Origin of the sequence: Clostridium sardiniense (assembly GCF_019753795.1) — a bacterium.
Taxonomy (GTDB): Bacteria; Bacillota; Clostridia; order Clostridiales; family Clostridiaceae; genus Clostridium; species Clostridium sardiniense.
Genome location: NZ_JAIKTU010000003.1, coordinates 1 through 115343, shown reverse-complemented (window position 1 = coordinate 115343; position 115343 = coordinate 1). Strand labels below are relative to the sequence as shown.

Genomic DNA, 115343 nt, shown 5'->3' with positions numbered 1-115343 from the left:
TTACATAATAGGAGAAGTAGAGTTATTAGAGTTTATACAAGATAAGAAAAAATTACCTCCTAATATATTATCTAAGAAGACTATGCAGCCAAGAAAGTTTATAGAGGAATGGAATGATTATATAATTACATACACTATTATATTTTCAAATCCTAATTATAAACTTATACAAGATTATATTAGAATTGAAGAGTCAAAAGATGAGGTAGAAATACCAAAGGAAAAGCAATCTAATAAGACTGTGATTAAGAAAGTAATAATAGAGAAAACTAATGAAGAAATTAGTGTAGATGAAAATGACAAAGAAGAAGAATCAAATGTGGTTTCAATAAATAAGAATTCAAAACCGGAGTTAAGAGGAGTAATAGTAAAATCCTTTAAACGTAGTGCATGTATACTAACTAGCAGAGGGGAATTTAAGAAGGTAAAGCTAGAAGGTGATATGAGTGTAGGTGAAGAGGTAACAGCTACAGCAAAAAAAGGGATAAAAGATTATAAACTTCAAATAGGAATTTTTGTGATTGCAATTGTTGTGGCTTGTGGTGCATTTTTATATAAATATTCAGAAATAGATAGAACTATATTAATTAACACAACATCGCAAGTAAAGGTAGATGTTAATTCATTTAATAAGATAATAAGTGCGTATTCTCCAACAAGTAAGGGAGAAGAGATGGTTAAGAGTTTAAAGTTAAACAATGTGAAATTAGATAAAGGTATAGAATCGATATTAAACTATGCAAATAATAATTCAATGATACCATCTGGTAATATATTAATTACTGTAACTGGAGATCCTCTAGAGTTTGGAACTTTAGAAAAAACAGGTGAATTTGCATCAAGCCATAAGATAAAGTTAATAATAAATAATGCTGGAAATGAGCAAAAATTATCTAATTAAAAGATAGAATTAAAAGGAAGATAAGAATGAAAAAAAACTCAAATAGAGAAAATGATAGATTTAAAAATATCAAAAAAAAGAAAAGTAATAAAAATTATAAAAAGCCTAATTTAGATAAGGGAAAAAAGAAGAAAGAAGCATTAAATAATAGGAACATAATTAATCATGAAGATAGAGGTGATGAAACACGCCTAAATAAATATATTAGTGAAACAGGAATATGTTCTAGAAGAGAGGCTGATAAGCTTATAGAGTCTGGAAGGGTTACTATTAATGGAGTAAAGGCTACAATGGGAACTAAGGTATCTAAAGGACAGGTAGTAAAAGTGGATGGAAAAAAGATATCTAAGGAAGAAGAGTTAGTTTATATAGTTTTAAATAAGCCTGTTGGTATTACATGTACTACCGAAAGTAAGATAAGAGGTAACATAGTTGATTTTGTAGGACATAGTAAGAGGATTTTTCCAATAGGGAGATTAGATAAAGATTCTCAAGGATTAATATTACTAACTAATGATGGCGATATAGTAAATAAGATTTTAAGAGCTGGAAATAACCATGAAAAAGAATATATAGTAACTGTAGATAAAAAGATAACTAATGAATTTATAAAAGGTATGAGTAGTGGTGTTAGAATACTTGGAACAATTACTAAAGAATGCTTTGTTAAAAAGGAAGATGATTATACATTTAGAATCATTTTAACCCAAGGGATGAATAGACAGATAAGAAGAATGAGTGAAGCCTTAGGATATGAGGTCAAGAAACTTAAGAGAATTAGAATAATGAATATTAATTTAGGAGATTTAAAGATAGGTAAGTGGAGAGATTTAACTAGAAAAGAACTTGTAGGTTTAAATGATTTAATTCAAAGTTCTAAGAAGACAAAAGAAATTGATGAATAGAAAATGAGTATTCGCAAACAAATTATTATTTGCGAATACTCATTTTTTTATTTATATTTACTAGAAATAAAATTAAAAATTTTCTAATATGTGAAATATTACTAACATAATCCACATGTCCCTGTGGATAACTTGTTATAAACTTGTTGATATAGCTGTAGATAATTTCTTGTATTTTGAAGAATACTATTAAAAAATGATATATTTTTTGAAAAAATGTTGGAAAAGGTAGGAAATGAAATGGCAAGAAGTAGTATTTTAAAGGGTTTAGGCCTGTTGGGGATAACTTTCATAATTATAAGTTTTGCACATGGGGTGTGGATAAGTACAAAAGAGTATCAGGAGAAAAGTGGACTTACTGAAGGAGTAGAGATAAAACATAAGGATAAGTGCCTTGAGATTAATGTTAATTATCCTAAAATAATTGATAAAGAAAGTAAAAATATAAATAATGAAATAGTCACATGGACAAATTCCTGGATTAAAGAGGTGGAAGATGTACTTGAAGATTATAAAAAGAGTGGATACATATGCAACTTACCATATCAATTATTCTCAAATTACTATATAACGAAGGAAAGCAATGATATATTGAGCTTTTACATAGATTATTATCAATTTACTGGTGGTGCACATGGAAGTACTACAAGGAAAGGTTATGTTATAGATAGAAAGATAGGAAAAAAATTAGTTATCAAGGAATTATTTAAGAAAGGATATGATTATAAAACTGTTATAGATAAAGAGATAAAAGTACAAATAAGCGCTGATAAGGAAAGGTATTTTGATGAGGGAACTACATATAAAGGAATAACAGATGATGTTAAATTCTATATAAAGGGAGAAAATTTAGTTGTATATTACGGTCAGTACGAAATAGCTCCATATGCCTCAGGGATACCTGAGTTTAATATACCTTTAAGTAAGTTTAATGGAAATCTAGTATATGATAAAATCTAAGTAGAGAATTAAAGTACTTAGAGGTGATAGAGGATGGGGAAGTTAGAAGAGGTATTAAAGAAACAAAAAGAGTTCTTTGCTACTAGAAAAACTAAAGATATTGATTTTAGAATAAGCAATTTAAAAAAATTAAAAGATATATTAAAAAAGAATGAGGATAGAATACTTGAGGCACTTAAAGATGATTTAAATAAATCATATTTTGAAGGATATTCAACAGAAGTTGGAATTGTATATGAAGAAATAAATATGCAAATAAAACATTTAAGAAAATGGGCTAGGAAAGAGAGTGTATCTAGTTCTATAGTATTTTTCCCAAGTAGAAGTTATATTTATAAAGAACCATATGGAGTATCATTAATTATTGGACCATTTAATTATCCATTTCAATTAGTAGTAGCACCATTAATAGGTGCAATAGCAGCTGGAAATTGTGCTGTAATGAAACCGTCAGAGTATTCAATAAATACTTCAAAGACATTAGAAGATATTATAAATAGCAATTTTGATGAGGGATATATTAAAGTTGTCGAACCAGAGGGTGGCAGAGAGTCTGTAACAGAGTTGTTGACATTAGATTTTGATTATATTTTCTTTACTGGAAGTGTAATGGTTGGGAAAATAGTTATGGAAGCTGCATCTAAAAAACTTATTCCTGTGACCTTAGAGCTCGGTGGAAAGAGCCCCTGTATTATTGATGAAGATGCTAATTTAAAATTAAGTGGAAAAAGAATAGTATGGGGTAAACTTTTAAATGCAGGTCAAACTTGCGTGGCACCAGATTATTTAATGGTACACAAGAAAGTTAAAGAAGAGTTTTTAAAATTATTAGTTCAAGAGATTGAAGACCAATATGGAAAAGATATAGGAAAGAATGATGAATATCCAAGAATAATTAGAGAACGTGATGTAGAAAGATTAAGTACTTATTTAGAGGATGGTAATGTATATTTTGGTGGTGATTATGATATTAAAGATAGATACATGATGCCAACTATACTTACAGAGGTTGATATAAATAGTGAAGTTATGACCAATGAAATATTTGGACCAATATTACCTGTATTGGAATTTGATGATACAGATAAAGTGATAAATTTTGTTAATAGTAGACCAAAACCATTAGCACTATATTATTTTTCAGAAAGTAAGAAGAATATAGAATATATATTAGAAAATACTAGCTCAGGTGGAGTTACAATAAATGATACTGTACTGCAAGCTGGATATAAAAATCTTCCTTTTGGTGGAGTTGGAAATAGTGGTATTGGAGAGTATCATGGTAAAGCAAGCTTTGATACATTTACTCATAGAAAGCCTGTTGTTAAAAGAGGCACATATATAGAGTTCCCATTCAGGTTTGCACCTTTTGGAGACAAGATCAAGTTAATAAAAAAATTTATGAAATAATATTATAAAGACCTCTCTGTTTAGGGAGGTCTTTTAATAAAATTTATTATATTGCAGCCTTTTTATCTTCTTCTTGTGAATCTTTTACGAAGGCTTCTTTAAATACTTTAATACCTTGTATTATAACTGTTGGTAAGAAAGCTAATAAATAAATTAAGCCAACTTGAGTCCATGAAAGAGTAGCAACCTCAAATAATTTTTGTAATGGTGGTACAAATAAAACTAAGTTTAGGAGTATAGCACCAGTTAAAAATGCATATATTGAATACTTGTTAGAGCCCAAACCAAGTTTGAATATTGAAGCTTTACCACGACAGTTAAATCCATGGAACAGTCTTCCAAGACAAAGTGTTGAGAATGCCATTGTACTAGCAACAGCAGGACCAGCTTCAAGTCCAATATGGAAAGCAACTATAGTAAATACTGCAATAATTAAACCTTCGATAGCAATATCTAAAATAAAATCTTTAGTTAAAATAGATTCTTTGCTATCTCTAGGTTTTTCTTTTAGAAGATCCTTAGTTGGGTTTTCAACACCAATTGCTATAGCAGGTAAACTATCAGTTAAAAGGTTAATAAACAATAAGTGTACTGGCATAAATGGTACGGGTAGTGCCATTATTGAAGCATAAAGTACAGCAAGTATACCAGAAGTATTACCTGAAAGTAAGAATTTAATTGAGTTCTTTATGTTTGCATAAACATTTCTTCCATTAGTAATAGCCTTAACAATTGTTGCAAAGTTATCATCTGTAAGTATCATTGATGCAGCATCCTTTGAAACCTCTGTTCCAGTGATTCCCATAGCTATACCTATATCAGCTTGTTTAAGTGCAGGAGCATCATTAACACCATCACCAGTCATAGCAACAATTTTACCTTTGTTTTGCCATGCACTTACTATTCTAATTTTATGTTCAGGTGAAACTCTAGCGTAAACTGATATATGATCAAGCTTTCTCATAAGTTCTTCTTCACTCATCTTATCAAGTTCTAAACCAGTAACAGCCATATCTCCATCTTGAAGAATACCTATTTGTTTAGCAATAGCAGAAGCAGTGATTTTATGGTCACCAGTAATCATTATTGGTTTGATTCCAGCAGTTATACAATCCCTAACAGCTTCAGCTGATTCAACTCTTGGAGGATCAATCATTGAAACTAATCCAAGGAAAGTATATTCACTTTCATCTTCTAAAGTTAAATCACGAATTTCTGGAAGTTCTTTATAAGCAAAAGCTAAAACTCTTAAGCCATTTTGAGAAAGTTCCATATTAGTATCTATAATTTTTTGTTTATCATCTTCAGTTATTGGTCTTAAGCCATTTGAAGTTTTAATAGAAGTAACTCTGTTTAAAAGTACATCAAAAGCACCTTTTGTGAACATTATGTTTTTGCCATCAAGCTGATGAACTGTACTCATAAGCTTTCTATCTGAATCAAAAGGAATTTCTTTTAATCTTTCAAATTCGTTTCTTACGGCATCTTCTTTTAAATTATAAATATGAGCAAGATTTACTAGAGCAACTTCAGTTGGATCACCGATTTCTTGTCCATCGATTGAAGTTGAATCATTACATAAAACTGCACTATTTAATAAGTACTGCTCAGCTTCATTAGTTAAATCTAACTTTTCAGAAGCTATAAGTTTTCCATCAACGTATATTTGCTTAGTTGTCATTTTATTTTGAGTAAGTGTACCAGTTTTATCTGAACAGATTATTGATACAGAACCTAAACCTTCAACAGCTTTAAGGGATTTAATTATTGCATGTTCTTTTGCCATTTTTTGAGTTCCAATAGCAAGGACAATTGTAACAATAGAGCTTAAAGCTTCAGGAATAGCAGCAACAGCAAGGGCAACAGCAAACATTAATGAATCAAGTATTGGGGTATTTCTATAAACACTTAAACCAAATACAATAGCACAAATTACTAGAATTACTATAGCAAGCTTTTTAGAAAAATCATCTAAACTTATTTGTAGTGGAGTTTTCTTTTCTTGTGTTTGTTCCATAAGTGTAGCGATTTTACCAAGTTCAGTATCCATACCAGTAGCAGTAACAATAACTAAAGCACGTCCATAAGTAACAAGGGAACTAGAAAATACCATATTTTTTTGATCGCCTAATGCTATTTCATCTTTAGCTATAACATCAGAAGTTTTAGTAACACTTTCAGATTCACCAGTTAAAGAGCTTTCATTAACTTGAAGAGAGTAATTTTCGATAATTCTACCATCAGCTACAACTAAATCTCCAGCTTCAAGGACTAATATATCTCCAGGAACAATATCCTTTGAAGGAACTTCAGTTTTGACACCGTTTCTAAGAACCTTAGCATTAGGTGCGGATAGTGCTTTTAAACTGTTTAGTGATTGTTCAGCTTTAACATGTTGAACAGTACCTAGTATTGCATTTAAGATTATAACTGCAAATATTACAATTGTACTTTCAACATTTCCAGTAGCGATAGATACGATACCAGCAATAATAAGGATAATAACTAATAAATCCTTAAATTGCTCAAAGAATACTTGTATAGTGCTCTTTTTTTTCTTTTCGCTTAGTACATTTTCACCATACTTTTCTCTGTATAGATCTACTTCAGTGTCTTTAAGACCTTCCTTGGTGGTTCCAAAGCTATGAAGTACATCTTCAGTAGTTTTGTTAAAAAAGTTTTTCATTTAAATAGGACCCCTTTCATACTTTAATATCTTAATTTTTTAATAAAAAAAGACTCTTAATATAAACTACGAATTTAAAAAAATCATAATCTATATTAAAAGTCTCGTAACCACTAGGGTATATAACACCAGACATGAAATCATGCCGAGAATGTTGACGTTATATTTAAAACTACTCCCTCTTAAGCTATTTAGTTGTTAATACAAGGATATATCGACGAAGTTAGAAAGTCAATAGATAATAATATAATATATTAAGATTTAACATAGAGTGAACATAAATCTTACATAGAATTTATAAACATAATGGTATATTTATAAAATTTTGTATTAATATATGTGATTTTAAATTTAGATGATTTGTTTGATTATAGATATGAAGAAATTAATTAAATATTTTAATATAAGATTAATTCAGAAGATAAACGTATAAAAATAGCCTACACAAACTTCATTAAATGATAAATTATCACAATTAAGATAGCACAGACTATATTTTAAATTAAAATATTTTTATTATTTTAAAGCTGTTTTAGCTATAAGTATATCTTCATCTGTGTTACCTCCACTAACACCAATAGCGCCAATAAGTTTATCATTATTCATTATTGGTATTCCACCACCAAAAGTACAAAGTTTGCCAGGATGTACACTATCTAAACCATAAAATGGCCCCCCAGGAAGTACTAGCTCATGAACTTTTTCTGTATCCATTTTTAGGGCAATAGCAGTATAGGCTTTATTTAGGGCGGCGGGGATACTTATCAGTAAAGAGTTGTCCATTCTGTGTTGAGCAATAAGATTTCCACCTTCATCAACTATTGCAATAGTAACAGAGATACTCATTTCTTTAGCTTTATCTTCAGCTTTCTTAAGAATTTCCTTAGCTTTATTTAAAGTAATAGTGTCATGTTTCAAAGATGCTATTATATTTTCTGTAATTTTATGAGCCATATCATCATCTATCATTTTTAATCACCTCATTAAACTTATGATAATAAAAATTAATTTATAATATAGAAATAGTGTATTAGTTTATATTATTTAATACTTGTAAATTATAATTAGCTATTATGTAAATTTAAGACTATAGTGAGATGGATATTAATTTCTTTAAAGTTGATATTAATTAAATATTAAACATTGCAATATGTGAGTGATGAGGATGGATTCTAAGTATATATAGTATTGGGAGAGTAGAAGTGTGAGTAAAATTAATTTATATAATGTATTTTATATAAAGTTTGGATTTTACAAGAAAATATTAAAATGGCAACTTAAAGGTCTTAATTTTACCTTTTGTAAAAGATACAGCTTAATATAAAAAATATTTTTGTAGAAATAGAATTTTTCAAAGGAGTATTAAGGTTGTAGTTTTTCAGATATAAAAGTAATTGCAGTTTTAATATTACTTTTATATCTTTTTTTATTTAAATCCATTTACTGTGGAACACAATATGGTTTTAATATTACTTTAATTAAGTTTGAAAAGTATTATAAGAAATTTATATAGCTAATTTATAATAAAGCTACAGCAAATAAATTTAAACGATTTCTTAAGGGGGAATAAAAATGATAGCCAAAGGTTTTTCAAAACCAACTGAAAGAGTTAAAAGATTAAAAAGAATGATTGTTGATGCAACTCCATATGTTGAATCAGAAAGAGCGGTTCTTGTAACAGAATCATATAAAGAGACAGAAGGTTTATCTCCAATACTAAGACGTGCTAAAGCTGTAGAAAAAATATTTAATAATTTACCTATAACTATTCGTGAAGATGAGTTGATAGTAGGAGCTATAACTAAAAATCCTCGTTCTACTGAAATTTGTCCTGAATTCTCTTATGATTGGGTTGCTAAAGAATTTGAGACTATGGGAACAAGAATAGCAGATCCATTTCAAATTCCAAAGGAAACAGCAAAAGAATTAGAAGAAGCTTTTAAATATTGGGAAGGCAAAACTACAAGTTCACTTGCTGATTCTTATATGTCCAAAGAAGCGAAGGATTGCATAGCAAATGGAGTCTTTACAGTAGGAAATTATTTCTACGGTGGAGTGGGACATGTTTGCGTAGATTATGGAAAGATATTAAAAAAAGGATTTAAGGGAGTTATTGCAGAAGTTGTTGAAGCTATGAGCAAAATGGACAAGAAAGATCCAGACTATATAAAGAAACAACAATTTTATAATTCTGTAATTATTTCATATACAGCTGCAATTAACTTTGCACATAGATATGCAAATAAGGCAAGAGCTATGGCGGAGGTTGAAACTAATAATATAAGAAAAGAAGAGTTATTACAAATTGCGGCTAATTGTGATAGAGTTCCAGAAAGTGGAGCTACTAATTTTTATGAAGCTTGTCAAGCTTTCTGGTTTGTTCAAATAATGGTCCAAATTGAATCAAGTGGACACTCAATATCTCCAGGACGTTTTGACCAATACATGTATCCTTACTTAAAAGATGATAAGAAAATTTCAAAAGAATTTGCTCAGGAGTTAGTAGATTGTATTTGGATTAAACTTAATGATATAAATAAAACACGTGATGAGGTATCAGCTCAAGCCTTTGCAGGATATGCTGTTTTCCAAAATCTTTGTGTTGGAGGACAAAATGAAGAGGGAATTGATGCTACGAATGATGTTTCATATATGTGTATGGAGGCAACAGCACATGTTAAGCTACCAGCACCTTCTTTCTCAATTCGTGTATGGCAAGGAACTCCAGATGAGTTTTTATTAAGGGCATGTGAGCTTGCAAGATTAGGGCTAGGTGTTCCAGCTATGTATAATGATGAAGTTATAATTCCAGCATTAATTAATAGAGGTCTTACACTTAGAGATGCTCGTAATTATTGCATTATTGGTTGTGTTGAACCTCAATGTCCTCATAAAACAGAAGGGTGGCATGATGCAGCATTCTTTAATGTAGCAAAGGTGTTAGAAATTACATTAAATAATGGTAAAGTGAATGGAATTCAATTAGGACCTGTTACAGGAGATGTAACAACTTTTAAATCTATAGATGAATTATATGATGCATTCAAGAAGCAGATGGAGTATTTTGTACAATATCTTGTTGAGGCAGATAACTGTGTTGATTATGCTCATGCAGAGAGAGCACCACTTCCATTCTTATCAGCTTTAGTTGATGATTGTATTGGAAGAGGCAAATCAGTTCAAGAGGGTGGAGCAATTTATAACTTTACAGGACCTCAAGCCTTTGGTGTTGCTGATACAGGAGATTCAGTATATGCAATACAAAAACATGTATTCGAAGATAATACAATTTCTATGAAACAATTAAAAGAAGCATTAGATGCGAATTTTGGACATTCTATAGAAGGTAATAATATATCTTGTGATAACACAAGTAGTTCAGAAATTAGTGAAATGCAAATTTATGAAGCTGTGAAGAAAATATTAATTAATTCAGGATCTATTGATCTTGCAGATATTCAAAATAAGATTGTATCTGAATTAAAACCAGCTAATAGCACAGTAGTTTCAGGTGATTTTGAAAACATAAGAAGGATTTTAGATAACACACCAGCCTTTGGTAATGATATTGATGAAGTAGATATGGTTGCTCGTAAATGTGCACAAATTTATTGTTTTGAAGTAGAGAAGTATACTAATCCACGTGGAGGGCAATTCCAAGCCGGTGTTTACCCAGTTTCTGCAAACGTTTTATTTGGTAAGGATGTTTCAGCACTACCAGATGGTAGACTAGCTAAGACACCGCTTGCAGATGGTGTTTCACCAAGAGCTGGTAAAGATGTTAATGGACCGACTGCTGCAGCAAATTCTGTGGCTAAATTAGATCATTTTATAGCATCAAATGGAACTCTTTATAATCAAAAATTCTTACCATCTGCTGTAGCAGGAGATAATGGACTTCAAAATTTTGCTTCTGTAGTAAGAAGTTACTTTGATCATAAAGGTATGCATGTCCAATTCAATGTAATAGATAAGCAAACCTTAATAGATGCACAAAAAAACCCACAAGAGTATAAAGATCTTGTTGTTCGTGTTGCTGGTTATAGTGCTCAATTCGTTGTTCTTGCAAAAGAAGTACAAGATAATATTATAGATCGTACTGAACATTCAATGTAGTTTTTAATATTCTTATGAGAATCATACTACATTAATAATTATAAATGAAGGTAGGGAGTTATGGATGATGGATACTATTAATTATGGTATGGAGGGACTTGTATTTGATATACAAAGATATTCTATACATGATGGACCAGGAATTCGTACAATAGTTTTTTTAAAAGGATGTCCTCTATCATGCAGATGGTGTAGTAATCCTGAATCTCAAGAACTAAAGCCATCTATAATGTATCAAGAAAGTAATTGTATTCATTGCGGAAAATGTATTTCTGCATGTAAAAGGGGAGCTATCAATCCTAATAATAAGGGATTTATTAATAGAGAACTTTGTACAGCTTGTGGGGAATGTGTAAATGTATGTCTAGCTAGTGCATTAACTTTAAAAGGCAAGAAAATGACTGTTGAACAAGTTATAAAAGAGCTTAAAAAAGATGCAATTAATTACAGAAGATCTGGAGGCGGGATAACTTTATCAGGAGGAGAGCCCTTAGTGCAGTCTGTATTTGCACAGGAAATTTTTAAGGCTTGCAAAGCACAAGGCTGGCATACAGCAATTGAAACTACAGGTTATGCAAGACCAGAAGTTATTGAGAAGGTATTTCCTTATGTTGATTTAGTGCTTATGGATATAAAGAATATAAATTCAGATAGTCATAAGGAAGGGACAGGAGTATCAAATGGAATTATTCTTAAAAATGCAAAAAGAATTTCTGAAATAACCAAAATGGTTGTTAGGGTACCAGTAATCCCTAGATTTAATTCTGGCCTAGAAAGTATTTTAGAGATAAGTAAGTTTGCCAAAACTTTAAATGGAATAGATACAATTCATTTATTACCATACCATACTTACGGTGAAAATAAATATGAACTCCTTGGAAAGAGTTATCTTATGAAAGAATTTCAATCATTAAGTGAAGATGAAATTGATACTTTAAAGGATATAGTTCAAGGTCAAGGGCTCAAATGTGTTATTGGTGGATAAAAAATTAGATATTAGAATGGAGGTTTTAGAATGGATCAAGAATTAATTGAAAAAGTAATGAGACAAGTTTCTAATGAATTAGGAATTTCAAGCCAAAATAAAAAAAGTGAATGTAAAGATAGTTGTACACAAAGTATAGGAGTTACTGAATTTGTAGGTACTGCAATAGGAGATACAATAGGACTAGTTATTGCAAGTGTAGATCCAATGCTTACAGAAATTATGAAACTAGGCAAATATCGTTCAATTGGTATTATTGGTGCTAGAACTGGTGCAGGTCCACAAATAATGGCTGTTGATGATGCTGTTAAAGCTACAAATACAGAAATTATCTCAGTTGAATTACCTAGAGATACTAAAGGTGGAGCTGGTCATGGAAGTTTAATTTATATAGGTGCTGATGATGTATCTGATGCTAGGCGTGCAGTTGAAATTGCACTTTCAAGTGTTGAAAAATATTTTGGAGATGTTTATGGGAATGATGCAGGTCATTTAGAATTCCAATATACAGCTAGAGCAAGTTATTGCTTAGAAAAAGCTTTTGGAACACCACTTGGTAAAGCTTTTGGAATGGTTTGTGCAGGTCCTGCTGCAATTGGAACAGTATTAGCAGATAGTGCTGTAAAAGCAGCAAATGTTAATGTGGTTAGTTATGCTTCTCCAGGAAGTGGGACTAGTTACTCAAATGAAGTGATTTTAACATTTAGCGGAGATTCAGGTGCTGTTAGACAAGCGGTAAAATCAGCTATTGAAGTTGGTACAAAATTATTAGGGGCATTAGGTGATGAGCCTAAGTCAACGACTACACCTTATATTTAGAATTTTAAGTATAAATGAAAATATTATAAGAAATTAGGAGGTTTTTAATATGAATTCAGAAGCGTTAGGAATGATTGAAACTAAAGGGTTAGTTGCTGCAATAGAGGCAGCAGATGCTATGGTTAAGGCAGCAAATGTTAACTTGATAGGATATGAGAAGATTGGTTCAGGGCTTGTTACAGTTATGGTAAGAGGTGATGTTGGTGCGGTTAAGGCAGCAACTGATGCAGGGGCCGCTTCAGCAAAACAAGTTGGAGATGTTGTTTCTATACATGTTATTCCACGTCCACATACAGACACAGAGAAGATTCTTCCTAAATTTGTATAAAAGATATTAAAAGCAGTCAATGGGTGATGTACAACGTTAATTTAAATCACAATTAATAAGATATATTTGTTAGTTTGAAGTTTGCTAATTAATGGAGTGCTAGCCCATTGAAAATTTAATAGGAGGGATAATGTGGAGATAGATGAGAAGGTAATTAGAGAATTAGTAATTAAAGCTATAAATTTGATACAGTCAGAAAACTCTACGAAAAGTTTATCTATTCCTAAGAAGAAGCTTTATGTAATTTTTACTGAAGAATGGAACAGTAAGTATTGGGACTTTTTTGAAAACTTAAATAAAATAAATAAATATGATGTTTATGCTGTTATACCATCTCGTATAATCAATAATCTTCATATTAACAATCTAAAAAAATTTAAGGTATGCAAAGGCATAATTGAGGAGAAAGATGTAGATTTTAATGATTTAGAAAATTATATAACTGTATTGCCTACAATATCAAGAAGTCTTGTAGCTAAAGTAGCATTATGTATAGATGATACTTTTGAGACAAACTGGATATTTAAAAATATGGAAAAAGGAGAAAGAACTATTTTATTAAAATCAGGTCTTGTCAAAATGACTGGGAAAGAGCCATCAAGTTATGTAAATAAGATATTAGGTTACTACAGAACATTGTTAGAATTTAATATAGAAATATCTGATGAAATTGTTGATATAAATAAAGAGAGTTTATCTATAGGTGTTGATGAACCATTAGATAAAGTAAATGAAAAAAAAGAACATACTTCTAAAAAAGTCATAACGGAGATTGATATAGAAAAATATGTACAGGATAGAAAAATAATTTTAAATAAGGGAGATATTATAACAGAATTAGCTAAAGATAGGGCACGTAGTTTAAATATCTCTATATTAAAAATGTAGTTTATATACTACTTTTAATATTAATTAAGTATTATGATTTTTTGAAATTTTACTTTATAAAGTCAAAGTGAGGTGACGGGATGGGAGAATCATTAGGATTAATAGAAGTGCAGGGATTGACGACTGCTATTTTGGTGGCAGATACAATGGCTAAAACAGCCAATATTAAAATATTAGATATTGAAAATACAAAAGGACTTGGATATATGACAATAAAAGTATGCGGAGATGTTGGTGCAGTAAATTCGGCAGTTGAATCAGGAAAGCAAATTGCTATAGAAAATAATGCACTTGTTTCTGTTAAGGTTATTCCAAGATGTTCCAAGGATGTAGAGTCAACGTTTTATCCTCGTGAAGAGAAAAAAGATGATTTAACTAAGGAAAGTGAAAAGGAAAAAAATATTGAAAATATTCCTTTAGAAAACTTAAAGGAAACTAATCATAAACAAGAAAAAAATATAAAAAAAGTTACTAAAAATGATATAGATAATAAGGTTATTGATAAAAATTTGGAGATAGATAATTCTAAGCCGAAGGAGAAGAAAGCAAGAAAAAATAGCAAAAAAGCTGAAATTAAAAAGGAATAAATACATCTAAAGAAGCTATTAAAGCAAGAAAGGACTGTGATTAAGATGTATATGGCTAAGGTTATTGGTAATGTTGTAGCAACAAGAAAAGATGAATCATTAGTGGGATATAAATTAATGGTTGTAAGGCGAATAGATGCTAACTATGAATTTATTGGACATGAAGAGGTTGCAGCAGACTATACTGGAGCAGGTATAGGTGACTACGTTTTATTATGTAAAGGATCAGCTGTTAGGGTTGAAGAGAGAAAAAAGAATGTTGCTATAGATATGGCTATTATCGGAATTATAGATACTATTGATGTTTAATGATATCTTAGTATTTTTCTAGATAAAGAAAGGAGGAGAGAATGAACAAAGGTTATAGGTTAAAAAGCGGTATTTTTCCTTCAGTAAATGATGCAGTTCTATCTGCATTAGGTGCATATAATCAATATGCCAAACTTAATTTAAATGAGCGTAGAGAAGTTATTGAAGTTATAAAGAGACGACTTTTAGCAAATGTTGAGGAAATTGCAAATATGGTTGTTGAAGAAACTGGGATGGGAAATGTACATGATAAAATAACAAAACTTGTTTTATCTATAAATAAAACTCCAGGAATTGAGGATTTAATTACTGAAGTAAAAACAGGTGATAATGGAATGACATTATATGAATTATCTTCTTATGGTGTTATTTGTGCTATTCATCCATGTACTAATCCATGTGCAACATTAATTAGCAATACAATTGGTATGTTAGCAGCAGGAAATGCAATTGTTCATTGTCCACATCCAAGAGCAATAGAGGTATCAAAATATGTCACTGAAATAATTAGTAGGTCAATAGTAGAAATATGTGGTATTGATAATTTAGTTGTAACACTAAATGAAAGCTCAATGGCTTCTACTAGTGAAATTATGAGCCATCCTGATATTTCTATGATTGTAACAACAGGAGGAATCAACGTTTTAAGACGTGCAATGATTTCAGGAAAAAAAGTTATTGGCGCAGGACCTGCAAATCCTACTGTAATTGTTGATGAGACAGCTAATCTTGAAAAAGCTGCAAGAGATATAGTTAATGGTGCTTCCTTTGATAATAATGTTATGTGTATATCAGAGAAAAGCATAGTTGCAGTATCATCAATAGCAGATAGGCTAATAGAAGAGCTTATTAAAAATGATGTTTATTATGTAAGTAGTGATGAAGAAATGTTAAGACTTACAGTTGCAACGGTAACAAATGATATGACAATAAATAAAGCACTTGAAGGAAAAAGTACAAATGAGATTTTATCAGCAGCTGGAATCCAATGTGATAGGAAGATTAAGCTTATTGTAGTTGATACAATAAAGCAACATCCTTTTGCAACACTGGAGATGCTTATGCCTTTAATACCTTTAATAAGAGTAGAGAATTTTGAAAAATCCTTAGAGACAGCTTTGGAAATAGAGCAAGGATTTAAGCATACGGCAATAATTCACTCTCAATCAATTGAAAGACTAAATATTGCAGCAAAAGAGATGCAGACATCAGTATTTGTTAAAAATGGTGCTTCATTAGTTGGAATTGGTGTAAATGGGGAAGGAGATACTAGCTTTACCATTGCTACTGCAACTGGAGAAGGAACAACTACTGCAAGACACTTTACTAGAAGAAGACGTTGTTCACTTACAAGTGGTTTTTCAATTCGCTAGTGCGACAAGGAGGTTAAAGTTGTTACATGAAGTTTATATAAAAACAAAGATTTATTCTGGAGAAAACTCATTAAGTAGGTTAGAGAAATTTAAAAATGAAAATATATGGATAATATGTGATGGGTTTCTTGTTAGAAGTGGAATAGTTAAAGGTATATTAAAGTTTATAGATAGTAGCAATAATGTTTCTATTTTTGATAAAGTTATTCCTGATCCACCGTTAACAGTCATAGGAAGTGGTGTTGCTATTATTAAAAAAATTAACCCAAGTGTTGTTATAGCATATGGTGGGGGATCGGCAATTGATACTGCAAAAGGTATTCTTTACTTTGCAAGAGAGCAGAATATGATTGATAAAGTTAATTTTATTGCAATTCCAACAACAAGTGGAACAGGTTCAGAGGTTACAAATGCAACTATCATAACCGATACAGAAACTAAAATTAAACATGCTATATTTGATGATAGTCTTTTACCAGATGAAGCAATTTTAGATTCTAATTTAACTCTATCTGTGCCAGCAGATATAACTGCTAATACAGGAATAGATGTTTTAACTCATGCATTGGAAGCTTATGTTTCTAATAAAGCTAATTCTTATTCAGATGCTTTAGCAGAAAAAGCAGTTGAACTTGTTATAGAATCATTAGTTAAGTGCTATAACAACGGGAAAGATATTGAAGCAAGAAGTAAGATGCATGAAGCCTCTAACTTAGCTGGTATAGCATTTAATATTTCTGGATTAGGCATAAATCATAGCCTTGCGCATCAGTTAGGTGGCAGATTTAAGATTCCACATGGTTTAGCCAATGGATTACTTTTAACTAATGTAATTGATTATAATAGCCAGGATGTTAGTACTCTTAAAAAATATGCAAAGCTTTTATATAAAACTGGAATGGTTGATAAAATAAAAGGCGATGAATTTGCAGTAAAAGTATTAAAAGAATACATTAATTCAATAATGAAAATTATGAAAATGCCAATGAGCTTAAAAGAATTAAATATAGGTAAGGATGAGTTTCATAAAGTAAAATCATTAATGGCACAAAATGCATTAAAGGATGGGTGCACTAAATCAAATCCAAGAAAGGTTAATACACTTGAACTAGAGGATTTAATAGGGAAAATATACCAATAAAGTGCTTTATATGGTAAAATACATTAAGAAATGTATTCTATAGTATATAAAGGAGTGGAATAAATGAATAAGTTCCATGGAAATAATGGTATTAAAATAATTGATGATAACTTAATAAATAAATTTAATATCACTAGTTTATTTGGTAAGAAGACATTAGAAGGCATTCAAGAAAAAATAGCAAAGGCTACAGGACTTGCGTTTGTTACAGTTGATTTTAAAGGTGAGCCAATAACTGAAATGACATCGTTTACTAAATTTTGTCTAGAAAGAAGAAATAGAATGGATACTGCATGTCATTGTAAAGCCTCAGATGCTTTTGGTGGCATTCAAGCAGCAGTAACACAAAAAAATTGTGTATATCTTTGTCCTTGTGGATTATTAGAGATAGCTATACCAATTATAGTGAGGGGGCATTATTTAGGCGCATTTATTGGTGGACAAGTAAGGTGTATAGATACACCAAAGGATATAAGTAGACTAGAGAATCTAATTACTGATTCAAATGACTATAAAAAAGAAAATTATATGAAAGAATTATTTGATAATATACCTATATATAAATATGAAAAGTTTGTAAGTGTAGCTGAATTAATTTCACTTATTATAAATCAAATGGGTGAAAAAGGGGCTTATGAAATAATAAAAAATGATACATTAAAAAAAGAATTAGAAGAAATTAATAATGATAACAAGAAACTAAAATTAGAGAATGATTTAAAAAATATTGAAATTTCTAATTTAAAGGCAAAGGTCAACCCATATTCTTTGCTTAATATACTAAATTCAATTTCAAGTTTAGCTATAATTGAAGATTCACCAAGGACTAATGATATGATTATACTTTTCTCTGAATATCTAAAACAGAATTTCAGCAGTGAAAAAAGTTGTAAAAGCTTAAATGAGGAATTTGATAGAATAAATACTTATTTAAAGATGCAAAAAATTAAATATGGTGAATTGTTAAATTATACAATTGATATTTCAGAAATAATTAGTATACAAAAGGTTCCTTGTGATATTATTATACCATTTGTTGAGAATGCTATTTTTTATGGTATAACAACAAATACTATAGATTGGAAAATAGAAATAGATGCACATTATGAAAAGGATGATGTTGTTATTTCTATCCGTGATAATGGGCTAGGGCTTACTGATAAAGAGATATCAAAGAAATTTAAAATATTTAAAGATAATTATGAGGGGTATTCTATAAAGGTTGGTATTAGGAATGCAAGAGAAAAGCTTATAAAGCTATTTGGGAAAGAATACGATGTTTTTATTGAAAACATTCATGAAAAAGGCACAACAAGCATAATTAGATATCCAAGAAATTTTGACGAAAGGAATGTTTAGATAGATGTATCGTATATTAGTTGTGGATGATGATCCGCTTATGAGACAAGCTCTTAACTTAATAATATCAAAAGTAGATGGATTTGAAGTTGCTTTTTCAGTTGGATCAGGAGAAGAAGCAGTAGAATTATGTAAAAATAACAAAATTGATATAGTGTTTATAGATATTATGCTATCTGGTGAGTCAGGAATTGAATCCAGTAAAAAAATCTATTTATACAATCCTAAAACTACAATCTATATAATGTCATCATATAGTAGTTTTGATTTTGCAATAGAAGCTTTGAAAATTAAAGTTAAAGCGTATATTTCAAAACCTATTTCTTTCTCAAAAATAAGAGATTTATTAGATGATTATTTAATTGAAAATAAGGAATTAGGTAAAAGTAGTTTTATTAATGAAGAGGCTGAACTAGAAGAGTTTTTTAAAATAATAAATGAAAAAGACTTCAAAAGAGCATATTACAGCATACCTAAATTTATAAATAAAATTTATGAGAAAGAAGATGTAGATGAAGTATACTTTCAAGAGTATTTTAATGATTTAGGTAATAAATTAGTTGCTCCAATAGAAATATTAAAAAACGAAACTATTGATATTAATAAGTTATTTCCAAATAATAATTTCTTTACTTCAAATAAAAAGGCTTTTGAATTGTGGTTATTTAACGTTGTCAACTATATTTTTAAAGAGCAAAGTATAAAAAAATACAATTTACTAGAAAAAGTTTTTGATTATATTGAAGAAAATATAGAGGAAGAAATCGGATTAAATGATGTAATAAAAAATTGCACAATAAGTCAAGGATATTTAAGCCGTATATTTAAGAGACAATTTAATGTAAGTATTATGGAATATATACATATGAGAAAAATATATATGGCAAAATATTATTTTTCCTTTACGGATTTAAATGTTACAGATATTGCGTTTAAGCTTGGATATAACGAAAGTGGATATTTTAGTAAAGTATTTAAAAGATATGAAAATATAACAATTCATCAATATAAAAAAATGTTATAAGGTTTTTAATTAGAAGTAGGTGATTAAAAATATGAATGAATATTTTATTACATCAGAATCTGTTACGGAAGGACATCCAGATAAGATTTGTGATCAAATATCAGATGGAATTTTAGATGCATATTTAGCATATGACAAATATTCAAGGGTAGCAATTGAAACAATGGTATCCAAAAATACAATTATGGTTGCTGGAGAAGTTAGATCAAAAGCAAAGATTAATATTGTAGATATAGCAAGAGAGATTGTAAAGAATATTGGATATACAAAGGAATCCATTGGGTTTGATTATAAGACGTGTTTAATACTTACTAATATAAATGAACAATCTGCAGATATTGCATTAGGGGTTGATAAATTAGAAGAAAATGAGAAAAGAGCTAAAGAGATAATTGGTGCTGGAGACCAAGGTATAATGTATGGATATGCCTGTGATGAGAGTGAGAATTATATGCCATTAACATGTGATTTAGCAAATAAATTAACGATGAAGTTATCAGAAATTAGAAAAAAAAGAGGTGCTTTTTGGTTACTTCCTGATGGAAAAGCACAGGTTACTATGAAATATGATAGGAATGGGAACCCCATTAGTATTAGTAGCATAGTTATTTCAGCACAACATGAGACAAATATTGAGTGTGACTATATCAAAAGTGTTATTGACTATGATGTTATCAGAACTGTTATTGATGATAAGTGGATAAATTATGATACAAAAATTCATATAAATCCAACTGGAAGATTTGTAATAGGGGGACCAGCTGGAGATACAGGTCTAACAGGAAGAAAAATAATGGTTGATACCTATGGGGGAGTAGCTAAGCATGGGGGAGGAGCATTTTCAGGTAAGGACCCAACTAAGGTAGATCGTTCTGGAGCTTATATGGCAAGATATGTTGCCAAAAATATTGTAGCTGCTAAATTGGCTAAGAGAGCTGAGGTTGCTTTATGTTATGTTATTGGATCTGAAGAACCAGAAGCTATAAATATTAATACATTTGGAACGGCAAATATTAAAGAGGAATATATATCTGAAATAGTAAAGAAGATATTTTCATTTTCTGTTGCTGATATTTTAGAAGAACTTGATTTAAGAAAGCCTCAATTTTTAAAGAGTGCATCCTATGGACACTTTGGAAGAGAAGATGAGAACTTTAGGTGGGAAGAATTAGATAAGGTTAAGGTTTTGAAAGATGAGGCTATGCAATATATTTGTGAAAGTTTTAAATAATATTTTTCTTTAATATAGCTAGAAGGTGAGTGAGAGTAATGCAGACGGAAGAAACAATAAAATTAGTTACTAAATTAGTTATGGATAAATTAAGTGATTTAGAAAAATATAAGATACCAATAGGTGTATCTAATAGGCACGTTCATGTTAGTCAAGCTGATTTAGAAGTGTTATTTGGAAAAGGATATGTCTTAACTAAAAAAAGTGATTTAAAGCAACCAGGACAATTCGCTGCTAATGAAACTGTAACTATAAGGTGTCAAAAAGGTGAATTTAAAAAGGTGCGTATACTTGGGCCTATTAGAGAAAGAAGTCAGGTTGAAATTTCTTTAACAGACAGCTTTCGTTTAGGTATTAAGGCTCCAATAAAAGAGTCTGGACATTTAGAAAATACACCAGGAGTTGAATTAATAGGACCTAATGGAAGTGTAAAAATTGAACAGGGAACAATTGTGGCTTTAAGACATATCCATATGCCACCAGAATATGCTGAAAAAATAGGCGTTAAAGATAAGGAAATAGTTGAAGTTGAAACTTTAGGCGAAAGAGAAGGTATTTTAGGGAATGTCTTAGTTCGTATATCTGATAAGTTTTCTCTTGAAATGCATATTGATATTGACGAAGCTAATGCATGTGCTTTAAAAAATAATGATTTTGTAATCTTACGTAAAATTTAAGGAGATACAAAAATGGTAATATACAATGAAAGTTTAGGAAAGTTTTCTGAATTAATTGCTAATAATCAGTATAATAAATGCGATGGAGAATTAAGAATAGGAGTAGATTTAGGTACAGCGAATATAGTTATCTCTGTTACTGACGAAGATAATGTTCCTATTGCAGGTGCTACATTCCCATCAACAGTTGTTAAAGATGGAGTTGTTTTAGATTTTGTTGGTGCAATAAACATCTTAAAAAAAATGAAATCTAGCATTGAAGAAGCTATTGGAAGAGAACTACGGTATGCGGCTACAGCTGTTCCACCTGGAATAATTCAAGGAAATATTAAATGTATATCAAATGTCGTAGAAGCAGCAGGATTTGATGTGATAAATGTTGTGGATGAGCCTACAGCAGCAGCTACTTTACTTGGAATTAAAGATGGAGCGGTTGTTGATGTTGGTGGAGGAACAACAGGAATTAGTATCTTAAAGGATGGAAAGGTTATATTAACTGCTGATGAAGCGACTGGTGGAAGTCATATGACATTAGTAATTGCAGGTTATTATAGAATTTCTATTGAAGAGGCAGAAAAATTAAAGAAAGATCCTAAAAAAGATAAAGAAATTTTTCCAATTATTAAGCCTGTAGTGGAAAAAATGGCTTCAATAGTAAAAAAACACTTGGAAGGCTACGATATACCACAAATTTATGTTGTTGGTGGGGCATGCTGCTTTGAGGAGTTTAATGATATCTTTGAAAAAGAAATTGGTATAAAAACAATAAAAACTAATGAATCTTTACTTGTAACACCATTAGGTATTGCAATGAATTGTAATAGAGAGCAAAAAATGAGATGAGGTGAAAGTTAAAATGAGTATAGATGCTATGCTAGTAGAAAAAATAGTTAGACAAGCAATTGAAGAAGTGAAAAAGGAGCGGATTGTAGAGTTTAATAATTTGAGTAATGAAAAAAGTTATGGCATTTTTGATACAATGGATGCAGCAGTTGAAGCATCTGATATTGCACAAAAGCAGTTACTAAGATCTTCAATGGCTCAAAGACAAAAATATGTTGATACAATAAAGGCTGTTATTTTGAAAAGAGAAAACCTAGAATTAATTTCTAGAATGTCAGTTGAAGAAACTGAGATTGGTAAGTATGAGCATAAGCTAATTAAAAATAGAGTTGCAGCAGAAAAAACTTTAGGAATAGAGGATTTAACAACAGAAGCAATAACAGGAGATAATGGAATTACCTTAGTTGAGTATTGTCCATTTGGAGTGATTGGAGCTATTACACCTACTACAAATCCAACAGAAACAGTTATTTGTAATTCAATGTCAATGATCGCTGGAGGTAACACAGTAGTATTTAGTCCTCATCCGAGAGCAAAAAATGTTACTATAAAATTAATTACAATGATAAATAAAGCTTTAGAGGAAGCAGGAGCACCAGAAAATCTTATTACTACCGTTAAGGAGCCATCAATTGAGAATACAAATATTATGATGGAGCACCCTAAGGTTCGTGTATTAGTTGCTACCGGAGGGCCTACTATAGTAAAAAAAGTTATGTCCACTGGAAAGAAAGCAATTGGAGCAGGGGCTGGCAATCCACCAGTAGTTGTTGATGAAACTGCAGATATTAAAAAGGCGGCAAAGGACATAGTAGATGGCTGTAGCTTTGATAATAATGTTCCATGTATTGCAGAAAAAGAAGTTTTTGCAGTTGATGAAATATTTGATCATTTAGTTCATAACATGAAGTTAAATGGCGCTTATGAAATAAGAGATAGAAAATTAATAGAAGAACTTTTGCAATTGGTTACTAATGGAAAAGGGGGCCCAAAAGTTGAATTTGTAGGTAAAAGTGCACAATATATCTTAAATAAGCTTGGGATCAATGTTAATGAGGATATAAAGGCAATAATTATGGAAGTTGATAGAAATCATCATTTTGTTTTAGAGGAAATGATGATGCCAATATTACCAATTGTAAGAGTTAGTAACGTTGATGAAGCTATTGAATGTGCTTATGTTGCTGAACAAGGCAATAGACATACAGCTATAATGCATTCAAAGAATGTTGAAAAGCTTACAAAAATGGCTAGACTTCTTGAAACAACAATCTTTGTTAAAAATGCACCATCTTATGCAGGAATAGGTGTAGGAGGAGAAGGATATACAACATTTACTATAGCAGGTCCTACCGGTGAAGGTTTAACTTCTGCTAAATCGTTCTGCAGGAAGCGTAGATGTAGTATGGTAGATGCATTTCATATAAGATAAAATAAATGTATTTTATTAGGCTAAAAGCTATTAATTGAAATAGAGAAATAATTTGATATCATAGATGATATTTATAGAAATAAAAGTAATATTTAGGGTTTAAAGTCGCGCCGTATAAATAGGTACGGCTTTTTTTATTGCACAAAGTTCTAAAAATTAACATAGAATACACTAAAGTATTACATGGAGTTGAAAAGATGTGATATACGGGCTTATTTTAGCTGGTGGTAAAGGAAGTAGATTGTATCCTTTGTCTAGAGCAGAAAAACCTAAGCAATTTCTAAAAATCATTAATGATAAAAGTTTTTTAGTAAATACTGTAGACAGAATAGCTCCTTTAATAGACAAGAAAAACATCTACGTAGTTACAAACCAAAATTATAGAGAAAAGATAGAAGAAGAACTTAGTGATATCGAAAAGGATAATATTATTACAGAACCTATGAATAAAGAAACTGCAACATGCATAGGCCTTTCGGCAGTTAGACTTTTAAAGAAAGATAGAGATGCGGTAATGATAGTGCTACCATCAGATCACTATATAGAAAATGAAAAGGAATATATAGAAACTCTGGCCCAAGCCGTAGAATTGGCAAATAGGAGAAGATGTATAGTAACCTTAGGGATAGATCCTACAAGACCAGAAACTGGTTATGGATATATTGAGATGGGCGACAGGATTAGCGGAAATAGACCAGCTTATAGGGTAGCAAGATTTACTGAAAAACCTAATCTTGAAGTAGCAAAAGATTTCATTTATAAAGGGACTTATTTATGGAATTCGGGCATGTTTGTATTTAGAGCAGATGTAATACTAAGAGAAATTGAAAAATATCTTCCATTAATGCACAAGCCACTTATGGAGATATATAAGCATATAGGCGGAGATGATGAAGAGAAAGTAATAGAGGAACAATATAAATTAATAGATGGAATATCTATAGATTTTGGAGTAATGCAAAAAACCAGAAAAGCGTATGTTATTAAATGCGATTTCTCCTGGGATGATATTGGAAGCTTTAATGCACTTAGTAGATTCTTAGATGCCAGTAGAAGTAATGCAGTATCTAAAAATGTTTATTTAGAAGAGTGTGAAAACTGTTCAGTATTTGGAGGGAAAAATCTTATAATAGGCTTAGGCGTTAAGGATCTAGTAATAGTAGATGCAGGAGATGTACTTCTTGTAATGGATAGAGATAAAGATCAGGAAATAAAGCACCTATTAAATGATTTGGATAGAGCAAATGATTATAAAAAATATTTGTAGTTATAAAAAGCAAGCTTAATTTTAAATTAGGCTTGCTTTAATTTTTTTATAATTGGATATACTTTCAAATATACATATCAAATTATAGTTTTTATAAGACAAACAAAACTTTACTAAATAATATGCTATTTAAGTATTATATTAACTTACAACTTTGAAGCGATAAGTTTATAACTAATAGAACTTATTAAGTTACATTAAGGTTATAGAAGGGAGAACTTTATATGAAATTTTATAATAAACAAAGAAGAAAAATAAATAGGAAAAAGTGTAGAACTACAACAATTATTTTAATATCAATTATATTGCCATTAATCTTTTTTGTATGTATAAAAAAGATTAATACTAATATAAAATCTGATGAAAAATATATAGAGTCAGGTATAAAAGATGAAAAAACTGAGACTGTAGCAAATGTATATAAAAATCAAATTTTGCTTGTAAATAAAGAGAAAGGATTAGAATCAGAGTATAAACCAGGTAACTTAGTAAATGTAAATACTAAAACAAATCAAAAGATACTTATGGAAAAAGAGGCAGCGGAAAAATTACAAGAAATGTTTAAAGAAGCAGAAAATGATGGAATTGAATTAATACCAGTTTCGGCATATAGAACTTATGAATATCAGAAGAATGTATTTGATCAAAGTGTAAAAAGTCAAGGAATAGAGTATACAAAAAGGTATGTTGCAGTTCCAGGTTATAGTGAGCATCAAACAGGTTTAGCTATAGATGTTGGATCTCCTGAAGATACAACGTTAACAGATAATTTTGAGAATACTGATGCATTTACATGGTTGCAGAAAAATATGCATGGTTATGGTTTTATACTTAGATATCCAAAAGGAAAAGAAAATATAACAGGCTATAAGTATGAACCATGGCATATAAGATATGTAGGTAAAGATGTTGCAAAAAAAATACAGGAAACGGGATTAACTTTAGAGGAATTTATGAAAAAATAAGAATATATAATTATATAAAGATTAAGCCCAATAGACATAAGGGGCAAGGCGTTAGTCATAGTAAGTGAAGGTACATAAAAAATACCTTCATTTATTTTTGTATATAATTACTAGTGCTATTATTTATAAGAAGTATATATAAATATTGTTAATATATACAGATCAAATATATTAATTTTAGATTACTATTTCAATTTTTTGTAATAAAAGCATTTAAAAGTGGTACAATAAAACAGTGGACTAAGGTAATTTAAAAATAAAAGTAATTAAAGAAATAATTACCTTAGATTGAAATAGTAAAACCTTTTCTGAAATAATTAGCAACTTGTCCAGAAGTATAACATATATTTTATATGATGATTATAGTAAGATGAAATTAAGGTTTAAATTTGATAAGGAAGTGATGTTTAAATGATGATGAACACTCACATGATGATAGCCGATTATATATTAGACAATCTTAGAGAAGATAGATCACATTTAATAAATAGAAAAAGATTTATATGGGGAAACATAAAGCCAGATTGTGCTTCAAGATATAAATTTAAAAAGCATTATTATACAGAAAGTATAGATATGATAGTTGATATGATAGATAGATTATCCTCTCTTTCTATAACTGAGATAAATAACGAAAGCAGTATAGGAAAGTTTAGTGGAGAACTAGGGGTTATCTGTCACTTCTTGACTGACTATTATTGCTTGCCTCATTTTCAAAGATGGGAATTTAAAAATGCAATAAAACCTCATATTCTTTATGAGAGAGAACTTTCAAAAGTTGCAAAAAATTATAAGATAAATGTTATAAAGAATAATAGGGTGCAAATAGATAATGTAAGAGAATTTATAGATAAGACTTTAGAGTTATATCAATTAGAAGAAGGCTTTACAAATGATTTGAATTTTGCTTACTATGTATGTAGTAATGTTTTTAATATGATTATTGAATCAATAGTTGCAAATGAAAAAGAAAATAGAGTAGCTATATAAGGATTTTAATATATCTAGGGAATATTTAGTTATATTGAAAATTTACTTGTAATAAGGAATGAAATATAAAAAATAGGTCAAATTGAGGGTTAAATTGCAAAACGATTCACAATTTTAAATTATATAATTATGATATAATTTAAATATATTTGGAGGATGAGTGGAGTGATGTAATGAAGTTAGAAGCAAAGTATCTGAATGATATACTACTTCTAGTGTGGGCAGTTTTATTTATAACCATTCCTTTGCTTGTGAATAATGAAAAAAAGGTAATTTGGCAAATCATCATAACTGCAATTATGTTAGCACTAAGTCTTATTATTGAAAATTTTAAAAAACATGAAAGTGTATGAGCATAAAATAGTTTTTACTATTTTATGCTTTTTTTATTTTTTAATGTTGACCTTTTTAGTAAGAAAGCATATAATGAACATATGAACAATCATTCATATGAAAGGAAGATTTTTATGAGTAATAATTCAATAGATAAGTGTAATTGTAATATAATACATCAAGATAGAGTGGATTATACAAAAGAGAGATTACCAAAAGAAGAAACTTTATATGATTTAGCAGAATTATTTAAAGTATTCGGAGATACAACAAGAATAAAAATAATATGTGCGCTTTATGAAAGTGAAATGTGTGTATGTGATATAGCGGCTCTTCTAAACATGACTCAATCAGCAGTATCTCACCAATTAAGAACATTGAAAAATGCAAGATTAGTTAAGTTTAGAAGACAAGGGAAAGTTGTTTATTATTCATTAGATGATGAGCACATTATGAGAATATTTAATGAAGGATTAAATCACGTAAATGAATAAAAGGAGGAAATTTTTATGGAAAGCAAGAGGTTAAAGCTATCATTAAATGGATTAGATTGTGCTAACTGTGCTGGTAAGATTGAAAGCATTGTTAGTAAGTTTCCAGAGGCGGAAGAGGTAACTTTAAATTTTTCATTTAAACTTTTAATAATTAAATATGATGCAAACATTGATGAGAAAGATATGATCGATAAAGTTACTAAAGTAGTTAAGGATTTAGAACCTGATGTTGATGTAGAAAAATATTCATTAGCATCAAAACCTGTAAAGAATAGTGAATCACATTGTAGTGGTGGAGTTTGTACTGGGCATAATCATGATGGGCATGACCATCATGAACATGGACATGCTAATAAAGTTAAAGAAAATAACCAAATTAATGATAGTAAGTTTATTGGGTTTATAAAGGAAAACATTAGACTTATTGTTGGTATTATACTATTTATAGTAGGAATGATACTAAATGAGAATGCAATAATATTAATAATTTCATACTTCTTTGTTGGAGGAGAAGTGCTTCTAAGTGCTTTAAGAAATATCCTTAAGGGAAAAGTATTTGATGAGAACTTCCTTATGAGTATAGCAACTATTGGAGCTATAGCAATTGGTCAATATCCAGAAGGGGTAGCAGTTATGTTATTCTATGAAATAGGGGAATTATTCCAAGGCTATGCAGTTAATAGATCAAGAAATTCAATATCAGAACTTATGGATATAAAGGCTGAATATGCAAATCTAGAAAAAGATAATAAAATGATTAAGGTTTCACCAGAGGAAGTTAAAATAGATGATATAATCATAATAAAGCCAGGTGAAAGAGTACCACTAGACGGAATAATAATATCAGGTAATACTTCAATAGATTCATCAGCATTAACTGGAGAATCAATGCCAGTAAGTAAGACAAGTGGAGATGAAATACTTGCAGGATGCATAAATAGTACTAGTACTATAAAAGTTAAAGTGACAAGCGAGTTTGAAAATTCAACAGTTGCTAGAATTTTAGAGTTGGTACAAAATGCAAGTAGCAAAAAAGCTTCAACAGAAAAGTTTATAACTAAATTTGCAAGATACTATACACCAATTGTAGTAATATGTGCATTAGCATTAGCTATATTACCTCCTTTAGTAACAGGAGATGGTAATTTTAGCGAATGGATATATAGAGCATTAATTTTCTTAGTTGTTTCTTGTCCATGTGCATTAGTAGTATCAGTACCTTTAGGATTATTTGCTGGAATTGGAGGAGCATCTAAGAAAGGTATATTAGTTAAAGGTGGAAACTATTTAGAATCTTTAAAAGATATTGAGACAGTAGTATTTGATAAAACAGGAACACTAACTAAGGGTGTATTTAAGGTCAATAAGATAAATAATATAGATATTTCAAAAAGTGAACTTTTAAAATATGCAGCTATTTGTGAAAGTTATTCTAATCATCCAATCGCAAAATCAATAGTTGAAGAATATAAAGTGTCAACTAATAAAGATTTAAGTGATATAGTGATTGATAGTAATGAAGAAATATCAGGAAAAGGTGTTGTAGCTAAAGCGTTAGGACATGTAATACTTGCAGGAAATGAAAAATTAATGAAAGCTAACGATATAGAAGTTACCAAGGAAGAGAATATTGGAACTATAGTATATATAGCTGTTGATAATGAATATAAAGGAAATATAATAATATCTGATCAAATCAAAAATGATACAAAAGATGCAATTAGGGAATTAAAAGAGATTGGCGTTAAAAATATAGTAATGCTAACTGGAGATAGTAAAAAGGTTGCAGAATCAGTTGGTAAAGAAATTGGAATAGACAACATTTATTCAGAGCTTTTACCAAATAATAAGGTCGAAAAGGTAGAAGAACTTTTAAACCAAGAAAGAAATGGTAAGCTTGCTTTTGTTGGAGATGGTATAAATGATGCGCCAGTACTTGCAAGAGCAGATGTTGGTGTTGCAATGGGTGGAATAGGATCAGATGCAGCGATAGAAGCAGCAGATGTTGTATTAATGAAAGATGAGCCATCAGCATTAGTAGATGCTATTAAGATAGGCAGAAAAACTAATAAGATACTATGGCAAAATATAATATTCTCATTAGGAATAAAAGTATTAGTATTAATACTAGCGACTATAGGAGATGCAAATATGTGGGAAGCAGTATTTGCAGATGTAGGAGTTACTTTAATTGCTGTTTTAAATTCAATGAGAGCACTTAAAAACTAAAATATAATATCTTAATAGGATTAGTTGTTAAGATAAAAAAGATCCCAATTACTTGGGATCCTTTTTTATTCCTAATAGTATAAAAGATTATATTAAATAGACGTTGTATTACATAATTTAAACTTAACAAATATATATGGAGAGATGGAGACAACCCACATTGTTATTGAGAAGTATTTTAATATTGTAAAATAATTAGATGGTAGTAGCTTTGAGAATATAAGATAAATTATTAGTGCGCCACTTATTCCAATTAAACACTTTATCAAATGATTAATAAAGCTTCCTTTAGGATCAAAATTAATATATTTTCTTTCTATTATTAATGAAGCAATAAATCCTATAAATGCTCCAAGGGCTTTACTTAAATCGTTGCTTGGAACAAATATTCCTATAACTATAAAAAGTATTAAAGAATAAATCATTAATTTTGCTGATTTATCAAAGGATGAATTAAATATTTTATTTGATATAAAAACAGATAGTATTCCTATAAATGTCCCAGCTATTACATCTTTTGGCCAATGAACACCTAAATATAGTCTAGATAAAGGAACCATAATAAGCATAAAGATGCCAAGTATCCATACATATACATTTCTATATTGATTCATTATAAAAGCAAAGGTAGTTGCATTTGCCTGAGAGTGACCTGAAGGAAATGAACTTCCAGTTGCAGTAGAAATTTCGTTACTTAGTATACCATCTTGTCCTATTGGACGAGGGGAGTTAAAGAACCCTTTAAGAATATTATTAAGGGAAAATGAAAATATTATAGCATATAAAAACTTATAGCCTAAACGCTTATTAACACACCAAAACAATAAAACAGAAAAAGTTATTCCGATTACTGGACCACCAACATGAGTTATAGTACTAAAGAAGAAATCAAGAAAAGGATTTGCAAATCCTTGTATATATTGTATTATTTCCATAAGTTAAATCCTCGCTATTATAAATATTAAAATAAATATCATTATATCCTATGAAAGCCTTATAATACAAGTAATTCCATTGACAAAGTATATAAAGCTAAGTATAATTTACTACGGTAAATCTTTCAGGCAGAACAGATGGGTAGCATACAGGATAATGAATCCTGTTATAAAGTCATATATAGACTTTATATCTGAAGCAAAGTTTATATATAAGTCTATACTTATATATAAACTTTATTTTTTATAACGAAAAATAGATTATTTTTATTGTTTTTATGATAATATAATAATGTTAGTTAAAAAATTTTACTCTAAATTTAGAGTTTTTAAACAAAAGTTGTTAATAATATATATGAACATTGTTAAAAAAAAGATTAATTAAGGAGAATACAGTATGGAAAAAAAGAAAAATATTTCTATGGCTGTTATCAAGAGATTGCCTAAATATCATAGATATTTAAATGAGTTATTAAATAATGACGTTGATAGAATATCTTCAAAGGAACTTGGAGAAAAGATAGGCTTCACTGCTTCACAAATACGTCAGGACTTAAATTGTTTTGGTGATTTTGGGCAGCAAGGATACGGCTATAATGTAAGAGAACTTACAAATCAAATAAGCACTATACTTGGATTAGATAAAGAGTATAATGCAATAATTATAGGTGCTGGTAATATAGGTCAGGCGATTGCTAATTACACTAGATTTGGGAAGATGAGCTTCAATTTAAAGGCTATATTTGATGCAAATCCTAAGCTTCTAGGAATGAGAATAAGAGATGTTGAAATACAGGATATAGATAATTTAGAAAGTTTCTTAAGCAATAATAGTGTAGATGTAGGTGTTATATGTGTACCTAGAATAAATGCACAAAAAGTTTGTGATACTTTAGTCCGTGGTGGTGTGAAAGGAATATGGAATTTTGCGCCAGTTGATCTTGCGGTACCAGATGAGGTAACTGTAGAAAATGTACATCTTAGTGAGAGTTTATTAACATTAATATACCTACTGCATGATAAAAATGACAAAATAAAATAGTAAATAAAAGGATTTTGTTAAAAATTTTTCATCAATTCACAGAATTATATTGCAAAAAATTTAACAAAGTATTATAATTGTAATTGAAGTTGAAAGGCTTCAATTATTTTTTAACATCATTTGTTATAATATTAACAAACATCAAATTTTTTGATGATTTTGTTAAGTTTTTACAGATGAAATCGATGGTATAGGGTATCGTTTGTATCATGAAGTTTAATTTAATTATGAAAATATAAATAACGTAATTATAAAGGGAGGGCTTTATTAATGGAATTAAAAAATGTGCTTCTTGAAAAAGAAGGAAATTTAGCTATCGTAACAATTAATAGACCAAAGGCATTAAATGCTCTAAACTCAGAAACTTTAAAGGATCTTGACACTGTAGTTACTGATCTAGAAAAAGACAATAACATAACATGCGTTATCCTAACTGGAGCAGGAGAAAAATCTTTTGTTGCAGGAGCAGATATTTCAGAAATGAAAGATTTAAACGAAGAGCAAGGAAGAGAATTTGGAGTTTTAGGAAATAAAGTATTTAGAAGATTAGAAAAATTAGACAAGCCAGTTATAGCTGCAATCTCAGGATTTGCACTAGGTGGTGGATGTGAACTTTCAATGGCATGTGATATAAGAATAGCTTCAGAAAAAGCTAAGTTTGCTCAACCAGAAGCAGGTCTTGGAATAACTCCTGGATTTGGTGGAACTCAAAGACTAGCAAGAATAGTTGGAGAAGGAAAAGCAAAAGAACTTATTTATACATGTGACATGATCAAAGCTGATGAAGCTTTAAGAATAGGATTAGTAAATAAGGTAGTTCCTCTAGAAAACTTAATGGAAGAGGCAAGAGCTATGGCAACTAAGATTATGGCTAATGCACCAATTGCTGTTAAGTTATGTAAAGATGCAATAGGAAGAGGAATGCAAGTTGATATAGATGAAGCAATCATGATAGAAGCAGAAGATTTTGGTAAGTGCTTCAGCACAGAAGACCAAGTTGAAGGAATGACTGCTTTCATGGAAAGAAGAGAAAAGAACTTCCAAAATAAATAAATTTTAATAATAATTATAAATCACTAAAAAGAATCAAGGTGTATTGATTAGGAGGGTAATTTAAATGAATTTCCAATTAACTAGAGAACAAGAATTAGTAAGACAAATGGTTAGAGAATTCGCTATAAACGAAGTAAAACCGATTGCAGCTGAAATCGACGAAACAGAAAGATTCCCAATGGAAAACGTTGAAAAGATGGCTAAGATAGGTATGATGGGAATACCTTTTGCTAAAGAATTAGGCGGAGCTGGTGGAGATGTACTTTCATACATACTAGCAGTTGAAGAATTATCAAAAGTATGTGGAACAACTGGAGTTATACTTTCAGCTCATACTTCACTTTGTGCTTCATTAATAAATGAATTTGGTAAGCCAGCACAAAAAGAAAAATATTTAGTGCCACTTGCAAAGGGAGAAAAAATCGGAGCATTTGGTTTAACTGAACCAGGAGCAGGAACAGATGCAGCAGGACAACAAACTACTGCAGTTTTAGATGGAGATAACTACATCTTAAATGGTTCAAAGATATTCATAACAAATGGTGGAGTTGCTGAAACTTTCATAATATTTGCTATGACAGATAAGAGCAAGGGTACAAAGGGAATATCAGCATTTATAGTTGAAAAAGACTTCCCAGGATTCTCAATTGGTAAGCTTGAAGATAAGATGGGAATTAGAGCATCATCAACTACTGAGTTAATAATGGAAAACTGTATTGTTCCAAAGGAAAACTTAATTGGACAAGAAGGTAAAGGATTCGGAATAGCTATGAAAACTCTAGATGGTGGTAGAATTGGTATAGCTGCTCAAGCATTAGGTATTGCAGGTGGAGCTTTAGAAGAAGCTGTTAACTACATGAAAGAAAGAAAGCAATTCGGTAGACCACTTTCAGCATTCCAAGGATTACAATGGATGATAGCTGAAATGGATACAAAAGTTGAAGCTGCAAGACATTTAGTATATAAAGCAGCATGCTTAAAGCAAGCTGGACTTCCATATTCAGTTGATGCTGCAAGAGCAAAATTATTTGCTGCAGATGTTGCAATGGAAGTTACAACTAAGGCAGTACAAATCTTCGGTGGATATGGATACACTAAAGAATATCCAGTAGAAAGAATGATGAGAGATGCTAAGATAACAGAAATCTACGAAGGAACTTCAGAAGTTCAAAAGATGGTTATCGCAGGAAGCAAGTTAAGATAGGGGAGGCCTTTTAAGAATGAATATATTAGTTTGTTTAAAACAAGTTCCAGATACAACAGCGGTTAAAATAGATCCTAAGACAGGTACACTTATAAGAGATGGAGTACCATCAATCATAAACCCAGAAGATAAGCATGCTTTAGAAGCTGCACTTCAAATAAAAGATAAATCAGGAGCAAAGGTTACTGTAATTAGTATGGGACCTCCTCAAGCTCAAAGCGCTTTAAGAGAAGCACTATGTATGGGAGCTGATGAAGCAGTTCTTATAACAGATAGAGCATTTGCTGGAGCAGATACACTTGCTACTTCAAAAGCATTAGCTGGAGCAATTAAGAAATTAGAATATGATATTATATTCGCTGGAAGACAAGCTATCGATGGAGATACAGCTCAAGTTGGACCAGAAATAGCAGAGCATTTAAATATTCCTCAAGTAACTTATGTTCAAGGAGTTACAGTTGAAGGAGATAAAGAATTATTAGTAAACAGAGCATTAGAAGATGGATATGAATTAATAAAGGTTCAAACACCATGTCTTTTAACTGCAATTGAAGAATTAAATCATCCAAGATATATGAATGTTGGATTAATATTCGATACAGTTGATAAAGAAATAACTATATGGTCAGCAGATGATATAGATGTAGATAAGGCTGAACTAGGACTTAAGGGTTCACCTACAAAGGTTAAGAAGTCAATGACTAAAGAAGTTAAGGGTGCTGGAGAATTAGTAAAAGAAGGACCTAAAGACTCAGTTAAATATGTTATCGGAAAATTAAAAGAAAAACACTACATCTAAATTTTGGGAGGTAATTGAAAATGAATATAGCAGATTACAATGGCGTATGGGTATTTGCTGAACAAAGAGAAGGCGAATTACAAAAAGTATCATTAGAATTATTAGGCGAAGGTAGAAAAATTGCAGATAAACTAGGAGTTAAGCTTACAGCTTTATTACTAGGTAAAGATATAAAAGGATTAGCTAATACATTAGGAGAAAATGGTGCTGATGAAGTTATCGTTGCGGATCATGATGAATTAGAACATTATACAACTGATGGTTACACAAAGGTTATTTGTGATTTAGCTTCAGAAAGAAAGCCAGGAATATTATTCATAGGAGCTACTTTCATAGGAAGAGATTTAGGACCAAGAGTTGCAGCTAGATTATCAACAGGATTAACAGCTGACTGTACTCAATTAGATGTTGTAGTTGAAAACGGAGACCTTTTAGCTACAAGACCTGCATTTGGTGGTAACTTAATGGCAACAATTGCTTGTCCAGATCACAGACCTCAAATGGCTACAGTAAGACCTGGAGTTTTCTCAAAGGTTGAAGAAAAGAACACTAACTTTGAAATAGAAGAAGTAGAAGTTAACTTAACTAGTTCAGATATAAGAACTAAAGTTGTTGAAATAGTAAAAGAAGCTAAAGAAGTAGAAGATATAAGTGAAGCTAACTTCATAGTAGCTGGTGGTAGAGGACTTGGAAGTAAAGAAAACTTTGAAAAACTTTATGAATTAGCAGAAGTTGTAGAAGGATCAGTTGCAGCTTCAAGAGGTGCTATTGATAAAGGATGGATAGAAAGAGATTACCAAGTTGGTCAAACAGGAAAAACTGTAAGACCTAGCATATATATTGCATGTGGTATTTCAGGAGCAATTCAACATGCTGCTGGTATGCAAGATTCAGATATGATCATCGCTATCAATAAGGATGAAACAGCTCCAATCATGAAGATGGCTGACTATGCTATCGTTGGAGATATAAATAAGGTTTTACCAGAACTTATCGCTCAATTCAAAGAAGCAAAATAAGATTTTCAACTTGAATTTTAGGAGGGTATTAATATGAAAAAGATATTTGTTTTAGGTGCAGGAACTATGGGAGCTGGAATTGTTCAAGCTTTCGCACAAAAAGGTCACGAAGTAATAGTTAGAGATATTAAAGACGAATTTGTTGAAAGAGGAATCGCAGGAATTAACAAAGGTCTTACAAGATTAGTTACTAAAGGAAAAATGACAGAAGAAGTTAAAGAAGAAATCTTAGGAAGAATTTCAGGAACAACTGACATGGCTTTAGCTGCAGATTGCGACTTAGTTGTAGAAGCTGCAATAGAAAACATGAAGATCAAAAAAGAAATCTTTGCTGAGTTAGATGAAATCTGTAAACCAGAAACAATCTTAGCTTCAAACACTTCATCATTATCAATAACAGAAGTTGCATCAGCTACAAAGAGACCAGATAAAGTTATCGGAATGCACTTCTTTAACCCAGCTCCAGTAATGAAGCTAGTTGAAATTATTAGAGGAATAGCTACAAGCCAAGAAACATTTGATGCTGTTAAAGAGTTATCAATAGCAATCGGAAAAGAGCCTGTAGAAGTTGCAGAAGCTCCAGGATTTGTAGTAAATAGAATATTAATCCCAATGATAAATGAAGCATCATTTATTCTTCAAGAAGGAATAGCTTCACCAGAAGACATAGATACAGCTATGAAATATGGTGCAAATCACCCAATGGGACCTTTAGCTTTAGGAGACTTAATAGGATTAGATGTTTGCTTAGCAATCATGGACGTTTTATATACTGAAACAGGAGATACTAAGTATAGAGCATCAAATATCTTAAGAAAGTATGTAAGAGCTGGATGGCTTGGAAGAAAGACTGGAAAAGGATTCTTTGATTATAGCAAATAAGAGAAATTACCAAACTACACTACACTAATATAAGAAAAGTGACTTTTTTATGAATTGTAAAAAAGTCACTTTTTTTCTATATATTTATAGATTATAATTATGGTGGTAAATATTTTACACAAAAGATAAAAATAGGGGGACTACAAATGAATAAAAAGATTTTAAAGATTTTATCTTGTACTTTACTTACGGGACTTATATGTATTGGATATACGACTAAGGCCTATGCTTGGGATGGAAAAGAGGATGGAACAGGGACTCACTCTGTAATCGTTACTCAAGCTATTGAAATGCTTAAACACGATTTATCAAAGGATGAACCAGAAGCTATAAGGAATGATTTAAGTATTTTAGAGAAAAACTTACATAAGTTTCAATTAGGATCAACATTCCCAGATTACGACCCAAATGCTTATAGCTTATATCAAGATCATTTCTGGGATCCTGATACTGACCATAATTTTACTCAGGATAATAAATGGTATCTTTCATATGCTGTACCAGATAATGCAGAATCACAAACTAGAAAGTTTGCAACACTTGCAAAGAATGAATGGGATAAGGGTAATTATGAAAAAGCAGCTTGGTATCTTGGACAAGGTATGCACTATTTTGGTGACTTAAATACCCCATATCATGCAGCCAATGTAACAGCAGTTGATAGTCCAGGACATGTTAAATTTGAAACATATGCAGAAGAAAGAAAAGATACATACAGATTAGATACAACAGGATATAATACAGATGATGCATTCTATAAAGATACATTAAAAAATGATAATTTTAATGAATGGTCAAAAGGATATTGTAAGTACTGGGCAAAGAAAGCTAAAAATCTATACTACAGTCATGCGACTATGAGTAATAGCTGGGATGATTGGGAATATGCAGCTTCTCATGGTGTTGGAAACGCACAAAAGGGTGTTGCTGGATATTTATACAGATTTTTAAATGATGTATCAAATAAGGATGCAGTAGATAAAGATTATGATCTTAACGAGATAGTAGTTATGATAAAGACAGCTGATGTACAAGATGCCGGAACTGATAATTATATTTATTTTGGAATTGAAACTAAAGATGGAGTAAAAGAAGAATGGGCTTTAGATAACCCGGGGAATGATTTTACAAGAAATCAGGAGGGGACATACACATTAAAATTAAAGAATAAGAATACTAAGTATAGTGATATAAAGAATATGTGGATAAGAGATGAGAAACTTACTGTTGCTACAGATGGATGGAAACCAAGTTATGTGAAAGTTATAGCTGGTGATAAGGTTAGACTTGAAAAAAATATTAATGAATGGATTTCAGGTGGCACAACATATACTTTAAAATAAAAATATTTTAAATGATAGGAAGAGATAACAGGATGTGTTATCTCTTTTTATATATTCTAATAAAATGCTTAAAGCATTAAGATATTTATTTCAATCTAAGGTAAGTATGAGTATGTATGGATTAAAAAAAGAAAATGGAAAAATTCTATTTTTAATAGTTAGAAATTGAAAAATAGAAATAGAATATTAACAACTAGGAAAAGATAAAAGGGAGGATAAATCTTAAAAATGTGTTATAATTAACAAAAGTAATTAATTGATAATAATTAGTAGGTGAAAGAATGTTAATTGATAGTGCAATAAAGTTTTGGGATAAGAAATATGATTTAAATTGTGCAGAATGTATTTTGTATGCTGCAAATGATGAATATGATTTAAATCTTTCAAAGGATGCTTTAAAAATAATGGCATCATTTGGTGGTGGAATGAGTATAGAAGGAATATGTGGTGCAGCAACAGGTTCATTAGCTGTAATAGGAGTAATGTTCACAAATGAAAGAGGTCATGAAAGCCCAATAGTTAGAGCGTTGTCATCAGAATTTCTTAGAAGGTTTGATGAAGAATTAGAAACTTTAAACTGTAGTGAGCTTAAGGGAAAGTTTAATGATACTGATAGAAGGTGTACTACTATGATTAAAACTGCAGCTTCAGTATTAGGCGAAATAATAGACAGAGAAATAAATAATAAATAGTTAGAAAAGGTGAGGAGATATATGGATTATAAAAAGGCTATATATGAAGATAATAAAGTTATATTAGAAGGTGTCAGGAACTTCAATATAAAACAAATATTAGAGTGTGGGCAATGCTTTAGATGGGAAAAGAAAGCAGAGCTTGATTACATAGTAATTGCATATGGAAGAGTAATCGAAGTAGTGCAAGAAGATGATAAAGTTACAATTTTAAATTCAAACGAAGAAGATTTTAAAAATATATGGTTTGAATATTTTGATTTGGAAAGAGATTATTCAAAAATTAAAGAAGAACTTTCAAAAGATGAAATACTAAAAAAGTCTGTTGATTATGGATATGGAATAAGAATATTAAACCAAGAGCCATTTGAGCTTGTTATAAGCTTTATAGTATCAGCAAGAAATAGCATACCTTCAATTAAAAAGACAATCAAAAAGATTAGTGAAAGATGGGGAACTGAAATAGAGTACAAAGGTGAGAAGTTCTATACTTTCCCAACTCCAGAAATGATAAAGGATGTAACTGAAGATGAGATAAGAGAAACAGGAGCTTCATTTAGAAGTAAATATATTGTAGATACAGTAGCTAATATAAATAACGATTTAGACAATTTAGAAGGCATATATAACCTTGAAAGAATAACTTCTTTAACTGATGATGAGTGTCATACAGCACTTCAAGAATTTAAAGGGGTAGGAGCTAAAGTTGCAGATTGTATAATGTTATTCTCAATGAGTAAATATTCAGCATTCCCAGTTGATGTATGGGTAAAGAGAGCTATGATGCATTTCTATAATGCTGAGGAAGGTTCATTAAATAAGATAAGAATATTTGCTAGAAATGAGTTTAAAGATTTATCAGGATTTGCACAACAATATCTTTTCTATTATGCTAGAGAAAATAATATAAAGATAGATTAACATAATATAAAAATATATTAATAGAGTATAATAAAATGAGTTTAATTTAAGTATATAGACATACTTAGATTAATCTCTTTTTTTATTGTAGAAGTATAGATAGATAAATATAGTTATAATACTTCTAGGATTATTAAATTATGGCGCAGAAGCCACAATTCTTGGAACTGTATTTACAATAATTCAATCTTACATTTTAAAGTACTTATTAAATAGAACTAATTTTAATAGTGAAGTAGTAGAAATCTTAGAGTAGAATATAAAGTTATAGCTATATAGATGAGTTCATTTTATCTATATAGCTAATTAAAGTTTTATTATCTTCTCTTTTTTCTATTTTTAGCCTTTTTTATTGGGATTATAGTTTCTCCAGGCATTTTTACTATAAAATTTAGATACTTCTTTATATTATCATCATCTTTAAGTCTTGCAATTGAAAATAATCTTGCTGCAAGTTCCTTGTTAGTATAAAGAGCATGAATTTGAGTATGACACATTCTACAAAGCATAGCAGTTGAGTAATGTTTTCCACCCTTTTCTTTAGGTATAAGGTGGTGTTCTGTTATTTCAGGAACTTGTCTATCACACAATTGGCATATCTGTTTCTCTGTCAAATAAATTCCCCCTTTTAAGAAATTTACAATAGTATTATATCAATAAATATATTCATAATCAAAAGAATAAATTAGAAGAAAACACAATTTATACACATAATTAATAGAAATTAAATGTAAAATTTATAGAGGAACAATTAATGTTTAGGAGGGATTATGTTTCAATTTGAAACTCAGCTAAATAAATTAAAACATGAGATTTTAACAGAGGTTGCAAAGCTAGCTAAAGAAGATAAATTAACTAAAGAGGAAATCGAAAAGATACCTTATAGAATTATAAAAGGTGACAAAGCTCTTTATAGATGTTGTGTGTATAAAGAAAGGGCAATAGTTCATGAAAGGGCAAAGCTTGCATCAGGATTTCTTTCAAATGGAGATTTAGAAGAGGATAATCTTATAGATATAAGACCAGATGAGCAGATTATATATGTAATTGAGGCTGCTTGCGATAGATGTCCAATAAATAAATATACAGTAACAGATTCTTGTAGGAATTGTCTTGCACATAAATGTCAAGAAGCCTGTAAATTTGGAGCAATTACTAATATAGGTGGAAGAGCGTATATAAATCAAGAGATGTGTAAAGAGTGTGGAATGTGTAAAAAAGCTTGCCCATATGATGCTATATCTGAGGTTATGAGACCATGCAAGAGAGCATGCCCTACTGGTGCTATAGAATTTGGTATAGAAGATAGGAGGGCTGTTATAAAGGAGGAAACTTGTGTCAATTGTGGAGCTTGTATGCTTGCATGTCCTTTTGGTGCAATATCAGACAAAAGTTTAATAGTTCCAGTTGCAAAAAGGCTTGCAAGAAAGAGAAAGATGTATGCAGTAGTTGCCCCTGCAATAACAGGGCAGTTTGGGATGAAAATTACTTATGGAAAGATAAAGAATGCAATTAAAAAATTAGGATTTGTAGATATGGTTGAAGCTGCATGTGGTGCTGATGGAGTAACAATACATGAATGTAAGGAATTTAAAGAAAGAATGGATAATGGAGATAAATATATGACTAACTCCTGCTGTCCAGCATTTTTAACATATATAGAAAATTTATATGGAGATCAAGTGAAAAATATATCAAATACAGTATCTCCAATGATTGCAACAGGAAGATTAATTAAAAAGAGAGATCCTGATGCAAAAGTTGTATTTATAGGACCTTGTACAGCTAAAAAGAGTGAAGCTGTAAAGAAAGGTATAAGTGATGCAATTGATTATGTAGTTACATTTGAGGAATTAACAGCACTGCTTGAAGCTTTTAATATTAATCTATGGGAATGTGATGATGAAGTGGTTAATGATGCTTCCATCTTTGGAAGAGGGTTTGGTGCCCATGGTGGATTAACTGCGTCTATTGAGAGTTTTATTAGAGAAAATAATATTGATACAGAATTTAAGCCTGTTAAAGTATCAGGTGGAAATGAAATCAAAAAGTCTATGGCCATGGCTAGAATAGGAAGATTAAATGGTAATTTTATTGAAGGAATGATGTGTGAAGGTGGATGCATTAATGGTGCAGGAACTATAGTGCCAGCACTTAGAGCTAAAGCTACGTTTAATAAAATAAATAATCTAGGAGAGAAGAAATTAATATCTGAAAATGAAACTATTGAAGAATTTGAAGATATTAATCTAGAGAGAAAATAAAATACAAAGAAAATAGTTATAAATTAAAGAGAATTAGAGTAATATAGAAATATATTACTCTAATTTGTTATAAATAATATATTTTGGGCAAAAATATTTTAATAAGTATTTGAATTTATTGGATAGAAAAGATATTATTATATTAGAATTAGCACTCGGTTAATGAGAGTGCTAATAAAAAGAGTTTTAAATAGACATATTTTAAGGAGGGGTTTTAAAATGGCTATTAAACCATTAGGAGACAGAGTTGTCATTAAAAATTTAGAAGCAGAAGAAAAGACTAAAAGTGGAATACTTTTAGCAGGATCAGCTAAAGAAAAACCACAAGAAGCTGAAGTAATAGCAGTTGGACCTGGAGCTATTTCAGACGGAAAGAGAATAGATATGGAAGTTAAGGTGGGGGATAAAGTCCTTTACTCAAAATATGCAGGAACAGAAGTTAAAGTAGACGGAGAAGAATATATGATATTAAAGCAAGAAGATATACTTGCAATAGTAGAGTAGGAGGTTTTTGTTATGGCTAAAATGATTAAATTTGGTGAAGATTCAAGAAGATCAATGCAAATAGGTGTAGATAAGTTAGCGGATACAGTAAAGGTTACGCTTGGACCTAAAGGAAGAAACGTAGTTTTAGATAAAAAGTTTGGATCACCTCTTATAACTAATGATGGTGTTTCAATTGCAAGAGAAATAGAACTTGAAGATCCATATGAAAATATGGGAGCACAACTTGTAAAAGAGGTTGCTACAAAGACTAATGATGTTGCAGGAGATGGTACAACAACAGCAACTCTTTTAGCACAAGCAATTATAAGAGAAGGACTTAAAAATGTAACTGCTGGTGCAAATCCAATGTTAATTAGACAAGGAATAAATATGGCAGTTGAAAGAGCTGTAGGTGAAATACAAGATATATCAAAGCCTGTAAATGGAAAAGAAGATATAGCAAGAGTTGCTTCAATTTCAGCATCTGATGAAACAATAGGTAAACTTATTGCAGATGCTATGGAAAAGGTAGGCAATGAAGGTGTTATAACTGTTGAAGAATCAAAATCAATGGGTACAGAACTTAATGTAGTTGAAGGTATGCAATTTGATAGAGGATATGTATCAGCTTACATGGTAACAGATACAGAAAAGATGGAATCACTTCTTGAAAATCCATATGTATTAATTACAGATAAGAAGATTACTAATATACAAGAAATACTTCCTATATTAGAACAAATAGTTCAAACTGGAAGAAAGCTTTTAATAATAGCTGACGATATAGAAGGCGAAGCTGTGGCAACATTAGTTGTTAATAAACTAAGAGGAACATTTACTTGTGTAGGAGTTAAGGCTCCAGGATTTGGCGATAGAAGAAAAGAAATGCTTCAAGATATAGCAATTCTTACAGGTGGAGAGGTTATTTCAGAAGAACTTGGAAGAGATCTTAAAGAAGTAACAATAGACATGCTTGGAGAAGCTGAGAGCATAAAGGTAACAAAAGAAAGCACAACTATAGTAAATGGAAAAGGAAGTTCAGATGAAATTCAATCTAGAATAGGTCAAATAAAAATTCAACTTGAAGAGACATCTTCAGAATTTGATAAAGAAAAATTACAAGAAAGACTTGCTAAATTAGCAGGTGGAGTAGCGGTAATTAGAGTTGGTGCTGCAACTGAAACAGAACTTAGAGAAAGAAAGCTTAGAATTGAAGATGCACTAGCTGCTACAAAAGCTGCGGTAGAGGAAGGTATAGTACCAGGTGGTGGAACTGCTTATGTTAATGTTCTAAACAAGGTAGCAGATCTAACATCAGATGTATATGATACTAAAGTTGGTATTGATATAATAGTTAGAGCACTTGAAGAACCAATGAGACAAATAGCAACAAATGCTGGTGTTGAAGGTTCAGTAATTATAGAAAAAGTAAGACATAGCGAAGTTGGTGTAGGATATGATGCATTAAGAGGAGAATACAAGAATATGATAAAAGCTGGTATTGTAGATCCAACGAAGGTTACAAGATCAGCACTTCAAAATGCAGCATCAGTTGCATCAACATTCTTAACTACAGAAGCTGCAGTTGTTGATATTCCTAAGAAAGAAGAACCAATGGCAGCTCCAGGTGGAATGGGCATGGACGGAATGTACTAAACTTAGAAGTGATAAAAAGAGGTCTAAATAATTTAGACTTCTTTTTTTATTGTTCTTTATGATATAATTTTGTAAAAAAAAGGCAATGATTAAAATGGGAGTAGCTAATATGCTACTTTACAGTAATTCTAAGGAGTTTGATTTATGAAAGAAATATTAAAAAAGAAGAAAAAAGGCTTTACATTAATAGAGCTAATAGCTGTTGTAGCTATCATAGGAATATTAGCTAGTGTTTTAGTACCGAAGATTAATGGATATATGCAAGAGGCTAAAAAAACAAAGGTTATGGATCAATCAAGAAAGGTTTTATTAGCTGTAGAGAGTTATAACATGAAAAATGATAAGCCTGTTGATATTAACAATACAAATACTGTTGATACTGCACTTAGTAAAGCTTCAATTATAGAGTTCATTGACCCGGGTAAAGATAAAGCAACTGTTTTATCAAGTACACTAGATAAATTACCATCAGGTATGAAATTAGAAGATTGCAAATTAATTGTTGAAGATAGAAAAGATTTCACATTGAAGAATGAAGAAAATGGTAAAAAAGATATATTTGATTCAATGTTGAATGATTAAGCAGATTAATGATGATGAAAATTTAAATTAGTAAGATGAAGGAAATAAGAACCTGTTTAAGAAATTAACAGGTTTTTATTAAAGGATAGGGGAATATGATGGATTTAGTTATATGGTTAATAATATTCTTATTTGGATCAATAATAGGAAGCTTTTTAAATGTATGCATATTTAGGATACCAAAAGAAGAATCAATAGTATTTCCAGCATCACATTGTGGAAGTTGCAATACGAGACTTAAAGGAAAAGATTTAGTACCTATAATAAGCTTTTTAGCTTTAAAAGGAAAGTGTAGGTATTGTTATGATAAGGTATCTATTCAATATCCCTTAATAGAAGTAGCAACTGGAATTCTTTTTGTAATTGTGTATTTAAAGTTTGGATTAAGTATAGAATTTTTTAAATTTGTAACCTTAACATCAATCCTTTTAGTAATTGGAATTATAGATTATAAAACTCAATATGTATACTCTTCAGTAATAATAACAGGAATAATTTTGGGGATTATATTTTTAACAATAACTCTTATTACAGGTGAAAAGTCAAATTTAATAAATGTAGCTATAGGTGCACTTATACCAGCGATGATATTAGCAATAATTGTTTGGACAACTAATGGTATGGGGTGGGGAGACGTAGAGATTATATTTATGATCGGCATATTTTTAGGATTAAGACTAAATTTGTTAAATTTATTTATCTCCATAATTTTAGGCGGTGTATATGCAATTTACTTAATTATCTTTAAGAAAAGGAATGGAACAGAAGCCATAGCTTTTGGACCATATATTGTAGCTGCTACATTCATAACCTTTATATGTGGAAATCAAATTTTAGATTGGTATTTGGGAAACTTTTTTTATTAGTAAGTATTAGGTTAGAGGTTTTAGAAAACTTTAATAATTTGAGATGTGAATTAATAAACCATAATAAAAGAGTTAGGATAATATAAAAAAGAAATGACTAAATTATAAGAGTTTAGATCATTTCTTTTTAATTTAAAATTAAATCAAGAAAAAATTATAGTGTATGAGATATTTTAATCATGAAAGGTTTATTTCATATATAATAAAGTTAGTGTAAATATATGTTGATGTTTCATTTTATTAATAATTGCAATAATTCATTCAAAAAACATATTGACTTTAATTAAGATGTAATTTATAATTAGTTTAATTTTAAAAACGAAATGCACATTTAAAACTCGTATATCCCCTGAATATGGCAGGGAGTATCTACCGGGAACCTTAAATTTCCGACTATGAGTGGATTTAATATACCAAGGGGTTATACTAACCCTTATTGCATGAAAGCATATGGCATATTAACTTCACTTAGGAAGTTAATGTGCTTTTTTTATACATAAAATTAGGTAGAAAATGCAAGTTATCTTGCAGAAATTATTTTGTTATGAAAGTATTAGGTAAAATAGGGAGGATATAAAATGGCTAGAATTTTAAAACAAGCATACACTTTTGATGATGTATTATTAGTTCCAAATAAATCAGAGGTATTACCAAATCAGGTATCATTAAAGACAAATGTAACAAAGAAGATTGCATTAAATATACCTTTAATAAGTGCTAGTATGGATACAGTAACTGAATCAAAGATGGCAATAGCAATGGCTAGAGAAGGCGGTCTTGGAATAATCCATAAGAATATGAGTATAGAAGCACAAGCTAAAGAAGTTGATAAGGTAAAGAGACAAGAAAATGGAGTAATTACAGATCCAATATTCTTATCACCAGACAATACTCTACAAGATGCAGAAGAATTAATGGGACAATATAGAATATCAGGTGTTCCAATAACAGTTGACGGAAAGCTAGTTGGAATACTTACAAATAGAGATGTAACTTTTGAAGAAGATTACTCAAAAAAAATCTCAGAAGTAATGACAAGTGAGAATTTAATAACAGCGCCAGAAGGAACTACTATAGATGAAGCGAAAAAACTTTTAAAGAAGCATAAAATAGAAAAGCTTCCTTTAGTAGATGAAAATGGAATGTTAAAAGGACTTATAACAATAAAAGATATAGAAAAAACTAAGATATTCCCAAATGCAGCTAAAGATAGTAAAGGTAGATTATTATGTGGAGCCGCAGTTGGAGTAACAAAAGATATGATGGAGAGAGTTGATGCTTTAGTTAAAGCTAAAGTTGATATCATAACTATAGATACTGCACACGGACACTCAAAAGGAGTTTTAGAGGGGGTTAAGAAAGTTAAAGATAAGTATCCAAAACTTCAAATAATAGCAGGGAATATTGCAACAGCAGAAGCTACAGAAGATTTAATAAAAGCTGGAGCAGATTGTGTTAAAGTTGGTATAGGACCTGGATCAATCTGTACAACAAGAGTTGTTGCAGGGGTTGGAGTACCTCAACTTACAGCAGTTATGGATTGCGTTGAAATTGGTAAGAAATATGGAATTCCTGTAATTGCAGATGGAGGAATTAAGTATTCAGGAGATGTTGTTAAAGCATTAGCAGCTGGTGCATGTGCAGCAATGATGGGATCATTATTTGCAGGATGTGAAGAAGCTCCAGGAGAAGTTGAAATATTCCAAGGTAGAAGCTACAAAGTTTACAGAGGAATGGGATCTTTAGGAGCTATGGCTTGTGGATCAAAGGATAGATATTTCCAAGATGGAAATAAGAAGTTAGTTCCAGAAGGTATTGAAGGAAGAATTGCTTATAAAGGATCAGTTTCAGATACAATATTCCAAATGCTTGGAGGAATTAGAGCTGGAATGGGATACTTAGGGTCACAAGATTTAGATACTTTATATAACACAGCAACATTTGTTGTTCAAACATCAGCAGGACTTAGAGAAAGCCATCCTCATGATATTAATATGACAAAAGAAGCACCAAATTATAGCGTAATGAAATAGTGATATTATAATTTGAGTATTGAAATAACAAAATAAGTAAACTATAACTATGTATATAATAAATAACACGGAAATTTAAAGAAAAAGTATAGAGAAATTATAATTAAAACGAAAAATAAAGATAAATATGTAAAAAACATTCGTATTAGGAGGGATTTTTCTCTCCTAATATGTTATAATTAGTTATCAATAAAATGTAAAAATAGTAATATTTTAATTTAACATATCTAGGAGGAGCGCATGAAGAAAGATTTAGTTTTAGTTGTTGACTTCGGTGGACAATATAATCAACTTATAGCAAGAAGAGTAAGAGAATGTGGAGTTTATTGTGAAATAATTCCATATAGCTATACAATAGAAAAAATAAAAGAAAAGAATCCTAAGGGAATAATATTTACAGGTGGACCAAACAGCGTATATGGCGAAGGTGCACCAAGAGTGAACGAAGAGGTATTCAATTTAGGAATTCCTGTACTTGGAATTTGTTATGGAGACCAACTTATGGCTCACACTTTAGGTGGAAAAGTTGCTACAGCTCCAGTTAGAGAATATGGAAAGACTGAAATAAACTTAGACAATTCATCAAGATTATTTAAAGGAATAGACTCAAAAGATATCTGTTGGATGAGTCATACTGATTACATAAGTGAAGCACCAGAAGGCTTCAAAATAATTGCGCATACAGAAGTATGTCCAGTAGCTGCAATGGAAAATGAAGAAAGAAATCTTTATGGAGTTCAATTCCATCCAGAAGTAGAACATACTCCATTTGGACAAAAGATGATTCAAAATTTCTTACATGAAATTTGTGGATTAGAAAGTCTTTGGACAATGGCTTCATTTGCAGAAGATAAAATAAAAGAAATCAAAGAATTAGTTGGAGATAGAAAAGTTCTATGTGCATTATCAGGTGGTGTTGATTCATCAGTTGCTGCTATGATAGTTCATAAAGCTATAGGTCACAACTTAACTTGTATCTTCGTAGATCACGGTCTTTTAAGAAAAGATGAAGGAGATACTGTTGAGAGAGTATTTAAGAAAGAATTTGACATGAACATTATAAGAGTTAATGCACAAGACAGATTCTTAGGAAAGCTTAAAGGAGTTTCAGATCCAGAAACTAAGAGAAAGATTATTGGAGAAGAATTCATAAGAGTATTTGAAGAAGAAGCTAAGAAAGTTGGAGATATAGACTACTTAGTTCAAGGAACAATCTATCCAGATATCGTTGAAAGTGGAACTGATACATCAGCTGTTATTAAGTCTCACCATAACGTTGGAGGACTTCCAGAAGATATGGAATTTGATTTAATAGAACCTTTAAGAGAATTATTTAAAGATGAAGTTAGAGCTGTTGGAGAAGAACTTGGAATACCTCATAAATTAGTATGGAGACAGCCTTTCCCAGGTCCAGGACTTGCAATAAGAGTACTTGGAGATATAACAGAAGAAAAGCTTGAAATAGTTAGAGAAGCAGATGCAATTTTCAGAGAAGAAATAGCTAATGCAAATCTTGATGAAACTATATGGCAATACTTCGCTTGTCTTCCGAACATAAAATCAGTTGGAGTTATGGGAGATGAAAGAACTTACTGTCATACAATAGCACTTAGAGCTGTTACTTCAAGTGATGCTATGACTTCAGAGTGGGCAAGAATTCCATATGACTTATTAGATTTAGTATCAAGAAGAATAGTAAATGAAGTTCCAGGAGTAAACAGAATTGTTTATGATATAACTTCAAAACCACCAGCAACTATTGAGTGGGAATAAGATTTAAAATCTTTATAAACTAGATGAACACTAGCTTTAGAAAATTTAAAAATTTGAAACGTACTAAAAACGTACTAAATTAATTCATCTAGTTTATTTGATACCATAGTATCTTTATTAGGATATAGGTGTGAATAAGTATCTAATGTAGTTTGTACTTTTTCATGACCTAATCGTTCTGAAATTAAAAGAGGAGTAAATCCTAGTTCTATTAATAATGATGCATGTGAATGTCTAAGGTCATGTATTCTTATAATAGGTACACCACTTTTCTTACAGACTCTTTTCATTTCATGAGTTAGAAAGAATTTAGTAAAGTTAAAAATTCTATCAGATTTATTATAATCATATAAGCTATTAATATAAGTTTCTATATCATTGCATAAGGCATTAGGTATAGAAACTTTTCTTTTACTTTTAGGAGTTTTAGGTTCGCTTACAATATCTTTTTTATTTAATCTAGTATAAGTTTTATTTATATCTATGGTTTTATTATTTAAATCTATATCATTAAATGTGAGAGCCATTAACTCTCCACTCCGAATACCTGTCCAAAATAAAATTTTAAATGCTAGATTAGATATAGGTTTATCATTAAATTCTATAAATGTTTTAAATTGTTCTGTAGTCCAAAATTTCATATCATTTGCATTTTTTTTTCCCATGGTTCCCGCTTTATGGCAAGGGTTTGTACTCAATCCATAAAATTTTATTGCAAAATTAAGTATTGCTGATAATTGATTATTTATTGTTTTTAAATATGTATCAGAGTAATTCATATTTTTTAATTTATTTTGCCATTGTCTTATATCATTAGGTGTTATATTAGCGACTATTTTATCTTTAAAATAAGGTAATACTTTTAAATTAATAAGAGTCTTTTTATTTTCCAAAGTAGTTTTTCTCACTCTAGTTTTAGCATCTTCTAAATACAAATTTACAAGAGTAGAGAAGCCTATATCGGTATTTTCTTGTGTCTTAACTAGGAATTCTCTTTCAAATTTATCAGCTTCTCTTTTAGTTTTAAAACCTTCTTTCTTTTTCTTTTTTCTCTTTCCAGTCCAATCCACATAATAGAAAGAACAATAGTAGGTTCCTCTTTCAGGATTTTTGTAAGTTGGCATTAAATCATCTCCTTTGCTAAAATTGAAAATACTATAAAATTAAATGATTAAACCCATTTAATTTTATAGTATTAGGTATTAATTGGAATTGTTGATAATATTCCAGAAATCACTTTCTGAAATAATGTCAATATTTAATTTTTTTGCTTTAGAAAGTTTACTTTTGCCTGGGTTATCACCTGCAATTATTAAATCAGTTTTACCGCTAATTGAAGTAGTAGTAATAGCACCATGTTTAATTGCTAATTCCATCATGTCAATTCGGTCTTTCATCATATCTCCAGTAAATACCAGTTTTTTATTATTAAATACGTTTGAAACTATGTTTTCTTTAGCTAAATCAAGTCGTTTTTTATCATTTTCTTTTTGTTGCTTAGAAATATAATAATTAGGAGTTTTTTTCTTAATAGGTTTGTTATCGGGAGGGATTTCTTTTTGTGATGATGCATTACTTAGTAAAGTCCATTTATCTACTTTAGTTATTTTTAATACTTCTAGTAAATCTAATACATCTTTCATAGCTTCATGTGATTGAGTATTTTTAATATTAAAATATTCTAAAATTGTTACCAATTTATAGTTTTTAATTTTATACCTAGTTTTTATATTATTCATACTGCAATAAAATTTAGTTTTTTCATCAATCCATCCCCAATATTTTAAAAAACTTCTATCGAAACTGGCGTTATGAGCAATTAATGGGCATTTATATTTTTTTATAAATGTTTTAAATTTATTTTTAAATTCTTCATTTTCCTCAATGGGCAGTAACCCTTGTCCATATCCTTTGGTTGCTAAATTTTTATCTTTTATAATTTTTAAGTGTAGTGAGTCGATGATTTTATAATCTTCGACAAATATTGCTGCAACTTCTTGAATTCCTGAAGCAGGACTAAAACTCATAGGTGTTTCAATATCAACTATAATGAATCTATCATGTTTTTGCATCTCAACAAAATAATCTGGGTGAATGCTATGAAGTTGTCCATTAACATTGAGTATAATTTCATTATCATCTGCATATCCTATTACATCACATTCAACTGTTGAATAATTTGTATAATACCCTTTATAATGTAGTTTTTTAATTTCAGTAGATTTAGGAGAAATAATTTCTAATTTGCGTAAAATAGTTAGTTTTTCATCTAGAGAGGTAAATTCCTTCCAAGCCCTTTTAGGATAAATCATTTTATTGTATCCTCCTTTATATTATAAAATTTAAGTAATTTAGGTATAGTGATTTTAACTAAGTTCATCTGAAAGTTAAGAAAATAATCTTCTATAATAGGGATTTCGTTTAAGTATTCAAGCATCTTTTTTTTATTTTTAATAGGACCTTTATAGTTTGCATATATGGTTTGAATTGAATCATAAGTTATCCAATTGTAAATCCAATTTAAATTATCTTTAAGCTTTTTGAGATTTATGTCAGAAAGTCCTTCATTTTTTATGTCATTAATAATTAAGAGTGTAGTAGTTCGAGTAGAGCAAATAATTCTAAAGCATTCGGAGATGCTATCGATATCAATTTCAATACGTTTGCTTTGGTCTTTTCTCCATCTAAAATTAATAGAATTAATAATTTGTTGTTCTAAAGATTCTATCAATGTCAGTCCTCCTTTAATATTAATAATATATTTAAATAAAATTTTTTAACTTATCTAATAGCTCACAGGCTCTTTTGGGGTAATTAATATAATCTCTTGAATAATTATCAATATATTTAATATACATATATGTAGCAAATAAGTCAGCTTGATATTCTTCCTTTAGATTCATTGTATAAGATGAATTCAAAAGAAGAGTATCTTTATGTCCTAAAAAATAGTGGCCTAATTCGTGGAATAAAGTAAAGTTAAAGTCTTCCTCAGTTAAATTGGAGTTTATTACGATCATTTGTTTATTTGGTGATATATAATTGAAGAATCCATTTACTGAATTGCTTAATGGCTGTATAGAAAATTCAACTCTTTTCAATTGTTTTACTAATTCAACCGGATTTGTGCAATCAGTTTCTTTAATTAAATCATCAGCTAAGTTTTTTATATACGGAATAATACTCAAGGTATATCTCCCCCTTTTATACTATAGTAAATTTATATGTAATTTCTTATGTATTTTGATATATTTTTTCTTTCTGTAACTTGAATTCCGTATATATATTATTTATATTTCTTTGGTGTAAATTTCTTTTTATTCTTTATCTTTATAGCTTCTAAAGTACTACGTAAAGCATTTTCAATGGCAAAATAATCTTCTTCATTTAAGCAATCTTTATTTTTAGAAAATGAAAGAGATAAATTATCTATAATCTTTTTAGCTTCATCGTCTATATCTCCTTGTTCTTTTATTGATAGAGAGTAATCCCTTTCTTTTTTTTCTTCAATTTTCTTTTCTTTAGGTTCATCATTGAAAAATATATCTTCGAAAAATACATCTACACTGACATTTAAAGCTTGTGCTATCTTTTGGATTGTATCCATTCTAGGATTCGAATTTTTACCAGTAAGAATATCTGAGAGTGTTGATTGTGCCATATGTGCTTCTTTACAAAGCTTATATCGACTCCAACCTTTTAAGGTTAATTCTTTTAAAATTAAGTCTTTATTAAACAAGTAAATCATCTCCTTTATTTCTATATAGCGAAGTATATATCAGTTAAAACGTAATGTCAAGTAAAACGAAGTAAAAAAGAGGAAATAAAAGTTATTTGATGATAATACTTCGTTATGACGGTTTGTTGAGTTGATAATGCTTTTATTACGTAGTAATATTGTTTTAACGAAGTATTCGTATTACCGAAGGGGTGAAAAGATGTTATCAGAAAATATAGAAAAACTAGCGAAAGAAAAAAATATTACGATGTATAGGATAGCAAAAGATGGAAATTTATCAATATCTTATGTTTGGGAGATATGTAAAGGTAAAAGAAAAAATCCTAGTATATTAGTAATAAGTAAAATAGCAGATGTTTTAGGAACTACTGTTGATGAATTAATAAGTTAAAGGAGAGTGGAAAAGATGAATAGTTTAGTAAAAATCAATAATAATGATTTACAAACAAAAGAATTTAAAGGACAAAGAGTAATAACATTTAAAGAAATTGATTTAGTACATGAAAGAGTAGAAGGAACAGCGAAAAGAAATTTCAACGAAAACAAAGAACATTTTATAGATGGTGTAGATTATTTTATTGCAAAACCATCAGATTTTGAAAAGTACGAAATTCATACTTTAGAAATACCGAATAGAGGCTTAACGTTAATTACTGAAAGCGGATATCTAATGTTAGTAAAAAGTTTATCTGATGATTTAGCATGGAGTGTCCAAAGGGAGTTAGTTAATAAATATTTTAGAGTAAAAGAGAACAATCCTACATGCATAGAAGATGTACTTATAAATTCACTTCAAGAAATGAAAGCTATAAAACAACAACTTAATGAAGTTAATCATCACGCATTAGAAGCTAAAGAGAAGGTAGAAGAAACTAAAGAGGAAGTCCAAGCTATGAGAGAAGCTGTTACTTTAGATGCTAATTCATGGAGAAAAGATACAGCAACGCTTATTAATAAGGTAGCAAGTAAGTTAGGTGGTTTTGAACATATAAAACCAATAAGAGAAGAAGCATATAACTTATTAGATAATACTTATGGAGTTAATCTAAAATCAAGACTTTTAAATAAGAAAAAGAAGATGGCACTTGAAGGGGTACCAAAATACAAAATAGATAAAGTAAATAAATTAGATGTTATTGAAGGTGATAAGAAACTTATAAATGGTTATATAAATATAATCGGAAAGATGGCAATTAAATACGGAGTGGGAGAGGTTTAACATGAGTAAATTAATAAAAACAACTGATGCAAATATAGAAGTTAACACAAGTGAAATAAAGGTAGTAGAGATAGAAAATTATTCTTTTGAAATGGATGATAGATATCCTTGGATTAGTATTTATTTCTTAGGTGATGAATGTAAAACATTCGTTACAGAGATAGATGGAAAAGAAGTTGAGGGCGTAATATCCATTGAAGAATTGAAAATAGTAGCTTTAAATTGGTTTTTCAATAATGTTGAGATTGTTAAGGAAATAGATACATCTAACAATGAGGTGAATTAGAGATTTTATATAGAAGGAGTGTAAGAAATGTGTAAAAAAAAGTTACCCAAAGCAGACCCTAAATCATCCTACTATAAGGTTGGAGATGTTGTAGAGAAAGTAGAGGTATCAGAAAATAAAGCCTACGCAATAATAAGAGAATTAAATTTAGAGTTAAAAGATAAAGGGTATATAACCGTAGCGGGGCAGATATCAAAAAAATATTTTAAGGAAAGATATTATGGATAATTAAACTTATCCACAAAAACTGTGGACAACCTGTGCAAAACTTGTTGAAAGTATGTAGATTAATAAGAAAAATGTAAATTTAGGGAGGTTTTATTATGCAAATTCATTCAGAAGAAATAGAAATATTGATAAAAGAGAATCAAGAACTAAAGCTAGAGAATGAGGTGTTAAGCAGACAAGTTTGTGACAGTAAGTCATGGACATCAATAAGGGAAGGAATAATAATACCACGATTAACAAAGTTAAGTATCAAGAGACATTTAATATCCATGATAACAACACCGATAGGACAAATAGTAAAAGAGTATTTAGATTTAAGGAGATTAAGTGAAATTGATGAAACTAATTACGATGAAGCAAAGAGCATAGTAGTGGAGCTGTTAGATGTTTTAGAAAATCATGAGTGTAGTAAATCTAGTAGATTGAATATGTAGGTATTGGAATGGATAAAGGTAACTTCATTGTATATGAAGCAACACTTATGTTTATAGGGTTAAGTTTATTAGAGAAATATTATATAAGACCTCTAGTAGATAAATATATAAATAAAATTTAGGAGGAATGTAAAAAGAAATAGTTGAAAAAATTCAACTATCACTTTAAAAATTTAATATATTTAATATTATCAAAATTAATAAATACATTGCAACTAATACATGAAAACAAAACATTCCCAGTTATTTCGAGTAAGCCTTTGTATATATTTGATAAGGTATATATTTTATTATTTGAAATTGAGTGTACTTCAATTAAATCATACAATTCTAAAAATGAATCATTATTGAAAAAAATAATAATTTTCTTTGGCATAATACTTTCCCCTTTTTTATAGTTTATTAATTATATCAGAGAATAGAGAGAGAAGTGTTTCAGTTATAAAAATAAAAACTTAATAAAATCTTAAAAATAAATATACAAAATATGAATAAAAAGGAGAGATAAAAATGTCAATAAATCAAACACAAGAAAGAACTAATAATATCAAGGAGGGTATTGATATGAAGCAATACGTATTAGAAGAATTTAAGGAAAAGTTCAGCACTATAGGAAGTCATATAGAACAAGGAGAATGCTCAGGATTAAGTGAAATTATAGAAAAATATATACAATTAGGACTTGCTATTATAGAAATATCAGAATGTGTAGGTTAATTATGATAGAGGTATTAATATTATATCTAGTCCCTGCCTTAATCGGTGGGGCACTAGGACACAGAACATTTGATAAGTATCACGGGGAGGAAAGCTAGATGTCTAAGGTGTATTGCTTTATAAGTGATGAGGAGTATGCTATAGCTGCTCAAAATGGTATTTGTAAAGAAACTATAAGAAGTAGAATAAATAAACTTGGATGGAGTAAAGAAAAAGCTCTGACTGAAAAGATAAATTCATTAAGTGAATGGGTTAAATTAGCTGAGAAAAATGGTATACCTAGAGCTTCGTTTTATATGAGAAAAAATAAATTAGGGTGGTCTTTAGAAAAATCAGCAACAACACCACTTATGAAGAGAAATGAAATAATGAATAAGATGCATGAATGCAATAGAAGGCATAAGAAAGAGCACGTTGATTTAGCAAAACGTAATGGGATAGAGTATAGAACCTTTGTTACAAGAGTACAAAGATTAGGTTGGGATCCTATTAGAGCAGCGACAGAAAAAATAAAAAGATGATAGATGGGTGATAGCAATGGAAAGAAAAGAAATTAAGGCAATGGTAAGTCGTTGTAAAAATCATAAGAGTTGTAAAGGATGTTTATCTGATAAAGACTGTAAAAGAATAGGAGTTATTATAAATTTAAGAGAGTTAGGAATAAGCATATTCCCTGGCAGATGGAGAGAAGGAGATATTGATTACATTTTAGATACTATAAACACTTAGGAGGTAAGAGGATGTTAAAGGTATTTTTAAAAAGATTATTTAAGTCAAGAAATATGAGCAAAAGGGAGAAAAAGGTATTTTTACAAACAATAACAATAGAAAAATAGGATTATTAATGATAAAAAAAGTCATTTTGCAACCGACCAAAGTATGCAAAATGACAACGAATGATATTAAACAATAATATTTTATCATTAATAAAAGCCTTTATCAATAGGAGGTTTTTTAGATGAAAGTATACGATTACTATATAACACCTGAAGAGTATGAAATAGCTGCTAAAAATGGAATTTGTAAAGCTACTTTAAATTATAGAATTAGATATTCAGGTTGGAATAAAGAAACTGCATTAACTAAAAGAATAAGACCTAAAAGAAATCATGAAAAATGGTTACCTGTAATTTATAAGAACGGAATTAGTAGAGATACTTTTTATAAAAGATTAAAAAAGGGATGGACAGCATATGATGCAGCAACAATTCCTATTATGGGTAAGGAAAAAGTTGCAAAAAAGGCTATTCTTAAGAACAAGAAATACTCTAATCAAATTCTAGAGTTAGCAGAGAAAAATGGTATTAGTTATAACACATTTATAACTAGAATAACTAAATCGAAGTGGGATATTATAAAAGCCGCTACAACACCCATAATAACACCAAGAGAAAAAGGTTTACTGGCTAAGGAAAAACTTAGTAAGTATATAGATAATTTTTATAAATTAAAAGATGCACAGTATAAAGAATATTGCTATAAGAAATCCTTATTAATGAATGGGGTAAATGTTGGACAAAGTAGTAATAGTGATATTTATTAGAGAAATTTTTATAGAAATTTGATTGTAGTTATTTAGAAATAACTACAAAAGATAAAAAGTACATCACAAAATAGGAGGGTTTAAAAATGGAGTTATTAAAGGACCTAGAGCAAGGGGCTGAAATATTAAAAAATGACTTGGAGCTTTTATCAAATTCAATTTCTAATATAGGATTTAATGAAGATAAAACAATAGATAAAGATCAAGTAGAGAATGCATTAGATAGAGTTGTAACATCTTATGAAAATATATTAATTGATATTGATAATGCAGAAAGGAAAATAGTTGATATAACTAAACCTAAATCAAATATATATCGAAAATTACAAGCGGCTAAAGTTAAACTGCAAAAGAAAGATTTAAAGAAAAGTGGTTTTAATAAATATTCTAATTATAAATATTTTGAACTTGGAGATTTTCTACCATATATAAATGAAATTTGCTTAGAAGTTGGATTGTCTACAGAGATTAGATATACAACAGAGGTTGCAACATTATATATAAGAGACCTTGATAACCCCCAAGAGGTAATTAAGTGGGACACACCAGTTAAGATACCAACTTTAAAAGGATGTAGTGAAATACAGGCGATAGGAGCTTCTCAAACATTCTCAAGAAGATATTTATATACATTAGCATTTGATATAGCTGAAAATGATGCTATAGATGGCGGAGAGATAGATGTGTCAGCAGAAGAAGGAAAAAGAAAAATAAATAAAGCTGCATTTATAACAATTAAATCATTAATAGATCAATCAGGAGCGGATGAAAAGAAATTCTTATCATGGATTGGAGTTTCTAAGGTTGAAGATATTACGAATGAAGCATTAAATAAATGCATTGAAATGTTAGAAAAAAAGAAAAAAGATATTGATTTAAAAAAGCAACAAGAAGAACATCAAAAAGAATTAGAGCAACGTCAAGAAGATTTTGAATTTTAGGAGGATTTAGAGAATGAGAGAAATAGAAGTTAAGAAACAACTACCGGTTATAAGTATGAACTTTGAAGAGGTAAAAGTATCATTACAAGATACTATGAGCAAATATGAGGGCATAGTTGTAACAGAAGAAGGATTAAAAGATTGTAAAGCAACTCAAAAGGACCTAGCAGGACTTAGAAATAAAATAGATACTTACAGAAAAGATGTTAAGAAAGAAATGGAGTTACCTATTAAAGAGTTTGAAGGTAAGTGTAAAGAATTAATTAGTCTTATATCAGATGTAGAGAAACCAATAAAAGAAGGAATAAAAATCTATGATGATAAGCGTAGAGAAGAAAAAAGGAATAAAGCTTTAGAGTATATAAAAGAAAGTATACAAGCTCACAATTTAACTCAAAAGTATTCAGATAGATTAGATGTAAAAGATAAGTATTTAACTCTTAGCGGAAGTTTAAAGAGTATTAGAGAAGATATAGAAATGAGAGCAGTAATGCTAGAAAAAGAGCAAGAAGATGAAATGCAAAGACAAGAAATGCTTAAAATATCAATTCAAAACGCTATAGATAATGCTAATGAAGGCATAAATACAAAATTAAAATACGAGGATTTTACAAAGTATATAGAGTTTGGATGGTCTTTAGATAGGATATTAAAAGAAGTTAATGATAAGGCAACTATGATAAAGGAAGCTGAAAAGCCAAAGGAAGAAGTACAAGCTCCAATAGAAAAAGTAGAAGAAATTAAACAAGTACCAGTAAAAGAAATAAAGCAAGATGAAGAAAGATACTTTGTAGATATTCATGTTGAATCTGACTCAAATAGAATGAGAATATTAAGTAGTTTCTTAAAGAATAATGGGTATAAATATGAGGTTCATAATAAAGGGAAAGTTAAGTAAATGATAATTTAATAGAACAATACGAAGAGCATAACGATGCGAGAATGGAAAAATATTCTAATTTAGATTGCATTTTATAGGAGGAGACAATGGCTTATGTTAAATGGATAAAGATAGTTACAGATATATTTGATGATGAAAAAATATTATTAATAGAAAGTATACCTGAAGCAGATAGCATAATAGTAATTTGGTTTAAGCTTTTATGTTTTGCAGGAAAAAATAATAATAGTGGTGTTTTCATGATGAATGATAAGATTGCTTATACTGATGAGATGTTGGCTGCTATATTTAGAAGACCATTAAACACTGTTAGATTAGCATTAAAAACATTTGAAAAGTATGGAATGATAGAGGTGATAAACAATGCTGTAACCATTCCGAACTGGGAGAAACACCAGAGTTTAGATGTATATGAAAGTAGAAAAGAAAAGGATAGAATTCGTAAAAGAAAGGAAAGGGAGAAACAGAAACTTTTGGCAAATAAAGGAGAAAAATCTACAGATTGTCCGACGACTGTCCGTGGATTGTCCTATGGACATCCGTCGACTGTCTCCTCCCTAGAAAGAGAAGAAGAATTAGAAAGAGAAGAAGAAAGAGAATTAGATAATAATATTATATCTAAAGATATAATATGTAGTACTTTCGTACAACGATTAATAGAAAAATGGAACTCTCTTAATCTATCAACTAAATTAACTAAGATTACTCCAAGTACCATCAGACATAAGATGTTAAAGGCTAGGGTTAAGCAATATAGTGAAGATGAAATCTTAAATGCTATCGATGAAATATTGAAAAGTAAGTTTTTAATGGGTAAAGCAAGTGATTTTGAAATAACATTTGATTGGTTTATAAAGCCTAATAACTTTTTAAAGGTGTATGAGGGAAATTATAGGGATAAGGAAGGTGGAGGAAGTGAAGGAGATACTAGACAGGATAAAGAAACAGATCAAGGAAAGAAACCAGACTTCTCCTGTTTTGAGTAAATACAAGTGTGAGAGGTGTAGAGATACAACATGGGTTAAAGGAGATAACGGGCTTAAAAGGTGCGAGTGCTATGAAATGGATTTTGTATCTAGGTTATGGGAGAACTTTGGGATAGCTCCTAAAGATATAAAACTTTTAAAAGACTATAAGCCGTGGAATGAGATAACCAAGAAGGCGAGAGTCATAGCAGTTGAATATATTACTGATTTTGATGATATAAAAGGTGATAGAGAAAATGGATTTTGTCTTATGGGGCAACCAGGAGCTGGAAAGACACATATAGTTACATCTATAGGAAAAGCTTTATTAGATAAAAAGATACCAGTGGTATACATGCCTTACTTAGAAGTTATGAGAGAACTTAAAGCTTGTAGTATGGATGAAGAGTATTATAACAAAAAGATTGATAGATATAAGAGGGCTAAGGTTTTAATTATTGATGATCTATTCAAAGACAAGGTTAGAAAAAATAAATTAATTGGTGAATTAAACGAAGCGGATATAAAACATATATATCCAATATTAAATTATAGATATTTAAATTATTTACCAACTTTAATAAGTACTGAATGCACACCACAGATTTTATTAGATTTAGACGAAGCTCTTGGAGGAAGAATCTTAGAGTGTTGCGGTAAAAGGTTTGGAATAACATTTAAGGATAATTGTAACTATAGATTGAAAAAGTTTAGTGAATAGAGGGGACTTAATGAGAATATGTGAAATAGAAGATTATGGATTATCTCACTTAGTGGAATTACACCATATAGTATTTAGAGTACTGGAAAGATGTTTGCAAGGATAGCTCAAAAGATGGAGTTTGTTTTTACAGAGAATATCCATTAACAAAATCAGAAAAGGTATATTTTTAGTTTATAAAATATAATAATTATATGGAGCATGAAATTGAGAAAGTTCATTAAGTGTATAGTGTGGAGTAATGGGGGTGTTAGTGCAAATAAACAAAGATTATGTCCTAGATAATTAATGAAAGAATAGTTAAAAAGACCTATGAAAAATGAAGATTAATTAGTTATATTCTGGCTAGGTAATTCAATATGAAAGGAAGTGAAACTCTCCTTTGGCAAGATATGAGTTTCAGCCTAGCCAGTTTATTATATAGAGGTGATTAAATGTGTAATCAGGTTGAGTGTAAGTGGAATGCTAATGGTAATAAATGCATCAACAGTGATATTAAATCCTTATTAGAAAATGATAATATCATATGCAAATGTGGATTTGTTGAATATCATGATGAAGGAAAGATTAAGTTTTTAGATAAGAAGGTGTTATAGATTGGATAAAGAGACTTTTAAAAAGACAGAAGCAGCGTTGTATAGATACTTTCAATATAAAAAGAAAATATATTATTTAAAACAATGGGTAGAGCAATTAAAGAGTAGATTAGAAAAAATAGAAAAAGATATTATAGATGCTAATGTTACTATAGATTATTACCAGAATGGTATAGGAATATCCGAAAGGGTTCAAACATCACCTAGTGGAAATAGCTTTGCAGAAGAACAAATGTGCAAAGAGATAACTAAATTAGAAAGAGAACATTTAATAATCAGCAAGAAGATATTTAAAAATAATCATAAGATAAGGGAGTTAGAGCGATATGTAGATAATATGGAAACTAATTTAAATACTTTAGAGGAAGAAGATAGACGATATATAGAGTTAAAATATGGTGATAAAAAAAGCGTACTACAAATAGCACGAAGTTTAAATATAGCTCAAGCTACAGCATACAGAAAAAGAGGAGAAGTTATTGCAATAATTGCAGAATATAAAAATACAATAATGTTTAGGAAAAAGGCTGAAAATGATAAACATTTGATAAATATATGATAAAAAATATTAAATAAAGTGTGGTAGGATATAAGTGTGGACAGGTTGATGAAGTTTAATTGTTCATTAGTGATCCTCCTTTTTATAGATAGGCAGGGATAAAACCCTGCAACGTGGAGATATAGCTCAGTTGGTAGAGCGATAGGCTGTTAACATATGTGTCGAGAGTTCAAGTCTCTCTATCTCCTCCAAATAAAGACTGATAGTAGGGATTACAACGTGCTATTAGTAAGTTTACAAAGAGAATTCAGTGTAAAAGCTGGGTTCTTTTATTTTGCAACGAAAAGGGATTTTACTTATTTTGTAGAATATTGCATATAGAGGAGGGTGGAGTATGAAAAAAGAAGATGTACTATTAAGAATGGAAGAATTAATCAGTGAATTATATAATGAAATAAACACTGAAAGTTGGGCACAGGATGAACAGGTTTATAAAAAGAAGATGTATGATTTTTTTATAATATCAAATGCATTGGATCAATTAATACAGTATAGATATTGTAATTCAATGTCAAAAGAAGAATACAAAACATCTGTAAATAATTTAATTGATAAGTTTTTAGTTTAATTAAGAGTTGCTTTTATAGCAACTCTTTTATTTTGAAAGAAGGTGAAATAATGAATATACAGGGTAAAATAAATAAATTGATAAAAGGATTAAATATTTATGGATATATATACTTAGTGAATAGAGAGCAATTTATAAGCAATAAAACAGGTAATGTATGTACTGTATATAAGTTATTTCACTTAATAGATGTTGAAGAGTATAACAAAATGTATCCAGATAATAAAAAAGATCCTAATAAGTATTCTAAGATTAAGGTAGAAGTACTAAGTACATTTAAACAACAAGAAATACTTTTAAAATTAGTTGAGATATATAAAGAAGTAGGTGGAGCAGATGGATAATAAAAAGCTTACACCAAAACAGAAGGCATTTGCAGATTATTATATTGAGTTAGGGAATGCAACAGAAGCAGCAAGAAGAGCAGGTTATAGCAAGAAAACAGCAGCAGTAATAGGAACAGAGAACCTAACAAAACCTAATATAAAACAATATATAGATGAACGTATAAAAGAAATAGAAGATAAGAGAATAGCAAAGGGTGAAGAAGTCCTCCAATACCTCACAAAGGTTATGAGAGGAGAAGAAAAAGACCAATTTGGATTAGATGCATCACTTCAAGATAGAACTAAAGCAGCAGAGCTATTAGGTAAAAGATATAGATTGTTTGCTGATAAGGTTGAAATTGAAGGGACTCAGCAAGTTCAAATAGTGGATGATATAGATGAATAGGATAAAACTTAAATCAATAATAGCGAGAAGTTTTTATGAAGCTCATAAGGATATAAAAAGAGGATTTCATACCCACTACTGGTTTAAAGGCGGTAGAGGAAGTACGAAGTCCTCTTTTATCTCAATAGAGATTGTGTTAGGCATGATGAGGGATGCTCAGGAAGGAATAATGTCTAATGCTTTAATATTAAGAAGAGTTAAAGATACTTTATCAGAATCAGTAAGAGATCAAATTAAGTGGGCTATAGATGTTTTAGGAGTAAGTAATGAGTGGCATGTACCAGAAGCTAAATTAACAATAACATATAAGGCTACAGGTCAAGTAATAAGGTTTAAAGGTGCTGACAATCCTAAGAAGGTTAAATCTACCAAAGTACCTAAAGGTTATATTAAATATATATGGTATGAGGAGGTAGATGAATTTGAAGGAAAAAATAAGATAGATACAATAAATCAATCGTTGATGAGAGGTGGTCCTAAATTTTATGTTTTTTATTCTTTTAATCCTCCAGAAAGTCAAAGAAACTGGTGTAACCAAGAAGTTATAGAAAGTAGGGAGGATAAATATGTTCATCATAGTGATTATAGAACGGTTCCTAAAGAATGGCTTGGAGAACAGTTTATCATAGAGGCTGAACATATGAAAAAAGTTAATATTACTAAGTATGAACATGATTATTTAGGAGCTGTAACTGGAACAGGAGGAGAAGTGTTTAGAAATATAACTATAAGAGAAATAACGGATGAAGAAATAAAAGTATTTGACAGAATAAAGAGAGGATTAGATTTCGGGTATGGAGCTGATCCTCTTTCTTATATTGTCATGAATTATGATAAGACTAGAAAGAGATTATATATTTTTTATGAGATATATAAAAGAGCATTAGGAAACTCACAAGCAGTAAAGGAAATTGGAGAGGAAAATACAAATAATAGATTAGTTACTGCAGATAGCGCAGAACCTAGGACAATAAATGAGTTTAAAAAGTTAGGGCTTAATATAAAGGGGGCAAAGAAGGGTCCTGATAGTGTTGAACATGGAGTAAAGTATTTAAGTGATGAAATAGAAGAAATAATTATAGATCCTATAAGATGTCCTAATGCTAAAAGAGAATTCTTGGGATATGAACTTGAAAAAGATAAGGAAGGTAATTTCAAGGGTGAGTATCCAGATAAAAATAATCATACTATTGATGCTGTAAGGTATGGAATGGAATCAGAAATAAATTCTAATAAAGTTAGGATTAGAGATAAGAGGAAATTAGGTATTTATTAAATGAGGTGAAGTAATGTCTATTATAAAAGATAGAGATTTATTAAATGAAGATGGAAGTGTTCCAGTTGAGTTAATAAATAGATGTTTAGAGATTCATGGATCTATGATAGAAAGGTATAAAAATTTAAATAATTATTATAATGGGGAGCAAAAGATATTAGAAAGAGTATTTATGAATACAGATTTACCTAATAATAAATTAGTATGTAATCATGCTGAATATATAACAGATATGGCAGTTGGATATGTTTTTGGTTATCCTATAAGTTATTCAGGCCCTAAGTCAGAAGAAATAAATACTATATTTACTGAAATCGATGAAGACTCACATAATAATGAATTGGCATTAGATATATCTATATTTGGTGTTGGGTATGAATTGATTTATATGAATGAAGAAGCAGTAGCAGGCCCTGAATTGGGTGTGAGTAGTCCGTTTAACAGTTTTGTTGTTGTTGATAGTACAGTAAAGAAAGAGACTATGTTTGGGGTAACTTACTTTGAAAAGAAAGATATAAATAATACTACTATAGGTTATGATCTAAACTTATATACTAAAGAAAAAGTATATAAGTATTTTTACAAGAATATAAGTGATAGTTCTCCAGAATTAAAAGAGGAAAAAGAACATTATTTTAATGGAATACCACTAATAGAATATAAGAACAACAAGAAGATACGAGGAGATTTTGAGGGTGTTATAACTCTAATAGATGCATATAACTTACTGCAGAGTGATAGGGTTAATGATAAAGAACAATTAGTGGATGCATTCCTTGCGGTTACTAATGCTAGTTTAGGTGATGATAGTGATGAAAAAGCAGAAACTATAAAAATGTTAAAAGAGATGAAGGTAATAGAATTAGATGTTGGCGGCGACGCTAAATGGTTGGTTAAAACTCTTAATGAGACCGAGATAGAGGTATTAAAGAAATCATTAAAAGATGATATACATGAATTCAGCAAAGTACCATGCTTAACAGATGAAAATTTTGTTGGTAATGCAAGTGGAATTGCTATGAGATATAAATTACTTGGATTTGAACAGTTAGGAAAAACTAAGGAGAGATATTTCAAAAAAGGTTTAAGGGAAAGATTAAAACTTATATCTAGTATAGCCAATATAAAAGCAAAGAATATAAATGTAAGTGACATAGATATAACTATGAAAAGGAGTTTACCTGTAGATGAAGAGTTGTTAATAAAAATGGCCATGGATACAGAAGGGTTTATATCATGGGAGACTAGACTTCAAAGATATGATGCTGAGATTGATGTTGAGGAAGAAAGAAAAAGACTTGAGGAAGAAAATAATAAGAAGTTAGAGCAACAACAAAAAGAGTTTGGTTCATATGATTTTAAGAATATTAGTGACAAAGATATTGAAGATAATAAAGATACTTCAAAAGGCAGTTTAGATGAAGAAAAGGAGTAATTCTTATTGGGAAAGAAGAGCTAACTCAAGAATGGCATCCTATCATAAAAATAGTGATAAAACTATAGCTAAGATAAATAAAGCATATGATAAGGCTGTATCTGATATAGATAAAGATATTAAGAGGATATTTAATAGGTATCATCTAGAGTATGGATTAACAAAAACAGAGGCTAGAGATTTACTTAATTCTTATATTAGTGCTAAAGAACTTCAAGATATAAGAAACAAAATTAAGTATATTCAAGACGAAGATTTAAAAAAGTATCTTATGGCTCAATTAAATTATTCACCATATAAAGCACGTATAACAAGACTAGAAGCATTAAAGGAAAGTGTATATATAAATACTAAGTTAATTGCTGATAAAGAATATAGAATGAGTACTAGTAACTATGTAGATAACATAAATAAAGCTTATTACCATAATATATTTGATATACAAAAAGGAATAGGGATAGGATTTACATTTTCGGAAATGCCAACAGATGTTATAAAGGAAATACTTAAAAATAATTGGAGTGGTAAAAATTACTCATCTAGAATATGGAGAAATACAGATGTATTAGCAGAAAAATTAGAGGAAGTAATTACATCTGGATTAATGAGTGGTAAAAGCTCACGAAGAATGGCTAAAGAATTAGAGGAGCTCACAGAGTATGGTAAGTTTGCTTGTGAGAGACTAATAAGAACAGAGACTACTTATGTAACTAATATGGCTGAACTAGAGGGCTATAAAGAATGTGATGTAGATAGGTTAGTATTTGTGGCTACTTTAGACTCAAGAACAAGTAAAATATGTAGGCGCATGGATGGGAAAGTAATACGAGTGGATAAAGCAATTTCGGCAAAGAATATTCCACCAATGCACCCATTCTGTAGAAGTACTACTATTGCATATTCAAAAGATTTAAAAAATATGCAAAGAAGAGCTAGGGATCCAGAGACAGGAAGGAATTATATTATTGATTATATGACTTATGATGAATGGTATAAGAAGTTTGCAAGTTAATGTGATATTAAGTCTTAGAGATAAGGCTTATTTTTATGTCCTGAATATGACGTTAAACTGTTTAAATAAAATAATTGAATCTAATGGGCAGTGAACATTAGGGGCGAGGAGGAATTTATGTTTATTAGAGATGGTAATTTAAGAAAGAAATTAGGAATGGGTAGATTATTTAATGCCGATACTGGAGCGGATGGAGGCACTGGAACTGGGGCTGATAATGGGAATGATGAAGGTGTGGAAGATGGAGGTCAGGATAAAGAAACTGGAGAAAAAACATTTGATGATGTATTAAAAGATAAAAAGTATCAATCAGAGTTTGATAAAAGAATAGCTAAAGCTATTGAAACTGCAAAAGGTAATTGGGAGGCAGATAACCAAACCAAGATTGAAGAAGCTAAGACGGAAGCTGAAAAGATGGCTAAGATGAATGCAGAACAAAAAGCTGAGTATGAGAATAACAAAAAGTTAGAGGCATTAGAAAAAAGAGAGAAAGAAATTACAACTAGAGAGCTTAAAGCACAAGCTTATGAAACATTAGCGGAAAAGGGATTGCCTAAAGGTCTTATAGAAATTCTTAATTATGAAAGTGCAGAAACTTGTAGTTCAAGTATAGAAGCAGTAGAAAAGGCTTTTCAATCAGCAGTAGAAAAAGCTGTGAATGATAAATTAAGAGGTGATGGACCACCAAAAGGCGGCGGAGATAATAGTACACCTGGATTCGATTTTGGATTCACAGGGGTTAGATCTAAATCAAATAAATAAATAAAGAAAGAAGGAATAAAATATGACAGTAAATTACGCAACGCAATACGCGAAGGAGTTAGCAAATGCATATCCTTACACATTATACTCAGGAGCATTATGGGCTACTGAAAATTCAAGTAAATATAAGGTTGTAGATGCTAAAACTATAAAGATACCTAAATTATCAACAACAGGTAGAGTTGATGGTAATAGAACTAAGATAGGAGACTTTACTCAAAATTTTTCAAATGATTGGGAAACTAAGGAACTTACTAATCATAGAGTATGGCAAACATTAGTTCATCCAATGGATGTAAGCCAAACTAATCAAGTTGCATCAATAGTAAATATAACAAAAACTATGAATGAAACTAAAAAGTTTCCAGAACTTGATGTGATGATGTTCTCAACATTATACAAATTAAAAAATGATAAAGAAACTATAACACCTGAAAAAGCAGAACTTGATTCTAAAGCAGTCCTTGCAAAATTTGACTCGATGATGGATGCGATGGATGAGGGATTAGTTCCACCAACAGGAAGAAAGCTATACGTTGATACCTATACAAAGACTTTAATAGATAATGCGGTAGCTATTGTTAGGACTAATGGTGATAAGGTATTATCTAGAACTGTTTCAAGATTAGATGAGGTTGATATAATAGGAGTTCCAACAACACTTATGAAGACAGCATATACTTTTAATGATGGTAAGACTTCAGGACAAGAAGCTGGAGGAATAACTCCAAAAGCAGATGCTGGAGATATGGCAATGATATTAGTACACCCAAGTGCTATATTACCAATTGTATCTTATCAATTTGCTCAATTAGAATCACCATCTGCATTATCTCAAGGTAAATATGTTTATTTTGAAGAATCATTCGAAGATGTATTTATATTAGATGAAAGAGCTGTAGCAATTCAAATATGTGTTAAGAAAAAAAGCGTAGTTATGGATAGTATTACTTAATTGTGTATTTAAGAGGTGATTACAATGCAAATAGATAAATTGAAGTTAAGATTACCGGAAGTTGATAAAAAGTTATTAAATCAACTTTTGGAAGATGCAGAATCTGAAATATTAGATTTCTGTAATAGAGATGTTCTTCTAGATAAAATGGAAGGATTACAAAGGGAACTAGCTATAATTTATTACAATCGTATGGGAAGTGAAGGAGAAAGCTCGAGGAGTGAGGGAGGGGTAAGTGTATCTTACTCTACCGAAATTCCTGAGAATATAAAAGCTAGGCTAATAAGCTACAGAAGATTAAAAGCGGTAGGTATTGCAAATGCGGATAAAGAATAAAGAAACTTATTATTTAAAAAGAAAGACGTTAATTGAAGATAATGAGGGGGGTAAATACCTCGGTTATTCAAATGAAGTGGTAGAAATAAAAGCTAATATTTCACCTGCAAGTGGAAAGTTACAGGCTGAAATTTATGGAGAAAGATTAAATTATATATGCAATATGCTTTATGATGGAACAGAAACATTAAATGAAGGAGATGGAATTTGTGTTTATGTATCTAAAGATAGTAAACCTGATTATAAAATTATAAGTATAAAAAGGTATTCACATATGTTTATTGAATTGGAGAAGGTATTGCAATGAGTACCATAAAAGGATTAGATAGTCTTTTAAGAAAATTAGATAAGTTAGGTGGAAATGTAGAGGATTCAGTAAAGAAATCTATGCAAAAAAATATAAATTTAGTTAAAGATGAAGCTAAGTTACTTTGCCCAGTTGCTACAGAGGGTGGAGGATATTTAAGAGATAGGATTAAGAAAAGTACAGTTTTTAGAAAAGGAAAGGTAAGGGGGATTGTTTATACAAACGTTGAATATGCAGCTTATGTAGAGTTTGGAACAGGTAAACGAGGAGAAGCAAGCAACACAAATACTGAGGTAAATGTATCTTACAAATCAGATTGGGAAGGTATGCAAGCTCAACCATATCTATATCCAGCATTGAAAAATAATAAAGTAAAAATATTAGAAAATATTAAAGCAGATATAAAAAAGGCTATAAGGGAGGTAGCTAGAAGGTGATAAATATTAAACCTATAATAACAAAAGCATTAAAAAGTGTATGTGATAATATAAATGATACTTATCCATCTGATTGGGCTACATTTCCTGTAGTACAATATATTGAAGAAGATAACAAGACACATACAAAGACAGATAATAGAGAGCAGTTAGTATATATAAGATACAAAATTGATGTATGGAATGATAGAAGCACTTCGGATATTGCGATAGCGGTTGATGAGGTGCTTTCTAATTTAGGATTAATAAGAATACAATGTTTAGATTCTCCAGAGCCTAGTGGACTTAAACATAAGGTAATTAGGTATGAAGGAGTAATAGATGTAAATAATATGAGAGTTTATAGCTCTTAAAGGAGGTAAATAGATGTTAGCTAATGGAACTACGCTAGAGTATAAAGAAAAGAATGGCTCTAGCTATATTAATTTAGAAGGACTAAAGGAAGTGCCAGAGATTGGTGATGAGCCTGAAAAAGTAGAGAATACTTGTTTAGCAGATACTACGAAGAAGTATGAATATGGGATAGGAGATCCAGGAGAATTAGAATTCAAGTTTAAGTATGATAATTCTTCTTCAACTAGCTCATATAGAATATTAAGAAAAGCTGCGGAAGCTAAGAAAGTATTATCATTTAAAGAAACACTTCCTGATGGAACTTCTTTTACATGGGAAGCTCAAGTAAGCATTAAACTAGGCGGTGGTGGAGTTAATGGCGCAGTTGAATTTACTTGTAAGATGGCTCTACAATCAGAAATAACAGTAACAGATCCAGCAGATAAAACGAAAGGTAAAGGTGAATAACAATGGCAAGAAAGCAATTTGCAACATGGGAAGTAGATGGAGAAGAATATAGATTAAAATTAAAGACATCAGCTTTATGTAAATTAGAAGAAAAGTTAGGTACTAGTGTTATGAATGTTATAAGTGATGGAGGAATGCCTTCATTAACTGTAGTTTTAACAATAGTCCATTATGCAATGAAAGATTATAACTCTAATGTTAAATTTAAAGATGTTCAAAATTTATTTGATAAATATATTGATGAGGGTGGTTCACAACTCGAATTCTTTACTAGTGTAGTAATGGATATATTTAAAGTAAGTGGTTTTTTCTCAGAAGCTCAAGCGGAGAAGATGGAGGAGAACCAACTTCAAGCGGAGGAGTTACTAGAAAATTAAATAGTTTTATTGAACTTATAGAAGGGCTATATCCACAATTTTTAGACATGGAATATAGTCCTTCTTTATTTTGGGATTCAACCATATTAGAAATATACGATCTAATGGAAAGCTACAACAGAAAACAAATGTTAAAGAGAAAAGAAAAAGAAGCAGAATTAAAAGCAAATATAATTCTTAATTCTGTACTAGCACGTCAGATAGGAGAATATGTAGCTTGTTTATTTAGTGAAGATGCTAGGGTAACACAAGTAAGTGAATTATTTCCGACTTTGTTTGAAGACGATATAGAAGATAATAAAAAAATAGAGAACGATATGGCTTTATATAAGGCTAAAATGGAGGCGTTTGCTTTTAGGCATAATAGTAGATTTAAAAGAAAGGAGGAATAGTTTATGGAAGGTGTTACTCTTGAAAATTTGCAGGTCATTATAGAGGCTCAAACACAAGGATTAAAGGCTGAGATGAATAGGGTTAAAAGTGAGATAAAAGGAATGACTGATACTGTAAATAGAGAAACTGGAAAAGTAAGGGCTGCCTTTAAGAATATATTCAAAGGGGCTATTTTTGCTTATGGATTAACGAAGATGGCACAACTTGCTAAGGAATCAACCAAAATGGCTATGCAAGTTGAAGGGGCAATTCAGCAGATAAAAAGAACTATGGGTGAAAGCTCACAAATGTTTTTAAAATGGGCCAAAGATAATGGTTTAGCTTTTAACTTAGCTCAATCAGATGTTATGAAGTTTGGTGCTATATATTCTAATTTATTAAGTGGATTTGCTGGTGGTACTAAGCAAACTATGCAATATACACAAGAATTGTTAAAGGCATCATCAATTGTAGCCAGTGGTACTGGGAGAACTATGGAAGATGTTATGGAGAGAATTCGTTCAGGTCTACTAGGAAATACAGAGGCTATTGAAGATTTGGGAATAAACGTAAATGTTGCTATGTTGCAATCAACAGAAGCTTTTAAAAGATTTGCTAATGGACAATCTTGGAATGATTTAAGTTTCCAAACTCAACAACAGATTAGGTTATTTGCAATTTTAGAGCAAACTTCAAGTAAGTTTGGTGATGAAGTTATGAATAATACTAATTCTAGTATGCAACAGTTAATAGCTGTACTTAAAGATGTTTGGTTAAACTTAGGAAACGCTTTTCTACCTATACTTAATGTTGTACTACCTATATTAACTAATTTTGCTATGGCTTTAAGAACAGTAACAGGATATGTGGCTGCGTTCATGCAAACACTTTTTGGAAAGAGCAAGAAGGCTGTTGAAGGTCCTAAAATGGCAACTAATACAATGAATAAAGCTAAAAGTGCTGCATTAGGTGGAGCGAATGCTCAAAATGGATATAATAAAGCTTTAAAAAAGACTGGTGAAACTGCTAAAAAGACATCTAAAGAAGTTAATAGATTGTTAGGTGGATTTGATGAAATAAATTCAATTAGTGATAGTGGAGCAAAAGGTGGAGGATTACCAAAGTCTAAAAAGGGAGATAAAACACCTATGCCAGCAGTACCATTACCCGATTTAGGTAATATGGCAATGGATTGGGGAATGGATAAAGAACCCGATATAAGCGGAATAAAAAGCGCTGTAAATAAACTGAAAAAGTTTTTAGAACCACTAATGGAAGCTTTTGAACGCTTGAAAAAGGCAGCAAAGCCAGTAATACAGACAGTAGGAAAACTTTTGATGTGGTTATTTAACAATATTCTTAAGCCATTTGCAAAGTGGACAATAGGGAAGGCATTACCAGCATTTCTAGATGTTATAAGTGGTGCACTAACTATTTTAAATCCTTTATTAATTTCATTTAAGCCGTTAGCATTATTTTTATGGAATAATTTTTTAGCGCCTATAGCATCTTGGACTGGCGGAGTAATAGTAGATGTATTAAAAGGTTTAGCTAATATATTGACAACAATAGGAAACTGGATGAGTGATCATATATCTGTAATTGAGAAAATAACAACTGTTGTAGTTGCATTTTTTGCTGCATGGAAAGTAGTTCAATTAATGTCTTTTATTCAGCAATCAGGTGGTTTAGTAGGAGCATTTTCTAAGATAACGGCAGCAATTAAGGCGTGCACTATTGCTAAAATATCAGATAAATTAGAAACTATTAAATTAACCTTTATGTATGCAAAAGATTTTGTTACTTCTATAGGGTCTAGTATAAAAGCTTTAGGTGAGTTAGTAAAAGGATTTGCAAAATCAATAGCTGCTAAAATAGCTGATAAGCTAGAGACATTACAGTTAGGAGCTTTATATGCAAAAGATTTCGTTATGTCTATTATTAATAGTACGATTGCGTTAGTTAAACAAGCTGCACAATTTGTAATAAATACAGGACTTAAAATAGCAGATACTACAGCTCAAATAGCAATGACTGCTGCAACTGTTGCTTGGAATGTTGTTTGTGGAATTGCTACAGTGGTAACAACTGCGTTAGGAGTAGCGATAGCATTCCTTACATCTCCGATTGGTTTGGTTATTTTAGCAATAGCAGCGATAATTGCAATTGGAGTGCTTTTGTATAAACACTGGGATGATTTGAAGGCTAAAGCAATTGAAGTTTGGAATAAAATAAAAGAAAAATTCAACCAATTCAAAGAGTGGTTAAGTGGTATATTTTCTAGGGATTGGACTAAAAGTTTCGGTGTTTTTGGGGATATATTAAATGCTTTTTCTAGGAATGTAAGTAATATATTTAATGGTGTTAAGCGAATATTTGGTGGAATAATTGATTTTGTTGCAGGAATATTTACTGGGAATTGGTCTAGAGCTTGGAATGGTGTTAAAGATATATTTAGTGGTATATTCGAGACATTTGCAGGAATTGCTAAAGCACCTTTAAATACAGTTATTGGATTAATAAATATGGCAATTGATGGGTTGAATTCTATTAGTTTTACTGCACCGAGTTGGGTTCCATTTGTAGGGGGTAAACATTTCGGAGTCAATATACCCAAGATGCCATACTTAGCTAAGGGTGGTATTATAGATAGCGCTACTCTTGCAGTAGTTGGTGAAGCTGGTAAAGAGGCGGTAATGCCTTTGGAAAATAATACAGGTTGGATTACTCAATTAGCGGAAAAAGTAGCAACAAGAATGCCGAAAGGTGGGAATGATAACTCATCAATTAGTGGAGATATTATATTTCAAATTGATAGTTCTGTAATAGGAAAAGTTGCATTAAAAGAATTAAGAAAAATGCAAAGACAGGGTGGAATAACAGTTCTGCCTGTATAAAAGGAGTGGTGATTGTGATTAAAGTAAATGGAGTAGCAATTGCTACTCCTAAATCATTACAAATAGATATAGCAGATTTAGATGGAGAGAGTAATCGTAATGCTAGAGGAGAACTTTTAAGAGATAGAATAGCAGTAAAAAGAAAATTAAATTTAGAATGGGGACCACTATCGGTGTCTGAGTGTTCTAAATTGTTAAAAGCAGTTTCTAGTGTATTTTTTACAGTAGAATTTTTGGATCCCCAAGAAGGAAGGTTTATAACTAAGACAATGTACGTTGGAGATAGAAGTATGCCAGTGCAATCGTATATAAAAGGTGTATTAAAGTGGCAAGGACTTAAAATGAATTTTATAGAAAAATAGAAGGGATGATTATATATGTTGAAAATAAGTAAAAGTATAACATTAACAGGAATAAGTGAAATAGAAGGACAGCAAGCTGTTTATATGAATGCAACGGTTTCTACAGATGGAGACGGAAGGGTTAATATAAATAAGTCTATAACTAATCAAGAGTTATATAACAAAAATAAAAAAGTAATTAGAAAAGATATGTCTGATTTTGAGTCACAAGTTCATGAAGTTGAAGATAATTTAAGCGCGGAGGTACAAGAATAATGAAAAAGAGAAATAAAAACAATTATAAAAATAATAAACAGAAAGTAGTAGATGTTGCGGCAACTCCGGTAGTTGAAGAAAAGAAACCTACTATACAAAAAGGGAATTACATTATAGAAGTATTAAGCGAAGGTAAGGTTATAAAGAAGGTAGCTGTAGCTAATGCAGAGATAAATATAACTAAATTAGTTGATGGAGGTCTTACAGTAGACCTTGGATAATAAGGAGTGTAAGATCAATGATTAATACAAGCACAGAATATAAAAATGAAATAAAACAAAATAGCAGAATGTTTGAATGTAAAGTTACTATAGGTGATAGAGTTTTTTCAAATGAAGATATAGTAGATATTAGAATAAATAGTAATACGCAACCGAATGAAGGGTTTTCTATAGGAACTGTAACATCACAACAGTTAGAATTGACTTTATTAAATAGAGCTGAAACAATATACTCAATGAATCAGATAAAGGTTGAAATAGGGCTTAAAATAGGTAATAACATAGAGTATTTACTTATGGGTTCATACAACATAGATGATATTGAAAAGACAGATTATACAATAAAGTTTACTGCTTATGATAATATGATAAAATTTGAAACTCCTTATTTCAGCAAGTTAGGAGATAAAGCAACTTTGCAACAAATAGTAAATGAATTAGCTACTATTACAGGAGTTAAATTTACGGGAAGCCTTCCAACATATAAATTAAAGAAGTTGGAAGGCTTTACTTGTAGAGAGGTTCTTGGTTATGTTGCTTCATTATGTGCTGGCAATGCTGTTATAAAAAGAGATGGTAGCTTTACAATTGTTAGTCCAAAAGAAATTAATTATACAATAGATGCTGGAAATTATATAGATTACAAAAGGGAAGATGTTGTATATAAAATTGGTAAAGTGAGTTGTCAGGTTGGAGAAAATATAATATCCAAAGGAGCTTTAGGCACTGATTCGATGGAGTTGGAATTTGAGAATCCTTGGATTGATGATAAGAATATAAATGATGTGTATAACAAGCTAAAGGAATTTACTTATCTTGGGTATACAATGAAGTGGCAAGGTGATATTTCATTAGATATAGGAGATATAGCAACTCTTATTGATAAAAATAATATAGAAAGAAAAATACCTATATTTAGTCAATCATTTACTTATACTGGTGGATTAACATCAGAGCTAGCAGCAAAAGGAGAAACTAAGAATAAAAATAGTTTTTCTAGCAATGGAAATACAAATAATAAAATAAATAGAGTGGTAACAGAACTTTTAATTGTAAATGAAGCTTTAATAAATAAGGCTAACATACAAGATCTACAAGCAATTAATGCAGAAATATATAATCTTAAAGTATCTAACGCAGAAATAGAAAATGCAATTATAAAATTTGCGACGATAGAAAGAGTTGAAGCAAACTATGCAGAACTTAAGAAATTAATAGCTGGCAGTGCAACAATAACTGATTTAAATGCAGCAGTAGGTAAAATAGATGTATTAATAACTAAAACAGCTGATATTGAACATTTATTAGCTGGTAATATTACTGCAGATAATATACAAGCTGGCACGATAACAGCAGGAAGCGGAATAATTGCAAATGGAGCTATAGGAGATGCACAGATAAGTTATTTAAGTGCTAATAAGATAAATACTGGTAGCTTAGATACTTCCTTAGTAACTATAGCTAGTGCTGATGGAATAATACAGATAACAGGCAATCAAATTTTAGTTAATAAAAACAATAGTAATAGAGTTATATTAGGAGAATATATAAAAACAGATGGAACTACAGACTATGGATTACTTGTAAGGGGCAAAGATAATCAAACAGTAATGATTGATGGTAATGGTGTTCATAATGCCGGTCTTACAAGTGATGCTATAAAGGATAATGTAGTTGCTAATGATGCTAATATAATGGGGTATAAACTCAATATTAATAGCGTTATAAGAGAAGTTAACGAAAATGGAACAGAGAGTATACAAGGCACTAAAGTGCAGGTTGGAGATAGGACTTTAGATGTTGAATTAAGTACACAAAAAAATACTATTACAGAACATGGTAAAGAATTATCAAGTCAAAAAGCAACTATTCAAGCAATGGATAAGGCTATTAAATTAAAGGTTGATGAACAGACATTTAAACAAAACATAAATGGACTTAATACTGAATTATCTAAAACTACATCAGAGCTTGGTGTATTAAAGGGTCAAATTGCTACTAAAGTGTCTAATACAGAGTTAAAACAAGAAGTATTAGTAATAAATGAAAGTATAAAAGGAATAAGAAGTGATTTAAACACAACTAAAAGTGAGTTTAAGCAAAAAACAGATAGTATAACAGCTAATATAGATGATTTAAGTTCAAAAACAACTACATTAGAAGTAGATGTAAATAATAAATTAAAAGTAGTTAACACTAATGTTAGCAATAATACATCTCAATTAAATTTATTAAAGAATGAAATAAATACAAAAGTATCTCAATCTGAAATAGATAAGAAGGTTATAGAAATAAATAATCAAATAAAATTATCTAACGAAAAAATAACTACAGTAGAAAGTAATTTTATTCAAAAAACAAATAGCATAACTCAAAAGGTAACAGAGGTACAAACTCAAACAACAAAGTTAGATGAGAAGGTTACATCTAATACAAGTAGAATAGGAACAGCAGAGCAAAAACTATTACCAGGAACAATTATAAGTACTGTAAGTGAGGCTCTTTCGGATGGTGGTGTAATTAAAGGAGTTTCTACATCAATAACTAGTGAATACTTTAGAGTTAGAAATATTAATAATAAGGCTAGATTAGATATATGGGATGGGAATATATCAACTTATTCAACAGATGGAAGAGATTGTATAGATATAATAGAGCAGAATATATATTTTTACGATTGGTTAAATGGTAATAAAAAAGTAGGTGGAATAGCGTCAGCTAGAAGTAATCAAGATAGTCTTTGGGGAATCGATGTATACTCCGAATTAAGTAGTGATACTGTTAGGTTAGGTTTAAGAGATTCAAATGGTATAATACAGACCAAAATAGAGACAAGCAGAAAAAAAGGGTTTATGATATATGATAATGTTGATGCAGTAGGAAGGAATTTTAAGGTAACTAAAATAAATCAAGATAATAAAGGTAGAATATTAGACTTTTGTAATTTGCAAGCTCAACATAATAATTTGAATGGTCCATATCAATCATGGCTAAGGTTTAATGTCTGGAACTCTGATAAAGTAGTTATTAATGCAGGTACAGGTAATGCTGGAAATTATGGAACTTGCAGAGCTAGAAGTTGGGAAACAATTAACAAATCAATACAACGTGCTAACACAAAGAATATAGCAAGTTATTATACGAGTTCTACAGAAGACACAATAAGTGATATAGGACATGGAATTATAGGAGAGAGTGGAGAAACTATAATAATGTTTGAAGATGATTTTCTTGCTTTTGCAGACACTAAAACAGCGTATTTTATAACTTATGAGGTTATAGGAAAAGATAGAAAGTCTGTATACACTAAAGAACATAATGTAAATTATTTTATTGTAGGTGGAGAAGTAGGACAAGAATTTAGTTTCAGAATGGAATGTAAAAAGCAAGGTGATAATTGCACAAGATATTACAGAGAATTCGAAAGTGATATAGAGGTAGTTAATAGAGGATTAGATAATATAGAAGGTATACATTCAGAAAGAAAGGAAGTAGAAGAAAGAGCAGGGTTAATTAATTATATTAGGGATGTAAAAGGTGAGAAGGACTTAGAATTAATTAAAGATATAAAAGAATTAAAAGAAGAAAATAAATCAATGCAAATATTAAATTTAATGAATGAAATAAGAAATGAAAGAGGTGTGTAAAATGATTTATAGAAATTTAACTAGCGTGGCTATTACAGAAATAGATGGATTAAAAGTATTAGCATTTTCTTATGATGAAATAGATGAATCAGGAAGAAAAATAAAAGATAATGTAAGAGAGAGTAGAGTGTTAACAAAAACAAGAGGTAACGATGAGATATTAGGAGTGCTGGGTAAACTGGAAGAGTATGCGAATAACTTAATGAATAACTTAGAATGAGGTGCAGTATGAAAAGAGTTCTTGAGTATAAAGTAGATCCCAATAAGAGTAAAATCAAACCAGAATCAATTGGGAGTGTTAGTGAAAATGATACTGTATATTTAAATATAAATATAGAAATTTTAACTGATGATTCTAGCAAGGTGAAAGTAGATATATTAGGAGAGAAGGGAGATGAAGATAATAAGGTTCTAATAGAGCAAAAGGATGATGAAAATGTAGAGAAAGAAGGAACAAATATAAAGATAAAATTAAAAGGAACTTTTGTAAGTACAGAAGGATTAGTAAGTCTTAATATTATATTTGCAGATGAAGAAGGAACTATAACAATTATAGGGCCTTATTTTTATGTAAACAAAACATTTGAAGGTGAGATTGTAGAAGATAAAGAGACTATAGATACCCTTAAAGAAATAAAAGAAGAAGCTCAAAAACTTATAAAAAGAGTTGATGATAAATTAAGTGAGATAAATCCAGAAGAACTAAAAGGAGAGCAAGGAGATACATGGATGCCCAATGTATCGAATGAAGGGGAGTTATCATGGGTAAAGAATAATACAGATAATCCACCAACTCCAGTTAATATTATGGGTCCAGAAGGGAAACAGGGACTACAAGGTAAAGATGGTGAGATTGGCCCACAAGGAATACAAGGGGAAAGTGGACTAACTCCGCATATAGGTGATAATGGAAATTGGTTTTTAGGTGACGAAGATACCGGAAAGCCATCTAAAGGTAAAGATGGAAATGGAGAGATAATATTAGATTATGTTCATGATAGTAATGAGGTTATAGAGATTTCAGAAATAGTTTATGATACAGCAACATTTATAACTAAAGAAAATCACGGACTTAAAAATGATGATCCTGTAATGTTAGTGTACGGAAAAGGCTTTTTAGAAAAGTTTGATACTAGAGTTGTTCCTACAGAGTTAAAGCAAGAGAGTACAGTGTTTGCAGTTAGTGATGTAACTGCAAATAGTTTTAAGATAATGAAGAGAATTTCTTCATCATCAGGAATAGGTTTTAGTAGATTTACAAATTCAAGTTACATTGATGTATCTAAATTTCACTTTGAAAAAGCTCCAGGATTATTAGAGCTAGAACTTGTAAAGAAGTATAAAAATATTAGTATAGAAGTTTTTACTGTATTTAGCTATCCATTTGAAATTAAGTTTGAAAAGTTTATATCTGGCGATAGAGGGTATAGAGAAAAATTTGATCCATTAGTAAATAGAGTTAAAGGAAATATATTTACTAAAATAGATATAAATTCAACTAAAGATATAACTATTATTGTTGCAGAATCTAATATAAATGTGTTCAATAATTCTTCAGATGTATATTTTTCTAGAAATTATTACGGACATAAAAGTGGGTTTAGCACAGAATTAAAATATATAGATAAGTTCACCTTAGACTTTGGAATACAGGTAAGTGGAGGAGCTTATCTACCAAATGGAACTAGAATAAAAGTAAGGAATTTAGGAGGGGTAGAAGATGATAGAAATTAAAAAATTAACTATTAATGCAATGACTGGAGAAATGACATTTACTATAACTGAAACTAAGAAGATGAAGGATGAAGAAAGAAAGAAATTGCCAGAGGAAGAAATAGAAGAACTAAAAATAAAGCAAAAAGAAACAGAAGAAGCTATAAACTTCTTAATTGAAGGTGCATTATCAAGAGGATTAGAGTAAGAAAGGAGAAATGAAAATGGGAAGTACAGTTATGTATAGGTGGGTAAAGAAGCTATATCTACAAGGTAGAGCAGATGAGAGAGAATTAGAAAGCGCAGTTAAAAAGAATTGGATAACTGAAGAAGAAAAAGAGGAGATTATAGCAAGTAAGAAAGATATTACAGAAAAGAAAAGAGGGAAAATGAATGTTTAAATTTATACCGGAAGCCATATCATGGTTATTAGTATTATACTTAGCTTTTAAGTTTATAGATATGGCATTAGGAATATTAAAATCAGTAAAGAACAAAAATTATAGAAGTAGAAAAATGAGAGATGGGATAATAAGGTGGATAGCTGAATTTTTAGGAATAGCATTTGTTTTATTATTAGATATATTTTTAAATTTAAAGTTTGCAGTTATAGGAATAACATTAGCACTATTTGCTTATAAAGAAGCTGGTAGTATATTAGAGAACTTAGCAGAATGTGATGTTAAATTACCATCTATAGTATCAGATAAATTAGAGATATTAAATCAAGGTAATAGTAAAGATAAAGACGAGAATAAAGATATAGATATAAAATAAATAATTAGGGCAATAAAGCGGGACTAGAGATAGTTTCTTTTTTATTATCAAAAATTAATATAAAAATATTGGTGAGAATTTATAGTTATAAAGTTTGCATACAAGCTATTCTATAGATTCTTATTTTTATATAAAAGACATTTATTAAGAAAGGACGTATTAAAAATGGAAGAGAAATTAAAACCACCAATATCAAGAATGGGAGGTAAATCAAAATTAAGGAATAAGATAATATCAAAGATTCCAGAACATACTTGTTATGTTGAGTTATTCTTTGGAGCAGGTTGGGTATATTTCGGGAAAGAACAATCAAAAGTAGAGGTGATAAATGATGTAGATAAGGAATTGATAAATTTATTTAGAATGATTAAATATCACGCTCCGGAAATAGAGAGGTTGCTGCAGTATGAGTTTTCAGGTAGAGATATTTTTGATGAGTATAAAAATTGCACTATAGAGTATCTAACTGAAATTCATAGAGCTATTAGATTTTTATATTTAACAAGTCAGAGTTTTGCATCTAAATGTGGAGTGTATGGATATGGTACAACAAAAAGACCATGCCCTCAAATATTTTATAAAGAAGAGTTAGAAAAAATTAAAGAGAGACTAAGGAATACTTATGTCGAAAATTTATCTTTTGAAAAAATAATAGATAAATACGATAGAGAGTATTCTTTTTTCTTTTGCGATCCACCATATTTTGAAACTGCTGGATATCAATATAGTTTTGGAGAAGAGGATCACATATTACTTAGAAATAAACTAAAAAATCTCAAGGGGAAATTCTTATTAACTATAAATGATAATCCAAAAGTTAGAGAGTGGTATAAGGATTTTAATATAGAAGAAGTTGAAGTTAATTATTCTGTATCAAGGGAAGCAAAAGCAAGAAAAAATTATAAAGAGTTAATAATAACTAATTATTAAAAATTAAAAGAAAGAAGGAATTAAAATGAATAAATTAACAATGGGAGTAAATGATGGACATACTATTTCAGGACCAGGAAGTGGAGCAGTAGGTAGAATAGTAGAAGGTAAAGAAACAAGAATGGTTGGAGGAGAACTTAGAAGATTATTAGCTAATAGTGGAGTTAATGTTGTTAACTGTACTATAGATAAAGCTAGTAGCACATCACAAAGTTTAGAGCTGGTAGTAAGACAAGCCAATAGACAAGACTTAGATTGGTTTATAGCAATTCACTTTAATGCTGGTGGTGGTAGAGGTGTAGAAGTTTATACTTATAAAGGTAGACAATACGCTGATGCAGTAGAGGTATGTAAGAATATCTCTAAGTTAGGATTTATAAATAGAGGAGTAAAAGAAGGTACAGGTCTTTATGTAATTAGAAAAACAAAGGCTAAGAGTATGCTTATAGAATGTTGTTTTGTAGATACAGACGATGCAAATAAGTACTTACAAGTAGGATATAAAGCGATTGCGAAAGCTATAGCAGAGGCTGTAGTTGATACTGTTAATTCAACAGAACCAATTAAGCCATCAAACCCAACAAAAAAAGAACTATGGGAATTATCAATAAGCGGGCCTATAGTAAAAGAACTTCAAGAAGAGATAAACGACCAGGGATTCGGAAGTATAAAAGTTGATAGTTACTTTGGAGAAAATACATTAAAATGTTGTCCTATAATTAGATATGGAGCAATAGGAAATATAACAAAAATAGCTCAAAAGAGATTAAATGCATTAGGATATAGTACAAATGGAATAGATGGAAAGTTCTTTGATGGAACTAAAAAGGCTGTTATTGAATTGCAAAAAGCAAATGGACTTGATCCAGATGGTGTTATTGGTAAGAACACATGGAACGCTTTATTTAGAAAATAATTAAATAGTGCTAGAATATTTAAAGGTAGTAGAATTTTTTCTACTACCTTTGTTTTAGTTTTATTATTAATGATTGCTAATCATCATGATTATCATCAGAAATATCTTTATCAAATTCTGTTACTGAACCGTTTTCAGCATTTACAGTTATTTCATATTCAATATTACCTTTTATAATTTTCCCTTCATATTCAGGAGTTTCATCATTATCAAAATAGAAACTTACAAAATTAGAACTACCTACTTTATTTTTCATTATTTCTTTAGCTTTTTCAGCACTTATGAAATTTGAAGTTTTGTTTGAAGTGGTAGTAGTTTTATTTGAAGTATTATTTACATCTGAAGTTTCGTTTGAAGTAGTATTTGTATTTGAATAATTGGTGATAGAAATATTTTCTTTTTCAAATTTTATTATTGAACCATTTTTAGCATTTACAGTTATTTCATATTCAATATTACCTTTTATAATTTTCCCTTCATATTCAGGGGTTTCATCGTTATCGAATGAAAATTCTATAAAAGTTCCACCCGGGACTTTTGATAACATTAACTGCTTTGCTTTATTAGAGTCAATTAGTGATTTTTGTGAAAGTGTAGGTTGAGATTTAGTTGTTTTTTGAGTGTTAGAAGCGTATGTAATTATTCCAGATGAAATTATAACTACTGCAATTCCGCTTAAAATACTTTTTAGAAATTTACTCATAATAACCTCCTTAAAGTTTATTTAATATAGATTAAACTGCAGTAAAGTTTAGTTATTGCAAACAATTTAATCTATAGTTATTATAAATGAACATATTAAATAAAATATAGAAGATATCTTAATAAATTCTTAATAAAAAATGTACAAAATAAAAATATGGTAATAACTACCTTTGCAAAAGGGGGTATATCATTATCTTTTCATAGTATAATTTTACTTTGTGAAGTTATAAAACAAAATCTACTAAGATGTATATAGCTTAGTGACTTTTATTATATTCAAAATGGATATTAATAAATAAAAAACACCCCTTATTCGATAAAAAATTAGGAGTGCTTGGGAATTATGTACAAAATCATTTAAAAATATCTTTTAACATAGGATTAATTAAATTATAAAAATATATAGTCAATATATCAATAAACATAATATGAAATAAATCTTAAGAAATTATTATCATAAAGAAAACAAAAAAAGATAGTGATTAATACTCTGCATAGGAAGAAAAAATCACTATCTTTTATTAAGTTATGAACAACTTGTATTTAAATTATAACTAAAATATATTAATTAAATATATATTAAACCTTAAAATATTCTTATTAAAATATGTATAAATAACTTGGGTTAAGACTTTCTTGCTAAATTATTTTTAATCAATGTTATTACTATAATAAGTAAAATGACTACAATAAAAGTAATTATTCTAAAATTAATAGTTACAATTCCAAAGTAGCGTTTTAGTATTAAATCTAATAGAAAATTCATTACGAATCCTATAATTATACCGAGTATAATAGGGTGTTTAAATTTAAATATCATTAAAGATCACTCCTTTTAAATTATTATAAATAAATATATATAAGATAAAAGAACCTACTTGAAAGATACAAAACAAGCAAGTTCTTTTTAGTTATGTGAATTTTATTTAGTCGTTATAATTTGATTTTACCTACCTTGGAAACTAACTTCAATAAACATAATATGAAATAAACCTTAATAAATTCTTATCAAAAAATGTACAAATAAAAAAGATAGTGAAAATACTCTTAGAGAGGAGCCTATCACTATCTTTTTTGTATAAAAATTATTATTATGTTTAAATTTATTATAACTACAATATATGAATCAAATATAGAATAATTATTAAAATAATCTTATGAAAATATGTATAAATAAAAACTAGAAGAAAGAGAAGTCTAAAATCCTTCTAGTTTTATACTGTAAGCACAGTAATAAATATGGTAATAAGTTTAAATGACAAAGAAAAAAGATACTAAGCTGATAACTTTAATGGAGAGGAGACTTCTTTATAAAGTAAAACACACGATAAGGTTTCCTTCGGAAGTAATTATAAATGAAAAAGTTAACATGATATAGATTGAACATTAAAATTAGCTTATCAAAATATGATAATACATAAAAAGATAGTAGTTAAATGATTAGAATCAAAACTACTATCTTTTAGTGATTTACGAAAATATATAATTGAAGAAGAAAAGATAGTAACAATTATGGTTTTGAAAGTAAAGAATAATAAAGTTACTATCGTTTCTAATTTAATTCTTACAAATAATATTTTAAATCAAAAAAATTAATAAAATATAGAATAAATCTTAAAATAATATTATGAAAATATGTATAAAATAAAAAGATAGCTATGACTATCTTTTTAAGGGGTGCCAGCTCACTATCTTTCTATTAAGCTATGAATAACTTATATTTAGATTATAACTAAAATATATTAATTAAATATGGAATAAATCTTAAAAGAATATTATTATAAACGTAAGACAAAAACCCTCATTCAATAAAGAATGGGGCTTTGTTTAGCTGTCACACTAATTAAATTTGAATATTATTTAATTATTTAATATTTTATAGAGTGTAAGTTAATTATAAAATATACTGAAAATATATCAATAAACATAATATGAAATAAACCTTAAGAAATTCTTATCAAAAAATGTACAAATAAAAAATATAGTGAAAATACTCTTAGATAGGAGTTAGTCATTGTCTTTTTATTAAGCTGTGAACAAATTGTATTTAAATTATAACTAAAATATATTAATTAAATATATAATAAACCTTAAAATAATCTTATTTAAATATAAAGCAAAAACCCTCATTCAATAAAGAATGAGGGTTTTGTTGTGATTATAAAAATTATGTACAAAATTATTCGAAAAAATTTTTACATTAGACATTAGGGTAATTAAATTATAAGAGTATTAAGAGAATATATCAATAAATATAGTATAAAATAAACCTTAAGAAATTCTTATAAAAAAATGTATAAAATAAAAAGATAGTGATATGCAATCTGATAGAGGAAGACCAATCACTATCTTTCTATTAATCTATGAACAACTTGTATTTAAATTATAGCTAAAATATATTAATTAAATATAGATTAATATTATAATAAATTTAAACAATAAAAAAAGAAACCACTTGAAAACATTAAATAAAAACAAGTGGTTTCTTTTGATAATGAATTCACTCAAAAGAGTAATTTAATTATATTACATAGGATTTAAGTTATATATATAATGAATAATATCTTAAAAAAATCTTATCAAAATATGTATAAAATAAAAAAAGATAGCTATAACTATCTTTTTAAGGGGTGACAGCTCACTATCTTTCTATTAAGCTATGAATAACTTATATTTAAATTATAACTAAAATATATTAATTAAATATGGAATAAACCTTTTATAAATCTAAAGAAAAAAACCCTATTCAATAAAGAATGGGGGTTTTTTCTTTAGATTCACGTACAAATTTATTCAAAAAATACGATTAGTTTTTATGGATTAATTTAATTATAAAATATATTGAATATATATCAACAAACATAATATGAAATAAAACTTAAGAAATTCTTATTAAAAAATGTACAAATAAAAAAGATAGTGAGATAACCCGAAGGATAAATCACTATCTTTAGATAATAAGTTATGAACAGCTTGTATTTAAATTATAGCTAAATTATATTAATTAAATATAGAAGAAATCTTAAAATAAGATTATGAAAATATGTTTAATTAATAAATATTACTAAATTGTAAATACTACCTTAATATCTTCTTAAAAGAAACGATAAGTATTGAAAAAGAGGTAATAAATATAGTTATATTTATTAAAGAGAATAAAATTGGAGGGGATAATATGATGTTATCAAAATTAATAGAACAAAAGAAACAAGCACAAAAAAGACAAGCACAAAAAAAGACTGCTAAAACATTAGCCACTGGTGTAACAGTTGGTGCAATTATAGGAGCATTAAGTGGGGTATTACTTGCTCCTAAATCTGGAAAGGAGAATATTGAGAATTTAAAGGATGCAACAAAAAATGTTGGATCAAAAGTAAAAGATAAAGCAAAAGTAACTAAAAATAATATTTCTGAAGCTAGAGCGAAGATTAAGGATTACTTAAAGGATAAAAAAACAACATCTGAAGTTACTTGTAAATTACCTAATGAGAAAGAAGTTGAAAATTCAGTTGATGAAAAAGTAGAAGATTCAGAGGAAAATAATTAATGTATATTAGTGTAGATAGTTTATTCTGGTTTATCATTATATTACTTGCGATTGGAGCATTAGGATTATTAATAATTTGTTTATTAAAATTATTTAAAGTATTAATTAAAGTTGATGGTCTATTAGAAACTAATACAAAGAATTTAAATGTAATACTAGGAAACATAAAAGATATTTCGAGTAATACAAAGGATATAAGTGATGTAGTAACGGATGTTACAGCGGATGCTATAATAGCAAAAGAAAATATAACTAATAAAATAAATAATATAAAAGACATAGCACAAATAGCTATTGATGTGTTTTCAAATAATACATAATAAATAAAAATAGAATGTTTCATTAGATATACTATAGGTATTATTGTATTTAAAATAATTCTATTTATATTAATATTGATTGGAAAGTAGAATAAGATTTATAGTCAAGATAGGGGGATATATGAAAAAACAATCTTTACTTTAATAATTATAGCCAATAAAACTAAATACAAAACAAAACCCCTCATTCAATAAAGAGTGAGGGGTTCTTTTTAGGGGTAAGAAATTATACATAAAATCACTCAAAGTATTTTTAAAATAAGGTTAAATAAATTATAAAATTAAATAGTTAATATAACAATAAACATACTATGAAATAAACCTTAAGAAATTCTTATAAAAATACAGTTAATTAAATATCAATGAAAATATTAAAGTTAAAATAATAACAGCAAATATAATAAAAATACGTTTTAGAGATTCTTGTTTCATAATACCTCCTAAATTATATAAGTAAAAAAGATAGTGAAAAGTACTCCTAAGGGGAGAAAAACACTATCTTTTTCTATGGAATCTAATAATTAATGCATAAATTAAGTATACATAGTAAACTCTAATTTATAAATATATAAACTATGAAATAAATCTTAATATATTCTTAGTAAAATATAGATAAATAAAAAACAAAGGGACAGAGCAGCTAAAAGTCCTTACAGTTTCTATTAAGTAAGTACAGTATAAATATATTATCATAAATTTATATAACCAAAAAGAAATCACCTAACAAAGATAGAAATAGATGATTTCTTTTACATATGATATTTTAAGTGAACATAAATATTATAAATTAGAGAGTTTAATATGTACATAAACATACTATGAAATAAACCTTAAGAAATCCTTATCAAAAAATGTACAAATAAAAAAGATGGTGGTAACTTATATATGAAAGAGAAGCTAAACCACTATCTTTTTAGAATTATATGTCTAAGATTATTATAACTAAAATATATTAATCAAATATAGAATAAATCTTAAAATAAGATTATATAAATGTTAATAAATAAAAAACTAGAAGGATAGAGCAGTTAAAAGTCTTTCTAGTTTTTATGTAACTGTAGATTATAAGTATATTATCATGAATTTAAACAATCAAAAAGAGCAACTAGAAATATCTAGTTGCTCTTTTTGATTATACTGAAAAGAGTTCCTTAATAGGAACAATTACAGTATATATTAATATAACAATAACAACAATAAACAAAGTGTATAATAAATCTTAAAATAATCTTATCAAAATATGTACAAAAAAATACTGCTAGAATAACCAAGGGGAATTGGAATAAGATTCTAACAGTATTTAAATAAGTTATATGAATTTACTTTACCTATAGAATAACAAATATATATTAACTGGTAATAGACACAGTATTAATATTTGCAAAATAAAAAAAGATAGTAGTAAAATGATTGGGATCAAAATCATTTTACTACTATCTTTTAAGTATTTTGTATATTAGCATACTGCTATAAAGAAAATGCTTAATTTTATTATAAACAGAAATATTTAATATAATATAGAATAATTCTTAAAAAAATCTTATTAAAAAATATATAAATAAAAAACTAGAAGAACAGAGCAGTTAAAGCCCTTCTATCTTTCATTATGTAAGTGTAGATTATAAATATATTATCATAAATTCAAATAATAAAAAAAGAAACCGCTTATAGAAAATAATAAACAAGTGGTTTCTTTTTTGATAAGACTTTTATTTATAAAGGCAACATAATTATAAAATGAAAGTGAGGTTTTATCCATATATAAATCATGAAAAATATCTTAAAATAAACTTATTAAAAAATGTACAAAAAAAGATAGCGATAAATCTATTCTTAGGGAAGGAAAAAAACGCTATCTTTTTTGATTATACTTATTATTTTATAGAATTCCATAAGGAATAATTACAGTATATATAATTAGAGTAATAAAGACAATAAACATAATATGAAATAAAACTTAAGAACTTCTTATTAAAAAATGTACAAATAAAAAAGATAGTGATAACTATCTTTTTAGGGGGACAGCTCACTATCTTTTTATAAAGTTAAGTATTTATGTGTATTTAAATTATAACTAAACTATATTAATTAAATATAGAATAAATCTTAAAATAAGATTATGAAAATATTAATAAATAAAAAACTAGAAGGACAGAGCAGTTAAAAGTCCTTCTAGTTTCTATTAAGTAAGTACAGCATAAATATATTATTATAAATTTAAACAATAAAAAAGAAACCACCTAGAAAAGATATAATAGGTAGTTTCTTTTAATGAATCTTATTCCAAAAGAGCATCTTAATTATAAAATTTAAGTTGCTTTTTATCCATATATAAATTGTGAAAAATATCTTAAAATAATCTTATCAAAATATGTACAAAAAATACTGCTAGAATAACCAAGGGGAATTGGAATAAGATTCTAACAGTATTTAAATACGTTATATGAATTCACTTTACCTATAGAATAACAAATATATATTAACTAATAATAGACTCATTATTAATATTCGCAAATAAAAAAGATAGTAGTAAAATGATTGGGATCAAAACCTACTATCTTTTAGGGTGTTTATTATTAATAGTAAAATTAATTCTATTTATATTATAAATAGAATTAATAAACATAATATAGAAGAATTCTTAAAAAAATCTTATTATACATTGTATAAATAGTGAATTTGTAAAAATAAAAAAGCAGTAGAACATCGAGTAATCTACTGCTTAAGAATAAGTTATTTTATGTACTTCATGGGTAATGACAGTACATTAAAATTATATCATCAGAAGTACTAAAAACGTACTATAATTTATAAAAATTTATATAAATTATATAAAATAACAAAATATAATTTATAAAATAAATAGAAAGTCAGCACAAAACAATAGAAAATAAGTTAAATTGATAGAGTGGGAATAAGATTAAACATATTTAGGGATAAAATAATTAAAAGGAGCTATAGTTATATAGCTCCTTTTTTATTATTTAAATGAATTAATAGTTTTTAATCTAGCTTCCATCTTTTCACTTGGAGAGATTTTGAAATCATAATTGTATACTGCATTTTCAAAGTCACCATAAGTTGGATTTGGAAGTACTATGTATTTAGTTCCAAAGAATTTCTTTTCTTTTTCTACTATGGAACGTCTTTCTTCGTTACTCTTTTTATCATATCCATTAGGGAAATCACCTAAATTATCTCCACAATATATTGCAAGATTATATTTTTCTTTGATTTTATTCCATCTAGCATCCTTATTGCTAGTATCTGTTTTTAGAAGTATATGTTCTTTATCAGAATTTACAAAGCCTAATTTTTTCATATTCTTTATTGTGGCATCAAGTTCTTTATCTTCACTTCTATTTGATACGTAAAATACCTCAAAACCTTTACTTTTAGCGTAGTCAGTAAATTCCTTTGCGCCATCAATAGCTTTTGCATCTGCCTTTTGAACCCATTCACCAAAGTTTTCTTTTGAATATAATTCATTATGTTTTATTTCATATCCTGCATGAGGAGAATTATCTATAATAGTTTCATCTATATCTAGAGTAACAGCATAAGGTTTATCAGTTTTTTCTTTCACTAATTTATCTACATAGTTCATTCCAGAGTTATAAGCTTCATATCTTAATGCCTTTACTTCTCCAGAGTTTTGTTGCCATAGAGTAGCTAGAACATTTTGTTGAACTAAAGCTTTAGTATCATTATTTTCGTACTTTGCTTCAACTTGTGCTATCTCATTAGAATGCTTTTCGTTTTCATAGATTAGAGTCCCTCCAGTACCTACACCAATTCCGATGATTAATGATAGGATTATCCCTTGTATTTTGGTCTTATTCATGTAAAACTTCCTCTCTTTTGTAAAGTAATTAAATATTATTGCAAACAATTACAGTTTATTTCTTATTTGTAATTAAATCAATTAACAGGGTATGAACAAAATTTTACAATTAAATGAATGATATAAGTATTGAGTTATATATAATAAAATAACTGTAATATAAGTATAATATTAACTAAAATTATATAAAATATTTAAATGTTTACATGAAACAAATTGTTAATATTCCGCTTTTATAAGAAAACGATATGTAGTAAAATAAAGAAGGATATCATTTTCATTAATGAAGTTTAGAGATTTTTTTAATGAAAATGAGCTATCGGTTATAAATATAGTGTGTAGCGCATAATATAAAGTTATGTTAAGAATAATCACACAAAATTAAGGAGGACGCGATTATGACTAAAGGACTATCATTAGACTTATCTAAAGTAGCTCCATATCTAAACATGGATGAAATTGATTTTATGGGGGATTTAGTACAATCAGCACATAAAAAATTACATGAAGGAACTGGTGCAGGAAATGACTTCTTAGGTTGGATTGACCTACCTGTAAATTATGATAAAGTAGAATTTACAAGAATACAAGAAGCAGCAAAGAGAATTCAAGAAACTTCAGATGTTCTTATAGTAATAGGAATAGGTGGATCATACTTAGGAGCTAGAGCAGCTATAGAAATGCTTACAAATAACTTCTATAATGTATTATCAAAAGAAGATAGAAAAGCTCCACAAATATTCTACGTAGGTAATAACATAAGTGCAACATACATGAATCAATTATTAAAGGCTATAGAAGGAAAGGATATTTCAGTTAACGTAATATCAAAATCAGGTACTACAACTGAACCTGCAATAGCATTTAGAATATTTAAAGATCTTCTTGAAAAGAGATATGGAAAAGAAGAAGCTAAAAAGAGAATATACGCAACAACTGATGCTTCAAAGGGAGCTCTTAAGACATTAGCAGATGCAGAGGGATACGAAACTTACGTAATTCCTGATGATGTTGGAGGAAGATTCTCAGTTTTAACAGCAGTTGGATTACTTCCAATAGCAGCAGCTGGAGTTAATATAGAAGAAATGATGAAGGGTGCAGCAGATGCAAGAGAAACTTACTCAAATCCTTCAGTTAAAGAAAATGACTGTTACAAATATGCAGCAGTAAGAAATGCTTTATATAACAAAGGAAAAACTATAGAAATCTTAGTAAACTACGAACCATCACTTCACTACTTCAACGAATGGTGGAAGCAATTATACGGAGAATCAGAAGGAAAAGACAACAAGGGAATATTCCCAGCAGCTGTTGATTTCTCAACTGACCTTCACTCAATGGGACAATATATCCAAGAAGGAAGAAGAGATCTTTTTGAAACTGTTATAAATGTAGATAAAGCTGAAGAATCAGTTATAATAGAAGCTACAGAAGATAATATAGATGGATTAAACTTCTTAGCTGGAAAAGATATGAACTTTGTAAACCAAAAAGCTTTCCAAGGAACTTTATTAGCACATAATGATGGTGGAGTTCCAAACATGGTAGTTAATGTACCAGAATTAACTCCATACTACTTTGGACAATTAGTTTACTTCTTTGAAAAAGCATGTGGAATCAGTGGATATCTTTTAGGTGTAAATCCATTCAACCAACCAGGTGTTGAAGCATACAAGAAGAATATGTTTGCTTTACTTGGAAAACCAGGATTTGAAGATTTAAAAGCTGAATTAGAAGCTAAATTAAAATAATATATATATATATGAAAATTATTATTGATGGAGATGCTTGTCCAAGCATCTCCAAAATTGAAAATTTAGCAAAAGAATATGCAATAGAAGTAAATATTTTTGTTGATATACATCATTTTATTCAAAGTGATTATTCAAAAGTTGTAATTGTAGATAGTGGTTTTCAAAGTGTGGATATGTATGTAGTAAATAACTCTCAAAATGGAGATATAGTAGTTACTCAGGATTATGGAGTTGCAGCTATGTGCTTACCTAGAGGTGTTAATGTTATAAGTCCTAAAGGAAATATTTATACAGAAGAAAACATTGATTTATTACTAGAACAAAGACATATATCACAAAAAATAAGAAAAGCTGGTGGAAGGTTTAAAGGGCCCAAAAAGAGAACTTCAGAGGATGAAGAAAGATTATTAAATAATTTAAAATCTATAATTGAATATAATATTAAAAACTAAGAGCTATATAGAATCTCTGTATTTTATATAGCTCTTTTTTTATTAGGGTATATATATTATAGGACCAAACAATACATTATTATAATATTTTTTATAACCAGTAAGGTGTCAATTAGGAAATGTACATTGTACATTAAGAAGAATGTTGTATAATAAAATAAGAGAATTATGGAATTTTATTTACAATAATTGGGATTGTAGTATAATAAGAGAATAGCAATGGTTAATACGGGGTGAAATATATGGGTGATATGAATATTTTATTTGGGAAGAAGAGTCCTCAAGAACCTAAGGAGAATATAGAGATAGGTGTTGAATTTGAGGAAGAAATAGATTTTAAAGTTTTAATCGGAAATGATGGGATTTGGAATACAATAAAAAACTTTAATAACAAAAAATCATGTGTTTGGACTCCAAAAAATGAGGGCGAATACATAGTGATGGTACAAGGGAAAAGGAAAGGTTCTAAGAAACCTTTTGAATTTTTAGCAAAAGAAGAATACATAATAGGAAAGAGCTTGGGTGAGGAGAAATTGATTAAGGAAATTTTATTAGATAAAGAAGAGTGTTTTACTGGTGAAAAAGTTAATATAGAAGTCGTTTCAAGTAAAGAAGTTCTATTATATAGATTTTGGAGAAGAGGAGATAATGGTTGGGAACCTGTAAGGGATTATTCAACTGATAATAAATTATCATATGCTGCTGTACGTGAGGGAAGTGAAGAGATTCTAATAGAATGCAAAAAAACAAATTCTAAAGAAAATGTTGATGAATATAAGACTGTAAAATTCAAAGTTAAGGAAAAAAATAAAGTTGAAATAACAGATTTTAAGTGCTTAACAGATGAATTATTATTAAATGAAGAACTAGTATTTAAAGTTAAAGCTTCCTGTGATGATGCACGTCCATTGCTATTTAAATTTGTAAGAGTGGACAAGTACGGAAGATCAGTATGTATACAGGATTTCTCATCAAGAAGAATTGTAAGTTTCCAAGAGAATGAGGAAGGGGAATATAAACTTCTATGTCTTATGAAAGATATATTCTCAAATAAAGAGTATGATGATAGAGCTGTTATGTTATATGAAGTTAGACCATATAATGCTGTAAGAATTAATAGCTTTAAGGCTGATGTTAATACACCACAAGTATCAGGAACAGATATTACATTTAAAGCAGATGCTTATGGTGGAAGAGAATTAGTATATAGATATATTGTAGATGGCCCAATTGCAGAAGATTCATGCTATACAAGAAGTAAGGAATTTTATTGGAATCCTAGAGAAAAGGGATCTTATAAGATAACTTTATATGTAAAAGATATATCTTATAATGGAGATTATGAAGATAAGAAGACAATATTATTTGATATAGACAAAAAAGGAGATAAGCCAATTAGAATAGTTGATGTTATCTCAGATCAAAGAAGGGAAGTTATAGTTAATAGACCTATAAATGTTAGAGCAATTGCTGAAGGTGGAACTATACTTTTATATTCATTCATAATTTTTAGAGATAGAAAAGAAATCGATAGAATAGATTATAGTAGAACAAATTGGCTAAACTATACTCCAAAAGAAAAGGGAGAGTATGAAATCAGTATAAGGGTAAAGGATAAATACTCTCTAGAGGATTATGATGTCGATTCCAGTGTGTTTTTAAAGGTAAAAGACTATTTACCAGGAAATATAGATTATATTCTATTACCTTGCAAGGAGTTATTTTTAGTTGGTGATGAAATAGAAGTAGAAGCTGTAGTTCAAAACACAAAAAATATATTAATTAATTTTGTAACTAAAATAAATGGACATGAAGTTGAAGAAACAGGATTTATGAAGAATAAGAAGCTTGTTGTTAAACCTAAATGTGCAGGAAAATATACCTTTGAGGTTTATGCAAAAAACGTAAAATGTGAAGGTGAATTTGATACAAAAAGAGATATAAATATATATGTACATGAGGCAATTCCGGTTACAGGAACTAAAATAAAAATAGACAAAGAACCAATTAAAATTAATACAGAAGTAAACTTTTGGGCTGAAAGTGTTGGAGGAAAAGATGTTTGTTATGAATTTTATTTAATGGAAAAAGGTAACTGGGTAAAAGCTCAAAGTTATAGCAAGAAAAGATATTATACATTTATACCATTTTCAAAAGGTAAATATAGAGTAATGGTACTTGCAAAGAGTTTTTATAAGAGAGTTAATTATGAAGATTACTGTGAGATAGAATTTACTGTATAAAATTTATTATAGATTTATATATCGTAGATTAAAAAAGTCCGAAAGGACTTTTTTAATTTATCAATAGTTTTATATTTATAGCAAGGATTCATTAATTGATTTTTGGGGAGATTAATAATACAATAAGATGAAACTTAAGTTAGATAAAAGTATTTAGATAAATAACAAAATAAAGATAAGAGGTGTTCAATAAATTGCAAAGATTAGATAAGATAATTTCAAATTTAGGATACGGAAGTAGAAAAGAAATTAAGGTATTAGCAAGAAAAGGGTTTATAGAAGTTGATGGAGTAGTAGAAAAAGATAGCGGCAAGCTTGTAGATCCTGATAAATCAGTTATAAAGATAAATGGAGAACAAATATTTTATAGAGAGTTTATATATCTTATGATGAATAAGCCAGATGGAGTAATATCAGCTACATCTGATTCAAGAGAAGAAACAGTTGTTGACCTTTTAGAAGTAGATCATCAAGCCTTTGAACCATTCCCAGTTGGAAGGCTTGATAAAGATACTGTAGGACTATTATTATTAACTAATGATGGAGAATTAAATCATAGATTAATAGCTCCTAAATGGAAAGTAGATAAAGTTTATTATTCTAAAATAGATAAAAAAGTTACTGAAGAAGATGTTGAAGCATTTAAAAAAGGTATTACTTTAGATGATGGATATGTTTGCAAAGAAGCAATTCTTGAAATTATAGAAGCAACAGATGAGGGATCAGAAATTAATGTAACAATACAAGAAGGTAAATTCCACCAAGTTAAAAGAATGTTTGAAGCTGTAGGAAAAAATGTAGTATATCTTCAAAGAATTGAATTTGGAGGATTACCTTTAGATGAAGATCTAGAGGAAGGCGAATATAGGGAATTAACAGAAGAAGAAATAATGCATCTAAAAAGCTTTTAACGAATGATGGGAAAACTTGCAAGAGAATTATTCATTAATTTCCATAAAATGAATAAAGTTTTTAAAATTACTTGCATTTTATAATCCATTAACATATAATACTATTGCAAGGATAAATAAAAGGAATAAATAGCCCCCTTTTTATTTATTGCTTATTGCTAAAGCGCAACCTGGCCCCAAGGGTTGCGTTTTTTCGTGTCTAAAAATATATTTTTGTAAATATTTACACGGGTGATGAGTTATACTAAACATATGAAATAATTAAGTGAAGAATTTGAATTAAAAAAATCAGAAATTATAAAAAATGAAATATTTAATTCATATGTAATAAGTCATGGAAGATTAAAATCTATCAAATTTTATAATTTTGCATGATTTAAAAGAGATATTTACAATGATATTTAATAAATGTATAATTAAATACGTTAGATAAATAAAAAAAGTAATGCAGTGAAGAAGAAGAGTATATGAATCTTTATTTTAAAGAGAGCGAAGTATTGGTGAGAACTTTGTAAATAAAATCATAGAAAGAAGCTTTGGAGCATAGTGTCGAAATAAGAGTAGATAACTGGGATTTCTCCCCTTATAGAGAATTAAGTGAGCCTTAAAGAATTTATACTTTTTTGGCTAATTTAGGTGGTACCGCGTAAAGTTGTAGTCTTTTCGTCCTAAGTGTTTAGGAGGAGAAGACTTTTTTTATATGAATTTTAGAAAGGTGATGAAATAATGAGTAGAGAAACATTAGCAAATTTAATATTTAAAAATGAATTAAAGACTCCAGAGTATTATTTAGAGAAATATCCTGAAAGAAACTTAAAAGAAGGGGCTAGAGTTGTAAGATATGCACCAAGTCCAACAGGGTTCCAACATATTGGAGGAGTTTATGCAGCTCTTATAAATGAAAGACTTGCACATCAAAGTGAAGGTATTTTCTATTTAAGAATTGAAGATACAGACCAAAAAAGAGAAGTTGAAGGTGCTATAGAAGATACAATAGCTACTATGCATAACTTTGGAATGAATTTTGACGAAGGTATGACAGGAGAAGAAACTTCAAAAGGTGAATATGGTCCATATAGACAAAGTCAAAGAAAAGAAATATACCATACATTCGCTAAAGAATTAGTTAAAAAAGGATTAGCATACCCATGCTTCTGTACTCCAGAAGAGTTAAATGAAATAAGAGAAAAGCAAATGGCAGAAAAGATTACTCCAGGATATTATGGAGAATATGCTGTCTATAGAAATCTTCCAGTAGAAGAAGCTATAAAGAAAATTGAAAATGGTGAAGAATATATTTTAAGATTAAAATCACCAGGAAAAGAAGAAAATAGAGTAGAATGCCATGATTTAATAAAGGGAGATGTTTCATTCCCAGAAAATGTTCAAGATATAGTTATAATTAAATCAGATGGACTTCCAACATATCATTTTGCACATGCTATAGATGATGCATTAATGCACACTACAGATGTAATAAGAGGAGAAGAATGGTTATCATCACTTCCAATACATCTTCAATTATTTGATGTTTTAGGATTTAAGAGACCAAACTATGCTCACGTTCCAACAATAATGAAATCAGAAAATGGATCAAAGAGAAAACTTTCAAAGAGAAAAGATCCAGAAAGTGCTGTAAGTTACTATAGAGAAGAAGGATACCCAGCAGTTTCTGTTATTGAATATCTTTTAAATATTATAAACTCAAGCTTTGAAGATTGGAGAGCGGAAAATCCTGATGCAGATTATCATGAATTCACTGTAGCTTTAGATAAGATGAGTAAATCAGGTGCTTTATTTGATATAGTTAAATTACATGATGTAAGTAAGAATGTTATATGTAAAATGAAGCCTGAAGTAGTATATGATTATTATACAACTTGGGCAAAAGATTTTGATAAAGAAATGTTTGACCTTGTAACTAAAGATGAAGCTATGATGAAAGAAGTATTTAACATAGATAAAGAAGGTCCAAAGCCAAGAAAAGATTTTGGTAAATGGAATGAAGTTCGTGAAAAAATATTCTACTTCTTTGATGAACTATTTGATTTAGAAAAAGCAGAAGATGTAGAGCTTCCAAAGACTTTAAACTTAGAAGACGCTAAGAGTATAATTGAAAGCTATGCTAAGTCATACAACTTTAATACTGATCAAGAAACTTGGTTTGAAGAACTTAAAACTTTAGCTGTAGAGCTTGGATATGCAACAAACAGAAAAGAATACAAAAAGAATCCAGAAAACTTTAAAGGAATGGTTTCAGATGTTGCAGGTGCAGTAAGAGCAGCTCTTACTCATAGAACAAACACACCAGATCTTTATACAATAATGCAAATTATGGGTGAAGAAAAGGTAAGAGAAAGATTTAATAAATTCATTAGCTTATAATACACAATTTAAAATATATTGCTTAATCTAGCATAAAGATAAAAGGACTTTTTCATATAATGAAAAAGTCCTTTTTGATTACACTGGAAGATATACTATAAATTGAAATATATTGTAAAATAATAGTAGTTTATATATAATATTGAAGGGAGGTATGGCACATTACAACTAAGAAAATCTTATATTATTATAAATTTAAAACCATTTTTATATTTAATATATCAGAATTTAGAGGGGGGGATTTCTGCATATATAGTGGTTTTAATTTTGAATCTAGAAGATATTATAAGATTTATAAATGAATTAAATTTTAAAAGTTGTGGGGGGAAAATGTATAAATTAAGAAAAAATCTTATGCCTATATTAGGCGTAATAATATGTAGTATTGCATTAATTATTATTTCAAAATCTATATTTACTGGAGGGTTTTTGCCTGATAAGTACAATAAGGACATGAAATATTATAAGGCTGTAGTAACTGAAATTGTAAGTGAAGATCTACAAAAAGATAAATATTTGGAAGAAGTAGAAGTAGGATTTCAAACTATACGGGTTCAAGTAAAGGATTCTCCTTTAAAGGGGCATGAGTTTGAAATTAAGAATCCAGTAAGTAGACTTTATAATATTAAAGTCAATAAAGGTAGTAAAGTTATAGTAGGATGCTATGAGAATGATGGGGAAACTGTTATAAATTTATTTAGTCATGATAGAAGTAATATGATTTATCTATTAGTAGCTTTATTTGCAATAGTAGTAATTATTGTTGGTGGAATAAAGGGGATTAAATCTTTAGTTGCATTAGTATTTACTTTAGTATGTTGTGTATATCTGATGTTACCTTTAATGTTAAATGGGGTAAATCCTATTTTGGCAGGAATAATAATGGCGATACTAAGTATAAGCGTTACTTTATTACTTGTTTCAGGGATAAATAAGAAAACATTAGCTGCAATTTTAGGTACAACTATCGGTGTAGTTATTGCGGGGATAACTGCTTATGTATTTGGGAACTTAACAAGTCTATCAGGAATAACAATGGAAAATGCAGAGAGTTTAATGTATATTGCAGAGGATTCAGGCCTTAAGATTAAAGGACTAATGTTTACTGGAATATTGGTAGCATCTCTTGGTGCTGTTATGGATGTTGCTATATCAATTTCATCATCTATATTTGAAATTTATAGTGTTGATAATAGTATAAAGTTTAATCAATTATTTAAGAGAGCTATGAATATAGGTAAAGATATTATTGGAACTATGACAAATACATTGATTTTGGCTTTTGCTGGAGGCTCTTTAAGTGTATTAATATTAATTTATTCTTCTGATATGCCATATAACAAGCTAATTAATTTAGATATATTAGGCATAGAGATAATTCAAGGAATTTCAGGAAGTATAGGAATAGTTTTAGCAGTACCTATTACAGCGATTATTGCAAGTTACTTATGCATATATAAAAGGAAAAAATAGAAATTTAATATTTAGGATTAAGGAAATAGTTAGCTGATTTAAATTTTATTTAAATGATAAAAATTATATATTATAAATCTTACTGATGGAACACATATTCTAACATGAATTTAACAACAAAGTTGAGAAAATTTTACAGTACATATGATAATATAAGAGGGAAATATTATAAATTTATAATTAATAAGGGGAAAAAAGTATGGGTTTTAAAATTAAATGTACTAAAAAATTATCAGCATTATTTGTTGCATTTACAATGATAGTTGGAGTAATTGCAACTCCGGCTCAAGTGGCTTTTGCAGAATTAATGGTGGATTCAAAAGAAGAAGAGATAATTGTCTTTGAGGAAAGCTTTACAGGAAAGAGAAGCAATAAAGAAGGTATAAAGGCTGAGAATGAAGGCTGGATATTTACTAGAGATGGACAAGTTAAAGAGAATGGATTAGATGGATACGATAGCACGGATAACTATAATACATTACCATCAATAGGATTTGGAAGAGGTTCTGGAAAAGTTGAATCTATAACTACTCCAAAATTTCTATTAAATAGTGCTGGTAAATTAAGTTTCTATTTAAAGAATCAAGGGATTACAGAAACAAAGCAATCAAAATTTACAGTATCAGCATTAAATGATGAAGGGATAGTAATCTTTGAAAAAATATTTGATTCTTTAGAATTAAGTAGCTATTTAAAAATTACAGAGATTATAGTAGAAGTACCTTTAGAAACTAGACAAATTAAATTTGAGTACACTAAAGATGTAGGTAATTTAACATTCGATGATGTTAAGCTTACACATAAAGAAAAAGAGGAAGAAATTGAAGGATTAATACCAATTCTTGATGCAAGAGCAACTGATAGTGAAACAGAAGTAATAGTTAAAGGTATAGTTACCTTTAAAGAAGCTTCAGGTAGTTCATTTAATTATTCTATTGAAGATAATACAGCAGGAATAGCATTAAGAGGTTCTGATGGATTAGAAGTAGGAGATGAAGTTGTTATATCAGGAAAGCCTTCAATTTTTAATGGGTTAATACAGGTAAATGGATATAAGCTTATAGAGAATAGAGGGAAAAAGGCACTTCCAGAAGGTAAGCTAGTTAAGATTACTGAAATTGTAGATAATAATGGCGGCGAAAATTTTGAATCACAAATTGTTAAAATAACAGATTTAATAATTGATTCTATAGATTTAACAGGTAACACAATACTTAAAGATGAAGATAGAAAAACTATTAATCTTTATAAAGCAATGAATCTAAATGATTTAAAAGTTAAAGATAAGGTTGAAGTTACAGCAGTACTATCACAATATGCTAAAAGTGGTAATGGTGGATATCAATTAAGAATAAATGATCCATCACAAGTTAAAAAATTAGAAAATGGATCAGAAGAGCCAAAACCAGAAGAGGATAAGGAGGGGCCAGCTATTAACAATATTAAGCCAGCACCTTCTTCAAATATAGGTGAAAACAAGAAACCTCAAATATCAGCAACATTTACCGATAAAACAGGTGTTAATATGGATACTGTTAAGATGTATCTAGATGGTACTGATATTACAGGCGATTTAATTAAAAATGAAAATACAGTTAGTTATGAAGTGAAAGAAAATCTATCAGATGGAAGACATACTGTAAAAGTTGAAGTAGCTGATACTTTAGGAAATCTAACAATAAAAGAATGGAAATTTACAGTTGGTACTGAAGAAAGAAATCTATACTTTGGACAACTTCACTCACACACAAATTTATCAGATGGACAAGGTAGTATTGATGAAGCTTATCAATATGCTGAAAAGAATGCAAATGTAGACTTTATGGCAGTTACAGACCACTCAAACTGGTTTGATAATGATACAAAAGCTAGTTTATCAGATGGCTCTGCAAGTACAGCATGGAATAAAGGTAAAGATGCTGCAGATAAGTACAATAAGGATGGCGAATTTGTAGCTATTTATGGGTATGAAATGACTTGGTCAGGTTCAACTGGTGGATATGGACATATAAATACATTTAACACACCTGGTTTTGAAACTAGAAGTAATAAAAATATGGATTTAAAAACATACTATAATACATTAAAAACACAGCAAGAATCTCTATCACAATTAAATCATCCAGGTAAAACATTTGGTGATTTTAATGACTTTTCACATTATGATGCAGCTATAGATGAATTAGTTACATTAGTAGAGGTAGGTAATGGTGAAGGAGCTATTAGAAGTTCAGGATATTTCCCATCATATGATTATTATACAAGAGCTTTAGATAAGGGATGGCATGTTGCACCAACTAATAACCAAGATAATCATAAGGCTAAATGGGGTAATGCAAATACAGCAAGAACAGTTGTTGAGGCATCAGATCTTTCAAGAGAATCTATTTATAATGCAATTCGTGAAAGAAGGGTTTATTCAACTGAGGACGAAAACTTAAAAATTTCTTATACAGTTAATGGGAACACAATGGGATCAATTTTAGAAAAAACTGATTCTTTAGAGTTTAATATTAATGTTGAAGATATTGATAATAACGATAATATCAAAAAGATATCAATAATCGGAGACGGTGGTAAAGTAGTAAAATCAATAGATAATGTAAACTCTAATAAAAAACAATTAACATTCTCTTTAGATAGCAATGAAAGTTCATATTACTATGTAAGAGTAGATCAAGAAGATAAAGATATTGCTGTGACAGCACCAGTTTGGGTTGGAGAAAGAGAAAATGTTGGTATATCAACAGTAGATTGTGATACTGAAGTTATAGTTGAAGGTGAAGAATTTAATATAGAAACTAATATATATAACAATGAAGCCACTGCATTAAATGATGTTAAAGTTGAGTACTATGTGAATGGTTCAGATAAACCAATAGTAAAGAATATTGATAAAATAGAAGCAGCTGAGCAATTTACAGCAAAACTTCCATATAAATTTGAAAAGGCAGGAGATTACACATTCCAAGTTAAGGTTATAGCTAATGTAAATGGAAATGTTAAAGAGTTTAAAGGTAGCATTGATATTGAAGTAGTTAAATCAAGTCAGGTTTCAAAAGTTATTATTGATGGAGCACATCAAAATCAATATGTAACTGGTGATTATGCTGGTAAGGTAACTACATTAACAGCATTAATGGCTCAAAACGGAATGAAGGCAATAATAAATAAAGAACCAATTACTGATAAAGTATTAGAAGGTGCATCTTTATTAATGTTATCTGACCCGCAGAGTACAAATAAGGATGATTATGGATTAACTCCTCAAAAATATACACAAGACGAGCTAGATGCTATAGCTAGATTTGTTAAAAAAGGAGGCAATATAGTAGTTACTTCTAAAGCAGATTATGGTGATGCTAAAGGGGAGTATGGAAATGCACAGCAAGGTAATTCTGTACTTGAGGCTATAGGAGCGAAAGTAAGATTTAATGACGACCAAGCTACAGATGATGTAGAAAATGGAGGTCAATCTTATAGATTGTATTTTGATGACTATAATACTGAAAGTGAATGGATGAAGGGGATTGATACATCTAAGCAGTTTAGTTATTATAGTGGTTCAACTTTAATTATGCCAAAGGATACTAAAAATGTTGAAGTTTTAGTTAGAGGTCATGATACCACTTATGGAAATGATGCAGATAACCAAAATGATAATTATCCAATTGGAAAAGGAGAAATGATAGGAGTAGCAGCTGAAACTTTAGAAAGTGGATCTAGAGTTATAGTATCAGGAGCTACATTATTCTCAGATTTTGAGATGGACGGCTTAGATTACTCAAATTATCAAATAACAGAAAAAATTATAAAAACATTAGCACCAGCGCCACAAATACCAGTAAGTAAAATTACTGAAGTAAGAGTTGATAATGATAAAGATAATAATCCAGATAGATTTGGAGAAAAAGTAGTTGTAGAAGGATATGTTACAGCAGCATCAAATGCAGCAGCTAAAGGAAATTCTTTCTTTGATGTTATATATATTCAAGATGAAACTGCAGGTTTAACTGTCTTTGGTGTATCGTCAACAAAAGTACAATTAGGTCAGAAAGTAAGAATTACTGGAAAAGTTTCTTCTTATCTAGGAGATGCCCAAGTTGCTGTTAAAAACGAAGAATTTGATTTGCAAATTATTGATGAGAATATTAACTTAGTAGAACCTACTAAACTTTCAACTAAAGATAGTATGATGGAAGAAAAGGAAGGTTTATTAGTTAAGGTTTCTGGAACAATAACAAGAGTTGAAGATCAAAATATCTATGTTGATGATGGAAGTGGAGAGAGTAGAGTTTATACTGAAGGTTATATTGGAAGTAGTGAAAATCCAGGTGTAGCTGATGAATGGAAATCAAGAGTTAAGGTAGGAGATAAGATTTCAGCAATAGGTCTTGCCTCAGAGGATCCAGAAGGACATAGATTGAGAGTAAGAGATTCAGCAGAAATAGTACTATTATCGGAAGAGAAACCAGAAGATAAGCCAGATAACAAGCCAGAAGATAAGCCAGAGAATAAACCGGAGAACAAACCAGAAGATACGCCAAATAACAAACCGGAAGATAAGCCAGAAGATAAGCCACAAGACAAACCAGGAAACAGTGAAGAACAAAAACCTCAAGATAAGCCTGAAAATGAAGGAGATTTACCAGATACGGGACGAGAAGATATATTGATTAGTATACTAGCTGGAATGAGCTTACTTTGTGGTGGGGCATATATTTTATTTAGAAAAAGAAAAAAATCTTCATAAACTCATATAAATTAAAAGACATGCTACTTTAGGTAGCATGTCTTTAATATTTTATATAAAATACTATTTTAATTTAAATGAGCTCTTAAGTGGAACTATTCTATTAAAGATTAACTTACCATCTTTAGTGTGATTATCCACTGAGAAGAATCCGTTTCTAACCATTTGGAATTTATCTAATGATTTTGCACCATTAATTGCAATTGGTTCAATGAATCCGTTAAGAACTTGCATTGAGTTTGGATTGATTTGTTCTAAGAAATTCTTATCAACATTTCCATCTTCAACATCTAATATTAAAGGTTCATATAATCTAAATTCAGCAGGTACAGCATTTTTTGCATCAACCCAGTGAATTGTTCCTTTAACTTTTCTTCCTGTAAAGCCAGAACCACTCTTAGTTTCTGGGTCATAAGTACAGTGAAGCTCTATAACATTTCCTTCAGGATCTTTTATTACATCATTACATTTAATAAAGTATGCGCCCATAAGTCTAACTTCGTTACCAGGGAATAATCTAAAGTACTTTTTAACTGGCACTTCCATGAAGTCATCTCTTTCAACATAGATTTCTCTTGAGAAAGGAACTTCTCTTGTTCCAAGTTCTTCATTCTTTGGATTATTAGAAACTGGTAACATTTCAGTTTTTCCTTCTGGATAGTTTGTTATGATAACTTTAAGTGGATTCATAACAGCCATAGCAGTAGGAGCTTTAGTTTGAAGATCTTCTCTTAAGAAGTAATCAAGCATTTGAGAGTCAACTACTGAATTATTCTTCGCAACACCAATAGCTGTGCAGAAGTTTCTTATAGATTCAGGAGTATATCCTCTTCTTCTAAGACCTGAGATAGTTGGCATTCTTGGGTCATCCCATCCATCCACTATCTTTTCATCAACTAATTGTTTAAGCTTTCTCTTACTCATAACAGTATTAGTCATGTTAAGTCTTGCAAATTCAATTTGTCTTGGTACATTTTCCATTTCACATTCTTTAACGATCCAATCATATAAAGGTCTGTGATCTGCAAATTCTAAAGTACAAATTGAATGAGTAATTCCTTCAATTGCATCTTCAATTGGATGAGCAAAGTCATACATAGGATATATGCACCACTTATCACCTGTATTGTGATGTGTAGCATGAGCAATTCTATATATTATAGGATCTCTCATATTCATATTAGGAGAAGCCATATCTATTTTTGCTCTTAAAACTTTTTCTCCATCTTTGAACTCACCTTTTCTCATTTTTTCAAATAACTCTAGGTTTTCTTCAACAGTTCTATTTCTATAAGGACTATCTTTTCCAGGTTCAGTTAAGTTTCCTCTAAATTCTTTTGCCTCATCTGGAGTTAAATCACAAACATATGCTAAACCTTTCTTTATTAAAAGGATTGCTCTATTATACATTTCATCAAAATAGTTTGATGCAAAGTGAAGTTCATCCCACTGACATCCAAGCCATTTTACATCCTCTTCAATTGACTGAACATACTCAGTATCTTCCTTAACTGGATTTGTATCATCAAATCTTAAGTTTGTTCTTCCTTTAAATTCAGCACCAAGACCAAAGTTTAAAAGAATTGATTTAGCATGACCTATATGTAGATATCCATTTGGTTCTGGTGGAAATCTTGTTATTATGCTATCATGCTTTCCGTTATCTAAGTCTTCAATTATTATATTTCTTATGAAGTTAGATGAATTCATATCATTTGACATAAATATTACCCCTCCTATAATTATATTTCAAATAGGGCTATTAAAAACAACCTCTAATCTATGTCTATATATTATACATTTACCTTTAATTTTAATCTAATATAGAAAAAAAATAAAGTATAACTTTATTTATCCAGTTTAAAATAGATAATACTCGGTAAATGTTGTAAAATTTACTTATATTATGATTCTGGGGGTAAATATGAAGATTTTAAGGAATATAGTAGTAATTTTTATTATTACATCTATTGGTGTTATTGGAATAGGATGCACTGAAAATAAGGATGTTGATATTAAAGTGAATAATAAAGAAGTGAATGTGGATAACAATGCAAAAGAAGAAAAGGGACATAAAGAAGATGTAATTACTTTAAAAGAAGTTGAAGAAAATTATAATGGGAGAGATCCTAAAGAGTGGGGGGAGAAGGTAACTGGAGTACTAAATCATATAAATACTAATGATAAGGTAGTATTTTTAACTTTTGATGCTTGTGGAGGAACGTATGGAAATGACTATGATAAAGAGCTCATAGAGTATCTAAAAAAAGAAGGAATAGAAGCTACATTATTTATAAATAGTAGATGGATAGATAGTAATAAGGATATATTTAATGATTTAGCTAGAAACAATCTTTTTTCTATTCAAAATCATGGAACATTGCATAAACCGTTAAGCGTAAATGGTAGAGAAGTCTATAAGATAAAGGGTACTAATTCTGTTAAGGAAGTCTATGATGAAATCAGTGGTAATGACGCTAAGATAAAAGAATTAACAGGTAAAAAACCAAAATTATTTAGATCAGGAACTGCATATTATGATGATATATCAGTAAAGATAGCTAAGGATCTTGGATATGAAATTGGAGGATTTGATGTTTTAGGAGATGCAGGAGCAACATTTTCAAAAGAACAAATAATAAAGCAAGGAAAAACTGTAAAAAATGGTTCTATATTAATTTATCATATGAATAAACCTAAGGGAGAGACCTTTGAAGGGGTTAAAGTTGTAATAGAAAACTTAAAGAAAGCTGGATATTCATTTAAAAAGATAGAAGATTATGTTTAAAAAATAAGGGCGCTATAAAATTAACTGATTTAGTTAATTTTATAGCGCCCTTTTATTTTAATATATAATTATTTTGCTTTATTGAAACGATCACTAACTACATCCCAGTTTATAAGTTCAAAGAAGTTAGTTACATAATCAGCACGTCTATTTTGATATTTTAAGTAATAAGCATGTTCCCAAACGTCTATTGTTAGTAATGGTGTTTGATCTGTTGATACTGGACAGATTTGGTTTGGAGTTGATGTTATTTCAAGTTCTTTATTTTCGTTTAGTACAAGCCAAGCCCAACCTGAACCAAATTGACCTAAAGCAGCAGCTTTTAATTTAGCTATACAATTTGCATATGAACCAAATGTTTTATCGATTGCCATCTTTAAATCACCAGTAGGTACTCCACCTTTATTAGGTCCTATTCCATCCCAATAAAATTCATGATTATACACTCCACCAGCATTATTTATAACAGCTTGGCGTATATCTTCAGGAATTTCATCAAGGTTTTTAAGTATTTCTTCCACTGAAAAATTAAAAAATCTTGGATACTTTTCAAGAGCTTTATTTAGGTTATCAACATATGTTTGTTGATGCTTATCATGATGTATCATGACAGTTCTTTCATCTATAACTGGCTCTAAAGCATCGTATGGATAAGGTAGTGGTTTTAAAGTAAATCTTTTTTCCATATTAAATCACCTCTAAATTATTATTTGTTTTAATCAATACCTTTAATATATTTATATAATTTGATTATAGGATATTATTACAAGTAAAGATATGGAATTTATGTGAATATTCCTTCTAAGTTAAATGATGGAATAAAATCAGTAGTATTAGTTCCACTTTCTTGTATAAATGCATTTTTAACTCCAATTTCAGCTGCATAGTTTATTAAACTATCATAAAGCTTAGGGTTTAATGGTTTGGATAATTCTTTATAATCAAAAGCATTAAACATAGGAGTATATTGATTCATTATACTAATATATACATTATCACCAAAAAGGTTATATATTTTATCTAGTACTTTCTTTGAATCAAATAGTAGTGTAGGAAGCATAAGATGTCTTATTATCATTCCTTTAATCATTCTTCCTTTTTCATCAAATTTATTAGGACCTACCTGAGAATACATTTCTTTTAAAATAGATAGGACATTATCTTTATACCCAGGTGCTTTAGAATATTTAATAGCATATTTATCATCAAAATACTTAAAGTCAGGAAGGTACACATCAATATATCCATTTAGCGCTTTAATTGTGTCTAAAGAATCATATCCGTTTGTATTATAAAGAATGGGAATAGTTAATCCATTATCTTTAGCAATCTTTAGAGCTTCAATTATTTGAGGAACATAGTGAGTTGGTGTAACTAAATTTATGTTATTAGCTCCTTTGTCTTGAAGTCTTAAAAATATATTTGCTAATTCTTTTATGCTTACAAAAGCACCTTTATCCTCTTGGCTTATCTCATGGTTTTGACAAAATACACATCTAAAATTACAGTTAGAGAAAAATACTGTTCCAGATCCAGTATCTAATGATATAGGAGGTTCCTCCCACATATGAAGTTCTGCACGAGCTGCCTTTATTTTATCTGATGAATTACAAGCTCCAAGTTGACCATTTAATCTATCTACATTACATTTCCTTGCACAAAGGTTGCAATTTTTAAGCATATTAGTATAATCCAATAAAATCACCCCTTAAATAATATATAAAGATTATATTACTACAAAGTTAGTTAATCAATTATACTAAGTATTTATCTGTTATGACACATATTAAATATTTTCAATATATAATAAATATTGACAAACGATATATAATAACTATAAAATAGATATTAATTAAAAAATATAATGAAAAGTATAACTTAGAGGTGAATTATGAGTGTAGGAGTATCTAAATAAGATTTTTAATTAAATAAATCCAGAAATTTTTAAGGGTAGTTACCCTTTATTTGTCATGGAATTATTTAAATCTTTGAAGATACTAAAATCTATACGAGGAATAATTATGCCCTAAAATAAGTGCGTAATATTTAAGTCGTAGAGTATCTTTCTCTACGACTTTTTTGTATCTTCATTAAATAATTTATATTTAAAGGAGAATAAAAATGAATAAAGAAACATTTGAAAAATTACAATATAATGAATTAAAAGAAAAGCTTAAAAGCTACTGCGTAAGTGGACTTGGAAGAGAATTAATAGATAAATTAGAACCATCAAGTAATATAAAAGTAGTAAAAAGAAGACTTGAAGAAACTAAAGAAGCAAGAATGCTTTTAGATATAACAGGGTACGTTCCTCTTCAAGGAATCCATAATGTAAATATGCTACTTGATAGTATAGAAAAAGGTATTGTTTTAACAGGCGAAGAACTTATAACAATATCAGACTTTTTAAGAGGATGTAGAAAAGTTAAAGAGTATATGAAAGACAAAGAAGGATACGCACCTATATTAAATTCATATTCAAGTAATATAGGAGAATTCTTGTGGATTGAGGAGGATATAAATTACTCAATAAAAGGAAATAGAGTTGATTCAAATGCTACAAAAGAACTTAAGAAGATTAGAAAATCAATTGATATATGTGAAGGAAAGATAGAGGAAAAGCTAAATAAATTTCTTAAAAATACTGGGAATAAAAAGTTTATTCAAGAATTTTTTATAAGTAAAAGAAATGATAGATTTACTATACCTATAAAAGCAGCTTATAAAAATGTTGTTAATGGAAGTATAGTTGAAGTGAGTAGTAAGGGGTCTACAGTTTTTATTGAGCCAAGTACTATAAGCAAATTTACAGTAGAACTTGTAGGGTTAAAATCTGAAGAGGCTATTGAAGAATATAAAGTTTTATCTAATTTAACAGAGCTTATATATAGCAATTTAAGAGAGATAAAAATAAATCTAGATATAATAAGAGAATATGATTTTATATTTGCAAAGGGTAAATATAGTAGAGAAATAGATGGTATATCACCAAAATTAAATACAAGTGGATTTATAAAGATAGAAAATGGAAAACATCCTTTATTAGAAGGCAGTATAGTTCCCTTAAATTTTGAAGTTGGGAGAGAATATAGAAGTTTAATAATTACAGGACCAAATGCAGGCGGAAAAACTGTAGTATTAAAAACTGTAGGTCTTTTGACTTTAGCAGTTCAATCTGGACTTCATATAGGTGCTAAAGAAGGAAGTGAGATCTCAGTATTTAATAAGATATATGTAGATATTGGAGATAATCAAAGTATTGAAAATGCACTTAGTACATTTTCATCTCATGTAAAAAATTTATCAGCAATAATTAGAGAAAGTGGTAAATCAACATTACTATTATTTGATGAGATAGGAAGTGGTACAGAACCAAATGAAGGAGCGGCCCTTGCTATAGCTATATTAGAGGAATTATATCTTAAAGGATGTATAACTATTGCAACAACTCACTATGGAGAGATAAAGAATTTCTCACAAAAACATGAGGACTTTGAAAATGCAGCTATGATGTTTAAGAAAGATACTCTAGAACCGCTTTACAGACTTCAAATTGGAAAATCAGGCGATAGCAATGCACTTTGGATATCAAAGAAGATGGGAATTGATGATAGAATATTAAATAAGGCTAAGAAGTATATGGAAGATAAAAATTATAGTCTTGAAAAAGTTAAAGAAAGTAAGATTTCTAAAGATATTATTAATGAAGAGGAAGAAATAAAGAATGTATATAATTACTCTATTGGAGATAAGGTTCTTTTATTAGACTATAATGATTATGGTATTATATACAAAGAGAAAGACGAGTTTAATAATATAGAAGTGTTTTATAAAGATGAGTTTATAAAGGTTAATGAGAGAAGGCTTAAGATTAATATAACAGCAGAAGAACTTTATCCAGAAGGGTATGATTTAGATTCAATTTTTATAGAATACGCTGAAAGAAAGCTTGAACATGATATAGAAAGAGGTTCTAAGAAAGCCCTTAGAGAAATTAAAAAGTCAATGAAGTAGATAGATTTTAAAAGACTGAAGGAGAGATTTAAGATTATGGATGAATTTTTAGAGTGGGATTATGAAGGAGAAGTATTTGATAGAATTCAAAATAGAAATATTGAAATAAGAGATAAAAACTTTGATGGATGTACATTTAATAGATGTGATTTTACAGGTGTAAACTTTCTAGAATCATCATTTGAAGATTGTACATTTAATGAGTGCAATTTATCATTAACTAAATTCTATCATTCAAAGATTAGAGGCGTTAAGTTTATTGATTGTAAAATTGTTGGAGTAGATTTTACTAAATGTGATAGATTTATTATGGATTTTGAGTTTAATAAGTCCCTTATACAAAGTTGCAGTTTTGCAGGACTTAAAATTCCGAAGACTAAGTTTATAGAATGCAATGTAGCTTCAAGTGATTTTATAGATGCGGATTTAAGAGAATGTAACTTTTCAAAATCAAGTTTAGAAGAGAGTATATTTGAAAATACAGATCTTTCAAAAGCAAACTTTAAAGATTCCATAAAATATAGAATAAATCCTCAAAATAATAATATAAAGAAGGCTAAATTTAGTATGCCAGATGTACTAGGACTCTTAGAGGAATTTGATATAGTTATAAAATAGTAAGTTTTAAGGGGAGTTAAATATGAGTGATTTAGAATGTATAGTAAATAACACTAAAAAATTAATAACAAAGAGTTATTTAAAAGATGAGTTAAAAAGAATTGGTATAAAAGATGGAGATTGTTTAATGGTACATTCTTCATTAAGCAGACTTGGATTTGTATGTGGTGGAGAAGTTGCAGTTGTAGAGGCACTTATTGAAGTTGTAGGTGAAGATGGAACAATAGTTATGCCAACTCATAGTGGTGATTATGTAGATCCAATATTCTGGGGAAATCCACCTGTACCAAATGAATGGTTTGAAGAGATAAGAAAGGAAATGCCTACCTTCGATCCTGATGTAACGCCTACATTTGGAATGGGAAGAATAGTGGAGTGCTTTAGAAATATAAAAGGTGTAAAAAGAAGCTATCATCCTACGGTATCCTTCGCGGCCCTTGGAAAACATGCTGAGTTTATTACTCAAAACCACAGTTTAGAATATTCTCTTGGAGAAAATTCACCATTAGCTAGATTCTATGATTTAGATGGTAAGGTATTATTGCTTGGGGTTGACTATGATAGTAACACATCATTCCACTTATCAGAGTATAGAGCAGAAAACTATAGCACTACTATTAGCGCATCTCCAATTATAGAAAATGGAGAAAGAGTATTTAAATCTTATGAGGATATAGAGTTTAAAACAGAATTATTTATGTTTGCGGGAGAAGAGTTTGAAGAAAATAATAATGTTAAACTAGACAAAATAGGAAATGCTGATATAAAGCTATTTAATCAAAGAGATTGTGTAGACTTTGGAGTAAAATATTTTAAGGAATGTACCTTATATTAGATTGTGTTTAAATTTGATGAAAAAAATTTACAGTTTTGAAATTGTAATATTTAACAAAAACGAGATATTTAGATATATTAAAGATAAATAAAAGAAAATAGCATATAGATACTGCTTTAATAGTTAATTTGAAAAAATATAGGCGAATATTATAAAATATAAGAAAGAAAATTCAAAGAAAAAACCTCTTTATTTGTATAATTTAATTATAAGAAATTTGTACAAGAGGGAGGAACTTGTAATGAGTAAATGGTTATTTATAATACAAGGAATTTTATTAGCTATTATAGGAATAATATTTTTTATTTATCCAATAGAAGCATTAGTTAACTTCACAATGATTTGTGGAATATTTGCTTTTGTAGCAGGTATTATATCAATAATAAAAGCATTCAAAGCGGATAGAAAAGGAATGTTTATATTTAATGGGATAATAGATATATTATTTGGTTTAACACTTTGGTTCTCACCAATATATTCCTCAGAAGTATTAGTAATATTATTTGGGGTGTGGGGGTTAGTAAGAGGTATATCTTTATTATGTGGTGAATTCCAATATAAGACAGCAGGATTTAATATAAGAACAATATATACAATACTAATAATATTATTAAGTATAGTAGTAATTCTTTACCCAATAATAGCATTAACATTTACACCAGTTATAATTGGTGTATATTTAATTCTAATAGCTATATTTGAAATATATATATGTTTTGAACTTTAATATTAATATTATTAAGTAAGATATAGTAAAGTTTAGTATATAGAAAATATAAAAAGATTCTGTGATTCCATAGAATATCAGAGTATCGACAAAGTCGATACTCTTTTTTTGTATTTAGAATACCACCTGCTATGCGGGTGGTTCTAAAAAGCTTTCAGCGGTGAGTAGAAAATAAAAAACCTCCATTGTAAAATTATAGTAGGTTTGCCGACCAGAACTATAATACAAGGAGGTG

Annotated in this window: 111 protein-coding genes, 1 tRNA gene, 1 riboswitch and 1 other annotated feature (1 of these 114 running past the window's edge); of the genes, 98 read left to right on the top strand and 14 right to left on the bottom strand. The window is 29.3% G+C overall.

Annotated features, from left to right (window positions below; all coding sequences use genetic code 11):
- From K5V21_RS03990 to K5V21_RS03975, 4 genes are all read left to right on the top strand, one after another.
- A protein-coding gene (locus K5V21_RS03990) for an anti-sigma factor domain-containing protein (RefSeq protein ID WP_221859400.1) crosses the window boundary here: on the top strand, positions 1 to 901 show its 3' portion. Its footprint begins 200 nt before the window's first position; only the last 901 of its 1101 coding nucleotides appear in the window; its start codon lies off the left edge, out of view; the stop codon is at positions 899 to 901.
- Positions 902 to 927: 26 nt separating this feature from the next.
- A complete protein-coding gene (rluF, locus tag K5V21_RS03985; RefSeq protein WP_221859398.1) occupies positions 928 to 1806 on the top strand; it encodes a 23S rRNA pseudouridine(2604) synthase RluF in 879 nt (292 codons plus the stop codon).
- A 240-nt stretch (positions 1807 to 2046) separates the two neighbouring features.
- Complete coding sequence (locus tag K5V21_RS03980; protein WP_221859396.1) at positions 2047 to 2766, top strand: DUF3298 and DUF4163 domain-containing protein; 720 nt, start codon at positions 2047 to 2049, stop codon at positions 2764 to 2766.
- 33 nt (positions 2767 to 2799) lie between these two features.
- A complete protein-coding gene (locus K5V21_RS03975; protein WP_221859394.1) occupies positions 2800 to 4176 on the top strand; it encodes an aldehyde dehydrogenase in 1377 nt (458 codons plus the stop codon).
- A gap of 46 nt (positions 4177 to 4222) precedes the next feature.
- Here the strand turns inward: K5V21_RS03975 and K5V21_RS03970 are convergent, their stop codons facing one another.
- Complete coding sequence (locus K5V21_RS03970) at positions 4223 to 6862, bottom strand: cation-translocating P-type ATPase (RefSeq protein WP_221859392.1); 2640 nt, start codon at positions 6860 to 6862, stop codon at positions 4223 to 4225.
- Between the two features lie 516 nt (positions 6863 to 7378).
- Positions 7379 to 7831, bottom strand: a complete 453-nt coding sequence (locus tag K5V21_RS03965; RefSeq protein ID WP_221859390.1) for a GlcG/HbpS family heme-binding protein — start codon at positions 7829 to 7831, stop codon at positions 7379 to 7381.
- A gap of 603 nt (positions 7832 to 8434) precedes the next feature.
- Here K5V21_RS03965 and K5V21_RS03960 point away from each other — a divergent pair.
- The 21 genes from K5V21_RS03960 (at position 8435) to K5V21_RS03860 (ending at position 30252) form a co-directional block, all read left to right on the top strand.
- Positions 8435 to 10978, top strand: coding sequence for a glycyl radical protein (locus tag K5V21_RS03960; RefSeq protein WP_221859388.1), 2544 nt, complete (start codon positions 8435 to 8437; stop codon positions 10976 to 10978).
- Positions 10979 to 11042: 64 nt separating this feature from the next.
- The gene (locus K5V21_RS03955) at positions 11043 to 11963 is read left to right on the top strand and encodes a glycyl-radical enzyme activating protein (RefSeq protein ID WP_407927683.1); all 921 of its coding nucleotides are present in this window, start codon (positions 11043 to 11045) and stop codon (positions 11961 to 11963) included.
- 30 nt (positions 11964 to 11993) lie between these two features.
- On the top strand, positions 11994 to 12782 hold the full coding sequence (pduB, locus tag K5V21_RS03950; protein WP_221859385.1) for a propanediol utilization microcompartment protein PduB: 789 nt from the start codon (positions 11994 to 11996) through the stop codon (positions 12780 to 12782).
- Between the two features lie 49 nt (positions 12783 to 12831).
- Entirely contained in the window at positions 12832 to 13110 is a 279-nt protein-coding gene (pduA, locus tag K5V21_RS03945; RefSeq protein ID WP_204595783.1) for a BMC domain-containing protein, read from the top strand.
- 132 nt (positions 13111 to 13242) lie between these two features.
- A complete protein-coding gene (locus K5V21_RS03940; RefSeq protein ID WP_221859382.1) occupies positions 13243 to 13998 on the top strand; it encodes a hypothetical protein in 756 nt (251 codons plus the stop codon).
- Positions 13999 to 14078: 80 nt separating this feature from the next.
- Positions 14079 to 14585, top strand: a complete 507-nt coding sequence (locus tag K5V21_RS03935; RefSeq protein WP_221859380.1) for a BMC domain-containing protein — start codon at positions 14079 to 14081, stop codon at positions 14583 to 14585.
- Between the two features lie 45 nt (positions 14586 to 14630).
- Complete coding sequence (locus K5V21_RS03930) at positions 14631 to 14894, top strand: EutN/CcmL family microcompartment protein (RefSeq protein ID WP_221859665.1); 264 nt, start codon at positions 14631 to 14633, stop codon at positions 14892 to 14894.
- 41 nt (positions 14895 to 14935) lie between these two features.
- Positions 14936 to 16267 carry an aldehyde dehydrogenase family protein gene (locus tag K5V21_RS03925; protein ID WP_221859378.1) on the top strand — a complete coding sequence of 444 codons (1332 nt, stop codon included), beginning with the start codon at positions 14936 to 14938 and terminating at the stop codon, positions 16265 to 16267.
- Between the two features lie 19 nt (positions 16268 to 16286).
- Positions 16287 to 17408 carry a 1-propanol dehydrogenase PduQ gene (locus tag K5V21_RS03920; protein ID WP_245000638.1) on the top strand — a complete coding sequence of 374 codons (1122 nt, stop codon included), beginning with the start codon at positions 16287 to 16289 and terminating at the stop codon, positions 17406 to 17408.
- 63 nt (positions 17409 to 17471) lie between these two features.
- Positions 17472 to 18767: a sensor histidine kinase gene (locus K5V21_RS03915; RefSeq protein WP_221859374.1), complete on the top strand. Its 1296-nt coding sequence runs from the start codon at positions 17472 to 17474 to the stop codon at positions 18765 to 18767.
- Between the two features lie 4 nt (positions 18768 to 18771).
- Positions 18772 to 19791 (top strand): response regulator transcription factor, encoded by a 1020-nt coding sequence (locus K5V21_RS03910; protein WP_221859372.1) that lies wholly within the window; start codon positions 18772 to 18774, stop codon positions 19789 to 19791.
- A gap of 31 nt (positions 19792 to 19822) precedes the next feature.
- Positions 19823 to 21022, top strand: a complete 1200-nt coding sequence (gene metK, locus K5V21_RS03905; RefSeq protein ID WP_221859370.1) for a methionine adenosyltransferase — start codon at positions 19823 to 19825, stop codon at positions 21020 to 21022.
- Positions 21023 to 21060: 38 nt separating this feature from the next.
- On the top strand, positions 21061 to 21699 hold the full coding sequence (locus K5V21_RS03900; RefSeq protein ID WP_221859368.1) for a phosphate propanoyltransferase: 639 nt from the start codon (positions 21061 to 21063) through the stop codon (positions 21697 to 21699).
- A gap of 12 nt (positions 21700 to 21711) precedes the next feature.
- Complete coding sequence (eutJ, locus tag K5V21_RS03895) at positions 21712 to 22542, top strand: ethanolamine utilization protein EutJ (RefSeq protein ID WP_221859366.1); 831 nt, start codon at positions 21712 to 21714, stop codon at positions 22540 to 22542.
- A 13-nt stretch (positions 22543 to 22555) separates the two neighbouring features.
- Positions 22556 to 23974: an aldehyde dehydrogenase family protein gene (locus K5V21_RS03890; protein ID WP_221859364.1), complete on the top strand. Its 1419-nt coding sequence runs from the start codon at positions 22556 to 22558 to the stop codon at positions 23972 to 23974.
- Between the two features lie 199 nt (positions 23975 to 24173).
- Positions 24174 to 25241 (top strand): mannose-1-phosphate guanylyltransferase, encoded by a 1068-nt coding sequence (locus K5V21_RS03885; protein ID WP_204595772.1) that lies wholly within the window; start codon positions 24174 to 24176, stop codon positions 25239 to 25241.
- 224 nt (positions 25242 to 25465) lie between these two features.
- Positions 25466 to 26206, top strand: coding sequence for a M15 family metallopeptidase (locus tag K5V21_RS03880; protein WP_221859362.1), 741 nt, complete (start codon positions 25466 to 25468; stop codon positions 26204 to 26206).
- 411 nt (positions 26207 to 26617) lie between these two features.
- On the top strand, positions 26618 to 27196 hold the full coding sequence (locus K5V21_RS03875; protein WP_245000637.1) for a zinc dependent phospholipase C family protein: 579 nt from the start codon (positions 26618 to 26620) through the stop codon (positions 27194 to 27196).
- A 173-nt stretch (positions 27197 to 27369) separates the two neighbouring features.
- Positions 27370 to 27549, top strand: a complete 180-nt coding sequence (locus tag K5V21_RS03870; RefSeq protein WP_221859360.1) for a hypothetical protein — start codon at positions 27370 to 27372, stop codon at positions 27547 to 27549.
- A gap of 114 nt (positions 27550 to 27663) precedes the next feature.
- Complete coding sequence (locus K5V21_RS03865; protein WP_204595770.1) at positions 27664 to 28023, top strand: ArsR/SmtB family transcription factor; 360 nt, start codon at positions 27664 to 27666, stop codon at positions 28021 to 28023.
- A gap of 15 nt (positions 28024 to 28038) precedes the next feature.
- A complete protein-coding gene (locus K5V21_RS03860) occupies positions 28039 to 30252 on the top strand; it encodes a heavy metal translocating P-type ATPase (RefSeq protein WP_221859358.1) in 2214 nt (737 codons plus the stop codon).
- Positions 30253 to 30344: 92 nt separating this feature from the next.
- Here K5V21_RS03860 and K5V21_RS03855 read toward each other — a convergent pair whose 3' ends face one another.
- Positions 30345 to 31187, bottom strand: coding sequence for a phosphatase PAP2 family protein (locus tag K5V21_RS03855; protein ID WP_221859355.1), 843 nt, complete (start codon positions 31185 to 31187; stop codon positions 30345 to 30347).
- Positions 31188 to 31584: 397 nt separating this feature from the next.
- Here K5V21_RS03855 and K5V21_RS03850 point away from each other — a divergent pair, with 397 nt between their 5' ends.
- The 9 genes from K5V21_RS03850 to K5V21_RS03810 all read left to right on the top strand — a co-directional run bounded on the left by K5V21_RS03850 (position 31585) and on the right by K5V21_RS03810 (position 40142).
- The gene (locus tag K5V21_RS03850) at positions 31585 to 32229 is read left to right on the top strand and encodes a redox-sensing transcriptional repressor Rex (protein WP_221859353.1); all 645 of its coding nucleotides are present in this window, start codon (positions 31585 to 31587) and stop codon (positions 32227 to 32229) included.
- 270 nt (positions 32230 to 32499) lie between these two features.
- Positions 32500 to 33282, top strand: a complete 783-nt coding sequence (locus tag K5V21_RS03845; protein WP_221859351.1) for a short-chain-enoyl-CoA hydratase — start codon at positions 32500 to 32502, stop codon at positions 33280 to 33282.
- A gap of 64 nt (positions 33283 to 33346) precedes the next feature.
- Positions 33347 to 34486 carry an acyl-CoA dehydrogenase gene (locus K5V21_RS03840; RefSeq protein ID WP_221859349.1) on the top strand — a complete coding sequence of 380 codons (1140 nt, stop codon included), beginning with the start codon at positions 33347 to 33349 and terminating at the stop codon, positions 34484 to 34486.
- 16 nt (positions 34487 to 34502) lie between these two features.
- Positions 34503 to 35285 (top strand): electron transfer flavoprotein subunit beta/FixA family protein, encoded by a 783-nt coding sequence (locus K5V21_RS03835; protein WP_204595764.1) that lies wholly within the window; start codon positions 34503 to 34505, stop codon positions 35283 to 35285.
- Between the two features lie 20 nt (positions 35286 to 35305).
- Positions 35306 to 36304: an electron transfer flavoprotein subunit alpha/FixB family protein gene (locus K5V21_RS03830; RefSeq protein ID WP_204595763.1), complete on the top strand. Its 999-nt coding sequence runs from the start codon at positions 35306 to 35308 to the stop codon at positions 36302 to 36304.
- Positions 36305 to 36337: 33 nt separating this feature from the next.
- Positions 36338 to 37186 carry a 3-hydroxybutyryl-CoA dehydrogenase gene (locus K5V21_RS03825; protein WP_221859347.1) on the top strand — a complete coding sequence of 283 codons (849 nt, stop codon included), beginning with the start codon at positions 36338 to 36340 and terminating at the stop codon, positions 37184 to 37186.
- A 146-nt stretch (positions 37187 to 37332) separates the two neighbouring features.
- Entirely contained in the window at positions 37333 to 38529 is a 1197-nt protein-coding gene (locus K5V21_RS03820) for a phospholipase C (RefSeq protein WP_221859346.1), read from the top strand.
- Positions 38530 to 38810: 281 nt separating this feature from the next.
- Positions 38811 to 39221 (top strand): C-GCAxxG-C-C family (seleno)protein, encoded by a 411-nt coding sequence (locus tag K5V21_RS03815; protein ID WP_221859343.1) that lies wholly within the window; start codon positions 38811 to 38813, stop codon positions 39219 to 39221.
- Between the two features lie 21 nt (positions 39222 to 39242).
- Complete coding sequence (locus tag K5V21_RS03810) at positions 39243 to 40142, top strand: DNA-3-methyladenine glycosylase family protein (RefSeq protein WP_221859341.1); 900 nt, start codon at positions 39243 to 39245, stop codon at positions 40140 to 40142.
- A gap of 317 nt (positions 40143 to 40459) precedes the next feature.
- Here the strand turns inward: K5V21_RS03810 and K5V21_RS03805 are convergent, their stop codons facing one another.
- The gene (locus tag K5V21_RS03805; protein ID WP_221859339.1) at positions 40460 to 40756 is read right to left on the bottom strand and encodes an HNH endonuclease; all 297 of its coding nucleotides are present in this window, start codon (positions 40754 to 40756) and stop codon (positions 40460 to 40462) included.
- Between the two features lie 156 nt (positions 40757 to 40912).
- Here K5V21_RS03805 and K5V21_RS03800 point away from each other — a divergent pair, with 156 nt between their 5' ends.
- The 7 genes from K5V21_RS03800 to guaA all read left to right on the top strand — a co-directional run bounded on the left by K5V21_RS03800 (position 40913) and on the right by guaA (position 49802).
- On the top strand, positions 40913 to 42406 hold the full coding sequence (locus tag K5V21_RS03800; protein WP_221859337.1) for a 4Fe-4S dicluster domain-containing protein: 1494 nt from the start codon (positions 40913 to 40915) through the stop codon (positions 42404 to 42406).
- A 219-nt stretch (positions 42407 to 42625) separates the two neighbouring features.
- On the top strand, positions 42626 to 42910 hold the full coding sequence (gene groES / locus K5V21_RS03795) for a co-chaperone GroES (protein ID WP_204595756.1): 285 nt from the start codon (positions 42626 to 42628) through the stop codon (positions 42908 to 42910).
- Positions 42911 to 42922: 12 nt separating this feature from the next.
- Positions 42923 to 44548, top strand: coding sequence for a chaperonin GroEL (gene groL, locus K5V21_RS03790; protein ID WP_221859334.1), 1626 nt, complete (start codon positions 42923 to 42925; stop codon positions 44546 to 44548).
- Positions 44549 to 44692: 144 nt separating this feature from the next.
- Entirely contained in the window at positions 44693 to 45130 is a 438-nt protein-coding gene (locus K5V21_RS03785) for a type IV pilin protein (RefSeq protein WP_221859332.1), read from the top strand.
- Between the two features lie 95 nt (positions 45131 to 45225).
- Positions 45226 to 45996 (top strand): prepilin peptidase, encoded by a 771-nt coding sequence (locus K5V21_RS03780; RefSeq protein ID WP_245000636.1) that lies wholly within the window; start codon positions 45226 to 45228, stop codon positions 45994 to 45996.
- Between the two features lie 318 nt (positions 45997 to 46314).
- Positions 46315 to 46412, top strand: a riboswitch (purine riboswitch).
- A gap of 162 nt (positions 46413 to 46574) precedes the next feature.
- The gene (guaB, locus tag K5V21_RS03775) at positions 46575 to 48029 is read left to right on the top strand and encodes an IMP dehydrogenase (RefSeq protein WP_221859330.1); all 1455 of its coding nucleotides are present in this window, start codon (positions 46575 to 46577) and stop codon (positions 48027 to 48029) included.
- 240 nt (positions 48030 to 48269) lie between these two features.
- The gene (guaA, locus tag K5V21_RS03770; RefSeq protein WP_221859328.1) at positions 48270 to 49802 is read left to right on the top strand and encodes a glutamine-hydrolyzing GMP synthase; all 1533 of its coding nucleotides are present in this window, start codon (positions 48270 to 48272) and stop codon (positions 49800 to 49802) included.
- Between the two features lie 74 nt (positions 49803 to 49876).
- Here the strand turns inward: guaA and K5V21_RS03765 are convergent, their stop codons facing one another.
- From K5V21_RS03765 to K5V21_RS03745, 5 genes are all read right to left on the bottom strand, one after another.
- Positions 49877 to 50926, bottom strand: a complete 1050-nt coding sequence (locus K5V21_RS03765) for a site-specific integrase (protein ID WP_221859326.1) — start codon at positions 50924 to 50926, stop codon at positions 49877 to 49879.
- 78 nt (positions 50927 to 51004) lie between these two features.
- Positions 51005 to 52114, bottom strand: coding sequence for a BRCT domain-containing protein (locus K5V21_RS03760; RefSeq protein ID WP_221859325.1), 1110 nt, complete (start codon positions 52112 to 52114; stop codon positions 51005 to 51007).
- On the bottom strand, positions 52111 to 52533 hold the full coding sequence (locus K5V21_RS03755) for a hypothetical protein (protein ID WP_221859323.1): 423 nt from the start codon (positions 52531 to 52533) through the stop codon (positions 52111 to 52113). Before K5V21_RS03755 ends, K5V21_RS03760 begins: the two co-directional genes overlap by 4 nt.
- Positions 52534 to 52564: 31 nt before the next feature.
- Positions 52565 to 52990 (bottom strand): ImmA/IrrE family metallo-endopeptidase, encoded by a 426-nt coding sequence (locus K5V21_RS03750; RefSeq protein WP_221859321.1) that lies wholly within the window; start codon positions 52988 to 52990, stop codon positions 52565 to 52567.
- 98 nt (positions 52991 to 53088) lie between these two features.
- Entirely contained in the window at positions 53089 to 53550 is a 462-nt protein-coding gene (locus K5V21_RS03745) for a helix-turn-helix domain-containing protein (RefSeq protein WP_245000635.1), read from the bottom strand.
- Between the two features lie 190 nt (positions 53551 to 53740).
- Between K5V21_RS03745 and K5V21_RS03740 the strand changes: the two genes are divergently transcribed.
- The 43 genes from K5V21_RS03740 (at position 53741) to K5V21_RS03530 (ending at position 83739) form a co-directional block, all read left to right on the top strand.
- Positions 53741 to 53932 (top strand): helix-turn-helix domain-containing protein, encoded by a 192-nt coding sequence (locus K5V21_RS03740; RefSeq protein ID WP_221859317.1) that lies wholly within the window; start codon positions 53741 to 53743, stop codon positions 53930 to 53932.
- 15 nt (positions 53933 to 53947) lie between these two features.
- Positions 53948 to 54760, top strand: coding sequence for an ORF6N domain-containing protein (locus K5V21_RS03735; protein ID WP_221859315.1), 813 nt, complete (start codon positions 53948 to 53950; stop codon positions 54758 to 54760).
- Position 54761: 1 nt separating this feature from the next.
- The gene (locus K5V21_RS03730) at positions 54762 to 55046 is read left to right on the top strand and encodes a ubiquitin (RefSeq protein WP_221859313.1); all 285 of its coding nucleotides are present in this window, start codon (positions 54762 to 54764) and stop codon (positions 55044 to 55046) included.
- A 27-nt stretch (positions 55047 to 55073) separates the two neighbouring features.
- Complete coding sequence (locus tag K5V21_RS03725) at positions 55074 to 55274, top strand: transcriptional regulator (RefSeq protein WP_221859311.1); 201 nt, start codon at positions 55074 to 55076, stop codon at positions 55272 to 55274.
- Between the two features lie 95 nt (positions 55275 to 55369).
- The gene (locus tag K5V21_RS03720; protein WP_221859309.1) at positions 55370 to 55708 is read left to right on the top strand and encodes a hypothetical protein; all 339 of its coding nucleotides are present in this window, start codon (positions 55370 to 55372) and stop codon (positions 55706 to 55708) included.
- A 564-nt stretch (positions 55709 to 56272) separates the two neighbouring features.
- Positions 56273 to 56425 (top strand): hypothetical protein, encoded by a 153-nt coding sequence (locus tag K5V21_RS03715; RefSeq protein WP_221859307.1) that lies wholly within the window; start codon positions 56273 to 56275, stop codon positions 56423 to 56425.
- 98 nt (positions 56426 to 56523) lie between these two features.
- Complete coding sequence (locus K5V21_RS03710; protein WP_221859304.1) at positions 56524 to 56946, top strand: hypothetical protein; 423 nt, start codon at positions 56524 to 56526, stop codon at positions 56944 to 56946.
- 16 nt (positions 56947 to 56962) lie between these two features.
- On the top strand, positions 56963 to 57154 hold the full coding sequence (locus K5V21_RS03705; RefSeq protein ID WP_221859302.1) for a hypothetical protein: 192 nt from the start codon (positions 56963 to 56965) through the stop codon (positions 57152 to 57154).
- Positions 57155 to 57383: 229 nt separating this feature from the next.
- Positions 57384 to 57968, top strand: coding sequence for a hypothetical protein (locus tag K5V21_RS03700; protein ID WP_221859300.1), 585 nt, complete (start codon positions 57384 to 57386; stop codon positions 57966 to 57968).
- Positions 57969 to 58054: 86 nt separating this feature from the next.
- Positions 58055 to 58909 (top strand): ERF family protein, encoded by an 855-nt coding sequence (locus K5V21_RS03695; RefSeq protein WP_221859298.1) that lies wholly within the window; start codon positions 58055 to 58057, stop codon positions 58907 to 58909.
- Between the two features lie 13 nt (positions 58910 to 58922).
- A complete protein-coding gene (locus K5V21_RS03690) occupies positions 58923 to 59807 on the top strand; it encodes a DUF1351 domain-containing protein (RefSeq protein ID WP_221859297.1) in 885 nt (294 codons plus the stop codon).
- An 89-nt stretch (positions 59808 to 59896) separates the two neighbouring features.
- Complete coding sequence (locus K5V21_RS03685) at positions 59897 to 60796, top strand: phage replisome organizer N-terminal domain-containing protein (RefSeq protein WP_221859295.1); 900 nt, start codon at positions 59897 to 59899, stop codon at positions 60794 to 60796.
- Positions 60789 to 61496, top strand: coding sequence for an ATP-binding protein (locus tag K5V21_RS03680; protein ID WP_221859293.1), 708 nt, complete (start codon positions 60789 to 60791; stop codon positions 61494 to 61496). Before K5V21_RS03685 ends, K5V21_RS03680 begins: the two co-directional genes overlap by 8 nt.
- Before the next feature lie 434 nt (positions 61497 to 61930).
- Positions 61931 to 62092 (top strand): hypothetical protein, encoded by a 162-nt coding sequence (locus tag K5V21_RS03675; RefSeq protein WP_221859291.1) that lies wholly within the window; start codon positions 61931 to 61933, stop codon positions 62090 to 62092.
- Position 62093: 1 nt separating this feature from the next.
- Positions 62094 to 62651, top strand: a complete 558-nt coding sequence (locus tag K5V21_RS03670) for a transcriptional regulator (RefSeq protein WP_221859289.1) — start codon at positions 62094 to 62096, stop codon at positions 62649 to 62651.
- 115 nt (positions 62652 to 62766) lie between these two features.
- Positions 62767 to 62842, top strand: a tRNA-Asn gene (locus K5V21_RS03665).
- A 143-nt stretch (positions 62843 to 62985) separates the two neighbouring features.
- Positions 62986 to 63219 carry a hypothetical protein gene (locus K5V21_RS03660; protein WP_221859287.1) on the top strand — a complete coding sequence of 78 codons (234 nt, stop codon included), beginning with the start codon at positions 62986 to 62988 and terminating at the stop codon, positions 63217 to 63219.
- A 50-nt stretch (positions 63220 to 63269) separates the two neighbouring features.
- On the top strand, positions 63270 to 63563 hold the full coding sequence (locus tag K5V21_RS03655) for a hypothetical protein (RefSeq protein WP_221859285.1): 294 nt from the start codon (positions 63270 to 63272) through the stop codon (positions 63561 to 63563).
- The gene (locus K5V21_RS03650) at positions 63556 to 63951 is read left to right on the top strand and encodes a terminase small subunit (RefSeq protein WP_221859283.1); all 396 of its coding nucleotides are present in this window, start codon (positions 63556 to 63558) and stop codon (positions 63949 to 63951) included. Before K5V21_RS03655 ends, K5V21_RS03650 begins: the two co-directional genes overlap by 8 nt.
- Complete coding sequence (locus K5V21_RS03645; protein WP_221859281.1) at positions 63944 to 65227, top strand: PBSX family phage terminase large subunit; 1284 nt, start codon at positions 63944 to 63946, stop codon at positions 65225 to 65227. The genes K5V21_RS03650 and K5V21_RS03645 overlap by 8 nt, the downstream gene beginning before the upstream one ends.
- A gap of 13 nt (positions 65228 to 65240) precedes the next feature.
- Positions 65241 to 66662 (top strand): phage portal protein, encoded by a 1422-nt coding sequence (locus K5V21_RS03640; RefSeq protein WP_221859279.1) that lies wholly within the window; start codon positions 65241 to 65243, stop codon positions 66660 to 66662.
- Positions 66646 to 67674, top strand: a complete 1029-nt coding sequence (locus K5V21_RS03635) for a minor capsid protein (protein WP_221859277.1) — start codon at positions 66646 to 66648, stop codon at positions 67672 to 67674. The genes K5V21_RS03640 and K5V21_RS03635 overlap by 17 nt, the downstream gene beginning before the upstream one ends.
- Before the next feature lie 117 nt (positions 67675 to 67791).
- Positions 67792 to 68436, top strand: coding sequence for a DUF4355 domain-containing protein (locus K5V21_RS03630; RefSeq protein ID WP_221859275.1), 645 nt, complete (start codon positions 67792 to 67794; stop codon positions 68434 to 68436).
- Between the two features lie 22 nt (positions 68437 to 68458).
- Positions 68459 to 69391 (top strand): capsid protein, encoded by a 933-nt coding sequence (locus K5V21_RS03625; protein ID WP_221859274.1) that lies wholly within the window; start codon positions 68459 to 68461, stop codon positions 69389 to 69391.
- Between the two features lie 24 nt (positions 69392 to 69415).
- Entirely contained in the window at positions 69416 to 69727 is a 312-nt protein-coding gene (locus tag K5V21_RS03620; RefSeq protein ID WP_221859271.1) for a phage head-tail connector protein, read from the top strand.
- A complete protein-coding gene (locus K5V21_RS03615; protein WP_221859269.1) occupies positions 69711 to 70034 on the top strand; it encodes a hypothetical protein in 324 nt (107 codons plus the stop codon). Before K5V21_RS03620 ends, K5V21_RS03615 begins: the two co-directional genes overlap by 17 nt.
- On the top strand, positions 70031 to 70471 hold the full coding sequence (locus K5V21_RS03610) for an HK97-gp10 family putative phage morphogenesis protein (protein ID WP_221859267.1): 441 nt from the start codon (positions 70031 to 70033) through the stop codon (positions 70469 to 70471). Before K5V21_RS03615 ends, K5V21_RS03610 begins: the two co-directional genes overlap by 4 nt.
- Positions 70468 to 70824: a hypothetical protein gene (locus K5V21_RS03605; protein ID WP_221859265.1), complete on the top strand. Its 357-nt coding sequence runs from the start codon at positions 70468 to 70470 to the stop codon at positions 70822 to 70824. The genes K5V21_RS03610 and K5V21_RS03605 overlap by 4 nt, the downstream gene beginning before the upstream one ends.
- 13 nt (positions 70825 to 70837) lie before the next feature.
- Entirely contained in the window at positions 70838 to 71272 is a 435-nt protein-coding gene (locus tag K5V21_RS03600; RefSeq protein ID WP_221859263.1) for a phage tail protein, read from the top strand.
- Positions 71273 to 71274: 2 nt separating this feature from the next.
- Positions 71275 to 71649 (top strand): DUF6096 family protein, encoded by a 375-nt coding sequence (locus K5V21_RS03595; RefSeq protein WP_221859261.1) that lies wholly within the window; start codon positions 71275 to 71277, stop codon positions 71647 to 71649.
- Between the two features lie 128 nt (positions 71650 to 71777).
- Complete coding sequence (locus K5V21_RS03590; RefSeq protein WP_221859259.1) at positions 71778 to 72041, top strand: hypothetical protein; 264 nt, start codon at positions 71778 to 71780, stop codon at positions 72039 to 72041.
- A gap of 3 nt (positions 72042 to 72044) precedes the next feature.
- Complete coding sequence (locus K5V21_RS03585; RefSeq protein WP_221859257.1) at positions 72045 to 74918, top strand: hypothetical protein; 2874 nt, start codon at positions 72045 to 72047, stop codon at positions 74916 to 74918.
- Between the two features lie 14 nt (positions 74919 to 74932).
- Positions 74933 to 75280 carry a DUF6711 family protein gene (locus tag K5V21_RS03580; RefSeq protein WP_245000634.1) on the top strand — a complete coding sequence of 116 codons (348 nt, stop codon included), beginning with the start codon at positions 74933 to 74935 and terminating at the stop codon, positions 75278 to 75280.
- Between the two features lie 15 nt (positions 75281 to 75295).
- Positions 75296 to 75535: a hypothetical protein gene (locus tag K5V21_RS03575; RefSeq protein ID WP_221859253.1), complete on the top strand. Its 240-nt coding sequence runs from the start codon at positions 75296 to 75298 to the stop codon at positions 75533 to 75535.
- Complete coding sequence (locus K5V21_RS03570; protein ID WP_221859251.1) at positions 75535 to 75756, top strand: hypothetical protein; 222 nt, start codon at positions 75535 to 75537, stop codon at positions 75754 to 75756. Before K5V21_RS03575 ends, K5V21_RS03570 begins: the two co-directional genes overlap by 1 nt.
- A 17-nt stretch (positions 75757 to 75773) precedes the next feature.
- A complete protein-coding gene (locus K5V21_RS03565) occupies positions 75774 to 79403 on the top strand; it encodes a hypothetical protein (protein ID WP_221859249.1) in 3630 nt (1209 codons plus the stop codon).
- Between the two features lies 1 nt (position 79404).
- Positions 79405 to 79623 (top strand): hypothetical protein, encoded by a 219-nt coding sequence (locus tag K5V21_RS03560; RefSeq protein ID WP_221859247.1) that lies wholly within the window; start codon positions 79405 to 79407, stop codon positions 79621 to 79623.
- Positions 79624 to 79631: 8 nt separating this feature from the next.
- The gene (locus K5V21_RS03555) at positions 79632 to 81137 is read left to right on the top strand and encodes a hypothetical protein (RefSeq protein WP_221859245.1); all 1506 of its coding nucleotides are present in this window, start codon (positions 79632 to 79634) and stop codon (positions 81135 to 81137) included.
- Positions 81124 to 81324: a hypothetical protein gene (locus K5V21_RS03550; protein WP_221859243.1), complete on the top strand. Its 201-nt coding sequence runs from the start codon at positions 81124 to 81126 to the stop codon at positions 81322 to 81324. Before K5V21_RS03555 ends, K5V21_RS03550 begins: the two co-directional genes overlap by 14 nt.
- Before the next feature lie 16 nt (positions 81325 to 81340).
- A complete protein-coding gene (locus tag K5V21_RS03545) occupies positions 81341 to 81517 on the top strand; it encodes an XkdX family protein (RefSeq protein WP_245000633.1) in 177 nt (58 codons plus the stop codon).
- Positions 81510 to 81893, top strand: a complete 384-nt coding sequence (locus tag K5V21_RS03540) for a phage holin family protein (RefSeq protein WP_221859241.1) — start codon at positions 81510 to 81512, stop codon at positions 81891 to 81893. The genes K5V21_RS03545 and K5V21_RS03540 overlap by 8 nt, the downstream gene beginning before the upstream one ends.
- A gap of 165 nt (positions 81894 to 82058) precedes the next feature.
- Positions 82059 to 82823: a DNA adenine methylase gene (locus tag K5V21_RS03535; RefSeq protein WP_221859239.1), complete on the top strand. Its 765-nt coding sequence runs from the start codon at positions 82059 to 82061 to the stop codon at positions 82821 to 82823.
- Between the two features lie 25 nt (positions 82824 to 82848).
- Positions 82849 to 83739 (top strand): N-acetylmuramoyl-L-alanine amidase, encoded by an 891-nt coding sequence (locus K5V21_RS03530; protein WP_221859238.1) that lies wholly within the window; start codon positions 82849 to 82851, stop codon positions 83737 to 83739.
- A gap of 76 nt (positions 83740 to 83815) precedes the next feature.
- Here K5V21_RS03530 and K5V21_RS03525 read toward each other — a convergent pair whose 3' ends face one another.
- A complete protein-coding gene (locus tag K5V21_RS03525) occupies positions 83816 to 84442 on the bottom strand; it encodes a PepSY domain-containing protein (protein WP_221859236.1) in 627 nt (208 codons plus the stop codon).
- A gap of 3177 nt (positions 84443 to 87619) precedes the next feature.
- Between K5V21_RS03525 and K5V21_RS03520 the strand changes: the two genes are divergently transcribed.
- Both K5V21_RS03520 and K5V21_RS03515 read left to right on the top strand, forming a co-directional pair.
- Positions 87620 to 87991: a YtxH domain-containing protein gene (locus tag K5V21_RS03520; protein ID WP_221859234.1), complete on the top strand. Its 372-nt coding sequence runs from the start codon at positions 87620 to 87622 to the stop codon at positions 87989 to 87991.
- Entirely contained in the window at positions 87991 to 88311 is a 321-nt protein-coding gene (locus K5V21_RS03515; RefSeq protein ID WP_221859232.1) for a hypothetical protein, read from the top strand. The genes K5V21_RS03520 and K5V21_RS03515 overlap by 1 nt, the downstream gene beginning before the upstream one ends.
- A gap of 2980 nt (positions 88312 to 91291) precedes the next feature.
- On the opposite strand, the gene K5V21_RS03510 is transcribed toward K5V21_RS03515, so the two are convergent.
- Positions 91292 to 92155: a 5'-nucleotidase, lipoprotein e(P4) family gene (locus K5V21_RS03510; RefSeq protein WP_221859230.1), complete on the bottom strand. Its 864-nt coding sequence runs from the start codon at positions 92153 to 92155 to the stop codon at positions 91292 to 91294.
- Between the two features lie 398 nt (positions 92156 to 92553).
- On the opposite strand from K5V21_RS03510, the gene K5V21_RS03505 reads away from it, so the two are divergent.
- The 7 genes from K5V21_RS03505 (at position 92554) to K5V21_RS03475 (ending at position 106126) form a co-directional block, all read left to right on the top strand.
- Positions 92554 to 93906, top strand: coding sequence for a glucose-6-phosphate isomerase (locus tag K5V21_RS03505; protein ID WP_221859227.1), 1353 nt, complete (start codon positions 92554 to 92556; stop codon positions 93904 to 93906).
- 11 nt (positions 93907 to 93917) lie between these two features.
- Entirely contained in the window at positions 93918 to 94361 is a 444-nt protein-coding gene (locus tag K5V21_RS03500; RefSeq protein WP_221859225.1) for a YaiI/YqxD family protein, read from the top strand.
- Positions 94362 to 94603: 242 nt separating this feature from the next.
- The gene (locus K5V21_RS03495) at positions 94604 to 96604 is read left to right on the top strand and encodes a triple tyrosine motif-containing protein (RefSeq protein ID WP_221859223.1); all 2001 of its coding nucleotides are present in this window, start codon (positions 94604 to 94606) and stop codon (positions 96602 to 96604) included.
- Between the two features lie 194 nt (positions 96605 to 96798).
- On the top strand, positions 96799 to 97515 hold the full coding sequence (locus tag K5V21_RS03490) for a pseudouridine synthase (RefSeq protein WP_221859222.1): 717 nt from the start codon (positions 96799 to 96801) through the stop codon (positions 97513 to 97515).
- 441 nt (positions 97516 to 97956) lie between these two features.
- Positions 97957 to 98189: a binding site (T-box leader), on the top strand.
- Between the two features lie 52 nt (positions 98190 to 98241).
- Positions 98242 to 99900: a glutamate--tRNA ligase gene (gene gltX / locus K5V21_RS03485; RefSeq protein ID WP_221859220.1), complete on the top strand. Its 1659-nt coding sequence runs from the start codon at positions 98242 to 98244 to the stop codon at positions 99898 to 99900.
- A 330-nt stretch (positions 99901 to 100230) separates the two neighbouring features.
- On the top strand, positions 100231 to 101373 hold the full coding sequence (locus tag K5V21_RS03480; protein WP_221859218.1) for a YibE/F family protein: 1143 nt from the start codon (positions 100231 to 100233) through the stop codon (positions 101371 to 101373).
- Between the two features lie 199 nt (positions 101374 to 101572).
- Positions 101573 to 106126: a CehA/McbA family metallohydrolase gene (locus K5V21_RS03475; protein ID WP_245000632.1), complete on the top strand. Its 4554-nt coding sequence runs from the start codon at positions 101573 to 101575 to the stop codon at positions 106124 to 106126.
- 63 nt (positions 106127 to 106189) lie between these two features.
- On the opposite strand, the gene K5V21_RS03470 is transcribed toward K5V21_RS03475, so the two are convergent.
- On the bottom strand, positions 106190 to 107848 hold the full coding sequence (locus tag K5V21_RS03470; RefSeq protein WP_221859216.1) for a glutamine--tRNA ligase/YqeY domain fusion protein: 1659 nt from the start codon (positions 107846 to 107848) through the stop codon (positions 106190 to 106192).
- Between the two features lie 202 nt (positions 107849 to 108050).
- On the opposite strand from K5V21_RS03470, the gene K5V21_RS03465 reads away from it, so the two are divergent.
- Positions 108051 to 108914, top strand: a complete 864-nt coding sequence (locus tag K5V21_RS03465; RefSeq protein ID WP_221859214.1) for a polysaccharide deacetylase family protein — start codon at positions 108051 to 108053, stop codon at positions 108912 to 108914.
- 68 nt (positions 108915 to 108982) lie between these two features.
- Here K5V21_RS03465 and K5V21_RS03460 read toward each other — a convergent pair whose 3' ends face one another.
- A complete protein-coding gene (locus tag K5V21_RS03460; protein ID WP_221859212.1) occupies positions 108983 to 109600 on the bottom strand; it encodes a superoxide dismutase in 618 nt (205 codons plus the stop codon).
- Positions 109601 to 109698: 98 nt separating this feature from the next.
- Entirely contained in the window at positions 109699 to 110610 is a 912-nt protein-coding gene (locus tag K5V21_RS03455; protein WP_221859210.1) for a radical SAM protein, read from the bottom strand.
- A 425-nt stretch (positions 110611 to 111035) separates the two neighbouring features.
- Between K5V21_RS03455 and K5V21_RS03450 the strand changes: the two genes are divergently transcribed.
- From K5V21_RS03450 to K5V21_RS03435, 4 genes are all read left to right on the top strand, one after another.
- On the top strand, positions 111036 to 112928 hold the full coding sequence (locus K5V21_RS03450; RefSeq protein ID WP_221859208.1) for an endonuclease MutS2: 1893 nt from the start codon (positions 111036 to 111038) through the stop codon (positions 112926 to 112928).
- Between the two features lie 36 nt (positions 112929 to 112964).
- Positions 112965 to 113546 carry a pentapeptide repeat-containing protein gene (locus tag K5V21_RS03445; protein WP_221859205.1) on the top strand — a complete coding sequence of 194 codons (582 nt, stop codon included), beginning with the start codon at positions 112965 to 112967 and terminating at the stop codon, positions 113544 to 113546.
- 22 nt (positions 113547 to 113568) lie between these two features.
- Complete coding sequence (locus tag K5V21_RS03440; RefSeq protein WP_221859203.1) at positions 113569 to 114381, top strand: aminoglycoside N(3)-acetyltransferase; 813 nt, start codon at positions 113569 to 113571, stop codon at positions 114379 to 114381.
- Between the two features lie 241 nt (positions 114382 to 114622).
- The gene (locus K5V21_RS03435) at positions 114623 to 115108 is read left to right on the top strand and encodes a DUF308 domain-containing protein (protein ID WP_221859201.1); all 486 of its coding nucleotides are present in this window, start codon (positions 114623 to 114625) and stop codon (positions 115106 to 115108) included.
- Positions 115109 to 115343: the final 235 nt, after the last annotated feature.

Coding starts and splice junctions, on each gene's coding strand:
- rluF (WP_221859398.1), top strand. CDS start 928: ATGAAAAAAAACTCAAATAGAGAAAATGATAGATTTAAAAATATCAAA.
- K5V21_RS03980 (WP_221859396.1), top strand. CDS start 2,047: ATGGCAAGAAGTAGTATTTTAAAGGGTTTAGGCCTGTTGGGGATAACT.
- K5V21_RS03975 (WP_221859394.1), top strand. CDS start 2,800: ATGGGGAAGTTAGAAGAGGTATTAAAGAAACAAAAAGAGTTCTTTGCT.
- K5V21_RS03970 (WP_221859392.1), bottom strand. CDS start 6,862: ATGAAAAACTTTTTTAACAAAACTACTGAAGATGTACTTCATAGCTTT.
- K5V21_RS03965 (WP_221859390.1), bottom strand. CDS start 7,831: ATGATAGATGATGATATGGCTCATAAAATTACAGAAAATATAATAGCA.
- K5V21_RS03960 (WP_221859388.1), top strand. CDS start 8,435: ATGATAGCCAAAGGTTTTTCAAAACCAACTGAAAGAGTTAAAAGATTA.
- K5V21_RS03955 (WP_407927683.1), top strand. CDS start 11,043: ATGATGGATACTATTAATTATGGTATGGAGGGACTTGTATTTGATATA.
- pduB (WP_221859385.1), top strand. CDS start 11,994: ATGGATCAAGAATTAATTGAAAAAGTAATGAGACAAGTTTCTAATGAA.
- pduA (WP_204595783.1), top strand. CDS start 12,832: ATGAATTCAGAAGCGTTAGGAATGATTGAAACTAAAGGGTTAGTTGCT.
- K5V21_RS03935 (WP_221859380.1), top strand. CDS start 14,079: ATGGGAGAATCATTAGGATTAATAGAAGTGCAGGGATTGACGACTGCT.
- K5V21_RS03930 (WP_221859665.1), top strand. CDS start 14,631: ATGTATATGGCTAAGGTTATTGGTAATGTTGTAGCAACAAGAAAAGAT.
- K5V21_RS03925 (WP_221859378.1), top strand. CDS start 14,936: ATGAACAAAGGTTATAGGTTAAAAAGCGGTATTTTTCCTTCAGTAAAT.
- K5V21_RS03915 (WP_221859374.1), top strand. CDS start 17,472: ATGAATAAGTTCCATGGAAATAATGGTATTAAAATAATTGATGATAAC.
- K5V21_RS03910 (WP_221859372.1), top strand. CDS start 18,772: ATGTATCGTATATTAGTTGTGGATGATGATCCGCTTATGAGACAAGCT.
- metK (WP_221859370.1), top strand. CDS start 19,823: ATGAATGAATATTTTATTACATCAGAATCTGTTACGGAAGGACATCCA.
- K5V21_RS03900 (WP_221859368.1), top strand. CDS start 21,061: ATGCAGACGGAAGAAACAATAAAATTAGTTACTAAATTAGTTATGGAT.
- eutJ (WP_221859366.1), top strand. CDS start 21,712: ATGGTAATATACAATGAAAGTTTAGGAAAGTTTTCTGAATTAATTGCT.
- K5V21_RS03890 (WP_221859364.1), top strand. CDS start 22,556: ATGAGTATAGATGCTATGCTAGTAGAAAAAATAGTTAGACAAGCAATT.
- K5V21_RS03880 (WP_221859362.1), top strand. CDS start 25,466: ATGAAATTTTATAATAAACAAAGAAGAAAAATAAATAGGAAAAAGTGT.
- K5V21_RS03875 (WP_245000637.1), top strand. CDS start 26,618: ATGATGATGAACACTCACATGATGATAGCCGATTATATATTAGACAAT.
- K5V21_RS03870 (WP_221859360.1), top strand. CDS start 27,370: ATGAAGTTAGAAGCAAAGTATCTGAATGATATACTACTTCTAGTGTGG.
- K5V21_RS03865 (WP_204595770.1), top strand. CDS start 27,664: ATGAGTAATAATTCAATAGATAAGTGTAATTGTAATATAATACATCAA.
- K5V21_RS03860 (WP_221859358.1), top strand. CDS start 28,039: ATGGAAAGCAAGAGGTTAAAGCTATCATTAAATGGATTAGATTGTGCT.
- K5V21_RS03855 (WP_221859355.1), bottom strand. CDS start 31,187: ATGGAAATAATACAATATATACAAGGATTTGCAAATCCTTTTCTTGAT.
- K5V21_RS03850 (WP_221859353.1), top strand. CDS start 31,585: ATGGAAAAAAAGAAAAATATTTCTATGGCTGTTATCAAGAGATTGCCT.
- K5V21_RS03845 (WP_221859351.1), top strand. CDS start 32,500: ATGGAATTAAAAAATGTGCTTCTTGAAAAAGAAGGAAATTTAGCTATC.
- K5V21_RS03840 (WP_221859349.1), top strand. CDS start 33,347: ATGAATTTCCAATTAACTAGAGAACAAGAATTAGTAAGACAAATGGTT.
- K5V21_RS03835 (WP_204595764.1), top strand. CDS start 34,503: ATGAATATATTAGTTTGTTTAAAACAAGTTCCAGATACAACAGCGGTT.
- K5V21_RS03830 (WP_204595763.1), top strand. CDS start 35,306: ATGAATATAGCAGATTACAATGGCGTATGGGTATTTGCTGAACAAAGA.
- K5V21_RS03825 (WP_221859347.1), top strand. CDS start 36,338: ATGAAAAAGATATTTGTTTTAGGTGCAGGAACTATGGGAGCTGGAATT.
- K5V21_RS03820 (WP_221859346.1), top strand. CDS start 37,333: ATGAATAAAAAGATTTTAAAGATTTTATCTTGTACTTTACTTACGGGA.
- K5V21_RS03815 (WP_221859343.1), top strand. CDS start 38,811: ATGTTAATTGATAGTGCAATAAAGTTTTGGGATAAGAAATATGATTTA.
- K5V21_RS03810 (WP_221859341.1), top strand. CDS start 39,243: ATGGATTATAAAAAGGCTATATATGAAGATAATAAAGTTATATTAGAA.
- K5V21_RS03800 (WP_221859337.1), top strand. CDS start 40,913: ATGTTTCAATTTGAAACTCAGCTAAATAAATTAAAACATGAGATTTTA.
- groES (WP_204595756.1), top strand. CDS start 42,626: ATGGCTATTAAACCATTAGGAGACAGAGTTGTCATTAAAAATTTAGAA.
- groL (WP_221859334.1), top strand. CDS start 42,923: ATGGCTAAAATGATTAAATTTGGTGAAGATTCAAGAAGATCAATGCAA.
- K5V21_RS03785 (WP_221859332.1), top strand. CDS start 44,693: ATGAAAGAAATATTAAAAAAGAAGAAAAAAGGCTTTACATTAATAGAG.
- K5V21_RS03780 (WP_245000636.1), top strand. CDS start 45,226: ATGATGGATTTAGTTATATGGTTAATAATATTCTTATTTGGATCAATA.
- guaB (WP_221859330.1), top strand. CDS start 46,575: ATGGCTAGAATTTTAAAACAAGCATACACTTTTGATGATGTATTATTA.
- guaA (WP_221859328.1), top strand. CDS start 48,270: ATGAAGAAAGATTTAGTTTTAGTTGTTGACTTCGGTGGACAATATAAT.
- K5V21_RS03765 (WP_221859326.1), bottom strand. CDS start 50,926: ATGCCAACTTACAAAAATCCTGAAAGAGGAACCTACTATTGTTCTTTC.
- K5V21_RS03760 (WP_221859325.1), bottom strand. CDS start 52,114: ATGATTTATCCTAAAAGGGCTTGGAAGGAATTTACCTCTCTAGATGAA.
- K5V21_RS03745 (WP_245000635.1), bottom strand. CDS start 53,550: ATGATTTACTTGTTTAATAAAGACTTAATTTTAAAAGAATTAACCTTA.
- K5V21_RS03740 (WP_221859317.1), top strand. CDS start 53,741: ATGTTATCAGAAAATATAGAAAAACTAGCGAAAGAAAAAAATATTACG.
- K5V21_RS03735 (WP_221859315.1), top strand. CDS start 53,948: ATGAATAGTTTAGTAAAAATCAATAATAATGATTTACAAACAAAAGAA.
- K5V21_RS03730 (WP_221859313.1), top strand. CDS start 54,762: ATGAGTAAATTAATAAAAACAACTGATGCAAATATAGAAGTTAACACA.
- K5V21_RS03725 (WP_221859311.1), top strand. CDS start 55,074: ATGTGTAAAAAAAAGTTACCCAAAGCAGACCCTAAATCATCCTACTAT.
- K5V21_RS03720 (WP_221859309.1), top strand. CDS start 55,370: ATGCAAATTCATTCAGAAGAAATAGAAATATTGATAAAAGAGAATCAA.
- K5V21_RS03715 (WP_221859307.1), top strand. CDS start 56,273: ATGAAGCAATACGTATTAGAAGAATTTAAGGAAAAGTTCAGCACTATA.
- K5V21_RS03710 (WP_221859304.1), top strand. CDS start 56,524: ATGTCTAAGGTGTATTGCTTTATAAGTGATGAGGAGTATGCTATAGCT.
- K5V21_RS03705 (WP_221859302.1), top strand. CDS start 56,963: ATGGAAAGAAAAGAAATTAAGGCAATGGTAAGTCGTTGTAAAAATCAT.
- K5V21_RS03700 (WP_221859300.1), top strand. CDS start 57,384: ATGAAAGTATACGATTACTATATAACACCTGAAGAGTATGAAATAGCT.
- K5V21_RS03695 (WP_221859298.1), top strand. CDS start 58,055: ATGGAGTTATTAAAGGACCTAGAGCAAGGGGCTGAAATATTAAAAAAT.
- K5V21_RS03690 (WP_221859297.1), top strand. CDS start 58,923: ATGAGAGAAATAGAAGTTAAGAAACAACTACCGGTTATAAGTATGAAC.
- K5V21_RS03685 (WP_221859295.1), top strand. CDS start 59,897: ATGGCTTATGTTAAATGGATAAAGATAGTTACAGATATATTTGATGAT.
- K5V21_RS03675 (WP_221859291.1), top strand. CDS start 61,931: ATGTGTAATCAGGTTGAGTGTAAGTGGAATGCTAATGGTAATAAATGC.
- K5V21_RS03660 (WP_221859287.1), top strand. CDS start 62,986: ATGAAAAAAGAAGATGTACTATTAAGAATGGAAGAATTAATCAGTGAA.
- K5V21_RS03655 (WP_221859285.1), top strand. CDS start 63,270: ATGAATATACAGGGTAAAATAAATAAATTGATAAAAGGATTAAATATT.
- K5V21_RS03650 (WP_221859283.1), top strand. CDS start 63,556: ATGGATAATAAAAAGCTTACACCAAAACAGAAGGCATTTGCAGATTAT.
- K5V21_RS03645 (WP_221859281.1), top strand. CDS start 63,944: ATGAATAGGATAAAACTTAAATCAATAATAGCGAGAAGTTTTTATGAA.
- K5V21_RS03640 (WP_221859279.1), top strand. CDS start 65,241: ATGTCTATTATAAAAGATAGAGATTTATTAAATGAAGATGGAAGTGTT.
- K5V21_RS03635 (WP_221859277.1), top strand. CDS start 66,646: ATGAAGAAAAGGAGTAATTCTTATTGGGAAAGAAGAGCTAACTCAAGA.
- K5V21_RS03630 (WP_221859275.1), top strand. CDS start 67,792: ATGTTTATTAGAGATGGTAATTTAAGAAAGAAATTAGGAATGGGTAGA.
- K5V21_RS03625 (WP_221859274.1), top strand. CDS start 68,459: ATGACAGTAAATTACGCAACGCAATACGCGAAGGAGTTAGCAAATGCA.
- K5V21_RS03620 (WP_221859271.1), top strand. CDS start 69,416: ATGCAAATAGATAAATTGAAGTTAAGATTACCGGAAGTTGATAAAAAG.
- K5V21_RS03615 (WP_221859269.1), top strand. CDS start 69,711: ATGCGGATAAAGAATAAAGAAACTTATTATTTAAAAAGAAAGACGTTA.
- K5V21_RS03610 (WP_221859267.1), top strand. CDS start 70,031: ATGAGTACCATAAAAGGATTAGATAGTCTTTTAAGAAAATTAGATAAG.
- K5V21_RS03600 (WP_221859263.1), top strand. CDS start 70,838: ATGTTAGCTAATGGAACTACGCTAGAGTATAAAGAAAAGAATGGCTCT.
- K5V21_RS03595 (WP_221859261.1), top strand. CDS start 71,275: ATGGCAAGAAAGCAATTTGCAACATGGGAAGTAGATGGAGAAGAATAT.
- K5V21_RS03590 (WP_221859259.1), top strand. CDS start 71,778: ATGTTAAAGAGAAAAGAAAAAGAAGCAGAATTAAAAGCAAATATAATT.
- K5V21_RS03585 (WP_221859257.1), top strand. CDS start 72,045: ATGGAAGGTGTTACTCTTGAAAATTTGCAGGTCATTATAGAGGCTCAA.
- K5V21_RS03575 (WP_221859253.1), top strand. CDS start 75,296: ATGTTGAAAATAAGTAAAAGTATAACATTAACAGGAATAAGTGAAATA.
- K5V21_RS03570 (WP_221859251.1), top strand. CDS start 75,535: ATGAAAAAGAGAAATAAAAACAATTATAAAAATAATAAACAGAAAGTA.
- K5V21_RS03565 (WP_221859249.1), top strand. CDS start 75,774: ATGATTAATACAAGCACAGAATATAAAAATGAAATAAAACAAAATAGC.
- K5V21_RS03560 (WP_221859247.1), top strand. CDS start 79,405: ATGATTTATAGAAATTTAACTAGCGTGGCTATTACAGAAATAGATGGA.
- K5V21_RS03555 (WP_221859245.1), top strand. CDS start 79,632: ATGAAAAGAGTTCTTGAGTATAAAGTAGATCCCAATAAGAGTAAAATC.
- K5V21_RS03550 (WP_221859243.1), top strand. CDS start 81,124: ATGATAGAAATTAAAAAATTAACTATTAATGCAATGACTGGAGAAATG.
- K5V21_RS03545 (WP_245000633.1), top strand. CDS start 81,341: ATGGGAAGTACAGTTATGTATAGGTGGGTAAAGAAGCTATATCTACAA.
- K5V21_RS03540 (WP_221859241.1), top strand. CDS start 81,510: ATGTTTAAATTTATACCGGAAGCCATATCATGGTTATTAGTATTATAC.
- K5V21_RS03535 (WP_221859239.1), top strand. CDS start 82,059: ATGGAAGAGAAATTAAAACCACCAATATCAAGAATGGGAGGTAAATCA.
- K5V21_RS03530 (WP_221859238.1), top strand. CDS start 82,849: ATGAATAAATTAACAATGGGAGTAAATGATGGACATACTATTTCAGGA.
- K5V21_RS03525 (WP_221859236.1), bottom strand. CDS start 84,442: ATGAGTAAATTTCTAAAAAGTATTTTAAGCGGAATTGCAGTAGTTATA.
- K5V21_RS03520 (WP_221859234.1), top strand. CDS start 87,620: ATGATGTTATCAAAATTAATAGAACAAAAGAAACAAGCACAAAAAAGA.
- K5V21_RS03515 (WP_221859232.1), top strand. CDS start 87,991: ATGTATATTAGTGTAGATAGTTTATTCTGGTTTATCATTATATTACTT.
- K5V21_RS03510 (WP_221859230.1), bottom strand. CDS start 92,155: ATGAATAAGACCAAAATACAAGGGATAATCCTATCATTAATCATCGGA.
- K5V21_RS03505 (WP_221859227.1), top strand. CDS start 92,554: ATGACTAAAGGACTATCATTAGACTTATCTAAAGTAGCTCCATATCTA.
- K5V21_RS03500 (WP_221859225.1), top strand. CDS start 93,918: ATGAAAATTATTATTGATGGAGATGCTTGTCCAAGCATCTCCAAAATT.
- K5V21_RS03495 (WP_221859223.1), top strand. CDS start 94,604: ATGGGTGATATGAATATTTTATTTGGGAAGAAGAGTCCTCAAGAACCT.
- gltX (WP_221859220.1), top strand. CDS start 98,242: ATGAGTAGAGAAACATTAGCAAATTTAATATTTAAAAATGAATTAAAG.
- K5V21_RS03480 (WP_221859218.1), top strand. CDS start 100,231: ATGTATAAATTAAGAAAAAATCTTATGCCTATATTAGGCGTAATAATA.
- K5V21_RS03475 (WP_245000632.1), top strand. CDS start 101,573: ATGGGTTTTAAAATTAAATGTACTAAAAAATTATCAGCATTATTTGTT.
- K5V21_RS03470 (WP_221859216.1), bottom strand. CDS start 107,848: ATGTCAAATGATATGAATTCATCTAACTTCATAAGAAATATAATAATT.
- K5V21_RS03465 (WP_221859214.1), top strand. CDS start 108,051: ATGAAGATTTTAAGGAATATAGTAGTAATTTTTATTATTACATCTATT.
- K5V21_RS03460 (WP_221859212.1), bottom strand. CDS start 109,600: ATGGAAAAAAGATTTACTTTAAAACCACTACCTTATCCATACGATGCT.
- K5V21_RS03450 (WP_221859208.1), top strand. CDS start 111,036: ATGAATAAAGAAACATTTGAAAAATTACAATATAATGAATTAAAAGAA.
- K5V21_RS03445 (WP_221859205.1), top strand. CDS start 112,965: ATGGATGAATTTTTAGAGTGGGATTATGAAGGAGAAGTATTTGATAGA.
- K5V21_RS03440 (WP_221859203.1), top strand. CDS start 113,569: ATGAGTGATTTAGAATGTATAGTAAATAACACTAAAAAATTAATAACA.
- K5V21_RS03435 (WP_221859201.1), top strand. CDS start 114,623: ATGAGTAAATGGTTATTTATAATACAAGGAATTTTATTAGCTATTATA.